The 111248-nt window shown below is 59.5% G+C and carries 110 protein-coding genes, 1 tRNA gene and 3 pseudogenes (1 of these 114 running past the window's edge); 53 read left to right on the top strand and 61 right to left on the bottom strand.

Translation table 11 applies throughout. From position 1 onward, the window contains the following. The 3 genes from ACIGEK_RS14710 to ACIGEK_RS14720 all read right to left on the bottom strand — a co-directional run. A partial coding sequence (locus ACIGEK_RS14710; protein ID WP_397494041.1) for a hypothetical protein occupies positions 1–930 on the bottom strand: 930 nt, incomplete at its 3' end. Positions 931–1283: 353 nt separating this feature from the next. Continuing rightward, positions 1284–3506 (bottom strand): inverse autotransporter beta domain-containing protein, encoded by a 2223-nt coding sequence (locus ACIGEK_RS14715; RefSeq protein WP_397494042.1) that lies wholly within the window; start codon positions 3504–3506, stop codon positions 1284–1286. A gap of 176 nt (positions 3507–3682) precedes the next feature. Continuing rightward, complete coding sequence (locus ACIGEK_RS14720; RefSeq protein WP_397494043.1) at positions 3683–4117, bottom strand: hypothetical protein; 435 nt, start codon at positions 4115–4117, stop codon at positions 3683–3685. 471 nt (positions 4118–4588) lie between these two features. Here ACIGEK_RS14720 and ACIGEK_RS14725 point away from each other — a divergent pair, with 471 nt between their 5' ends. Next, on the top strand, positions 4589–5443 hold the full coding sequence (locus ACIGEK_RS14725; RefSeq protein WP_397494044.1) for a transcriptional regulator: 855 nt from the start codon (positions 4589–4591) through the stop codon (positions 5441–5443). Continuing rightward, on the top strand, positions 5440–5913 hold the full coding sequence (locus tag ACIGEK_RS14730) for a hypothetical protein (RefSeq protein WP_397494045.1): 474 nt from the start codon (positions 5440–5442) through the stop codon (positions 5911–5913). The genes ACIGEK_RS14725 and ACIGEK_RS14730 overlap by 4 nt, the downstream gene beginning before the upstream one ends. A 55-nt stretch (positions 5914–5968) precedes the next feature. Here the strand turns inward: ACIGEK_RS14730 and ACIGEK_RS14735 are convergent, their stop codons facing one another. Together ACIGEK_RS14735 and ACIGEK_RS14740 are read right to left on the bottom strand one after the other, a co-directional pair. Beyond that, positions 5969–7624, bottom strand: a complete 1656-nt coding sequence (locus tag ACIGEK_RS14735; protein ID WP_397494046.1) for an EAL domain-containing protein — start codon at positions 7622–7624, stop codon at positions 5969–5971. Beyond that, positions 7621–7839, bottom strand: a complete 219-nt coding sequence (locus tag ACIGEK_RS14740) for a hypothetical protein (protein WP_397494644.1) — start codon at positions 7837–7839, stop codon at positions 7621–7623. The genes ACIGEK_RS14735 and ACIGEK_RS14740 overlap by 4 nt, the downstream gene beginning before the upstream one ends. Between ACIGEK_RS14740 and ACIGEK_RS14745 the strand changes: the two are divergent. From ACIGEK_RS14745 to ACIGEK_RS14765, 5 genes and pseudogenes are all read left to right on the top strand, one after another. After that, positions 7786–8026, top strand: a pseudogene (locus ACIGEK_RS14745) (helix-turn-helix domain-containing protein); the annotation flags it as partial. The gene ACIGEK_RS14740 and the pseudogene ACIGEK_RS14745 overlap by 54 nt on opposite strands. Positions 8027–8256: 230 nt before the next feature. Then, positions 8257–8505, top strand: a pseudogene (locus ACIGEK_RS14750) (methyl-accepting chemotaxis protein); the annotation flags it as partial. A 316-nt stretch (positions 8506–8821) separates the two neighbouring features. Next, on the top strand, positions 8822–9112 hold the full coding sequence (locus ACIGEK_RS14755) for a PRC-barrel domain-containing protein (protein ID WP_397494047.1): 291 nt from the start codon (positions 8822–8824) through the stop codon (positions 9110–9112). Next, entirely contained in the window at positions 9073–9327 is a 255-nt protein-coding gene (locus tag ACIGEK_RS14760; RefSeq protein ID WP_397494048.1) for a hypothetical protein, read from the top strand. Before ACIGEK_RS14755 ends, ACIGEK_RS14760 begins: the two co-directional genes overlap by 40 nt. Before the next feature lie 925 nt (positions 9328–10252). Continuing rightward, positions 10253–10552 carry a helix-turn-helix transcriptional regulator gene (locus tag ACIGEK_RS14765; RefSeq protein ID WP_397494049.1) on the top strand — a complete coding sequence of 100 codons (300 nt, stop codon included), beginning with the start codon at positions 10253–10255 and terminating at the stop codon, positions 10550–10552. Between the two features lie 36 nt (positions 10553–10588). Here the strand turns inward: ACIGEK_RS14765 and ACIGEK_RS14770 are convergent, their stop codons facing one another. Continuing rightward, a complete protein-coding gene (locus tag ACIGEK_RS14770) occupies positions 10589–11719 on the bottom strand; it encodes a tyrosine-type recombinase/integrase (RefSeq protein WP_397494050.1) in 1131 nt (376 codons plus the stop codon). Between the two features lie 139 nt (positions 11720–11858). Here ACIGEK_RS14770 and dusA point away from each other — a divergent pair, with 139 nt between their 5' ends. Both dusA and tal read left to right on the top strand, forming a co-directional pair. Beyond that, positions 11859–12860, top strand: a complete 1002-nt coding sequence (dusA, locus tag ACIGEK_RS14775; protein WP_397494051.1) for a tRNA dihydrouridine(20/20a) synthase DusA — start codon at positions 11859–11861, stop codon at positions 12858–12860. Between the two features lie 41 nt (positions 12861–12901). Next, entirely contained in the window at positions 12902–13822 is a 921-nt protein-coding gene (tal, locus tag ACIGEK_RS14780) for a transaldolase (protein ID WP_397494052.1), read from the top strand. Positions 13823–13885: 63 nt separating this feature from the next. On the opposite strand, the gene rssC is transcribed toward tal, so the two are convergent. Next, the gene (gene rssC / locus ACIGEK_RS14785; RefSeq protein WP_397494623.1) at positions 13886–14368 is read right to left on the bottom strand and encodes an anti-sigma factor antagonist RssC; all 483 of its coding nucleotides are present in this window, start codon (positions 14366–14368) and stop codon (positions 13886–13888) included. Between the two features lie 8 nt (positions 14369–14376). After that, on the bottom strand, positions 14377–15561 hold the full coding sequence (gene rssB / locus ACIGEK_RS14790; protein WP_397494053.1) for a two-component system response regulator RssB: 1185 nt from the start codon (positions 15559–15561) through the stop codon (positions 14377–14379). Between the two features lie 217 nt (positions 15562–15778). On the opposite strand from rssB, the gene ACIGEK_RS14795 reads away from it, so the two are divergent. Continuing rightward, positions 15779–16078 carry a PilZ domain-containing protein gene (locus tag ACIGEK_RS14795; RefSeq protein WP_160014518.1) on the top strand — a complete coding sequence of 100 codons (300 nt, stop codon included), beginning with the start codon at positions 15779–15781 and terminating at the stop codon, positions 16076–16078. 60 nt (positions 16079–16138) lie between these two features. Here the strand turns inward: ACIGEK_RS14795 and ACIGEK_RS14800 are convergent, their stop codons facing one another. After that, entirely contained in the window at positions 16139–16840 is a 702-nt protein-coding gene (locus ACIGEK_RS14800) for a VacJ family lipoprotein (protein ID WP_397494054.1), read from the bottom strand. A 233-nt stretch (positions 16841–17073) separates the two neighbouring features. On the opposite strand from ACIGEK_RS14800, the gene ACIGEK_RS14805 reads away from it, so the two are divergent. Beyond that, the gene (locus ACIGEK_RS14805) at positions 17074–17784 is read left to right on the top strand and encodes an HAD family phosphatase (RefSeq protein WP_397494055.1); all 711 of its coding nucleotides are present in this window, start codon (positions 17074–17076) and stop codon (positions 17782–17784) included. A gap of 148 nt (positions 17785–17932) precedes the next feature. Continuing rightward, positions 17933–18199 (top strand): DUF4404 family protein, encoded by a 267-nt coding sequence (locus ACIGEK_RS14810; protein WP_090247740.1) that lies wholly within the window; start codon positions 17933–17935, stop codon positions 18197–18199. 55 nt (positions 18200–18254) lie between these two features. Here ACIGEK_RS14810 and queF read toward each other — a convergent pair whose 3' ends face one another. The 5 genes from queF to ACIGEK_RS14835 all read right to left on the bottom strand — a co-directional run bounded on the left by queF (position 18255) and on the right by ACIGEK_RS14835 (position 21625). Beyond that, complete coding sequence (gene queF / locus ACIGEK_RS14815; RefSeq protein ID WP_397494056.1) at positions 18255–19085, bottom strand: NADPH-dependent 7-cyano-7-deazaguanine reductase QueF; 831 nt, start codon at positions 19083–19085, stop codon at positions 18255–18257. Between the two features lie 95 nt (positions 19086–19180). Then, positions 19181–19879, bottom strand: a complete 699-nt coding sequence (pyrF, locus tag ACIGEK_RS14820) for an orotidine-5'-phosphate decarboxylase (RefSeq protein ID WP_397494057.1) — start codon at positions 19877–19879, stop codon at positions 19181–19183. 126 nt (positions 19880–20005) lie between these two features. Then, on the bottom strand, positions 20006–20476 hold the full coding sequence (locus ACIGEK_RS14825) for a DUF3291 domain-containing protein (RefSeq protein ID WP_397494058.1): 471 nt from the start codon (positions 20474–20476) through the stop codon (positions 20006–20008). 17 nt (positions 20477–20493) lie between these two features. Then, positions 20494–21366: a PhzF family phenazine biosynthesis protein gene (locus ACIGEK_RS14830; protein WP_397494059.1), complete on the bottom strand. Its 873-nt coding sequence runs from the start codon at positions 21364–21366 to the stop codon at positions 20494–20496. A 1-nt stretch (position 21367) separates the two neighbouring features. Further along, positions 21368–21625, bottom strand: a complete 258-nt coding sequence (locus ACIGEK_RS14835; protein ID WP_397494060.1) for a DUF1127 domain-containing protein — start codon at positions 21623–21625, stop codon at positions 21368–21370. A 97-nt stretch (positions 21626–21722) separates the two neighbouring features. Between ACIGEK_RS14835 and ACIGEK_RS14840 the strand changes: the two genes are divergently transcribed. Next, on the top strand, positions 21723–22577 hold the full coding sequence (locus tag ACIGEK_RS14840) for a LysR substrate-binding domain-containing protein (RefSeq protein WP_397494061.1): 855 nt from the start codon (positions 21723–21725) through the stop codon (positions 22575–22577). Here ACIGEK_RS14840 and ACIGEK_RS14845 read toward each other — a convergent pair. Further along, positions 22567–23322 (bottom strand): sulfite exporter TauE/SafE family protein, encoded by a 756-nt coding sequence (locus ACIGEK_RS14845; protein WP_397494062.1) that lies wholly within the window; start codon positions 23320–23322, stop codon positions 22567–22569. The two genes, ACIGEK_RS14840 and ACIGEK_RS14845, sit on opposite strands and share 11 nt — an antisense overlap. 106 nt (positions 23323–23428) lie before the next feature. Between ACIGEK_RS14845 and ACIGEK_RS14850 the strand changes: the two genes are divergently transcribed. Further along, complete coding sequence (locus ACIGEK_RS14850) at positions 23429–24385, top strand: LysR family transcriptional regulator (RefSeq protein ID WP_397494063.1); 957 nt, start codon at positions 23429–23431, stop codon at positions 24383–24385. Positions 24386–24531: 146 nt separating this feature from the next. Here ACIGEK_RS14850 and efp read toward each other — a convergent pair whose 3' ends face one another. The 4 genes from efp to ACIGEK_RS14870 all read right to left on the bottom strand — a co-directional run bounded on the left by efp (position 24532) and on the right by ACIGEK_RS14870 (position 26801). Further along, positions 24532–25104 carry an elongation factor P gene (gene efp, locus ACIGEK_RS14855; RefSeq protein ID WP_397494064.1) on the bottom strand — a complete coding sequence of 191 codons (573 nt, stop codon included), beginning with the start codon at positions 25102–25104 and terminating at the stop codon, positions 24532–24534. Between the two features lie 46 nt (positions 25105–25150). After that, a complete protein-coding gene (gene earP, locus ACIGEK_RS14860) occupies positions 25151–26284 on the bottom strand; it encodes an elongation factor P maturation arginine rhamnosyltransferase EarP (protein ID WP_397494065.1) in 1134 nt (377 codons plus the stop codon). 107 nt (positions 26285–26391) lie between these two features. Further along, positions 26392–26481: transfer RNA gene (locus tag ACIGEK_RS14865), tRNA-Ser, on the bottom strand. Positions 26482–26573: 92 nt separating this feature from the next. After that, positions 26574–26801, bottom strand: coding sequence for a hypothetical protein (locus tag ACIGEK_RS14870; RefSeq protein ID WP_397494066.1), 228 nt, complete (start codon positions 26799–26801; stop codon positions 26574–26576). 186 nt (positions 26802–26987) lie between these two features. Between ACIGEK_RS14870 and ACIGEK_RS14875 the strand changes: the two genes are divergently transcribed. From ACIGEK_RS14875 to ACIGEK_RS14900, 6 genes and pseudogenes are all read left to right on the top strand, one after another. Further along, positions 26988–27677: a crotonase/enoyl-CoA hydratase family protein gene (locus ACIGEK_RS14875; protein ID WP_275963589.1), complete on the top strand. Its 690-nt coding sequence runs from the start codon at positions 26988–26990 to the stop codon at positions 27675–27677. A gap of 172 nt (positions 27678–27849) precedes the next feature. After that, a pseudogene (locus tag ACIGEK_RS14880) lies at positions 27850–28875 on the top strand (cache and HAMP domain-containing protein); the annotation flags it as partial. Between the two features lie 30 nt (positions 28876–28905). Continuing rightward, positions 28906–29733: a methyl-accepting chemotaxis protein gene (locus ACIGEK_RS14885; RefSeq protein ID WP_397494624.1), complete on the top strand. Its 828-nt coding sequence runs from the start codon at positions 28906–28908 to the stop codon at positions 29731–29733. A gap of 62 nt (positions 29734–29795) precedes the next feature. Beyond that, positions 29796–30656 carry a substrate-binding periplasmic protein gene (locus tag ACIGEK_RS14890; RefSeq protein WP_397494067.1) on the top strand — a complete coding sequence of 287 codons (861 nt, stop codon included), beginning with the start codon at positions 29796–29798 and terminating at the stop codon, positions 30654–30656. A gap of 70 nt (positions 30657–30726) precedes the next feature. Beyond that, positions 30727–31452, top strand: coding sequence for a 1-acylglycerol-3-phosphate O-acyltransferase (locus tag ACIGEK_RS14895; RefSeq protein ID WP_397494068.1), 726 nt, complete (start codon positions 30727–30729; stop codon positions 31450–31452). Positions 31453–31582: 130 nt separating this feature from the next. Then, positions 31583–32554: a magnesium and cobalt transport protein CorA gene (locus ACIGEK_RS14900; protein WP_397494069.1), complete on the top strand. Its 972-nt coding sequence runs from the start codon at positions 31583–31585 to the stop codon at positions 32552–32554. A 105-nt stretch (positions 32555–32659) separates the two neighbouring features. Here the strand turns inward: ACIGEK_RS14900 and ACIGEK_RS14905 are convergent, their stop codons facing one another. Next, on the bottom strand, positions 32660–33388 hold the full coding sequence (locus tag ACIGEK_RS14905; protein WP_397494070.1) for an amidotransferase: 729 nt from the start codon (positions 33386–33388) through the stop codon (positions 32660–32662). A 221-nt stretch (positions 33389–33609) separates the two neighbouring features. On the opposite strand from ACIGEK_RS14905, the gene ACIGEK_RS14910 reads away from it, so the two are divergent. Continuing rightward, positions 33610–33744 carry a hypothetical protein gene (locus ACIGEK_RS14910; RefSeq protein ID WP_397494071.1) on the top strand — a complete coding sequence of 45 codons (135 nt, stop codon included), beginning with the start codon at positions 33610–33612 and terminating at the stop codon, positions 33742–33744. 27 nt (positions 33745–33771) lie between these two features. Further along, on the top strand, positions 33772–33969 hold the full coding sequence (gene ptrC, locus ACIGEK_RS14915; protein WP_397494072.1) for a type III secretion system co-regulatory protein PtrC: 198 nt from the start codon (positions 33772–33774) through the stop codon (positions 33967–33969). Positions 33970–33982: 13 nt separating this feature from the next. Here ptrC and ACIGEK_RS14920 read toward each other — a convergent pair whose 3' ends face one another. From ACIGEK_RS14920 to ACIGEK_RS14935, 4 genes are all read right to left on the bottom strand, one after another. Continuing rightward, positions 33983–34381: a lysozyme inhibitor LprI family protein gene (locus ACIGEK_RS14920; protein WP_397494074.1), complete on the bottom strand. Its 399-nt coding sequence runs from the start codon at positions 34379–34381 to the stop codon at positions 33983–33985. Positions 34382–34605: 224 nt separating this feature from the next. Then, complete coding sequence (locus ACIGEK_RS14925; protein ID WP_397494075.1) at positions 34606–34905, bottom strand: hypothetical protein; 300 nt, start codon at positions 34903–34905, stop codon at positions 34606–34608. A gap of 109 nt (positions 34906–35014) precedes the next feature. Continuing rightward, the gene (locus tag ACIGEK_RS14930; protein WP_397494076.1) at positions 35015–37159 is read right to left on the bottom strand and encodes a 3-hydroxyacyl-CoA dehydrogenase NAD-binding domain-containing protein; all 2145 of its coding nucleotides are present in this window, start codon (positions 37157–37159) and stop codon (positions 35015–35017) included. 16 nt (positions 37160–37175) lie between these two features. Then, positions 37176–38381 carry an acetyl-CoA C-acetyltransferase gene (locus tag ACIGEK_RS14935; protein ID WP_397494077.1) on the bottom strand — a complete coding sequence of 402 codons (1206 nt, stop codon included), beginning with the start codon at positions 38379–38381 and terminating at the stop codon, positions 37176–37178. A gap of 672 nt (positions 38382–39053) precedes the next feature. Here ACIGEK_RS14935 and ACIGEK_RS14940 point away from each other — a divergent pair. Beyond that, a complete protein-coding gene (locus ACIGEK_RS14940; protein WP_397494078.1) occupies positions 39054–39413 on the top strand; it encodes a rhodanese-like domain-containing protein in 360 nt (119 codons plus the stop codon). Continuing rightward, positions 39410–40222, top strand: coding sequence for a c-type cytochrome (locus ACIGEK_RS14945; RefSeq protein ID WP_397494079.1), 813 nt, complete (start codon positions 39410–39412; stop codon positions 40220–40222). The genes ACIGEK_RS14940 and ACIGEK_RS14945 overlap by 4 nt, the downstream gene beginning before the upstream one ends. 305 nt (positions 40223–40527) lie before the next feature. Here ACIGEK_RS14945 and ACIGEK_RS14950 read toward each other — a convergent pair whose 3' ends face one another. From ACIGEK_RS14950 to ACIGEK_RS14985, 8 genes are all read right to left on the bottom strand, one after another. Then, a complete protein-coding gene (locus ACIGEK_RS14950) occupies positions 40528–41325 on the bottom strand; it encodes a transglutaminase domain-containing protein (protein WP_397494081.1) in 798 nt (265 codons plus the stop codon). Further along, positions 41322–42272, bottom strand: a complete 951-nt coding sequence (locus tag ACIGEK_RS14955) for an alpha-E domain-containing protein (RefSeq protein WP_397494082.1) — start codon at positions 42270–42272, stop codon at positions 41322–41324. Before ACIGEK_RS14955 ends, ACIGEK_RS14950 begins: the two co-directional genes overlap by 4 nt. A 2-nt stretch (positions 42273–42274) precedes the next feature. After that, the gene (locus ACIGEK_RS14960) at positions 42275–43684 is read right to left on the bottom strand and encodes a circularly permuted type 2 ATP-grasp protein (RefSeq protein ID WP_397494083.1); all 1410 of its coding nucleotides are present in this window, start codon (positions 43682–43684) and stop codon (positions 42275–42277) included. 251 nt (positions 43685–43935) lie between these two features. Next, a complete protein-coding gene (locus ACIGEK_RS14965) occupies positions 43936–44643 on the bottom strand; it encodes a type 1 glutamine amidotransferase (protein ID WP_397494084.1) in 708 nt (235 codons plus the stop codon). A gap of 112 nt (positions 44644–44755) precedes the next feature. Next, positions 44756–45091: a ribonuclease E inhibitor RraB gene (locus ACIGEK_RS14970; protein ID WP_108490342.1), complete on the bottom strand. Its 336-nt coding sequence runs from the start codon at positions 45089–45091 to the stop codon at positions 44756–44758. A 301-nt stretch (positions 45092–45392) separates the two neighbouring features. Then, positions 45393–46154 carry an SDR family oxidoreductase gene (locus ACIGEK_RS14975; RefSeq protein ID WP_397494085.1) on the bottom strand — a complete coding sequence of 254 codons (762 nt, stop codon included), beginning with the start codon at positions 46152–46154 and terminating at the stop codon, positions 45393–45395. After that, positions 46155–47084 (bottom strand): alpha/beta hydrolase, encoded by a 930-nt coding sequence (locus ACIGEK_RS14980; RefSeq protein WP_397494086.1) that lies wholly within the window; start codon positions 47082–47084, stop codon positions 46155–46157. Continuing rightward, positions 47068–48543, bottom strand: coding sequence for a flavin-containing monooxygenase (locus ACIGEK_RS14985; protein ID WP_397494087.1), 1476 nt, complete (start codon positions 48541–48543; stop codon positions 47068–47070). Before ACIGEK_RS14985 ends, ACIGEK_RS14980 begins: the two co-directional genes overlap by 17 nt. A gap of 119 nt (positions 48544–48662) precedes the next feature. Here ACIGEK_RS14985 and ACIGEK_RS14990 point away from each other — a divergent pair, with 119 nt between their 5' ends. The 4 genes from ACIGEK_RS14990 to ACIGEK_RS15005 all read left to right on the top strand — a co-directional run bounded on the left by ACIGEK_RS14990 (position 48663) and on the right by ACIGEK_RS15005 (position 52763). Beyond that, complete coding sequence (locus tag ACIGEK_RS14990; RefSeq protein WP_397494088.1) at positions 48663–49685, top strand: AraC family transcriptional regulator; 1023 nt, start codon at positions 48663–48665, stop codon at positions 49683–49685. 1032 nt (positions 49686–50717) lie between these two features. After that, positions 50718–51257: a methyl-accepting chemotaxis protein gene (locus tag ACIGEK_RS14995; RefSeq protein WP_397494625.1), complete on the top strand. Its 540-nt coding sequence runs from the start codon at positions 50718–50720 to the stop codon at positions 51255–51257. Between the two features lie 119 nt (positions 51258–51376). Further along, positions 51377–52261 carry a DNA-3-methyladenine glycosylase family protein gene (locus tag ACIGEK_RS15000; RefSeq protein WP_397494089.1) on the top strand — a complete coding sequence of 295 codons (885 nt, stop codon included), beginning with the start codon at positions 51377–51379 and terminating at the stop codon, positions 52259–52261. A gap of 4 nt (positions 52262–52265) precedes the next feature. Further along, on the top strand, positions 52266–52763 hold the full coding sequence (locus ACIGEK_RS15005; RefSeq protein ID WP_397494090.1) for a methylated-DNA--[protein]-cysteine S-methyltransferase: 498 nt from the start codon (positions 52266–52268) through the stop codon (positions 52761–52763). Positions 52764–52775: 12 nt separating this feature from the next. Here the strand turns inward: ACIGEK_RS15005 and ACIGEK_RS15010 are convergent, their stop codons facing one another. The 5 genes from ACIGEK_RS15010 to aroC form a co-directional block, all read right to left on the bottom strand. Then, positions 52776–53330, bottom strand: a complete 555-nt coding sequence (locus ACIGEK_RS15010; protein ID WP_397494091.1) for a histidine phosphatase family protein — start codon at positions 53328–53330, stop codon at positions 52776–52778. Positions 53331–53332: 2 nt separating this feature from the next. Further along, on the bottom strand, positions 53333–53524 hold the full coding sequence (locus tag ACIGEK_RS15015) for a PLDc N-terminal domain-containing protein (protein ID WP_090385447.1): 192 nt from the start codon (positions 53522–53524) through the stop codon (positions 53333–53335). A 75-nt stretch (positions 53525–53599) separates the two neighbouring features. Continuing rightward, the gene (locus ACIGEK_RS15020) at positions 53600–54148 is read right to left on the bottom strand and encodes an acireductone dioxygenase (RefSeq protein ID WP_397494092.1); all 549 of its coding nucleotides are present in this window, start codon (positions 54146–54148) and stop codon (positions 53600–53602) included. 40 nt (positions 54149–54188) lie between these two features. Next, the gene (locus ACIGEK_RS15025) at positions 54189–55340 is read right to left on the bottom strand and encodes an MFS transporter (protein WP_397494093.1); all 1152 of its coding nucleotides are present in this window, start codon (positions 55338–55340) and stop codon (positions 54189–54191) included. A gap of 58 nt (positions 55341–55398) precedes the next feature. Further along, positions 55399–56490, bottom strand: coding sequence for a chorismate synthase (aroC, locus tag ACIGEK_RS15030; protein WP_397494094.1), 1092 nt, complete (start codon positions 56488–56490; stop codon positions 55399–55401). A gap of 163 nt (positions 56491–56653) precedes the next feature. Between aroC and ACIGEK_RS15035 the strand changes: the two genes are divergently transcribed. Together ACIGEK_RS15035 and ACIGEK_RS15040 are read left to right on the top strand one after the other, a co-directional pair. Then, positions 56654–57649 carry an alpha/beta hydrolase gene (locus ACIGEK_RS15035; RefSeq protein ID WP_397494095.1) on the top strand — a complete coding sequence of 332 codons (996 nt, stop codon included), beginning with the start codon at positions 56654–56656 and terminating at the stop codon, positions 57647–57649. Positions 57650–57719: 70 nt separating this feature from the next. Next, entirely contained in the window at positions 57720–58511 is a 792-nt protein-coding gene (locus tag ACIGEK_RS15040) for a hypothetical protein (RefSeq protein ID WP_397494096.1), read from the top strand. Here the strand turns inward: ACIGEK_RS15040 and ACIGEK_RS15045 are convergent. Both ACIGEK_RS15045 and ACIGEK_RS15050 read right to left on the bottom strand, forming a co-directional pair. Further along, positions 58508–59275, bottom strand: a complete 768-nt coding sequence (locus tag ACIGEK_RS15045; protein ID WP_397494097.1) for an AraC family ligand binding domain-containing protein — start codon at positions 59273–59275, stop codon at positions 58508–58510. The two genes, ACIGEK_RS15040 and ACIGEK_RS15045, sit on opposite strands and share 4 nt — an antisense overlap. Before the next feature lie 3 nt (positions 59276–59278). Then, a complete protein-coding gene (locus ACIGEK_RS15050) occupies positions 59279–59848 on the bottom strand; it encodes a GNAT family N-acetyltransferase (protein ID WP_397494098.1) in 570 nt (189 codons plus the stop codon). A 227-nt stretch (positions 59849–60075) separates the two neighbouring features. On the opposite strand from ACIGEK_RS15050, the gene ACIGEK_RS15055 reads away from it, so the two are divergent. Next, positions 60076–63552, top strand: coding sequence for a NahK/ErcS family hybrid sensor histidine kinase/response regulator (locus tag ACIGEK_RS15055; protein ID WP_397494099.1), 3477 nt, complete (start codon positions 60076–60078; stop codon positions 63550–63552). Here the strand turns inward: ACIGEK_RS15055 and prmB are convergent, their stop codons facing one another. Next, positions 63553–64473: a 50S ribosomal protein L3 N(5)-glutamine methyltransferase gene (gene prmB, locus ACIGEK_RS15060; RefSeq protein ID WP_397494626.1), complete on the bottom strand. Its 921-nt coding sequence runs from the start codon at positions 64471–64473 to the stop codon at positions 63553–63555. A 281-nt stretch (positions 64474–64754) separates the two neighbouring features. Here prmB and nhaD point away from each other — a divergent pair, with 281 nt between their 5' ends. The 6 genes from nhaD (at position 64755) to mqo (ending at position 70566) form a co-directional block, all read left to right on the top strand. Further along, positions 64755–65984 (top strand): sodium:proton antiporter NhaD, encoded by a 1230-nt coding sequence (gene nhaD / locus ACIGEK_RS15065; protein ID WP_397494100.1) that lies wholly within the window; start codon positions 64755–64757, stop codon positions 65982–65984. Positions 65985–66303: 319 nt separating this feature from the next. Further along, positions 66304–66900, top strand: coding sequence for a cysteine hydrolase family protein (locus tag ACIGEK_RS15070; RefSeq protein WP_397494101.1), 597 nt, complete (start codon positions 66304–66306; stop codon positions 66898–66900). A gap of 123 nt (positions 66901–67023) precedes the next feature. Continuing rightward, positions 67024–67344 (top strand): hypothetical protein, encoded by a 321-nt coding sequence (locus tag ACIGEK_RS15075; RefSeq protein ID WP_397494102.1) that lies wholly within the window; start codon positions 67024–67026, stop codon positions 67342–67344. A 60-nt stretch (positions 67345–67404) separates the two neighbouring features. Then, the gene (locus tag ACIGEK_RS15080) at positions 67405–67962 is read left to right on the top strand and encodes a Smr/MutS family protein (RefSeq protein WP_275961526.1); all 558 of its coding nucleotides are present in this window, start codon (positions 67405–67407) and stop codon (positions 67960–67962) included. Positions 67963–68048: 86 nt separating this feature from the next. Then, a complete protein-coding gene (gene folE / locus ACIGEK_RS15085) occupies positions 68049–68597 on the top strand; it encodes a GTP cyclohydrolase I FolE (RefSeq protein ID WP_397494103.1) in 549 nt (182 codons plus the stop codon). Positions 68598–68970: 373 nt separating this feature from the next. Then, positions 68971–70566, top strand: a complete 1596-nt coding sequence (mqo, locus tag ACIGEK_RS15090; RefSeq protein ID WP_397494104.1) for a malate dehydrogenase (quinone) — start codon at positions 68971–68973, stop codon at positions 70564–70566. Between the two features lie 131 nt (positions 70567–70697). Here mqo and ACIGEK_RS15095 read toward each other — a convergent pair whose 3' ends face one another. Further along, positions 70698–70934 carry a DUF3820 family protein gene (locus ACIGEK_RS15095; RefSeq protein ID WP_397494106.1) on the bottom strand — a complete coding sequence of 79 codons (237 nt, stop codon included), beginning with the start codon at positions 70932–70934 and terminating at the stop codon, positions 70698–70700. 134 nt (positions 70935–71068) lie between these two features. Between ACIGEK_RS15095 and ACIGEK_RS15100 the strand changes: the two genes are divergently transcribed. After that, positions 71069–71440: a glutaredoxin family protein gene (locus ACIGEK_RS15100; protein WP_397494107.1), complete on the top strand. Its 372-nt coding sequence runs from the start codon at positions 71069–71071 to the stop codon at positions 71438–71440. A gap of 35 nt (positions 71441–71475) precedes the next feature. On the opposite strand, the gene ACIGEK_RS15105 is transcribed toward ACIGEK_RS15100, so the two are convergent. The 6 genes from ACIGEK_RS15105 to ACIGEK_RS15130 all read right to left on the bottom strand — a co-directional run bounded on the left by ACIGEK_RS15105 (position 71476) and on the right by ACIGEK_RS15130 (position 76011). After that, positions 71476–71781, bottom strand: a complete 306-nt coding sequence (locus ACIGEK_RS15105; RefSeq protein WP_397494109.1) for a copper-binding protein — start codon at positions 71779–71781, stop codon at positions 71476–71478. Between the two features lie 27 nt (positions 71782–71808). After that, positions 71809–72309 carry a plastocyanin/azurin family copper-binding protein gene (locus tag ACIGEK_RS15110; RefSeq protein ID WP_397494110.1) on the bottom strand — a complete coding sequence of 167 codons (501 nt, stop codon included), beginning with the start codon at positions 72307–72309 and terminating at the stop codon, positions 71809–71811. Between the two features lie 12 nt (positions 72310–72321). Continuing rightward, the gene (locus ACIGEK_RS15115) at positions 72322–73734 is read right to left on the bottom strand and encodes a multicopper oxidase family protein (protein WP_397494111.1); all 1413 of its coding nucleotides are present in this window, start codon (positions 73732–73734) and stop codon (positions 72322–72324) included. A gap of 16 nt (positions 73735–73750) precedes the next feature. Next, entirely contained in the window at positions 73751–75166 is a 1416-nt protein-coding gene (locus ACIGEK_RS15120) for a TolC family protein (RefSeq protein ID WP_397494112.1), read from the bottom strand. Further along, positions 75153–75473 carry a hypothetical protein gene (locus ACIGEK_RS15125; RefSeq protein ID WP_397494113.1) on the bottom strand — a complete coding sequence of 107 codons (321 nt, stop codon included), beginning with the start codon at positions 75471–75473 and terminating at the stop codon, positions 75153–75155. The genes ACIGEK_RS15120 and ACIGEK_RS15125 overlap by 14 nt, the downstream gene beginning before the upstream one ends. A gap of 121 nt (positions 75474–75594) precedes the next feature. After that, a complete protein-coding gene (locus ACIGEK_RS15130; protein ID WP_397494114.1) occupies positions 75595–76011 on the bottom strand; it encodes a hypothetical protein in 417 nt (138 codons plus the stop codon). Positions 76012–76120: 109 nt separating this feature from the next. Between ACIGEK_RS15130 and ACIGEK_RS15135 the strand changes: the two genes are divergently transcribed. Continuing rightward, positions 76121–76522 carry a hypothetical protein gene (locus tag ACIGEK_RS15135; protein ID WP_397494115.1) on the top strand — a complete coding sequence of 134 codons (402 nt, stop codon included), beginning with the start codon at positions 76121–76123 and terminating at the stop codon, positions 76520–76522. Between the two features lie 6 nt (positions 76523–76528). Here the strand turns inward: ACIGEK_RS15135 and fhuF are convergent, their stop codons facing one another. Continuing rightward, positions 76529–77365 carry a siderophore-iron reductase FhuF gene (fhuF, locus tag ACIGEK_RS15140; RefSeq protein ID WP_397494116.1) on the bottom strand — a complete coding sequence of 279 codons (837 nt, stop codon included), beginning with the start codon at positions 77363–77365 and terminating at the stop codon, positions 76529–76531. Between the two features lie 102 nt (positions 77366–77467). Between fhuF and ACIGEK_RS15145 the strand changes: the two genes are divergently transcribed. The 6 genes from ACIGEK_RS15145 to ACIGEK_RS15170 all read left to right on the top strand — a co-directional run bounded on the left by ACIGEK_RS15145 (position 77468) and on the right by ACIGEK_RS15170 (position 84623). Next, positions 77468–78688 (top strand): MFS transporter, encoded by a 1221-nt coding sequence (locus ACIGEK_RS15145; RefSeq protein WP_397494117.1) that lies wholly within the window; start codon positions 77468–77470, stop codon positions 78686–78688. 61 nt (positions 78689–78749) lie between these two features. Next, the gene (locus tag ACIGEK_RS15150) at positions 78750–80711 is read left to right on the top strand and encodes a TonB-dependent receptor domain-containing protein (RefSeq protein ID WP_397494118.1); all 1962 of its coding nucleotides are present in this window, start codon (positions 78750–78752) and stop codon (positions 80709–80711) included. Between the two features lie 58 nt (positions 80712–80769). Beyond that, positions 80770–81807 (top strand): FecCD family ABC transporter permease, encoded by a 1038-nt coding sequence (locus ACIGEK_RS15155; protein WP_394233468.1) that lies wholly within the window; start codon positions 80770–80772, stop codon positions 81805–81807. Positions 81808–81809: 2 nt separating this feature from the next. Further along, complete coding sequence (locus ACIGEK_RS15160) at positions 81810–82853, top strand: FecCD family ABC transporter permease (protein WP_397494119.1); 1044 nt, start codon at positions 81810–81812, stop codon at positions 82851–82853. Beyond that, positions 82853–83677, top strand: a complete 825-nt coding sequence (locus ACIGEK_RS15165) for an ABC transporter ATP-binding protein (protein WP_397494120.1) — start codon at positions 82853–82855, stop codon at positions 83675–83677. The genes ACIGEK_RS15160 and ACIGEK_RS15165 overlap by 1 nt, the downstream gene beginning before the upstream one ends. Before the next feature lie 4 nt (positions 83678–83681). Next, positions 83682–84623: an ABC transporter substrate-binding protein gene (locus tag ACIGEK_RS15170; RefSeq protein WP_397494121.1), complete on the top strand. Its 942-nt coding sequence runs from the start codon at positions 83682–83684 to the stop codon at positions 84621–84623. A gap of 124 nt (positions 84624–84747) precedes the next feature. On the opposite strand, the gene ACIGEK_RS15175 is transcribed toward ACIGEK_RS15170, so the two are convergent. The 10 genes from ACIGEK_RS15175 to ACIGEK_RS15220 form a co-directional block, all read right to left on the bottom strand. Continuing rightward, positions 84748–86232 (bottom strand): amino acid adenylation domain-containing protein, encoded by a 1485-nt coding sequence (locus ACIGEK_RS15175; RefSeq protein WP_397494122.1) that lies wholly within the window; start codon positions 86230–86232, stop codon positions 84748–84750. Further along, complete coding sequence (locus ACIGEK_RS15180; protein WP_397494123.1) at positions 86229–90791, bottom strand: amino acid adenylation domain-containing protein; 4563 nt, start codon at positions 90789–90791, stop codon at positions 86229–86231. The genes ACIGEK_RS15175 and ACIGEK_RS15180 overlap by 4 nt, the downstream gene beginning before the upstream one ends. A gap of 10 nt (positions 90792–90801) precedes the next feature. Continuing rightward, on the bottom strand, positions 90802–91560 hold the full coding sequence (dhbA, locus tag ACIGEK_RS15185) for a 2,3-dihydro-2,3-dihydroxybenzoate dehydrogenase (RefSeq protein ID WP_397494124.1): 759 nt from the start codon (positions 91558–91560) through the stop codon (positions 90802–90804). A gap of 12 nt (positions 91561–91572) precedes the next feature. Then, the gene (locus ACIGEK_RS15190; RefSeq protein WP_397494125.1) at positions 91573–94674 is read right to left on the bottom strand and encodes an amino acid adenylation domain-containing protein; all 3102 of its coding nucleotides are present in this window, start codon (positions 94672–94674) and stop codon (positions 91573–91575) included. Further along, entirely contained in the window at positions 94671–95543 is an 873-nt protein-coding gene (locus ACIGEK_RS15195; protein WP_397494126.1) for an isochorismatase family protein, read from the bottom strand. Before ACIGEK_RS15195 ends, ACIGEK_RS15190 begins: the two co-directional genes overlap by 4 nt. Before the next feature lie 13 nt (positions 95544–95556). After that, positions 95557–97197: a (2,3-dihydroxybenzoyl)adenylate synthase gene (locus tag ACIGEK_RS15200; RefSeq protein ID WP_397494127.1), complete on the bottom strand. Its 1641-nt coding sequence runs from the start codon at positions 97195–97197 to the stop codon at positions 95557–95559. Further along, entirely contained in the window at positions 97194–98366 is a 1173-nt protein-coding gene (locus ACIGEK_RS15205) for an isochorismate synthase MenF (protein WP_397494128.1), read from the bottom strand. The genes ACIGEK_RS15200 and ACIGEK_RS15205 overlap by 4 nt, the downstream gene beginning before the upstream one ends. A gap of 272 nt (positions 98367–98638) precedes the next feature. Further along, positions 98639–100576, bottom strand: coding sequence for a UvrD-helicase domain-containing protein (locus ACIGEK_RS15210; protein WP_397494129.1), 1938 nt, complete (start codon positions 100574–100576; stop codon positions 98639–98641). 115 nt (positions 100577–100691) lie between these two features. Continuing rightward, a complete protein-coding gene (locus tag ACIGEK_RS15215; protein WP_397494130.1) occupies positions 100692–101294 on the bottom strand; it encodes a glutathione S-transferase family protein in 603 nt (200 codons plus the stop codon). A 22-nt stretch (positions 101295–101316) separates the two neighbouring features. Next, the gene (locus ACIGEK_RS15220) at positions 101317–102477 is read right to left on the bottom strand and encodes a PLP-dependent aminotransferase family protein (RefSeq protein WP_397494131.1); all 1161 of its coding nucleotides are present in this window, start codon (positions 102475–102477) and stop codon (positions 101317–101319) included. An 82-nt stretch (positions 102478–102559) separates the two neighbouring features. On the opposite strand from ACIGEK_RS15220, the gene ACIGEK_RS15225 reads away from it, so the two are divergent. The 3 genes from ACIGEK_RS15225 to ACIGEK_RS15235 all read left to right on the top strand — a co-directional run bounded on the left by ACIGEK_RS15225 (position 102560) and on the right by ACIGEK_RS15235 (position 104972). Continuing rightward, the gene (locus tag ACIGEK_RS15225; protein WP_397494132.1) at positions 102560–103015 is read left to right on the top strand and encodes a MarR family winged helix-turn-helix transcriptional regulator; all 456 of its coding nucleotides are present in this window, start codon (positions 102560–102562) and stop codon (positions 103013–103015) included. Positions 103016–103164: 149 nt separating this feature from the next. Beyond that, complete coding sequence (locus tag ACIGEK_RS15230) at positions 103165–103776, top strand: LysE family translocator (protein ID WP_397494133.1); 612 nt, start codon at positions 103165–103167, stop codon at positions 103774–103776. Continuing rightward, positions 103776–104972: a benzoate/H(+) symporter BenE family transporter gene (locus ACIGEK_RS15235; protein ID WP_397494135.1), complete on the top strand. Its 1197-nt coding sequence runs from the start codon at positions 103776–103778 to the stop codon at positions 104970–104972. Before ACIGEK_RS15230 ends, ACIGEK_RS15235 begins: the two co-directional genes overlap by 1 nt. A gap of 145 nt (positions 104973–105117) precedes the next feature. Here ACIGEK_RS15235 and ACIGEK_RS15240 read toward each other — a convergent pair whose 3' ends face one another. Both ACIGEK_RS15240 and ACIGEK_RS15245 read right to left on the bottom strand, forming a co-directional pair. Then, complete coding sequence (locus ACIGEK_RS15240) at positions 105118–106194, bottom strand: 3-deoxy-7-phosphoheptulonate synthase (RefSeq protein WP_397494137.1); 1077 nt, start codon at positions 106192–106194, stop codon at positions 105118–105120. A gap of 169 nt (positions 106195–106363) precedes the next feature. Further along, complete coding sequence (locus ACIGEK_RS15245; RefSeq protein ID WP_397494138.1) at positions 106364–106783, bottom strand: PilZ domain-containing protein; 420 nt, start codon at positions 106781–106783, stop codon at positions 106364–106366. On the opposite strand from ACIGEK_RS15245, the gene ACIGEK_RS15250 reads away from it, so the two are divergent. The 5 genes from ACIGEK_RS15250 (at position 106782) to cysB (ending at position 110769) form a co-directional block, all read left to right on the top strand. After that, on the top strand, positions 106782–107168 hold the full coding sequence (locus tag ACIGEK_RS15250) for a thioredoxin (RefSeq protein ID WP_397494627.1): 387 nt from the start codon (positions 106782–106784) through the stop codon (positions 107166–107168). The two genes, ACIGEK_RS15245 and ACIGEK_RS15250, sit on opposite strands and share 2 nt — an antisense overlap. After that, positions 107168–108115 (top strand): putative 2-dehydropantoate 2-reductase, encoded by a 948-nt coding sequence (locus tag ACIGEK_RS15255; RefSeq protein ID WP_397494140.1) that lies wholly within the window; start codon positions 107168–107170, stop codon positions 108113–108115. The genes ACIGEK_RS15250 and ACIGEK_RS15255 overlap by 1 nt, the downstream gene beginning before the upstream one ends. Positions 108116–108124: 9 nt before the next feature. Then, complete coding sequence (locus tag ACIGEK_RS15260; RefSeq protein ID WP_397494141.1) at positions 108125–109030, top strand: 5'-nucleotidase; 906 nt, start codon at positions 108125–108127, stop codon at positions 109028–109030. A 151-nt stretch (positions 109031–109181) separates the two neighbouring features. Then, positions 109182–109682, top strand: a complete 501-nt coding sequence (locus ACIGEK_RS15265; protein WP_397494142.1) for a universal stress protein — start codon at positions 109182–109184, stop codon at positions 109680–109682. Positions 109683–109794: 112 nt separating this feature from the next. Further along, positions 109795–110769, top strand: a complete 975-nt coding sequence (gene cysB, locus ACIGEK_RS15270) for an HTH-type transcriptional regulator CysB (RefSeq protein WP_397494144.1) — start codon at positions 109795–109797, stop codon at positions 110767–110769. Between the two features lie 61 nt (positions 110770–110830). Here cysB and ACIGEK_RS15275 read toward each other — a convergent pair whose 3' ends face one another. Next, positions 110831–111248 carry the 3' portion of a bile acid:sodium symporter family protein gene (locus tag ACIGEK_RS15275; protein WP_397494145.1) on the bottom strand. It continues 467 nt past the right edge of the window, so 418 of the gene's 885 nt are visible here — the last part of the coding sequence; the start codon falls outside the window, past its right edge; its stop codon occupies positions 110831–110833.

Consider the following 111248-nt stretch of genomic DNA (forward strand, 5'->3'; position numbering starts at 1 on the left):
ACCGGTGGTGCTCACAGCGGTAGTGCTGCTAGTGACACCTGTTGCGGTAGTAGCCGTGTTGGCCCACAAGTAGGTGGACGCATCACCCTCCACACCGGTCTGCGGATCAAACATGTAGCTCGCAGACAGTGTTTCACCCACGTTCAACTTGCCGCTGATACTAAGGTCGCGGATAGAAGGCGCAGCAGCGGGGTCAATCACCACGCCACCTTGGCCACCGCCAGTAACACCCGTGGCCGCCTTAGTATCGATACTGTCCGTATTACCAACAACACCTTGCAGGTTCTTCGCTTGAACCTGGAAGGTCAGTACATGGCCGGCATCATCATTGGCCAGCACATAGCTGGCTTCTTTACCGGTGTCGCCATGACCGCCGTTCAACCACGACTTGATCGAGTCGTCTTTCGAACCACTTCCATTATCTTGGTATACGTACACACCGGTCAGCGTACTACCCACGGTCAAGCTGCCGGTGATATCAGTAACCGTCACATGCGGAGGCACTTTCGGATCACCGGCAACAGTAATCTCTAGGATTGCGACTTGGCCCTTATACGGCAGAGTGGTGCTCGGGTCGGTTCTGGGCGTAACGGCTGCTCTCAGGATCATGCCTGGGCTATCACCATCCAATTCATTGAGTGTATAGCTAAATGACGTTGCGCCTGCAATAAGCTGCCCATTGCGAAACCATTCAACACTGGTCCCTACCTCTTTATCGCCGTCCTCGTCACTAAAGGCATAGCTCAGCGTTACAGTTTCACCGAGGGCAGGTGCATGTTTGTCAAACTTTAGGCTACTGGCGATTGGAGGTCGCCCTTGGATAATAGGGGTGAGCTCGGAAAAGTACTGTTCGGCATACACCGGCAAGCCGTAAGTAAACTGCGCCGCAATCAATATCGCAGAGGTAATTTTGTTTATGGCTAGCTTCATCAAAGTTACCTGAACCTGAATAGAAAATTTGAACAGTCAAGAAGCCAAAAACCCACAGGTTCGCTCTGCGTTACAGAAGATGCTTATCAAGCACTCACTGTTCTGTATTCGCATCCGCTGTGCTGGAGTTTTCCCCCGGACTTACGTTAAAAACAACACGAGCAATACTTACGGAATGAGGTAGTTACCGGCCGTTTGCGCGACAAACACTAACCGCATCACGTGCAGGTATACGGCACCACACAGCCGAACAAGCCAGGTACATACCGAGTCTGACGCCTCATACAAAACACTCTTTGATGACCTGCGTAAGCAAGACACTGGAGAGGAGTACCACTGAAGTAAAAGCGACATCACTGTGTGGCTTTAATTGGCTCAACGAGCACACGCATATACTTGAGTTGATTACGCGTTGGTATGATGTACGTTTTCGCATTAGCCCCGTTCACATCGACATAATCAGAACTATCTTGGCTAAGCTCTTGCCACTGGTAGGTGAAGCTACTGGACTCACACGAGCTGGCACACACCACAGTCGCGGTGAGCGTGCCACCCACCAATGGCGTAGTGCCAGTATAACTAACGGACACCACGGGCACCTGAACATCAATCTGGCTGGAGATGCTCATGCTTGAGGTATTGCCGATAATGCCGGCATCGTTTTTAGCGGTCACTTCAAACGTCAGGGTACTGCCCGCGTCAGAGGCAACAACTAGGTAGTTTTCTTGGGTGGCGCCGGTTAATACATCGTTGCCGCGGAGCCAACGCATGGTCGATTTATCGGTGGGCACACCGCCGTTAGCTGAAAAGGTATAAACCCCCGTCAAAGTTGAACCGATGCTGAGGGTACCTTCGATGCGTGTTACGTTAACTATCGGCTGCAAGGTGTTAGGAATGACGGTGACGGTATAGCTGGCCGAACCGAAGACTTTACCGGCGCCATCGTGCTCAACGGCAGTAATAGTTACCGTACCAAGCGCCAGAGCATTCAATGCACCGGTCGTCGGGTTGACCTCCAGTACATCCGTGTCAGAAGATTCGTAGCTCACCAGCGCTTGACGTCCGCCTTGAACACGCATGCCGGGGTCAGTGGTTAGCACCATCATGCTCATGGTGCTCAGTGCAAAGCTCAGCGGGGCGTACTTATCTTTTTCCTGATACTCGAGAACGATGTTGTAGTTACGATTGACCAGATCGGTCTTGGCTTGCGCAAGCGGACGTAGGGCAATCGCCTTTTGCGGATCAAGCAGTTCGCTGAATGACTTATCAAAGTCCCAGGTCAGACCCATGCCCAGTTCCCAGCCGCCTGAACCACCGTTCACTTTGGTGTGTTGGGCGTGCAGATCGAGCAAGGGAATCGGTTGATACTTGGCACCCAAAGTATAACCTTGAGGGTTTTTAACCGTCTGACTACGGCTGCCCGACACGTCTACCCGGTCACCGCGCCACTGAAAGTATTTACCGGAGAACAACAGTTGTTGGATGCCGGGTATCGCGGCTTCCACATTAGCATCCCAGCCCTTGGCTGCCCGCTCTTGAAGGATGCGAGTATCTGGATCACTGTTCAGGCGATGGTCGTTAGAGTTTTTCCAGCCGCTGAATGGCGCATAATAGTTGGCCGAGAAACGCGCCTGATCAGTCCATGCTTCACCGCCGATCCCTCCACGGGTGTGGTTACGCGACATGTCCTGGTCGAGAAAACCGTTAACCCCAAGCCACTGCTCGCCCACTTGCCTACGATAGCCCAGCCCGACGTTGGCCAGATTACGCTCACCAAAGGTACGTGCGCCTATTTGAGCGAACACAATGTCGATATCACGCTCATACAGCGGCTGCAGGTAATCCAGCGAATAGCCAACCTTACCGCCGTTGACGCTTGCTTGAATGCCTACTTTAGCGGTGCCGTTTGCACCAAGGAAATTCTCGATCTCACGAGACGCTGCGCCTGTCAGCCCACCCACTGCGCGCTGACCTAGCATCCCGGTCGGGTCAGAGCCTTTTTTCTGATCAGCTCCGAAAATCTGCGCCACACCCAACGCTTCCTGGGCCAAGGCGCTGGTCAGCCTCTCTTGTTCTTCTAGCTGTGCGGAGCTCAGCTGGTCATTACCTGCTGAGCCCACCGGGCCGGGCACCAAAATGAAATCGCCAGCCTTTAGCGTGTCCAGTTTGCTGGCGGGCATGACCTGCCTGTTTAGCGCGGTAAGCTCACGACCGGAGCGGTTGAATTTGCCGGCGACTGCGGGGAGGGTTTCACCGGGTTTTAGCTGATAAGTGATGTAGTTGTTATACAGCCGCGCCTCACCCAGCGAACTGTAAGGTACTAGTACTGCGGTGGACGACCAGCCGTAGACTTTAAATTGCTCGCGCAAAGCGGTCAGCGTACCGACCGACAACGAAAAACGTTCAGCAACAGCCTGTAACGCCTCGCCTTGAACCGGACTATAGATAATATATTGCTGAAGCTTTTCTTCAGAAGCAGTTTTCTGAAAAGGGGCTGCAACTGAAGAAACCGTATTAACGGCAAAACACAGCAACATCAAATAAGTTAACGATTGTTTCTTTTGCAGGGAGAACATTAAAACTTAGCCTCGATGGTCTATATACCGCGCACACAATGGGCGACAACACTACTCACTCATAATAATTTAAGCGATCAGAATATTATCAACGACCGGGACCTAGGCGCGACTTTGCGCTACCTAACTGGCACTTCACTCAGAGGTGAAGAAAATATCGTTGATGGATTTAAATTTTAATCAGTTAGGCTTTCTCGAGCGGCGTTACATTTCTGCCGCTCTTCGCTAATACGCCCATCTAGGATCGCCTGATTAGCATCCTTGGCTGTCACCGCAAACCCTTGCTCGTCAAAGGCACCCATCTGCAAGCGATAACTGGAAAACCGCTCCGCAACAGGAACACTAAACGACTGCTCCTCACCAGCTGCTAAAAATCCAAACGGGTAAAGAATGCTTGCCTTGGGATAACACTGATCAGCTATAGGCGTAACCACTAGGTATCCTTGAGCAATAGCAGCATCACCTGCATTAATCAGGGTGCCACCGACCGCCTGGGTCGAGCCATTACCCACCCCCATATGGAACGCAACCTGTAACTCAGGTGCCGCCCACGCGCTAACGGAAAAGAAACTAATAATGAGCGCTATCAACGCATTGCAATGTTGTTTCACGGCTTACTCATGAGAATGAATTTAGGGCGCGAAACATACACCAAAAAAAGCAATCGGAGCGTGAAAAGTCGTGAAAAACGCCATATCACAAGCATTCACATCAGGTCGCATATAAAAATTTGGAACAAGGGCCACTGAGGGTTAGTATTTTAAGCAATACATGCAACTAGCTTTGTAGGCGGCCGACGCTTGCTTATTTAAACAATGAATTAGATAGGATGGATGGGGGGATAAAAAATATTTGGATACATCAACACTACTTGATATGCTCTAGACGTGATTATAGTTGCTATTCGATTGCCAGTAGACTTCTTGATCAACGCACTGCGCGGGCATTATTGACATAACCAAGCACTGAGGCTGACAATTTAAAAACTATAGGCTAAACTATGGATAGGCTTGGGTTTTATTTGTGAATCGCAGACACTACAAGTGCGGCCTGAAGTTAGTATTACTTTACGAGCAACTAATATGAGCGATGAAGTTTGTATAACTCCTACATTACCTCAGTATCACATTCGCGCACATGAAGGCGACATAGCGTTCTGCTTTGACCCCTCCACACAACGACTGACGAATTATAAAAACAACCCCATAAAATCGGTGGATTTGGGTTTTGCGCAGAGTCGAATTCTAGAACTATTAATCAGTCGCCCCGATACAATATTGTCCCGCGGTGAAATATTTGAATTTGCCTGGCCTGATCGTGTCGTTGGACAAAATAGCCTAAATCAGGCTATTGCTGCACTGCGCGAGTTGCTTGGCGACGAACAAAAACGCCTGATCATTCAAACCGTACCGCGCCACGGCTATCGACTGAGCTCTGCGTTTATATGTTTGGCAATTGAGACCCCAGATATCGCCATACCCGAGACAGATATTGAGCCTTCTATAGAGCCCGCTGTGGGCCCGAGGACTGCGCAGGCAAAGCCGATGTGGTTTTTCTGGGTGAGCAAAGCCAAATGGCAGCGCATAGGCTTGTATGGACTACTTGCGCTCTTGAGCTTGAGCCTGTTGTGGCGAATTGATTGGGGTTTACTGACTCAGCACGGCATGGTGACCCAAAGTCGCCAAGTTGGCTATCAGCAACAGTTGTTTATTGCTGACAATGAGCATGCCTTAAGCACACTGATGGATGAAGTGTCACCAGTCAGTCAGCGGCTTAGCAATTTAGTTGAGTCGCCAACAGCGGTTATCTTTACAAAAATGCACAGTTATTATTCCTTTATCTGCATCGACGACGGTGGAGCAAGCGAATTTATTCTCGTACATCGTTCAAAAATTCGAGAATTGACTGATAAGCAACTGAAGGCGTGTCTTAAATGAAAATCAACAACTATCTTTATCTGGGCGTTGCGCTGCTGTCTATTGCGCACTTGGCGTACACCTTGCAAAGCAAGGCTACACCATTACAAGGTAACTACTTTAGTTCCGGCATTATCATACCCAGCAACGGAAAAGTATTGGACTACAGTATTCGCCTAAACGCAAATGACGATAAGCTGTATTACTTTAACCGGTTCTATGAGTCTAACATGGAATTTTTAATGCAATTTTCGTCTGGCTTATTCGGCAGCGCAAGATTAATCTCCGATGGCGCCCTGGCTGGGCTTCCTGATGAAAAGCTATTAACTCTTGATCGGGATATTGCATTTAATTACACCTACATCGGAAGACCTAACTCTAAACTTTCGCTATATCGATTAGATGTGGATAGCGGCTGCACGTGCTATTACATTCGCGAGATTTCACTGCCTCTCTGCGCTGGCACCGATCGCGTACGAAAGATCAAATGATCGACACATAATGTGCCGTTGCGATCGCCATCCTTGGCAAAACCATCTGGTTAACTCAGGCCAGACCGGTATATTCAACAGTGAAAAAATCCCTAACTAAATTGCCTGGACACAGGTCTTTTGAATAGAGCCAACCTTGCCCAGAAGTCACCCCTGCATAACTTAAGATTTCAGCTTGCTCGTGGGTTTCAATTCCCTCAGCAACAACCTTAAGCTCTTGGACTCGGGCGATGCTTATTATGTGCCACCACAAACCATCAATACAGTCGAGCTTGTCTGGAGTAATAAATGAACGATCTATTTTCAAAATATCAACGGGCAAAATATCGATGTAGGATAAACTGGAATAGCCTGTACCGAAGTCATCAATGGCAATCTGATGACCTTGCTCACGGAGTTTTTTCAGCTGAACTATAGCTTTATCTTTGTCCGCCAGACTTTCTTCGGTAATTTCAAACACAATCCGCGAAGTGGGCACTTGATAAAGTGCAAACAACTGCTTGGTGAACTCTGGAAAGCTTTCGTCCAGAAGATCTTCTGCTGATAAGTTGATTGTGATGTAAAAATCGTCACATGCCCAAATCAGACTTGCGTGATCTTGCGCGACCTTGGTGCACACCCGCCGAGTTAACTGACGCATATAGCCATCTCGTTGAGCCATGGTGATCAATATATTAGGACTCACGCTCTGCTCATTAAGCTTGCAGCGTAACAAGGCCTCGGCACCCAACCATTGCTTGGTGTTCATGTCGACAATCGGCTGGTAGCGGACTTCAAGCGTATTGCTACTGATCGCTTGACGAAACTTGGCCGACAAGGAAAAATATCTTGAATGCAAATCTAGCGCCACTTTCAACATTAGCGCAGCAAGCCCCAGACAGAGGGCTAGATAGACCCCGAGTACTTGCATATACAGGCTCATGGGGACCGAAACTACTGCTGTCAAGCCATCGATTTTAGTTGGACTGGCCATGTACACATTATTATTCTCGAAAACCAGTTCACTCGACTTAAGGCGGTGCGCAGGTGGCTGCCAAATGGTGCTTTGAGTTGTAAATACTGGCTCAAGTGTTCTTTCGTCCAGTAAATTTAGAGCTGCGCCAGCCGGTAATGTGAGCGAACTGATGGTGATACCTTTGTTCAGCCATACGTAAGCATGCTGCTGCCCAATGATGATCTCGCCACTGTCACTGCTGTCCTCTCGGCTAGCTTTAAACCAGTAATCGATGCCGCTGCTGGAACTATAATGATTAGCCTGTTTCGCACCGAGCATCAGCTCACCCTGCAGGGACTGCCCGTATGAGGTGCAGACCGTACCGTTATCTAATCTTACTGCACTGGCGTAAACATATCGCTGATTTTTAGTGGTTGCTACAAGTAGTGCCTGAATGTCTTGGGTGCACTGTTGCGCATCTCGCGATAGATCGTTCAACGATCTCAGGGCTGTTGCTGTTTGCATTTGTAAAGCTAAGAAGTCATCACCACTCTGCATGGCGACCGGTGCAAGCTCTTTTTCCAGATACCGCTCGGTCAGAAATTCCGAGACTAATAAAACTATGCAGAGAGCCAGCACCCCACTTAGTATGTTCGCTATACATTTACTCTCAGTACCGAAAATCTCTGGGTAACTGCTTTTAATTTGCGACTTTAATTGGCTAAATATCCTTTCAGGTTTCCTTGTAGGATCATTAAAAATTTCTATATTTTTCATGCTGCGTATTCACTGTCGGTCAATGTAGTTAAAACTATGCCTTGTGCGTCAACCTGGGCATAATCAAAAACGCTCAATTCACGATTTTTCACCCGAATATAGGCAGGGCGGCGGCGAATACTGAGTGCAACACCTGACCTTTCCGGTACGGTGCTGCCCCTATGTCTTATTCCGAACTTAGCGTTGAAGAGCGCGCCACCATTCAAATCGGTCATGCCCAAGGTCTTAGCCTGCGCAAGATTGCCTGCTTGATCAACCGATCCTCTTCCACCACCAGCCGGGAGCTGCGCCGCAACCGAGATGCCCGAGGCGGCGGCCCGTGTCGCTCAACAACAGATGCAAACCCGCCGTCAGGTTTGTCGACCCAAGGGAAAGCTGTTGCCGGGGAATGAGCGCTTCGACTTCAAGTGTCCAATTGAGGTTATGAGCGAGGTGATGCAAAAGGCCATAACTATGCGTCACGATGCTCCAGCGTTAATTCAATAACCGTGTTGCACTCTGCCCCTGTAACCGCCCTGCTTAAAGGTGAGCAGTTTGCAGGTACCTTTACCATACCCGCGAAGGACAACCGGCCAATCCTGTTCAGCGGAGCGCTCTGTCCAATCACGGACTAAATCGGTCATATCAAGCGGATTGTGAGCTATGGGGTCGATGAGCATGCTAAACATGATGCATCACAGGTCACTGATCGTGAAATGCGCCTTGTACAAGAGTCCAGTCAACGGATTGCGAACATCATTGGCAGCATCAACTCAATAACCGAGAAGACCAACCTACTGGCCCTAAATGCTGCTATCGAAGCTGCGCGGGCGGGTGAATCTGGTCGAGGGTTCGCGGTCGTGGCAGACGAAGTTCGTACGCTTGCTCAGCAGTCAGCTGAATAGGCCCTGGTTTTGTTGATGATCAACGCCCTCTATTGGCCGGTTACTGTCTAGCGCGACAGGCAGATATCCGCAAAAAACGGATAACGTTAGTGTTCAGCATGCCCCTAACGAATAGGCGTCTCGCAGTACACCCCTTCAGTGGGCCAGTGCAGACGGTGCTGGTACCACATAGGCAGCCGCGTTTCTCATTCACAACGCGCCCTGGCGTACAGAGCGTCTCCCGCTTTGAGTACAACATGAGCAAACGCAGCGCCGAAAGCCGAGTTTGACGCTGTGCTCAATTGGCCCCCGAGATGATCGTGAGGAGCTGAGCATGAACTATGAACAACGCGATACCTATGGCATTTATAAGGGCACCAGCAGCATAGGGAGCAACACCCACTTGAGTGGTGGGCCCGGACCTCAGTTGATGGGGGCAGACACCCTCATTGGAAATAACGTCTGCAATCAGGACGACGAAGATCTGGGTGACATCAAGGAGATCATGCTGGACGTGAGCAGCGGCCGGGTGGCCTATGCGGTGCTGTCCAGAATCATTGAGCCACAACAGGTGGCTTTCTCGGTATGGGCGAGAAGTTGTTCGCTGTGCCGTGGAGCGCATTGACGCTCGATACGGTTAATAAGCGCTTCGTGCTGGCCGCCGACAAGGAACGCCTCTCCCAGGCGCCTGGCTTCGACAAGGACAATTGGACTGATATGCAGGACCCGACCTGGAGCCAGGAAATCCATGCTTACTACGGCACGAAGCCGTATGTGGATGACCGGCTTAAGACCCATCTACTAGGCCCAGTACCGTTGTGCCAACTCGTGACTGATTGAAGGTGCATCTGGCAACTGGGCCGTGGGAGGCAAACATAACCATTCGATGATTGATCGCTGGTTATATTTGGTCCGAGGGCGTGAGTAAGCTCATGGGCAAGGGGAATCCTCCTGTGCCAGCGCTGCAGCAGCTTCCGCTGCGTGGCGGAAGTTTGATGCGGCTGTAACCCTCTGGAGTTGACCTCATCATGCCCCGATCCATCTGGAAATATGCCATCAGTTTCGGTCTGGCCCACATCCAGGTAGCGCTACTTAATGTCGGACTCCCTCGATCAATAAGCCTGATTGAGATATTGGGCGAGCGATATCCACGAGCCGAACTGTGCCGCGTGTTTGGCGTAAATCGCAGCAGTGTCTACGACGCGTCTACCTGTTATGGCGCCCACCCAGAAGAGAAATGAATTGCTGCTGACCGACCTCGAAAGCTTACTGAATCCCCATACGCGCTTTAAAACGGCGGTCACATAGCAACCGTTCGTCGGCGACATACGACAGCATGGAAATACGACAAACCCGTTCTACCCGCAGAATTACTGGGTTTCTCATTCATCGAATGATTTGAGAGTATACGATTCCTATACCGAAAAACAGACTATTGACAAAATGTCAATAGCTCGAAAGAATTTTTTGTTGACTGTATCGGTAACCAGTGTTTTGATCGCTATGAATTGACGGGAGGAATCAACCCCCGCAAGCAATACGAGAAATGCTGCATGTCATCTATCGCATACAACCTGGTAGGGCCAGGCAAGGACACAAAACACCTTAAAGTCGCAGAGAATTCCCCGAAAATAAGCCGACTCGCGCGCAAAACCAAGACACGCCGGACCAGTACCTATTTCCCAAGAAAACAATATCTGCTCGCACCCACCCCTACTGAGGTGGCAAGACGCCTAGTGCAACTGAACACCGGGAGAGCCTGCGCATGAATAGCATCGTAGAGTTCCCAGTTCAGCAAGCAATGGCTGCAGGGCACCGACAGGCGCTCAGATCGCTTATCGCGCGCGATATGGCATTCTTAACTCAAGAAGACGTTGCAGAGCTTGCAGCAGTTAGCCTCTCAACGGTCGAGTCCTGGCGCAAACACAACAGTGGCCCTGCGTACGTCAAATTTGGCCGAGCCTTCCTCTATCCGACAGAAAAGCTTGTGGCCTTCCTGCAAGAGCGCATGTGTGACCGTGAGGAAGATAAGCGAGAAATCATGAAGAGATGCCTGAGGCGATGAAACTAGGGGCCTTAGGCCCCTAGCTTAGCCTCAAACTCAAGCCTGCTTGGATAACTCTTCCCTCAAACGCTTGACCTCTTCGACCACCCAAGCCATGCCCTCAATGACAGCCTTTGAGGACTGCTCCTTCATCTTCAATTCACGATAAGCACGCTGCACGTCTTTCGCCTTGATGTGCGTGTACCGTTTCAACGTCTGCCAATCCCTATGGCCGGACATTACAGCCACCTGAGGCACAGAAAGCCCAATTGCAAAGAAGTTTGTAACGGCAAGGTGCCGCAGGTCATGAAAGCGAGTCCCTGAGGTAACACCAGCCCCAGCCCTTGCACGCCTGTAAGCAGCACCCACCGATCTGGAGTTATAAGGGAAAATACACCCGGATTTGCGACTGCCTATTGCCTGCTGCGCAATTACCCACGCTTCAGGTAGCAGGGGAACACGCTCATTCCGGGAAAGCTTTTCTGTCGGGTGCTTTCGCTCCCTGATTAGAACAGAGGGCGACTCAGGATTGCTGTCTACATCTTCGATTAGAATTCTGCATATCTCCTCCTGACGCATTCCTGTTGCTACCGCAAATCGGATCAAAGGCGACATCTCAATAGTTCGCGGCCTATCGTTGTCGAAATACCGGATAATCTTCTGTAACTCATCTTCAGTGGGGATAATTTCAAGCTCATTACTCTTGATCTTGTGATCCTCGCCCAGCTCTTTTCTGACCCTGTCTGCAGCATAAGCATCCACGTCCAGCTTCCGCTTTTTCTTGCAGTATCTCAGGACAGACGTGATTAACGATAAATCACCAGCAACAGTAACGCCCGAGCTTTTCCCTACCATTCGCTCTTGGGCAAACATGGTCAGAAAGTCATAATTCACGTCCACAAGGCTCACGATGCCTATCGTAGCCCTGAGGCGCTTATAAATTGCCATCGCGCTGCGCTGAAATTCTCGTGAGTTCGCAAGATAGTCATCAATACAGTCAGCGAATTTCAGGCCTTTTTCAGGCTTAATACCACCTGTAGCTTTGATCTGCTCAAGCTGAGTTTCTTTCTTCTTAGCAAATGCCGTTGCAAGTTTTTCTGTCGAAAACGTTTCATTAATATGTTTGTGGCCTTTTCGCCGAATTTGAACGCGCCATGAACCACTGGGAAGCTCAGTAATCGAAGCCATCTCGTGCACACTCCCTGCTCATTTTTTGATACCCAGATACTACCCTTCTCATGCCCTCGTGCACACTGTGTGCACACTAAGCTTTAAAAAACCAGCAATCGCATATTTTTAACCAAGACAATTAAAGATATATACCTATATGAATCAAGAGCTTATAGATACAACCCCTCATCAGGTGTCCAGGAAATTTAGCGTAGCACCGATGATGGATTGGACTGACCGGCACTGCCGCTTTTTCTTGCGCCAGTTGTCACAGCACGCCCTGCTCTACACCGAGATGGTCACCACCGGGGCCATCCTGCATGGTGATGCTGCACGCTTTTTACGCCATAGCGTGGCGGAATACCCACTGGCGCTGCAGCTGGGCGGCAGCGTGCCGGCGGACCTGGCGGCCTGCGCCAAGCTGGCCGAAGCGGCGGGCTACAACGAGGTCAATCTGAACGTCGGCTGCCCCAGCGATCGGGTGCAGAACAACATGATCGGCGCCTGCCTGATGGGCCACCCGCAACTGGTCGCCGACTGCGTGAAAGCCATGCAGGATGTGCTGGATATCCCAGTAACTGTGAAGCACCGCATTGGCATCAACGGTCGCGACAGCTATGCCGAGCTGTGCGATTTCGTCGGCACGGTGCGTGATGCCGGCTGCCGCAGCTTTACCGTCCATGCACGCATCGCCATTCTCGAAGGGTTATCGCCCAAGGAAAACCGCGAGGTACCGCCACTGCGCTATGAGGTGGCGGCGCAGCTCAAGCAGGACTTCCCGGAGCTTGAGATCATCCTCAATGGCGGCATCAAGACCCTGGAAGATTGCCAGCAGCACCTGCAAACCTTCGATGGCGTGATGCTGGGCCGCGAGGCATACCACAACCCCTATCTGCTGGCCCAGGTTGACCAGCAGCTGTTTGGCTCCTCACACGCTGTGATGAGCCGTTTTGAGGCCATGCAGAGCATGCGCGGCTATATCGCCGCGCACCTCGCCGAAGGTGGCAGCATGCACCATATCACCCGTCATATGCTCGGCCTGGGCCAGGGCTTCAATGGCGCGCGGCGTTTTCGCCAGTTGCTCTCAGTGGACATTCACAAGACCAGCGAGCCACTGGCGCTGTTTGATCAGGCAGCGCAATTGCTGCAAGGCCGCTGACTCGGGTAAGGTCGGGGCATCCGCAACCACAAGGCTGTGTCATGACCTCCAAGCTGGATCAACTCAAGCAGTTCACCACTGTGGTCGCCGATACCGGCGACCTCGACGCCATCGCCCGCCTGAAGCCGGTCGATGCCACCACCAACCCTTCCCTGCTGCTTAAAGCCGCTGCCATGCCTGGTTACAGCGAACTGCTGAAAAACGCAGTTACAGCCGGAAAAGGCGAGCTAGGCCTAGCCTGCGACCATTTTGGCGTCGCAGTGGGTGGCGAAATCCTCAAGATCATCCCCGGGCGCATCTCCACCGAGGTGGATGCGCGCCTGTCCTTCGATACCCAGGCGACCCTGAACCGCGCCGAGCGCCTGATTGGCCTGTATGAAAAAGCCGGCATTAGTCGCGAGCGGGTACTGATCAAGATCGCCTCAACCTGGGAAGGCATCCGCGCTGCCGAACAGCTGGAAAAGGCCGGTATTCAGTGCAACCTAACTCTGCTATTCACCTTCGCTCAAGCCCAGGCCTGTGCCGACGCCGGCGTGTTTCTGATTTCGCCCTTCGTCGGGCGTATCTACGACTGGTACAAAAAGGCCGAAGGCCGTGATTTTGTCGGCGAAGAAGACCCTGGCGTGCAGTCGGTTACGCGCATCTACAACTACTACAAGGCAAACACCTACCAGACTGTGGTGATGGGCGCGAGCTTCCGCAATATCGGCCAGATCGAACAACTGGCTGGCTGTGACCGCCTAACCATCAGCCCGGAACTGCTGCAGCAGCTGGCTGATGACCAACAGCCACTGGCGCGCCTTCTCAGCCCAGGCCAGGCTGCTGAAACCAAGCAGAGCCTGAGCGAAAGCCAATTCCGCTGGGCCATGAATGAAGACGCCATGGGCACCGAAAAGCTTGCCGAAGGCATTCGCCTGTTTGCCCGCGATCAGGAAAAACTGGAAAAACTGCTGACCGCCTAAACCCGGAAGGCCTGAATGCAAACGGGGCGCTCATAGAGCGCCACGTTTGTTTAGCCACTTGAATCAGTGATGCTCGAGGGCATTGACCAGATCGTGGAAGGCTTCGCGGTTGGACTCATTCAAGCCCATCAAAATACGGTGAGCTTCCAGCACCTTGGAACGCACAAGTTCTTCCGACTGATCCTGCGATGGCAGATCATCCAGACACTCTGGGCATGGCAGCGGCGTGTCGACGATATTGAAGACCTGATCAAACCCCATCGACTGCAGCAAACGCGTGATATCGGCGTGAGTGGTCACCACTGTCGGCAAAAGGCCGATCTTCTGCCGCGACAGAATTGACAGTTTGGCCAACAACCCAAGGGTCGTACTGTCAATACTGCGAGTCTCAGTGAGATCAATCACGATGGCTGAAAAATTCAGCGCGGTGAAGATTTTTTCGATGGTCGAATCCAGGGCCGAGCACAGCGTCAGGCGCACTTCACCGACAAACTTCAAGATGAAGGTGCCATCTTGCTCGGCAAACTGGATTCTACCGGGGCTTATCCCAGGGTTCATGCAAGGTTCCTGCTTAACACCAGCAAGGCAATATCATCCGGCATATCCCCAAGATTGGCCAGCCCAAAAGCCTTGCGCAGGCCATCTAGCGTGCCGGCTGCGGAACTGATCAGCTGCGGCAACAGGGTTTCCTTGTCTTTCAAGGTATCGCCCGGCAGCAGATCGAGGATGCCATCGGAGAGCAGCGTCAAGCTGAAGGCTTCGGGCAATTCAAGTTCCAGGTCACTGTATTCGGCTTCGACAAACAGCCCGACCGGCAAGCCACGTCCTTCCAAGTAATGCGCTTGGCCGTCGCTATAGAGCACCGGCAGCGGCAGGTGACCGCCAATACTGTAGGTCAGACGGTTGTTGGCCTGGTCGATCACGCCACCGAGCATGGTCACGTGTTTACCCAGCTTGCAGTTGATCAGGCCACGATTTATATGGCCGAGTACTTCAGAGGGTTTGAAATCCGGTAGATTGCCGCCGCGCCGCGACTCGTAGAGCAAGCGCGTGGTCATAAACTTCAGCAGCACGGTGATAAATGCCGAAGACGCTCCATGTCCGGAAACATCAGCCAGATAAAACGCGATACGGCTGTCATCGACACGGAAATAGTCGACAAAGTCGCCCGACAGGTACAGCGAAGGGATGATCTGATGCGCGAAGTTCAGGCCATCGGCCTGCCAGGGCGTCACCGGAAGCATGTTCATCTGCACCTGACGGCCTGCGTTCTGATCTTCCTGCAGCAGGTGCAGACTGGCTTGCAGTTCGCGGTTGGCGGTTTCCAGCTCGTCGCGATAGCGCTGGTTTTCCAGGCGCAAATTAGCGCGGTCGAGCGCACGACGAACCGAATGCTCGAGTACGGCAAGATCGGCCAGGGGTTTGATCAGGTAATCGGCAGCGCCCAGGCGCAAGGCCTCGACGGCATCGCTCATCACACCGGCACCGGAAACCACGATGACCGGGGTTTCCACTTGCAGGGCATTGATGCGGCGGATCAGCTCGAGACCATCGACCTGCGGCATGCGCAAATCGCAGATCACCAGATCCGGCGACTCGGCATCAAAGACTTCGAGCCCCTGCAAGCCATTGGCCGCCTGCAGCACATGAAAACCACTGTCTTCCAGGTAGGCTGCAAGGCTCGCACGCACTACGTCGTCGTCGTCGATTATCAGCAGCGTGGCACTGGTTTTGTGCATGAGGTATCCAGGCAAACTGCGCCGGGTATGGGTTGGCTTATGCATTCAGGCCAAGTGCCTGCATGCGCGAACTCGGCTTGCTTCAAGGCGCAGACGGTACTCCCATCCGTAACGTGATTCAAGCGCATGCCGGTCGTCGCCATACGACTTTACACCTCAAATCGGCGAAGGTTATAAGAGCTGCAGGACAGCCCCCCATAACAAGAGGAAAAAGCCCATGAGCCAAAATGATCGTGCCTACAGTGAGAAACGCGATTACATCCGCATGCGGCTAGAAGCTCCCGTCACCTTGCACCATGACGGCAAGGAAATTCCGGCACTGTGTCTCGATCTATCCAGCACTGGCATGCAGCTGGAAGCTGAAAGCGCAGTAAAGATGGGCGACAAGGTTCGCGTGCATATCGCATCTGATCACAACGAATTACGTGGTCTGGATGCCCAAGCTGAAGTGATGCGCGTCAGCACGATGGAAGACGGCCGCCAGGCCTTAGGTTTGGCGATTATTTCCATGAGCTGAAAGGCTCGGATAACAAAAAAGGCGGCCATAACAGGCCGCCTTTTTTGTATACGCGACGATTTAGAAATCGTCTTCAACCTCGCCGTCGCGCACTTTGAATTCGCGATTCTGCAGGTAGGCGTTGCGAATAAAGATGTACTTGTCACCACTGACCATGCGCTCAGCCTGGAGCAAGCTGGCCCGTAGGCTTACTGTCTCCACACCAATCACCACATTACGCGTAGGTACGTGGTCGATATGCATGGGTGCAGTCAACATGGAGTCAGGGACGCGGCCAAAGGTATCACGCACCGTGCTCGGCCCTAGCAGTGGCAGCACCACATAAGGACCACTGCCCAGCCCCCAGGCGCCCAGCGTCTGGCCGAAGTCCTCGTCACTGCGTTGCAGCCCCATTTTGGTCGCCACATCAAAGAATCCTAGCAGACCGAAGGTGGTATTAAAGATCAAGCGACCGCTGTCCACGCCGGCGTCGTGCAGCTTAGCCTGCAACAGATTGTTGGCTAGATTGCGCACATCACCAATATTGCGAAAGACATTGCTAACACCGTCTTCAACAAACTGTGGCGTCACCGCCTGATAACCCTTGGCCAACGGTTTGAGGGTATAGGCATCAACGTTGTCGTTAATCCGGAACATAAAGCGGTTGTAGCCCTGCCAAGGGTCTTCTTCGTTGGCTTGCGCCAGTGCAGGCAGCAACAGCACGCCGGTACAGGCAATCAACAGGCTCAATCGTTCAATCCAGCTCGCACCGCTCACACGCATCACAGTCGCTCCTTGAAAATGCTCAGGCTGCCGCAGGCGGCCAAATCAGACCGCGCATTATAAGGCGGCAGCCCACTAAATAGGCAGCATAGCGGACGAACAAATCGCTGAAAATCTTACCGCCTATTGCCGTGCAACCCAGTGATGGGTGGCAATGCCAACGGAAACAAAGCCTTCATCTGCCTGTAACCTGAAAACGCTAGCCTGGACTAGACCATTTTCAAGGACGGCCCATGCAAACGCCCGCCACCTCGCCCGCCTTCACCGCCATCTTGTTTAGCCTGTCTGGCTGCCTGGTTGATTTCGGCGCACGCACCATCCCACTTACCCTGCAACGCCTTTACCCAACGGCAGTCAATCAGCAGAGCCTGCCGCAGGCCCTTGGCCGTGAACCCCTGGCCACGGAGTGGCTGGCTTACCAACAGGCACTCTGCGAGACAGCTTGCGAGCATGCCGAGGCCACACCTGCCGCCCTATCCCTGCTTGCACAACTACACCAACAGACGGTGCCCTGCGCCTGGCTGGATGAACTGCCACGCGACGCCAGCATCAGCCTGGCCAGCGCCCTCCCCGACTGGCTGCCAGGTACGTCCAGCCACAATCATCGTCCATGGCCAGCGCCCGATGCCATCTGGCTAAGCCTCATGACGCTACAGGTTGATCAGCTTGACGGCTGCGTACTGGTCAGTGGCGAACCACGCCTGCTGCAGGCGGCGCTGAATGCCGGTATCTGGACGATTGGCCTGGCCATCAGCGGCCCGCTCTGCGGCCTGGCACCAGCTGACTGGCAGAGCCTGTCGATGGGCGAACGCGATCGCCTGCGCAGCCAGGCTACCCTCAGTCTGTATCGCCTAGGTGTACATTCGGTCATCGACCAGCTCAGCGATCTACCCACCTGCCTCGCGGACCTCAGCCAGCGCCGCCACAAGGGCGAAAAGCCCTGAACAATCGTCAGAATGCCAGCTGAATCAATGCTTCATGCTTGATCCAAAGCAAGCAAAGCCTGCGGGCTTGGATTAACCTGAAGGCATGCAGAACCTTTCGCCCACGCGCAAGGTCAGTCAATCTGACGATTACCCAAGGGAGAACTCCATGCCTGCAAGCCGCCTGCAGCAACAACTGCAAGACCTGCGCGACCAACTGGCCGAACAGCCGCCACTGACTGAAGAAGAACGTGCCGAACTGTTTGTACTGACCCAAGAAATTGAACTGCAGCTGGCCCGCCAGGCTGCAGCTGCCCCCGACGCAACCCTAATCGACGGGGTAAACCTGGCCGTGGAACGCTTCGAAGCCAGCCACCCTACCCTCGCCGGCACCCTGCGTAATATCGTGCAAAGCCTGGCCAATATGGGTATTTAAGCGCCTCCAGGCCTAAGCCCAATAAAAACCCCAGCTCAAAGGCTGGGGTTTTGCATTACTGGCGTACCAAACGGCGGTTATCCGGAGTGATCGGCCCGCTACTGCGGTAAGGATTTATGTCCAGCCCGCCACGCCGCACATAGCGTGCATAGACTGTCAAATGCTCGGGGTTGAGCAGGCGCTGCAGATCGAGAAAGATTCGCTCAACACATTGCTCATGAAAATCCGCGTGCTGACGAAAGCTCACCAGATAGGCCAACAGACTGGCGTGATCCAGCGCCGCGCCGCAGTACTCAACCACTAATGTGCCCCAGTCCGGCTGACCGGTAACCGGACAGTTGGATTTGAGCAGGTGGCTATGCAGGCTTTCCTCGACCACTCGCCCGGCATCACAACGCAGCAATTCTGGTTGCGGCTGCGCATAGTTGCTGATGACTACATCCAGTTCGTCAATGCAGATACCTGGCGCGGCCCGCACACCTTCGGCCGTCACCTCGGCCAGGCTGCGCACGCGTACGCCAACCGGCTTGCCGGCGGCCGCCGACAGGTCCTTTACCAGTACCGCCATCAGTTCGTCAGCGCTGCTGAACACCGACTGGTTCAGCGAGTTGAGATAAAGCTTGAAGGATTTCGACTCGATGATATTCGGCGAGTCGGCCGGGATGGCGAACTCGCCCATGGCCACCACCGGTTTGCCGGACGGTAACAGCCAGGACAGCTCAAAGCAGTTCCAGAAATCCACGCCCTGGTAAGGCAGGGCCTCAGCGCTCAGGCCCAGCGCGGCCCACTTGGCTGCACGCGGAATAGGGAACAACAGTGAAGGGGTGTAGGTAGCGATGTATTCGCTGGATTTGCCCAGTGGCGAATCTTCGGCGGCGGGATGCATGGAGAAAACCTGGCTAGTCGAGACACGATAATTGTATACAATTTTAAAAACAGATTCAGTGTGGCAAGACCGATGTCGGCCTTGCCACAGCAGTATCAGGCCAGCTCAGCTACCACCGCCGCCAGCGCCTGGGCAGGATTGGCTGCCTGGCTGATCGGCCGACCGATTACCAGATAATCCGAGCCTACATCCAACGCCTGACGCGGAGTCAGAATACGGCGCTGGTCGTCCTGAGCGCTGCCGGCTGGACGAATCCCCGGCGTCACCAACTGCAGCGCCGGGTAAGCGGCCTTCAGCGCCTGCGCTTCCTGGGCCGAGCACACCAAACCATCCAGACCAGCCTGCGCGGCCAGCCCAGCCAGGCGCAGCACCTGCGCCTGCGGTTCGAGATCCAGGCCAACGCCGGCCAGGTCTTCGCGCTCCATGCTGGTCAGCACGGTCACGCCGATCAGCAGCGGTTTGGCCCCAGCAAGCTTGTCCAGGGTTTCGCGGCAGGCCGCCATCATGCGCAGGCCGCCCGAGCAGTGCACATTGACCATCCACACCCCCATCTCGGCCGCAGCCTTGACCGCCATAGCCGTGGTGTTGGGAATATCGTGGAATTTCAGGTCGAGAAATACCTCAAAACCCTTGCCGGCCAGCACGTTAACGACCTCCGGCCCGCAACGGGTGAACAGTTCCTTGCCCACTTTTACCCGGCACAACTTGGGATCGAGCTGATCAGCCAATGCCAGCGCGGCATCACGGGTCGGGAAATCCAGGGCAACGATAATTGGGGTCTGGCAGGCGGACATGGGCGGGCTCTCGGGCAAGACAAATTCGGCGCGCATTGTAGCGGATGCGCCGCACGCTTGCCGCTCCGGTGATCCGCCCGCCTCGCCCACGCCTCAAACAGAGCCGCAGCAAACCATGATTTACCGCTACTCGGCAGGCTCAACCACGTGCGTATCCGGCGCCGCAAACGCCTGACGAAAACTGAACGCCTCGGCGCTGGCGCCCTGCTCACGCAACAACGCCAAGCGCTCGGCAGCCTCCTGCACCGATGGCCGATGCCCCGCCGGCACCCACCACAGCACCATATGCGCTGCTTCGACCTTGCTGAACCACTCCTGGCGACGCTTGAGCATCTCGGTATGGGCGGACTTGTAGACGTAATCACTGAGCGCCGGCACATGGCGCCATACCGACAGATTCACCAGCACATCATCGCCAAACGGGCGAAACGCCGTGGCATCGCCCGCCTCGTCCTGCAAGCGCCAGATATAGCCCGGCGAAGCTTCGGCCAGGGCGTTGATGCGCTCCAGATTGGCGACGAAATCCGCCATGCCTGGAGACTCCAGCGGTTGCTTCATGCTGGCAATATTCAATTGCGCGAGTTGGTAGCGGGACATGCTCATTCCTTGTGCAGTTACAGTTCTAGGGTCAGTTCACTGATTACTTGCGCCTTTCCGCCAGCCAGCAGGCGCTCTATGCGGCCCTCGGCCAATTGCAGGTCGACGGTAATCACACTCGCCGATGGCAACTGCATCAGATAACCCTGCTCAATCAGCAGACTCGGGCCGGCCACACCCAGGTGATCGTGGAGAAAGCATGCCAACGGTCCCGCCGCCATGCCGGTGGCGGACTCCTCATCAATGCCATAGCGCGGCGCAAACATCCGCGCCCCGGCATCCCGCCCAGGCTGGCGGGTCTGCTGGGAAAACACATAGAAACCAATCAGCTCGAACTGCTCGCTGAGACGCGCCAATTCAGCCTGATCAGGAACAATAGCGGCCACGTTGGCCTCATTGCGCAACGGCACTATGACGAAGGACGCACCGGTATTTACCCGCGTTGGCCACAAGCCGGGAAGCAATTGCTCAGGCGTTATGCCCAAGGCGGCGAGCACTTCGGCAAGGGCCTCTGGCTCACTGCGCAGATCCAGGTACTGCGGCTGGCGCTGCTCCATAAAAGCCATATCGCCCCGCAGCAAGATATCGCGGTTACCGTCTATGGTTTCCTTGCTGCTCCAGCCTTCGCTGACCAGCCCCAACTGACGCAACAAGGAAAAAGTAGCCACCGTGGCGTGGCCGCAATGAGCAATCTGCCGAGTTGGCGTGAAAAACTCCAACTTGAACGCCGCGCTTTGCGAAGAGGATACAAAGGCGGTCTCCGACAGCCCCACCTGCGCGGCTATCGCCTGCTTCTGCGCAGCACTCAGCGCATCAGCCTGCAAGACCACACCGGCAGGATTGCCGCCCTGCTCGCCATCGACAAAGGCATTGACTATCCGCACCTGCATATCAGCATCCCTGTTGGTGGTTTTTCAATGTATGCGCCAGCGGATCATCCCAGAATGGCCGCTCGGATTCCTGCATCACGTCGGCCCGGCTCAAGCCAAGATCCTTAAGCGCCACCTCGTCGAGCGAAGCCAAGCGCTGGCGTTGTTCGACCAATTCATACCAGCGTTTGAGCTGTTGTCCAAGCTTGCGGAGCAATGCGCTCAGGCTCAGATGCCGAGGTGCTGTCGCTACTAGTAGATAACCTTTTTGACCTTTCATCTCGTCGCCCTCCTTGTGGGGTTGGCGACAGTCTCGCGCTGGGCTTATGATCAATCCAACGAATGTTTCTTATGTAAAGCATCTCAGAGATTGATGTATGGCCAGTTACCCGAGCCTCGACAGCGAACTGCTACGTACCTTTGTAGCGATTGCCGATCACGGTGGCTTTACCCGCGCAGCGGATGTGGTCAACCGCACCCAGTCAGCCGTCAGCATGCAGATGAAGCGCTTGGAAGAAGACGTGATACAGCGCCCGTTGTTTGTGCGCGGTGGCCGCCAGTTCAGCCTCACCGCCGAGGGGCAGCTATTGCTGAGCTATGCCCGGCGCATTCTCAAGTTGCATGCCGAGGTGATGAACAGCATGCGCGAGCCACATATGGTCGGCACCGTGCGCATCGGCACGCCGGACGACTACGTGATGCGGTTTATGCAGGGCATTCTGGTGCGCTTCGCCCAGTCCTATCCGCTGGTGCAGGTAGAGCTGCACTGCGAACCGTCCTTCCAGTTACTGCAACGCCAGGATCTTGACCTGACCATTGTCACCCGCGAGCCAGGTACCGAGATCGGCCAACTGCTTCGTCAGGAACATCTGGTCTGGGCGCAGGCCCGCGACGCCAATCTGCATGAGCTGGAGACCCTGCCTCTGGCAATGTTCAACTCGCAATGTTTCTGCCGCTCATGGGCCAGTAATGGTCTTGATGCCCTGGGGCGTAACTTCCGCATTGCCTACACGAGCCCCAGCCTGTCAGCGATCATGGCTGCGGTCAGCGCCGGTCTGGCGATTACCGCCCAGCTGCACAGCCTGATCACTCCAGACTTGAAGATTATTGGCGAAGCGGAAGGCATGCCGGCCCTGCCCTCCGCCAGCATCGTGCTTCTGCGCAACAGCAACACGCAAACCCAGGTCACTGAAACCCTGGCCGAACAAATCGTCGATGGCTTTAGACTTTAAGCCCGAGCAATACCGCGCAGAGCAGCAGAAAGCCGGCAAACAGACCACGCAATACCCTTTCAGGCAACGCATGGGCGAACCTCACTCCCCAGCTGATGCTCAGCAAACCGCCCAACGCTAAAGGGGCGCCCAGCAGCCAATCGACGTGATCATGCGCGGCGTAGGTTGCTAGGGTGACTGCCGTACTCGGCGCTGCCAGGGCAAGCGACAGCCCCTGCGCGACCACCTGACTGGTACCGAAAACCGTGGTCAGCACTGGTGTCGCCAGCACTGCACCGCCTACGCCGAACAACCCGCCGAGCAAACCAGCGCCGCTGCCGAGCAGGGTCAGCCAGGGCCAGGGGTAGCGCATCCCTACCGAGAGGATGGCCGACTTGCTCAACAGCCGCGAAAGGTTGTAAGCCGCTAGCAGCAGCAGAAAGACCACGAAACCCAGGCGCATACGATCCGCATCCAGGGTCACCGCCCAATCAGCACCGAGCACGGCAAACAGCAGACTGGTTACTGCCAACGCCATGGCATGGCGCCAGTCGATGCGGTTGCGCTGGTGATAGCGCCACAACGCCAACAGCACATTGGGCACTACCATCACCAGCGCCGTACCTTGAGCCAGTTGCTGATCCAGGCCAAACAACACACCCAGCGCCGGGATGGCGATCAAGCCACCGCCAATTCCAAACAGGCCCCCTAGGGTGCCGAGGGCAAGCCCGAGCAGGAGGTTCAAGGCAAAGTCGAGCAAGGTCATCAGCGGGCTCCAAAGTGATGCCGCACAGCCTAGCTACTCGCCACTAGCCGCGAAACGCACAGCAACGCAAAATGGCTATGCACTTAACGCACAGCAGGACCTAACCATGAACCCCGATAGCCTGACCGACCAGCTCAGCCTGTTTCTCGATGTGCTGGAAACCGGCAGTTTTTCCGCTGCGGCCCGCCGTCACCCACTGACGCCCTCAGCAGTGGCTAGGCGCATCGATGCACTGGAACGCTCGCTGGGCAGCAACCTATTTAGCCGCAGTACGCATGCCGTGCGCGCGACGTCCGCCGGCCTGGCCTTTGCCGAGCGAGCACGGCGCATTCTCGCCGAGCTGCACCTGGCCCGTGCCGAAGCGGTGTCGCTAAGCAGCGCGCCGGAGGGGTTGATCCGCATCGACGCCCCCGCGCCCTTCGGCCGTCGCCATCTAGCACCGGCCATTGCCGAGTTCCTGGTCGCCTATCCAGGATTGGATGTGCAGCTGCGCCTGATCGATAGCTTCGTCGACCTGCATGGCACCCACCTGGGGGAAGTCGATCTGGTGCTGCGCATCGGGCCGCTCGCCGACACACGCCTGGTCGCCACCGCGCTATCACCGATGGTCCGGGTCGTCTGCGCTAGCCCCGATTACCTGGCCCGCCGCGGCGTACCGCGAAGCCCAAGCGAGCTGCTGGAGCATGACGGCCTCGACTGGGACAGCCTAGCCCCGCCCTATGCCTGGCGCTTCGAACAGGACGGCAAACTGCAGTTATGCCGCCCCAAGCGCCTGCGCATGACCGCAAACAACGCCGAAGCGCTGCTGTTCAGTGCCCTCGCCGGCCTGGGCATTGCCCACCTGCCAACCTGGCTGATCAGCGACTACCTGCTGCGCGGCGAACTGTTGCCACTTTTCTGCGAAAACGGCCTGCCTGCCCCCGAGCCCAGCGGCATCTACGCCCTGCGCCTGGAGCGGGAAACCGATTCACGAAGCCGCTTGTTGCTGGAGTTCCTCAAAGCCCGCTTTGGCCCTGTAGCGCCCTGGGACCTGGCGCTGCAAAGCGGCTTACAACGCAGTTAAAGACTGCAATAGCAGCAGAAAAAATGATCGGAAATCATGTTTTAACGGCGCGCGACAACGACCCGAAGGGTGGCCGCCACGGATCGCTGGCCATAAAAAAGCCCGACTCAAGGTCGGGCTTTTTCTTCTCGCCGTTAAAGCAGGTCTTAGACCGGAGCTTTAGCGCGGGATTTGTACTCGCCGGTACGGGTGTCGATTTCGATCCAGTCGTCGATGTTGCAGAAGTCAGCGACTTTGATCTCGGTACCGTTGCTCAGCTTGGCTGGCTTCATCACTTTGCCGGAAGTGTCGCCACGGGCGGAACCTTCGGTGTAAGTGATCTGGCGAACGATGGTAGTCGGCAGGTCAACCGAAACCACTTTGCCTTCGAAGAAGACGGCTTCGCAGACGTCGGTCATGCCATCGACGATGTACGGCATTACGCTTTCCAGGTCGTCTTTATTCAGCTCGTACTGGTTGAACTCTTCGTCCATAAAGACGTAGTTCGGCTCGCTGTAGTACGAATAGGTCACATCTACGCGATCGAGGATCACCGGCTCCATTTTGTCGTCGGCTTTGTACACGGTTTCAGTCGAGGAGCCGCTCAGCAGGTTCTTCAACTTCATTTTAACGATGGCGCTGTTACGACCGGATTTGGTGAATTCGGCCTTCTGGATCAGCCAAGGTTGGCCGTCGATCAGGGCCACACTGTTGGGCTTCATTTCTTGTGCGGTTTTCATACGAATATCCGGGTTTGGATGGAATTACAGAATTCTTGGCCGCGTATCATAGCCAATTTAGGTAAAACAGCACCAGCGCCTCGGCAAGATCGGCCTGAGAGGCCCGTTGCAGACACCAATGCTCAGCGTGCTTGCACTGCTCAGGCCAGCTGTGCAGCAGTTGTTTCCAGCTATCAGCGACCGCCTCACCGGTATTCCAGGCGCGCCATAAATCAACCAAGGCAATCTGCGCGCTTACTGGTAATCCTTCTTTATATAGCGTCAAAAAGGCTTCGAGCTTTTCCAGGTGGGCGTTATCCGCCTGCTCATAGATATGCCAGAGCAGCGGCCGCCCGGCCCATTGCGCACGCACGAAGGAATCCTCCCCGCGCACCGCATTGAAGTCGCAACTCCACAGCAGCCGGTCATACTGATCCTGCTGGATAAAAGGCAACACTTGGATATGCAGCTGCCCCCGCTGCTGCACATCACCAGCGCGCATATCTGTGCAGCCGAGCCAAGCCTGCAGATCCGCCAGAATGCGCCCTTCCGGCACGAGTAACTGGCTGGCTTGCGCATCAGCAGCCAACACATCCAGCCAACTGGCCAGCGCAGCGTTCTCATAGGCAAACAGAGAGATCAACCTCGCCCCAGGCAACGGCGTGACGCCAATGCTGCGCAAAAACACATCGCGGGCGCCGCTATCGGCCTGAAACGCCCTGCGTTGTGTCAGTAGTTCACGCTCGCGCAATAAGCCGCCGCTGCCTGCAGTAAACCCGGGGAAGAAAAAGAACTTCGACAAGCCATTGGACTGCAGTGAAGGCAAGCCGTGGCAGCCCTCAACCCACTCCTCGGCGCTGAGGTACTCCAGATTAAGCCAGAGCACTTTCTGCTGACGCGCAGCCATCGCCGCGATATAAGCAGCCGGCAACTCACAGGCAAACGCCTCAATCACCACATCCGCCGGCTCGACGGCCTGCCAATCAGCACGCCATAAACAGACCTCAACGCCCTGCTGGATTTGCCGCTGCGCCTGAGCGTCAGCCTGCGGACACAAACGCACAAACGCGGCTAGATCATCCACCCACAGCCGCACCGCCAGCCCATGTTCGGCCACCAGCTGCCGCGCCAACCGCCAGGTCACCCCGATATCGCCGTAGTTATCGACAACGCTGCAGAAAATGTCCCAGGTGGCGCGCATGCGCAGCTCCGTTATGTGCTGCGCCCACATTAAAGGCGACAGAGCGGTCAGCAAACGTCAGAAACGAAAAAGCCCGACACATGGTCGGGCTTTTTCGTCAATCAATATGGCGGTGAAGGAGAGATTCGAACTCTCGATACGATTTCTCGTATACACACTTTCCAGGCGTGCTCCTTAAGCCACTCGGACACTTCACCGGGGCTCGACGGTCATTGCTGTCTGTCGAGGCGCGCTAATCTAGCCGAACACCCTGGCAAAGGCAAAAGCTTTTTTCAAAAAATTCATGCGCTTATACCAAATGCTGGTCTTCGACCGAGGGATTGGCCGTACTCGGCTCGAATCGCTGCTGACCGAACAGGATGAAGCCCAGAGAGATAAACAGGCCAAAGCCGAACAATCCGAGCACACCAGCAGGATTTCGGCTGTGTTCGTCACTCGCCAGCCAGAGCATGCTGGCTAACAGCAGCAAAGCTAATGCTGCGCGCCAACAACTGATAAGTCTGATAACGCCAGGCATGTCGATCACTCCTTAAATAAAGTGGCGACGGTAAGTGCGAGCAAGCCGTGCCGCCCAATTGGCGATCTTGATCGCCGCCATAGCCCAAATCGCCCACCACCACTGACCAGCCAGTCAGCCATCGTGCTTTACCTGGCCGATGCGGATGAGTAACGTCTGCTGCACTTCAGCACAAGGAACCCGACCATGAGCGACCTGATCAGCTACCAACTCGACGATGGCATTGCCACCCTGACCCTGTGTAATGGCAAGGTGAATGCCATCTCCCCGGACGTGATCACTGCCTTCAACGCAGCTCTGGATCGCGCCGTGCAGGACAAGGCCATCGTTATCATCACCGGCCAGCCGGGCATTCTCTCCGGTGGTTACGACCTCAAGGTGATGACCTCCGGCCCGCAGAATGCCATCGACCTGGTTGCCTCCGGCTCCACCCTAGCGCGGCGCATGCTCGCCCACCCCTTCCCGATTATCGTCGCCTGCCCGGGCCACGCGGTGGCCAAGGGCGCCTTTATTCTGCTCTCGTCGGACTACCGCATCGGCGTTGAAGGCCCGTTCAGCATCGGCCTCAATGAAGTACAAATCGGCATGACCATGCACCACGCCGGCATTGAACTGGCCCGTGATCGCCTGCGCAAATCGGCCTTCCACCGTTCGGTGATCAACGGTGAGATGTTTGATCCGCAAGGTGCGGTAGATGCTGGCTTCCTCGACAAGGTGGTGCCGGCCGAGCAACTGCACGCCACGGCCCTGGCGGTTGCCCAGCAGATGAAGAAGATCAACATGACCGCGCACAAAAACACCAAGCTGAAAGTACGCAAGGCGCTGCTCGAAGCCCTCGACCTGGCAGTCGAGCTGGACAAGAAGCACATGGTGTAAAGCTCACCCAGCAACCCCGCAAAGCCCGGCCAAGTGCCGGGCTTTTTGCATTTAATGGCAAAACAGTGGCAAACCCGCAAGCAATCTGACCAGGGTGTATTACTTTTAACAGGTAAGGCCAGGGAGCAGAGGCACTCACCGAACTATTCGAAATTGCTGTCGGGAGCGTGTTATGAAGATTGCCCATAAGGTTGGCTTGGCTGCGGCCATCGTGCTCTTCCTCACCACCAGCCTGTTGTCACTGGCGCAAGTCAGCCAGGTTCGCGAAACCCTTCGCAACCAGGTGGCCGCGAGCATCGCAGAGTCGAGTAACGCACTAGCGCGGCAGATCGAAAACTGGCTCAACGCCAAACTCAAGCTGATGGACCTGATGGCGCAAAGCATCGACAGCAACTACAGCCCCGAAGAAACCCAGCGCATCGTCAATACGCCAATGCTGAAGAACGAGTTCATTCTGGTGTTCGGCGCCCTGCAAAGTGATGGAAAACCAATCAAAAACAGCGACGAGTGGAAACCTGCACCTGAGTGGGACGGTCGCCAGCGCCCCTGGTATGCCACTGGTAAAGCCGGCAAACAGGCCGTGCTCACCGAGCCCTACGTGGACTCAACCACCGGAGAAATCCTGATTTCGGCAGTCGCGCGTATCACTAATGCAGGCGAATTCCTCGGTGTGCTGGGTGGTGATATCCGCCTGAAAACCGTGGCGGATGCGGTCAACACCTTGGATTTCAACGGCGCCGGCTACGCCTTCTTGCTGACGCGCAACGGCAATATTATTTCCCATCCCAATACCGAGTTGAACGGCAAGAGCTACAGCGAGTTGTTCGGCGGCCAAAGCCCAGCGCTGAACAAAGAGTTGCAGGAAACCAGCGGCGGCGACAATGACCTGCTGGTGTCCTTCACCCCACTGCCCAATCTCAAAGGCATGGACTGGTATATCGGCGTGGTGCTGGACAAGAGCATCGTCATGGCCGAAGCCAATGCCCTGAGCTGGCGCGCAGTAATCGGCACCGTGCTGGGGGTGATCATCAGCCTGATCGTACTCGGCGTGCTGATGAACAGCCTGCTCAAGCCCCTCGACCACCTGCACAACTCCCTGCATGAGGTGAACAGCGGCGAAGGCGACCTGACCCGCCGCCTACCTGCCACCGGCAACGATGAAATTGCCCTGGTCTCCAAAGAGTTCAACAGTTTCCTGCAAAGCCTGCAGAGCCTGATCAGCGAGGTGATGGGCAGTTCCAGGCAGGTGCGCGAAAGCACCACCCTGACCTCCAGCGAGGCCAATCAGGCGGCCAACCGCCTACAGCAACAGCTGCAGGAGCTTGATCAGCTCGCCACGGCCATGCAGGAAATGGCCTCCACCGCCGAAGAAGTTGCGCGCAATGCACAGGCTGCGGCGCAGGCCGCACTGGCAGCCAATCAGGAAACCGAGAATGGCGTGCGCGTGGTTTCGCGCTCCACGGAGGCAATCAAGCACTTGGCCGAGGAAATGGACGAAACCAGCCATGCGATCAATGAGCTGGCCAAACTAAGCCACAACATCGAGTCGATCCTCTCGGTGATCACCAGCATTGCCGACCAGACCAACCTGCTCGCCCTCAACGCCGCCATCGAAGCCGCGCGCGCCGGGGAGTCCGGCCGCGGCTTTGCCGTGGTTGCCGATGAGGTACGCTCACTGGCTTCACGCACGCAGCAGTCGACCCAGGAAATCCGCCAGATGATCGACCAGCTGCAATCCGGAGTGAAGCAGGCAGAATCGCGCATGCAGCAGAGCCGTGACACCGCCAGCAAGACCGCCGAAGAAGCGGGCGCGGCCAACGACATGCTCGGGCGCATCAGCGATGCCATCACTAGGATCAACGACATGAACCTGCAAATCGCCACCGCCGCCGAGCAGCAGAGCGCCACCACCGAGAAGATCAACCGCAACACCACCAATATCCGCGACATCAGCCATGAGGTGGCCGCCGGCGCCGAGGAGCAGGTGCGCCAGTGCGCTGTAATGGTCGAACAGGTCGGCCAGCAGGATCACCTGCTCGGCCGTTTCAAGGTCTGAGTTCCCATACACCTGGCTGCACCTGCGCGTGCAGCCTGCGCCAACCGATAAGGAGATTGGGCATGCGCATACTCGTAGCGTGGCTACTGTGCCTGGCAATGCATGGCATCGCCCAAGCGCAAACGCCCATCAGTGTTACGGTGCTATGTGACGCCAGTTATCCGCCCTACAGCTACGCCGAAAACGGCGAAGCCAAAGGCCTATATAGCGACATCCTGCGGGCGGCCTTCGCGCGCATGCCGGACTATCGTGTCAGCATCCGCCCGGTGCCTTGGCCACGCGGGCTGGCGGCACTGGAAAAAGGCACCGCCTTTGCCCTGTTCCCGCCCTACCACCGCCCCGTGGAACGCCCGTGGATGGATTACTCACGGCCGATTCTGGAAGAAAGCGTAGTGGCCTTTGTGCGTACCGAACTGGCTCAGCAACGCGCCATAGAGGACTTCCCAGGTGCCTACGCCGGCCTACGCATCGGCCTCAACCGAGGCTTCAATATCATCGCCGCGCCGAGTTACAAGACCATGCTCGCGGCGGGCGAGGTCAAACAGAGCTATGCCACGGACAACCGCACCAACCTGCTGCAGCTCAGGCGCAAGCGCATCGATGTGTATATCAATGATCGCCTATCAATTCTCTGGGAGCTGCAGCAAATGCGCAGCGAAGGCCTGTTTGTCAGCAACGGGCTGAACTGGCTGGTTGAAGGGCCAAAGTTGTCCAGCGAGCACGGTCACCTGGGCTATACCCGCATCAATGAACAGGCCTACCCCTACAAGCAGGACTTTATGCAGCAACTGGATCAAGCACTGCTAGCCCTTGAGCAGGATGGCAGCATCACCCGCCTGGCCCAGCATTACAGCTCGATTGACCTGTTACCCTCCACCGGCAACGGCTCTAGCGAGGACGCAACAAGCGGTAACGACCTCTGATCAGCATCAATTGCCGAAAGCAGTGCACGCCCGTACACTGCGCGCCTTTTTCCTATGACGGGCGTACCAAATGCTTTTTCTTCTGCGCATGCTGGCGATGGGCGTGCACTTTATCCTCGCCGGCATCCTGGGCCTGCTGCTAGGCATCTGCCGCCCGTTTAACCCGGACAACAGCCGCCTTTGCGCACGCATCTACAGCATCCCGGCACAGTGGCTGCTGCGCTGGAAGCTGAAGACCGACGTACAGCCGCTGCTCGACCATCAGCGCTCATGCGTGATCATCGCCAACCACCAGTCCAACTATGACCTCTACATTCTCGGCCGCGTGGTGCCCAAGCGTACCGTGAGCATCGGTAAAAAGAGCCTTAAGTGGGTGCCGTTCTTTGGCCAGTTGTACTGGCTGGCTGGCAACGTATTGCTTGATCGTGGCAATGCCGTGCGCGCCAAGCAGGCCATGCTCACCACCACTGAAACGCTCAAGCACAAGGACACGTCGATCTGGGTATTCGCCGAAGGCACGCGCAACTTGGGCAAAGGCCTGTTGCCGTTCAAAAAAGGCGCGTTCCAGATGGCGATTGCTGCAGGCGTGCCGATCATCCCTGTGTGCGCCAGCACTTACGTCAACCATCTGCAACTGAATCGCTGGAACAGCGGCGAGATTATGATTCGCTCACTGCCAGCCATCCCCACCGCCGGCCTGAGCCAGGATGACCTGCCGCAGCTGATCGAGACTTGCCGCACGCAGATGCAGCAGTGCATTGATGCCATGGATCAACAGCTCAGCCAGAACACCTGATACATCACGCACGCCTGTAAAGCCCAGCCACATGCTGGGCTTTTCTTGCCTGCAGTGCCCATCATCACCCACTGGCAGCGAGCAAGCCGCTAAGCTGCGTGCTGAGTTCACCGCCAATAAGAGAAGCATTATGGGTCGCGTTGTTGCTGCCGCCGTTTACAGCAAGGGCAAGAAAATCACCAACATCAGCCTCGACGAAGGCAAGCCGTGGTCGAAGAAACCGGGGCATTTCGTCTGGATCGGCCTGCATGATCCCTGCGCCGAGGAGCTGATCAGCCTGCAGCAACAATTCGACCTGCATGAACTGGCGCTGGAGGATGCCCTGCAGCGGCACACCCGGCCCAAGCTGGAAACTTTCGGCGATGCGCTGTTTCTAGTGCTCTACTCGCCCATCCTGCTCAACAACGAGCTGACCTTTGTCGAAACCCAACTGTTCGCCGGCAGTGGCTACATCATCAGCGCCCGTTACGGCGAATCCGCGCCCTACTCCCAAGTGCGCCAACGCTGCGAGGCGCGCCCGCTGCTGCTTGAGCACGGCGAAGATTTCGTGCTCTACGCCCTGCTCAGCTTCGTGATCGAGAACTACCGCCCGCTGATGGACAACTACCATGTCGAGCTTGAGGAGGTGGAACAGCACGTGCTGAAAAATCCGCTGAGCCAGGCCGATGTCGAGCGCATCCAGGGGCTGCGCCGTGACCTGCTGCGTCTACGCCGCTACATCGGGCCGCTGGCGGAAATCTGCCAAGAACTGCAGCGCCTCGACTTTCCGTTTATCGACAAGAACATGCGCCCCTACTTTCGCGACGTGGCGATCCACGTCAACCGCCTGCTAGAAGACCTCACCGCACTGCGCGAGATGGCCGACCACGCCATCGAAATCGGCCTGCTGCTGGAGTCTTCACGGCAAAGCGTTACCCAGCGCAAGTTCGCCGCCTGGGCAGCAATCCTGGCCTTCCCCACGGCGGTGGCCGGGATCTACGGGATGAATTTTCAGAACATGCCAGAACTTACCTGGCAGTACGGCTATTTCGCTGTACTCGGGGTCATTACCACCGGATGTATCGGGCTCTACGTCAGCTTCAAGCGGTCCGGCTGGCTATAGAGCGATTTTGAACGTCGCGTAGCGGCCGCCAGCAAAGTGGCGGCCATGGATGGTACGCCATAAAAAAGCCCGGTCACTGACCGGGCTTTTTCGTACAGCTGCGTGTTACTCGGTCAGGCCTGCACGGCCCTGAGCGACAAAGCGCATCATCCATTCGGCAACGGTATGGCCTTGATGATCGTGCTGCAGGCTGTCGATACCCTTGGAGTAGGCCGGCTCACCGATATGCTGCTGGCGCAGGTCGAGCAGCGCGCGCGAATAGTCATGCACAAACTCGGGGTGGCCCTGGAAGCACAGCACCTGATCACCGATGCAGTACGAGGCAATCGGACAGAACTCACTGCTTGCGAGCAAAGTGGCGTTATCCGGCAGTTTGGTGACCTGGTCCTGATGACTGATCAGCAGGGTCAGGTCTTCCAGATCGGGGCTCATCCAGGTTGGTTTGCTCGCCATGCGGTACTGATGGATACCCACACCCCAGCCCTGCACGGCGCGCTCGGCCTTACCGCCCAGCAGCAAGGCCAGCAGCTGATGACCAAAGCACACGCCCAGTAGCTTGTCGCCGTGACTGTAGCGTTCCAGCAAGTAGGTTTTCAGCGTCTGGATCCAGGCGTCGCTTCCAAAGGAATCTGCCTTGCTTCCCGTCACCAGATAAGCATCGTAGCGCTCGCTGTCCGGCGGGTAATGCCCCTCCATCACGTTGTACACCTTGAACTCGGCAGCAATCGGCTGGCGGGCGAACAATTGCTCGAACATACGGCCATAACTGTCGTATTGGTCGACCAATTCAGGGCGAAGAACATCGGTTTCCAGGATGCAGATCTGCAGCGGCATATGGGCGGTTACCTAGGGCGCAGGAGGGTTGATTTGCCAGCGCGCAAGCGTGCCTGCTGACAGGCTGCAAGGCAATAGCTGTGGGCTAAACCCGACCAATTACCCGGGACCCATCAGCGTCCTCGATAGTCACCATAACCGTCATTCACTTCTGAGATTGCCTGCAGGCGCAGATGATCTGGCCATCGGGCACTGCGCCCCACTAACCAGAGGACATCACCATGACCAGTTTTTCTGCCATCGCCAGCCTGCTTGCCGCATCGGCATTCACCAGCAACCACAGCGCGAGTAGCCAGCGCCAAGCCGAGAAAGTGCAAGCCGCACAACTCAAAGCCGACCAGAACGCCGCTAAATAACTGCGCCATTAGCACGAGGAAAAGGCCATGAGTACGGCCCAATCGCTGAGCAATCAGAACGTCTATGGCGTGACCTATGCCACTGTCGACGGCAGTGGCATCCACTTCGAGTCTGAGCTGGCCATCCAGCTCAGCGACGGCACCTTGACTACCCTGCGCATGCCCACTCACCTGAGCGAGCGTCAGGCCATTCAACAACTGGTGTGCGGCCGCCAGGCGTGCTGAATGATAGAGCGTATTACGGAGCGCGCGCCGGACAGCTCAGGTCGCCCTCTTCACAGGCGCTCAACTGTTCCAGCTCATCGGCGCGTGCCGAAGTTTTTGCGCTCAAACAACCGTTCATCACCATCGGATAAGCCGAACCGCCTTCCACCGCGCCCGATTCAAATGCACAGGCCAGATCACGATACTTGATCCACGCCAGCTGCACGTCCTTGAGCTGCTGTTTCTGCTCACCCTCCAGACGCTTGCGGTAATCGCTGTAGAGCTGGTTTAGGCGCTTGTCCTGACTGGCGTAATCCGCCGCCGCACATTGGTTTAGAGTGAACTGATCCATGGCATTGGCGCAGTCATCCGCCCAAGAGGGGGCAGCACAAAAGCCAGCCAGCGCAAAAGCGAAAACTTTCAGACTCTGCATACAACGCTCCTTGATCGTATAAACCTGATTCTCACTTGACCATGCTACTGCACAGCCAGCAGTTTCTGGTTGGCTTTAGCGCAATAGGACTGCTGACGCTGAGCCTGCGCCATACTTTGCAGGGTGCTAGTGCATTGCGCCAAGCTGGTTATTTGACGTAGAAGCATGCGAGCAGTCGCGTCAACTTCTACCAAGTAGGCGTAGTCGTACCTGGCCTTGTCATACTAGGAGTCGATGGATTGCTCGCTGACCACACAGCGATACTGCAACTGCACGGTATAACCCTTCATGCGGTGGCTCATAAAGATATGGTGATAACGCGCCCAGTCGCGCTCACGTATGCCTTTCAATCGAGCCTCTTCGCAGACCTCAAGCCGAGTAATCTCGGGCTCATGGAGAAACACCACCTGTGCCAAGTTTGAGCCCCCTAGGTTCGCTAGAGCCACCAGATACACGCGCTCATCAGCAGCCTGCGCAGTACCGAACAATGTCATCAGCAATACGCCGGTTAGTCCCTGCTTCATGTTTAGCTCCCGAAAAAGCCACAGCCTAAACAAGCCAACGGCAACCGGCCATCAACCGAAATAAAAAAGCCAGCTCATAGAGCTGGCTTCGATGTGCCGCAGATAGTGCTTAGAAGAGCTCGTTCTTCGCCGCTTTTTCCAACAACAGCGCTGGCGGTAGGAAGCGCTCGCCGTATTGCTCAGCCAGATACTGGGCGCGGGCGACGAAGTCCTTCACCTCATACTGGTTGATAAACTGCAACGCACCGCCGGTCCAGGCGGCAAAACCGATACCGAAGATCGAACCGATATTGGCGTCGGCAACCGACTTCAACACACCCTCTTCTACGCAACGGACGGTTTCGATGGCCTGGATAAACAGGATGCGATCACGTACGTCTTCTTGTGAAATCTGCGCATCAGCTTTTTCAAAGCGCGCCTTCAGCTCAGGCCACAAATGCTTCTTGCCGCCCGCCGGGTAGTCGTAGAAGCCTGCACCAGCGGCCTTACCCGGGCGCTTGTACTCGTTGAGCATCATGTCGATCACCGCAAAGGCCGGATGTGCAGGAATCTGCTTACCTTCATCCGCCAGATCCTTGATGGTTTGCTGACGGATGTGGTTCATCAGGCTCATCGACACTTCATCGCTGATTGCCAGCGGGCCGACTGGCATACCAGCCTTGCGCGCTTCGTTCTCGATCAGCGCCGCACTCACGCCTTCGCCCAGCATGGCCAGGCCTTCATTGGTGAAGGTGCCGAACACGCGCGAAGTGAAGAAGCCGCGGCTGTCGTTGACCACGATCGGGGTCTTCTTGATCTGCATGACGTAATCGAAGCCGCGCGCCAGGGTCTCGTCACTGGTTTGCTCGCCCTTGATGATTTCCACCAGCGGCATCTTGTCTACCGGACTGAAGAAATGCAGGCCGATAAACTTGTCCTGCTTCTGCACCGCCGTGGCCAGGCCGGTAATCGGCAAGGTCGAGGTGTTAGAGGCGATTACCGCGTCAGACAAGGCAGAACGCTCAGCCGCAGCAGTGACGTTGGCCTTGAGGTCACGGTCCTCAAACACGGCTTCGATGATCAGGTCGCAGCCTTCAAAGTCAGCGTCACTGACGGTAGGTTTGATCCGCGCCAGGATGCCATCGCGCTTCTCGGCGCTCATCTGGCCACGGCCAACTTTCTTCTCCAGCAGCTTGGCCGAGTAGTCCTTTCCCTTCTCAGCGGCCTCGATGGAGATGTCCTTGAGCACTACATCAATACCGGCGACCGCCGATACATAGGCAATACCGGCGCCCATCATGCCGGCACCGAGTACACCGACCTTCTTGGTCACGTAGGGCTCGAAACCTTGCGGGCGCGAGCCGCCAGCGTTGATTTCATTGAGCTGGAACCAGAAGGTGCCAATCATGTTCTTCGCCACCTGGCCGGTGGTCAGCTCAGTGAAGTAGCGCGCCTCAATAATCTGCGCGGTGTCGAAGTCGACTTGTGCCCCCTCAACGGCAGCGCACATGATTTTCTCCGGAGCCGGGAAGCAGCCCTTGGTCTTGTCGCGCAATACGCTCGGCGCGATGGCCAGCATCTGTGCCACGTTCGGGCTCGACGGCGTGCCACCAGGGATCTTGTAGCCGGCGACATCCCACGGCTGCTTCGGCGCCGGGTTAGCCGCGATCCAGGCACGGGCCTTGGCCAGCAAGTCATCTTTGTCGGAGGCCAGTTCGTGGATCAAGCCAGCCTTAAGCGCGGCATCCGGACGAACCTTCTTACCTTCGGCCAGATACGGCAGGGCTTTTTCCAGGCCAAGCAGGCGCACCATGCGCACCACCCCACCACCGCCCGGCAGCAGGCCAAGGGTCACTTCCGGCAGGCCCAGTTGCACGTTGGAGTTGTCCAGGGCGATACGATGATGGCAAGCCAAGGCAATTTCCCATCCACCGCCAAGAGCCGCGCCATTGATGGCCGCAACAACCGGCTTGCCGAAGGTTTCCAGGCGGCGCAGTTGGCCTTTGATGTTGAGGATCATGCCGTAGAAGGCTTGCGCGTCAGCCTTGGTGACTTTGATCAGCTCCCCAAGGTCGCCGCCGGCGAAGAAGGTCTTCTTCGCAGAGGTAACAATCACCCCAGCGATGGAATCTTTCTCAGCTTCCAGGCGCGCAACGGTGGCACCCATAGCCTCGCGGTAGACCGCGTTCATGGTGTTGGCGCTTTGGCCAGGCATGTCCATGGTCAGAACAACGATATTGTCCTGGCCTTTTTCGTAACGGATGGCGTCAGTCATTTTTCTTATCTCCGCCTCAAACTCTTTCAATAATCGTGGCAATGCCCATACCGCCGCCTACGCACAATGTCGCCAGGCCATAGCGCAGCTGGCGCTTCTCCAACTCGTCGACCAGGGTGCCGAGGATGGCGCAACCGGTCGCACCTAGCGGGTGACCCATGGCGATGGAGCCGCCGTTGACGTTGACCTTGTCCTCAGCAACGCCCATGTCCTTCATAAACTTCATCACCACCGAAGCGAACGCTTCGTTGACTTCGAACAGGTCGATATCGGCGATATTCAGCCCGGCCTTGGCCAGCGCTTTGCGGGTGGCCGGCGCAGGGCCGGTGAGCATGATGGTCGGATCGGTACTGGTCACCGCAGTGGCGACGATGCGCGCACGCGGCTTGAGACCCAGCTCGCGGCCCTTGGCTTCGGAGCCAATCAACATCAAGGCCGAGCCATCGACGATGCCCGAACTGTTGCCCGGCGTATGTACGTGGTTGATCTGTTCAACATGGCTGTAAACGCGCAGCGCGGTGCTGTCGAAGCCCATCTGGCCCATCATCTCGAAGCTCGGCTTGAGTTTGCCCAGGCCCTCAAGGGTGGATTCACCACGGATAAATTCGTCGTGATCGAGCAGGACAATGCCGTTCTGGTCGGCCACCGGAATCAGCGACTTGTTGAACGAACCGTCCTTGCTGGCGCGGGCGGCCTTCTGCTGCGAGCGCAGAGCAAAGCTGTCGACGTCAGTGCGGCTGAAGCCTTCCAGGGTGGCGATCAGATCGGCGCCAATACCCTGCGGGGTGAAGTGGGTGTGCATATTGGTCGCCGGGTCCATTACCCAGGCGCCGCCATCGGAGCCCATGGGAATACGCGACATCGACTCGACGCCGCCGACCACCACCAAGTCCTCAAAACCGGAACGCACCTTCATCGCGCCGAGGTTCACCGCTTCCAGGCCCGAAGCGCAGAAACGGTTGAGCTGCACGCCCGACACACTGACATCCCAATCGGCGACCATGGCCGCCGTTTTGGCGATGTCTGCACCCTGATCACCCACCGGCGTCACGCAGCCGAGCACGATGTCGTCGACCTGACTGGTATCGAGGTTATTGCGCGCTTGTAGCGCCTTGAGCAGGCCAGCGATCAGGTCTACAGACTTAACGCTGTAAAGCGCGCCGTCCTTCTTACCCTTGCCGCGGGGCGTGCGCACCGCATCGAAAATAAATGCTTCGGTCATGGCGTCCTCAGACCTCCAATGGAGGGTGGCTGATGGCGCAGGTGGGGCCCACGCCTGTTTTTGTTGAGTGCGCCTACCATACGCCGCAGCGGAACAGTCTCAATGACCGAAGTGCTCAGGCCCATTGACCGCTCAGCTCAGACCAACGGTCAATCGCTGGGCGAAGGGGTAAATCAGCGTCTAGCTCAAGGCTCGAGTGCTTGCGGCAGGCCTGTTTTCATAACCACCAGCAACTAACCCACACGCCTTAGTAATCAAGGCGTCTATAGCCGGCCACTGCACGCTCCTACAGTTGAATCAAGCCATCTGTAAATAGCATGCAGGCGGCTGTTGTAGGCGTCGTCGCCGGGTTTTGCCGGGACGGCTTGAGTGATCAACATGAGGCGAGGCGTCACATCTGCGCAGTTAGCAGGTCAGCGACTACCCGCCGCAAAAAACAACAAGGCCAACCGCCATGTTCAATCCCGTGAAGATGCGCCAAGCAGGCATGATCGTTTTTGCCACCACCGTTATCCTGATCCTTCCCAACCTGACCCGCTTGGTCAGCTAAACCTCCGCTGCCCTGCCCTGCCTGCCACCGTGGAGTGCGCCGGCAGCGGCAGGAAAAAACCACGAACGCTCGACTGCCGACGGCTGTGCTAGGGTAATTTCAATCATCCCTAGGAGCCTGCCATGCGCCGCCTAATTACCACACTTGGTTTACTGATCAGCCTGCCACTCATGGCCGGTGAAGCTGAACTCAACGCCGCCGTCACTGCCTTGCAGTCACCAGACAGTGTGTTGGTCGATGTCCGCACCGCCGAAGAGTTCGCAGCCGGCGCTTTGCCCGGTGCCGAGCAAATCGACTTTGAGCAGATCGCCAGCCGTATCAGCGCGATCGCCCCGGACAAAGACACCCCCATCGTCCTGTATTGCCGCAGCGGCCGTCGCTCCAGCATCGCCGAAGAAAGCCTGCGCGCCATGGGTTACAGCAACCTGATCAACGCCGGCGGCTATGACGACTTGAAACTCGCCCTGGAGTCGCAGGATTGAACAAACGCACCCTCTGCACCGCCCTGCTCGTCCTCTTACCCTTCACCCACCTGCACGCCGCCGAGCTGACGCTGGAACTGGGCAACGGCAGCCAGCGCCTGAGCAGTGCCCAATTGCTCACCCACCCGCAGGCGCAAAATGTCGAGATCAGCGACGACGTCAGCTACAAACGCAACATGCACTACCGCGCCGTGCCGTTGGCCGCGCTGCTGGAAGGCGTGCAAACGGGCGATCACCTGCAACTGGTCGCCAGCGACGGCTTTGCCGCCGAACTCTCCGCCGCCCCCGCGCTAAGCCAGACCGGCAGTAAGGCCTGGCTGGCCATCGAAGACCCAGCAGAGCCCTGGCCCGCCCTGGGCAACGGCAAACCCAGCGCCGGGCCGTTCTACCTCGTATGGCAAAACCCAGCCGCCAGCCAGATCGGCCCCGAGCAATGGCCCTTCCAGCTGGCCAGCATCCGCAAACTGGCCCCCGTGGCACAGCGCTTCCCACAATTACTGCCCGCGGCAGACGCCAGCCCGGCGGTGCAGGCTGGTTTTGCCCAGTACCAGAAGAACTGCATGGCCTGCCATCGCCTGAATGGCGCAGGCGACTCGCAATTCGGCCCGGACCTGAATATTCCGCACAACCCGACCGAGTATTTCAGCGGTGACTTTCTCACCCGCTATATCCGCGACCCGCAAAGCTTGCGCCGTTGGCCGCAAGGCAAGATGCCGGGATTTGCGGTTGAGGTGTTGAGTGACAAGGAGTTGGAGGATTTGGTTGAGTATTTACGGCACATGGCGGGGCGCAAAGTGCAGCCTTTGTAGGAGCGGGCTTGCCCGCGAATCGAGGTGAATACAAATCATCGCGGCCATTAACTAGACGCCCCCGCTCCTACAGGTTTCGCAGAGCCCGCCAGCTCGTAGGATGGGTCGGGCCGCGCAGGTTGAGCAACGCGATACCCATCAAATTGCCGTGCAGCATGGGTATCGCGTCGCTCAACCCATCCTACGGACTAAAAGCGTCAGCAGCCGCGACAAGGTATCGGTAGCAACCGCTTGGTGGGTTACATGGCGCTCAAACTCCGAGTTGCACAATCACTAACCCATCCAACGAAGCCAGCGCAACGCCTCTACTGCTGTTGCACCCGCACCAGCGGGGCAACCTCTACCTGTGCATGCATCTGCTCAATGCCGCCGCCCCGGCGCATGCCGCGTACCGGGCAGGCATCCAGATAGTCCAGGCCCACGGCCAACTTCAAATGCCGCTCCGGTTTGGCCAGACAGTTGGTCACGTCAAAGCTGTACCAGGCGTCATCCAGCCAGGCTTCGGCCCAGGCGTGGCTGGCCAGATGGTCTTCGCTGTCGGTGAACAGATAGCCTGAAACATACCGCGCCGGAATGCCCAGGCTGCGGGCGCAAGCGAGAAAAGCATGAGCGTGGTCCTGGCAGACGCCCTTGCCGCCAGCGAAGGCTTCAGCCGCGCTGGTTTCCACGGCGGTGGTGCCTGGCACATAGCTGATATGCGCATTCAGGGCGTGCATCAGGTCGATCAGACCATTGCGGTCCTGGCGGTTCTTGCTTTGCAGCTTGGCGAACTCGCGCAGGGCTTCGTCAGCTTCGGTCAGGCGGGTAAAGCGCAGGAACGGTAAGGCCGACTGACTTTCGTGCTCAGCTTCACGCGCCTCGTCGATCTCCACCTGGCCACGCGCGCCGATGACGATGGATTCGTGCGGCTCGTCCATGGTCAGCACGTGCAAAATATTGCCGTAGGGGTCGAGCTGCGCGCGCACCGGGCGCGGTAGGGTCAGCTGCCAGCTGAGTACCTGCTGGCGCTCGCTGTCGTGCGGGGTCATGCGCAGGTACTGAATGCTGTTACGCACCTGATCTTCATAGCGATAGGTGGTGTCGTGGCTGATTGACAGTCTCATGCGACCTCCAGGTAGGAACTTTGGATGGCTTGGCCTAACTGGCGCACCAGTAGGATGAAATCGGTGAGCCAGGCGTGCAGGCCCTCGTCGAGCACTTCTTCAATGCTGGTGTAGCGCAGCCGCGCTTCCAGTTCGGCGGCCAGGCGTTGGGCCGGGCGTCCGTTGTCGCCGGGCAGGCTGGCGAGCATCAGGTTGAGTTCGTCCATACAGGCACGCAGTGAGCGCGGCACGTCGGCACGTAGTAGCAGCAACTCGGAGACTTTGCGCGTGCCGGGCGAGCCACGGTAGATCTCGGCAAACGCCTCAAATGAGGAGAGTGCGCGCAGCAGTGCGGTCCACTGGTAGTAGCTGCGGGCCGGGCGGCCGTCGACTTCGTCGATGTCTTCGCCGAGCATTTCATAGCGTGCATCGATTAGGCGCAGGGTGTTGTCGGCCCGTTCGATAAAGGTACCCAGACGGATAAAGCGGTACGGGTCGCCGCGCATGATGGTGCCGAAGGTGGCGCCACGAAACAGGTGCGAGCGCTCCTTGACCCACTCACAGAAGCGGCTGATGCCATATCTGCCCAAGCCCTGCTCGGCGATGCCACGAATTTCCAGCCAGGTGGCGTTGATGTTCTCCCACATGTCGGCGGTGATGCGTCCACGCACCGCGTGGGCGTTGCTGCGCGCGGCCTGCAGGCAGCAGTAGATGCTTGCAGGATTGGTCGCATCGAGGGCGAAGAAGTGCAGCATGCGCTCGGCATGTAGCGGGCCGTGGCGCTCCAGGTAATCATCCAGGGTGCCGGTAATCAGCAGTGGCAGGGCCAATTCTTCCAGGCCATCGCCACGGCCGTCCTGCGGCATCAGCGACAGCGAATAGCTGACATCGAGCATGCGCGCAAGATTTTCCGCGCGCTCTAGGTAGCGCGACATCCAGTACAGATCAGAGGCAGTTCTTGAAAGCATGATTAGTCCTCCACCACCCAGGTGTCTTTGGTACCGCCACCTTGGGACGAGTTGACCACCAGCGAGCCTTCGCGCAGTGCAACACGAGTGAGACCGCCTGGAACGATGCGCGTTTCTTTGCCGGAAAGCACGAAGGGCCTCAGGTCGATATGCCGCGGTGCAATGCCGCGCTCAACAAAGGTCGGGCAGGTCGACAGGCACAGGGTTGGCTGGGCGATATAGGCCTCCGGACGGGCAATCAAGCGCGCGCGGAAGTCTTCGATTTCGGCCTTGGTGGCTGCTGGACCAACCAGCATGCCGTAGCCACCGGAGCCCTGGGTTTCCTTGACCACCAGATGTTCAAGATTGGCCAGCACGTGGGACAGCTCAGCCGGTTTGCGGCACTGGAAGGTTGGCACGTTCTTCAGGATCGGCTCTTCGCTCAGGTAGAAGCGAATCATGTCGTCAACATAGGGGTAGATCGATTTGTCGTCCGCCACCCCGGTGCCAATAGCGTTGGCCAGCACCACGTTGCCGCTGCGGTAGCAGGCCAGCAGACCAGGCACGCCGAGCATGGAGTCCGGGTTGAAGGCCAGCGGGTCGAGGAAGGCGTCGTCGAGGCGACGGTAGACCACGTCCACCTGCTTGGCCCCAGCGGTGGTGCGCATAAACAACTTGTCGTCACGCACAAACAGGTCCGCGCCTTCGACCAGTTCCACGCCCATTTCACGGGAGAGGAAGGCGTGCTCGAAATAAGCGCTGTTGAAGCGCCCTGGCGTCAGCACCACGACGTTGGGGTTATCCAGTGGACTGGAAGATTTCAACGTATCGAGCAGCAGGTTCGGGTAGTGATCGATCGGCGCCACGCGCTGGGCGGCGAACAGCTCGGGGAACAAGCGCATCATCATCTTGCGGTCTTCGAGCATGTAGCTGACGCCGCTGGGGGTGCGCAGGTTGTCTTCCAGCACGTAGTAGCTGCCGTCGCCGTCACGCACCAGGTCAACCCCGGCGATGTGGGCGTAGAGGTCGCGGTGCAGGTTGAGGCCCTGCATGGCGATCTGATAGCCCTCGTTGGCCAGCACCTGCTCGGCGGGCACGATGCCAGCCTTGATAATGCGTTGGTCGTGATAGAGGTCGGCGAGGAACATGTTCAGCGCCTGCACGCGTTGAATACAGCCACGTTCGACGATGCGCCATTCGCTGGCGGGGATGCTGCGGGGAATGATGTCAAACGGGATCAGCCGTTCGGTACCCTGATCATCGCCATACAGGGTAAAGGTGATACCGGCGCGGTGAAACAGCAGATCGGCCTCGCGGCGGCGCTGCGCCAGCAGTTCCTCGGGTGTATCTGCCAACCACCGGGCGAATGCCTGGTAGTGCGGGCGGACAGCGCCACTCGCGTCGTACATCTCATCATAAAAGGTGCGGGCCATGCCGTACTCCTTGTCACCCGGACATGGAGACAGCTTTGCAAGGCCCGCGCCATACAACAAAAATCTTTTAAATCAGTAACTTGAGCATTAGAGAGGCGCGCAGCGCACCACGCCGGGGCGTAATCGTGACAGCCAAGTCGCAGGGCGCGCCATTTTAAGGCGGCCAATCCGTAGGGTGGATAACGCTCTTTTTATCTAGCACAAGGCAGCCACAGGTGGATGGGTAAAGCGTCATCCACCCTACCCGGGTATCAGAGTCCGGCCAGTTGCAACCAGTGGCGGTAGAAGCCTTCGGCCACACGGTTTAGCTCGGCGACCTTGGCCGGTAGTTCGTCGAGCATCTGTGCCCTGCTCTGCTGGCTGGGCTGGGTTTCATCAAGCAGGTGATGCCAGTCACCGAGCCACTGGCGCACCAGGGCTTCGTCCATTTCCGGGTGGCCTTGCAGCGCCAACACTTTGTCGCCCCAAGCAAACGCTTGATTGCTGCACCAGGGGCTGCTGAGCAACGGCTGTGCACCAGCGGGAATAGCAAAGCTGTCGCCATGCCACTGAAAGATCGGGAACTGCTCGGGCAGGTGTTGCAGCCAAGGGCTAGGTGCAGCCTGATCAAGACGGCTCAGCGGCTGCCAGCCGCTTTCGGTATAGGGCATGCGGGTAATTTCCGCGCCCAGAGCCTTGGCCAGCAACTGACCGCCTAAACAATGGCCGATAAGCGGGATATCGCGGCGGATAAAATGCTGCAGCGCGGCCACTTCGGTCTGTAGCCAGGGCAGCGGATCATTCACACTCATCGGCCCACCCATGATGGCAACGGCCTTGGGCCGGTCGAGGTCGATGCCGTGCAGCTCGCCGAGGTCAGCGCGCAGCACAGTAAATGAGTGGCCAGCCTGCTCCAGCACCTTGCCCAGGTGGGCCGGTGGGCAGTAGTCAATATGGGTCAGAATCAGAATGTCGGTCATGCGCCAAGTCTGAAGCAAAGCGCAGGCTGGGGTCGAGGGGCGATTGGTTGGGGAGTGAGTTGGCGATGTAGAAATGACACTGGCCAGCTTATGGCTGGCCAGTGCTCAGACTTCAGGGCTGTCTCACCTCCTGGGTTACACCCCACCCATCCAGTTTGCCGCCAAGCGGCGCCACGACGGACTCCAGGTCATGCTCGAAGTCGTCAATGCCGTGGTATGTCGCGAACATTACTTTACTGACTTGCAGGTGCCAGACACCGTCATCACGCTCGGTCACCAGGGCGTGTAAAGATTCACCTCGAAATTTGCGGGTCGCCATACGGGCCCGCTCCTCATCCGGGAATAGGGCGTAAAACTCGATGGGATGGAAGCTGGCAAAGTCGAAGCCACCCTCCTTCATCCGCCGTAAAACCCCGTTACTGACATCATCGTGCAAGGCTGTGCTCATGAAGTGACCTCCTCAGGCGATGGACAAATTTACAGGACGCTAAAGAACCAACTAGGTGTCGATACTGCAGTGCAACGACCTGGTAAACGCTTTCCCATTGCTACCGCCAGAGCATCAGCGGTGTTGCGGCACCAGTTGCAGTGCCGCCCGAGAATCAAGCGATGTGCTGCTTGATATGTCATAAGCCAGACCTGAAACCAGGGCTGGTCAACGCAGGCTTGCTCAGAGCGAACAAGTCAGAAGCGTTAAATGCAGACTAGTCCCATCAACGCGCATTTGCCCAGCGAAAGTTGTTTCAACCCTATTCGCGGCCCAGCCAGGCCATGATGCGCCGAGTCAGCCAGGCTGGCGTCAGCTGGCCGGACCAGTACAGCAGCTTGAATTGCAGGCTGATCGGCCGGTGTACCGCCCGGCTGCGGGTTTGCGCCCAGGCCGCCTGTGCCACGGCCTCAGCGTCAAGGTTGACGCCCAAGCGCTTTAGCACCGGGGGCTGGAAGCGCTGGTTGTTAAGCATCGGCGTGCTGACAAACGGCGGCATCAGGTCGCCGACGCGGATACCGTGCTTGGCCCATTCCAGATCCAGCGCCTCGGTCAGCCCACGCACAGCGAACTTGGAGGCCGAATAGCTGGCCAGATGCGGCACGCCGTAGACGCCTGAAGCCGAGCCCATATTGATCACCTGGGCGTCGGGCGTGGCTTGCAGATAGGGAAAAGCCGCGTGGGTCATGTTCAGCAGGCCCTGCACATTGATCTGCAGGATGCGCGCATGCTCACTCAGTTCGATGTCCTCGAAGTTGCCGCAGTGCAGAATCCCAGCGCTATTGAACAACAGACGCAGCTGGCCGCCATGCAGGGCGCAAAAATCCGCCAGGGCGACCTTGACCGCTGCTGGATCGGCCACATCCAACTCGGCATGCCAGACGTTACCCAGCTCACCCGCCAGCTTGGCCAGCGCCTGGTGGTTGATATCGAGCAAGCCGACCTGCCAGCCGCGTTGATGGAACAGCCTGGCAGTGGCCGCGCCGATCCCCGAGGCGGCTCCGGTAATCAGGATGTTATTCACTCAGCAGCCCCGCTCACGCAGAAAGCTCACCACTTCGGCCAGGGCAAAATCGGCGGCCTTGAGCATGCCGGCGTGGGCCTGGAATACGTGCCACAGGTTCGGATAACGCTGCAGGCGCACATCCACGCCGGCGGCCTTGGCCTTGTCGGAAAAGCGCAGGCTGTCGTTACGCAGAATTTCGTCTTCACCGACTTGGATCAATACCGGGGCCAGGCCGTGCAGATCGGCAAACAGCGGCGACAAACCAGGGTCGTCATGTGCCAAGCCCACCGGACAATACAGCGCCAGGGCCTGCTCCACCCACTTGCGCTGAATCAGTGGATCACCGGCCGGCGGCTCGTGCAGCTGTGTGCCGGTAAAGTCGGTCACCGGCGAGAAACACACCAGCGCTGCCGGTTGCGGCAGGCCCAGGTCGCGCAGGCGCAGGCTAGTTATCAGGCTCAGGTTGCCACCCGCTGAATCGCCGCCGATGACAATCTGCTCAGGCTTGTAACCCAGCTTGATCAGTTCCTGAAACGCTGCCAGCGCATCCTCGCGAGCCGCAGGATATTGATGTTCCGGCGCCAGGCGATAATCCAGGGCGCATACATTCATCTGCCCGCGTTTAGCCAGGTTGGAGCAGATCGCCCGGTGGGTGTTCGCCCCGCCGATCAGGTAAGCACCGCCATGCAGATACAGCAGCACGGTGCCACGACCACTCTGCGGCTTGTGCCACTCACAAGGCCTCCCGCCCAAGGTGCCGGCACTGCGGGTGATGCCACGCGGCGCCGGGCTGGCTGCAGTCAGCAAACGCAGCACCGCACGCTGACCAGCAATCGGCATCGGTGGCCGCACCAGGCCACGGAACAGCAGACGCAAGCAGGTACGCAAGACGCTGCGTAGTAACGCCTGATCGGCCGCGGGGGCGGTAAATTCAGCGGGTGCATTCATAGTCATTGGGCTCCGGGGCGCGGGTCTGCAGGCGATAGGTAAAGGTATAGCCCGGCCAGTTGTTGGTGCTTTTGCCTGAGGCGGTTTTGTACCAGCTTGAGCAGCCCTGCTCCCATATCGTTCGATGTGAGCTGGCCTGGATCTGCTGGTTGTAGCGCTGCTGCACTTGCGCTTTTACGTCCAGATAACGGGCGCCCTGCTGGCGCAGCAAATCGATGCAGCCAAGCACATAACGGAACTGGCTTTCGAGCATATAAATGATCGAGTTGTGCCCCAGATTGGTATTGGGTCCGTAAAGGATAAACAGGTTGGGAAATCCACTGACGCTGATGCCCTTATAGGCTTCGGCGCCATCGCGCCAGGCCTGGTTCAGCTCTTGCCCGCCGAGCCCGCGAATCTGCATTGGCGCGAGAAAATCCGTGGCGGCAAAGCCGGTGCCGTAGATCAGCACATCGCAGTGGTGCTCGCGGCCATCGGCGGTGATGATCGCCGTTTCGCTGACGCGGCTGATCGCCTCGCTGATCACGGTCACATTGGGCTTTGCCAGGGCCGGGAAGTAATCATTGCTGATCAGGATGCGCTTACAGCCCATGGGGTAATCCGGCTGCAACTGCGCACGCAACTGCGGGTCACTGACCTGCTTGTTTAAATACCGGTCAAAGGTGAAGCGCATCAGCTTCATCAGCCACGGCATGCTGATAAAGGCCAAGCCGCGCACTTCGTATTGCACGTATTTGAGGCAACGGTCGATGCGCTGCACCCAGGGCAGCCTGCGCATTATCGCCAGCTCCCACGGCCGGTAGGCGCGGTCCGGCTTGGCCAGCACATAAGCCGGCGAACGCTGAAACAGTTGCAATTGTGCGACCTTGGGTTGGATCTGCGGGACAAACTGAATCGCCGAGGCGCCGGTGCCGATCACCGCCACGCGTTTGCCGCTCAGGTCCAGATCATGCCGCCAGCGCGCCGAGTGAAAGGCCTCGCCGGCAAACTGCTCGATCCCGGACAACGCTGGATAGGCTGGTTGATTGAGCTGACCGCAGGCACTGATCAGCACCTCGGCGCAGAGCTCTTCGCCATTGCTCAGGGTCACCCGCCACAGCGCCGTTGCCGCATCAAATACCGCCGAAGCCACCTCGGCATTGCAGCGAATGCGCGGGCGCAGCTGGTACTTGGTTACGCAATGCAGCATGTACGCGTGGATTTCCGCCTGGGGCGCGAACTTGCGGCTCCAGTCGCTTTTCGGCTCGAAGGAAAACGAGTACAGGTGCGACGGCACATCACAGGCCGCCCCCGGATAGCTGTTGTCACGCCAGGTGCCGCCGACTTCTGCGGCTTTTTCCAGCAGCAGAAAATCCCCAATACCGGCCTTCTGCAGCTGAATGGCCATGCCCAGGCCGCCAAAGCCGCTGCCGATAATCAGCGCGCGCAACGCGGATTTATTCTGGGAAGTGTTATTCATTTTTATATCCCCAACCGCAAACAGTGCGGATGCCAGGATGCTACTTGCCTGCCGCGTGGTGGGTTATGGCATAGTCGGCCAATTGATTGTGACTTTCGGACAAACCACCGGACAACTGCATGTTCGCCGCCTCCTTCACCCTGCCACGGCGCAGCATTACCAGCGTGCAACTGCTGACCCAGCTGGGCCTCGACCATGGCCTGAGTGTCGAGCGTTGCCTGCTCAACACCGGCCTCAGCCCCCTGCAACTGGCCGAGCTGCACAGTGAAATCGAAGGAGCGCAAGAGCTGCAGCTGATCCGCAACCTGATCGACGCCCTGCCCGCGCAATATGACCTCGGCCTGCAGGCCGGTCTGCGCTATCAGCTGACCACCTATGGTATCTGGGGTTACGCCTTGCTCAGCAGCCAGACCTTCCGGCAAGCGGCTGAACTGGGCCTGCGCTACCTGGACCTGACCTTTGCCTTCAACCGCATCACCTTGCGCGAAGACGCCAGCCAGGCGCACCTGGAACTGGATGGCAGCCATTTACCGGGTCAGGTGCGCGATTTCCTCCTGCTGCGCGACGCCGTTGCGGTGATGGTGATTCAGCGCGAACTCACTGGCGCCAAGGTACCCTTGACCCAGGTGCAACTGAGCATGCCGACGCCAGCTGACCCGGCGCGCTTTATCGAGCAATTCGGCCTGCTGCCGGAATTCGCCGGCGCACAGAATCGCATCAGCTTCCCGCGCCATCTACTCGACCTGCCCCTGCCCCGCGCCAATCCGCACAGCGCGCAACTCTGCGAGTTGCAGTGCCAGGCCTTGCTGGCCAAACGTCAGGTGCGCAGCGGTCTGGCCGGGCAGATTCGTGATCGTTTGCTGAGCACACCGGGCCGTCTGGCGGATATGGAAGTGATCGCTCGCGAACTCAATATCAGCAGCCGCACCCTGCGCCGCCGCCTGGAGGACCAAGGCAGCAGCTTTCGCCAACTGCAGGAGGAAGTGCGCCAGGCCCTGGCCGAAGAACTGCTGGCCATCGCCAGCTTGAGCCAGGAGGAGATTGCCGAACGCCTGGGCTACAGCGAGGTGTCGAACTTTCTGCATGCCTTCAAACGCTGGAAAGGCATGACGCCAGGGCAATATCGCCAGGCACTGACCTGAAAGCACGACTGACAAGTCGTCGGCGCAGATGGCACATTGCTATTTCATCCGCCAAATTGGCAGTTTCCACGCTCAAGTCGGCGATCATTTGCGCCGATACTGCTGAACAACCTACTGAATGGAGTTTTCATGCGACAGGGTTTCCTTGGGCAGTTCCTGCCACATGATTTGACCGACCAGGCCAGCATCCTGTTAGCCCGCACCCTGGCCTTCAGTGGTTTGTGCAGCGTGATTATCGGCCTATACAGCTGCATCAAATGGGGGCGCATGGGCAACGATGCGCTGATGTACGGCTCGTTGCTGCTGGTAATGGGCATGCCGCTTATGCTGCTAGTACTGCGCAGCGCCGTGCTGCCGCTGGCTGTGGCGGCGAATATGGCACTGGCCTGCATGGCCAGCTACTCGATGCTGCTGATCTACCAGTTGGGCGGCCTGCACTCGGCGCATATCTACTGGCCGGCGGTGATTATTGTCTTCGCCTACCTGCTGGCCGGCCCGCGTAGTGCCATGGTCTGGAGCCTGGTGCAGGTGCTGTTCGTGTTCTGGTTGATCCGCCTGGAACGCAGCGGCGCCAGCCTGCCGGTATTTGAATTGAGCCCGCGCGATGCCGCAGTAAACACCTACTCGGGCTACATCCTGCCGGTGCTGACCGTATGGCTGGCGCAGTGGTACAGCGCGCAACTGCGCAACCAGGCGCTGGCCGACGCCGAGCTGGCGCTTAGCGAATCCCACGAATTCGGCCAGAGCGCCGCGCGCAATCAGGACCAGCTCGGCGGTATCGTCGATGAAGTGCGTAGCACCGCCAGCGAACTGCTGCAGATGGCCGGCCAGCTGCAGCAGACCCTCGGCGGCATTCGCCAACGCTGCCAGAGCATCGACACCGATGTGCAGCAGCAAGCCGACGCCATGCACCAGCTTGATCTAGCCCTGCACGAGGTGCTGGAAAGCCTCGCATCCAGCACCGGCCACATGCAGCAGCTCAGCCAGGACACCCAGCACAGCAGCAGCCAGGTGAATAACTGCGCGCAGCGCATGGAAGACGCCCAGGCCAGCATGCAGGCGATTCAGCAGAGCAACCAGCGCATCGCCGAATCCATGCAGATGATCAGTGCTATCGCTCAGCAGACCAACCTGCTGGCGCTTAACGCAGCCATCGAAGCGGCGCGCGCCGGCGAGCATGGTCGCGGCTTTGCGGTGGTCGCCGATGAGGTGCGTAACCTCTCGCGGCGCAGCAACGAAACCGCCGACACCGTGCAGAACGTCCTCGGCCAGTCGCAGCAGATCATCGACACCGGGGCGACCCAGGTCAGTGATGTCAGCAGTGCCCTGAGCAGCAACGCCGGGCTCACCGACAACCTTTCCAACTCGATCCTGCAGCACAGCCAGGCGCTTACCCACGCCCACCAGCAGCTGCTGCACGTGCGCGACAACAGCGCCGCGCAGCGCGATGCCAGCCAACGCCAACGCGCTGCCAGCGCCGAGTTACTGCAAGCCCAGGAATCCTTGGTGCAGCTGGGCCAGCAGCTGGAACAGTTGTCGCATCAGCTGCACCAGCGGGTCGCCAGCGCATAAAAATCGAGGCCCCTTTCCCGACCAGAGAGGGGCCAAACGCTTTAACCGATCGCTAGTCGCCACAGTTTGAAAGTCAGTTCTACGCTGACAGCCAGCTGAGCTGCGGGTATTGTTCGGCCATGAGCCAAACACCCAACACCTTGTTACTGACCTACCAACCGCCCTGGCAGTGGCAACAATTCCATGCGCACTTTGCCCTGCGCGCCCTGGCTGGGGTGGAAAGCCTGCAGCCGCACAGTTACGCACGTAGCGTGCAACTCGATGGCCAGCGCGGCTGGTTCCGCGTGCAGGCGCTGGATGATCAGCATGCACTGCAGCTGCACTACAGCGAATCGCTGCAGCCTTGCCTAACGGCTCTCACCGCACGGGTGCGCAAGATGTTTGATCTGGACTGCCAACCGCAGCAGATCAGCGCGCATTTTGCCAACGACGCGCAACTCGGCCCGCTGGTAGCACGCAACCCTGGGCTGCGCTTACCGACTGCCTTCGAGCCATTTGAGCAAGCGGTGCGCGCCATCGTTGGCCAGCAGGTTACGGTCAAGGCGGCGGTGACCATCACCGGCCGCCTGGTTACCCGCCTGGGCGAGCCATTGCAGTTTACCGATGCAGTCGATATTCAACGGTTGTTCCCCAGCCCAGCCGCCATCGCCGGAGCCAACCTGGATGGCATCGGTATGCCCGGCAAGCGTGTGCAAACCCTGCAACACTTCGCCGCGCAGGTGGCCAGCGGCGACCTGCGCCTGGATCTTCAGGACGGCTATACGGCCTTTGTCGAGCGGTTGTGCGCCCTGCCTGGCATTGGTCCGTGGACCGCGGAATATATTGCACTGCGCGCCTTTGGCGAGGTCGATGCCTTTCCCGCCAGTGACCTGGGTCTGCTCAAGGCACCGGTATGGGGCGCGACTGGTATCGACGCCAAACAGATCAAGGCCCGCGCCGAAGCCTGGCGGCCTTGGCGCGCCTACGCCGCTGCGCACCTGTGGCACAACTACTCGGAGGGCTGACGCGATGTTCTACCGCTACCACGACAGTCCAATCGGCCGCCTGCTATTAGCCGCGGATGAAACCGGCTTGCAGCAACTACTGATGGATATTGAAGGCAAGCCCTGGCATATCGGCGAACACTGGCGCAGCGCCACAGATGAGCTGGATAAGGTGTGTAGGCAGCTGGATGAGTATTTTGCCGGGCGTCGCCAGCGCTTCGAGCTGACCTTGGCGCCGCAGGGCACGGCATTTCAACAGGCCGTGTGGCAAGCATTACAGGCTATCCCGTTTGGCCGCACCAGCTGCTACAGCGACCTCGCAGCCGAGATCGCGCGCCCCAAGGCAGTACGCGCCGTCGGCGCGGCCAATGGCGCCAACCCGATTGCCATCATCATTCCCTGCCATCGGGTAATCGGCCGTGACGGCAGCCTCACCGGTTATGCCGGCGGTCTACCGCGCAAAGCGCTGCTGCTCAAACTGGAAGGGGCACAGCTACCGGAACAGCGGCAGCTGAGTCTTTAAGTACAGGGCGACTCAGGGCTGAACTCGCGCCAGCACACGCGCTGGCGCCGCTAACGGTAACGCCAGAATCAGCCCCTCGCCAGACGCTGGGTAGACACCGGTCAACGCCGTGATATTGACCTGATGGGAGACCAGCACCAATGACACGCCACGAGCTTGCGCATTGATCTGCTCAATCAACGCGGCAGTTTGCTCACGGGCGGTGTTGGGTGTTTGAAAGAACGAATCCAGGGCTGGCAGCACTTCTACTGCGCCCAAGCCCATTTCGCGGGCCGTGTCCTGGGCACGGCACCAGCGGCTGCTAAGCAGACGCGGCTCAATCCAATGGCTGCGCAACAACTGTCCCCAGCGCTGCGCCTGCTCGCGGCCAACATGATTGAGGTTGCGCTGCGTGCGGCAATCATCCAGTTGGAAATTCGCCGGATCACCCGTGCCGGGCGCTGTGGCATGGCGCAACAGCAGCACGGCGCGGCCTTCACGCAACGCGGTCCAGGCGTGCTTATCGCTGGCCTGGACTGTGCCGCTCAGCAGGCAAAGCGCTAAAAACCACGCGCCTGCCCGCCGCATGGCTAAAACTTGACCGTGCCACGCGGCCCCATCAATGCCCAGATGATCAGGCCGATCACCGGCAGCAATACGATCAGCAATATCCACAACACCTTGATGCCCGTTTCGGCGTTGCTTTTGATCACGCTGAGAATCGCCCAGATATCCAGCGCCAGAATGACCAGACCCAGTAAACCGTTGAACATTGAACCCATATGGTGTTGCTCCTATGCGAAGGGATCGCTTACGTAGGATAGACACTAACGGTAAGAGTTCAGCCGTTTGCTCTTTCAGCAGTCATCCAGCCCGGTAAACGCGGCGGCAAAATCACCCTCTACAGGCACAAACCCTGGCACCTGGCGGCTATCGAACAGGCGCAGCATGGCAAAACGCGGATGTTCACCTGCATCGAACCAATGCGCGATGCCAGCAGGCAGCCCTACCAGGTCGCCCTTCTCGCACAACAGGCTGTAGACGTACTCACCAATATGCAGCGCCAGCAGGCCACGACCTGCCAGGTAGTAATGCAGGTGAGCCGGTTGGCACGCCTGCTCCTGGCGCAGCGCACGGGCCAGTTCACTGCCCTCGCCGCGCTCATCACACAGGCTCAGTATTTCGGCACTGGCGTAGCCATGCGCAGTCATCAGCTGGTCGATCTGCACGCGGCTGGCCGCCATCAGTTCCTCGCTGGCAGTGCCGGCGGTAACGGCTTGCTGCACCGGCGCCTGGCTGAACTGCACGCCAACGGCGGCCAGGGTGCTGTTGATGTCTTCGGCGTGGGTCAACAGCTTGTTCGGGTACTCGGGCGAAGACTGGTGGTAGACGGTCAGGCTGCTCATGGTCGGGGCTCTCGTACGGTTTCAGTTCAGACAATCAGGTTTATGGCCGCTCATCGCGCATATAGCATGCGGTGATCAGCCCAGCCGCCAGGGCAATCAGGCTGGCAATGGCAAAGGTCCAGGCCGGACCGAGGCTGTGCCAGCTATAACCGGAATACAGCGCACCCAGCGCACCGCCAACACCTGCCAGCGCGGCATACAGCGCCTGGCCCTGGCCCTGCTGGCGGTCGGCAAAGCTGCGCTGGACGAAATGCATGGCCGCCGCGTGGAAACTGCCAAAGGTCGCGGCGTGCATCAATTGAGCAAATAGCAGCACCTGCAGATGCCCGGCCAGGTTGCCCAGCAACAGCCAGCGCACGGCGGTAATCAGAAAACTCGCCAGCAGCACGGTACGCAGGGAATAGCGCGCCAGCAAACGGGCCATGACCATAAACAGCACGATCTCGGCCAGCACGCCCAACGCCCACAGCTGGCCGATCACCCCACGCGAATAGCCGAGAGCCTCCAGATGCAGGCTGAGAAAGGTGTAGTACGGGCCGTTGCTCAACTGCATCAGCCCGGCGCTAAGGTAGAACGCGAGAATCCCTGGGCGCCGCAGTTGTTGAAGAAAGCCGCCTTGCTCCAGAGTATTTGGACGCATCTGCGGCTGCGCATTGGGCACCCACCAGCTGCTCAGGACGATGCCGCTCATGATCAGAATCAGCGCCCAGGGATAGGCGTCCAGGCTAAGCACCTCAAACAGCTTGCCCAGGCCCACCACGGCGGCGATAAAGCCGATACTGCCCCATAGGCGGATCTGGCTGTAGCGCGCCGCCTGCTCCTTGAGATGGGCAAAGGTGATGACCTCGAACTGCGGCAGCACCGCGTGCCAGAAGAACGCATGCAAGGCCATGATCAGTGCCAGCCAGGCGTAACTCTGGCTGATAAAGATGCCGGCAAAGCACAGCAGCGTGCAGAGCGCACCGAAACGCACGATGGCCAGCCGTCGCCCGCTGTAGTCACCCAGCCAGCCCCAGATATTCGGCGCGATGCAGCGCATCAACATAGGAATGGCGATCAACTCGCCAATTCGCGCGGCAGAAAACCCCAGGTGATCGAAATACAGTGCAAGAAACGGCGCAGTGGCGCCGAGCAGCGAGAAATAGAAGAAGTAGAAACCGGACAGGCGCCAGTAAGGCAATCCCGGGCTCATGCTGCGCATAAACCCGGAAGCATGCTGCGGGACGCGCTTGGCCGCGCAGCAGCACTGATCACAGCTGTGGCAGCACCGGCGTGCTGACCCGTACATCGGCATTCTGCGCACGGTGGCGCAGCAGATGGTCCATCAGCACGATGGCCATCATCGCCTCAGCGATTGGCGTAGCGCGGATACCCACGCAGGGGTCGTGACGGCCCTTGGTGATGATATCCACCGGGTTGCCGTGAATATCAATCGAACGTCCCGGCGTGGTGATGCTTGAGGTTGGTTTGAGCGCCAAATGCGCAACAATCGACTGCCCACTGGAAAGCCCGCCAAGAATGCCGCCGGCGTTGTTGGAGAGGAAACCCTCTGGCGTCATCTCGTCACGGTGCTCAGTGCCGCGCTGCGCCACGCTGGCGAACCCCGCGCCGATTTCCACGCCCTTGACTGCGTTGATGCTCATCAGCGCGTGGGCCAGTTCGGCGTCCAGCCGGTCAAAAATTGGCTCGCCCAGGCCTGGCATAACGCCCTCAGCAACCACGGTGATCTTCGCCCCAACCGAATCCTGATCACGGCGCAGCTGGTCCATATAGGCTTCCAGCTCCGGGACCTTGTCTGGGTCAGGACTGAAGAAGGCGTTCTGCTCGACCGATTCCCAGCTCTTGAACGGGATTTCGATTGGCCCCAGCTGGCTCATATAGCCGCGTATCACAATGCCCTGGGTGGCCAGGTACTTCTTGGCGATGGCACCGGCGGCAACGCGCATGGCAGTTTCGCGCGCCGAGCTGCGACCGCCACCGCGGTAGTCACGGATGCCGTACTTGTGGTGATAGGTGTAATCGGCATGGGCCGGGCGGAAGGAATCCTTGATTGCCGAGTAATCCTTGGACTTCTGATCGGTATTGCGGATCAGCAGACCAATCGAGCAACCGGTGGTTTTGCCCTCGAACACCCCAGCGAGGATTTCCACCTCGTCGTCTTCCTGGCGCTGCGTGGTATGCCGGCTTGTGCCTGGTTTGCGCCGATCAAGATCACGCTGCAGGTCTTCCAGGCTAATCTCCAGCCCCGGCGGGCAGCCATCAACAATGGCGACCAACGCCGGGCCATGGCTTTCGCCAGCGGTGGTGACAGTGAACAGCTTGCCGTAGGTATTGCCGGACATGTGCAAAACGCTCCGCGAAAATCAGCTCCGAGGCTACGCCAGCCGGCGCAAAACCCCACTTGAGTAAAGTGCGGCGAGTATACCCGGGGCGTCCGCACAGATCATCCTCGAACCTTCAGGGCGGATAAACGTCCAATTGGCTTACCCTTGGCAGTTCCTATCCATGACCCGAGTTCTTCTGTTGCCCCTTCTTCTCTGCAGCACGCTGCTGCAAGCCGCCCCTAACGCCGCGCACAGCAGCAATACACACAGCAGCGTGCAACAACCCATGCGTCTGCAAACAGATCAGGGCATGCTGTATGGCACTTTGCTCAAACCCAGCACCACCAAACCCGTGGCAGTGGCGCTGTTGATTGCCGGCTCCGGCCCCACCGATCGTGACGGCAACAACCCCGAAGGCGGCCAGAGCGACAGCCTCAAACGCCTGGCCCAGAGCCTGGCCAAACAGGGCATCGCCAGCCTGCGTTATGACAAGCGTGGCGTAGCCGCCAGCCGCGCAGCCACCCCGGATGAGCGTGACCTGAGTGTCGAGGGTTATGTCAGCGATGCCGTGGGCTGGGCGCAACGACTCAAGGCTGATCCGGCGTTTGACCGGTTGATTCTGATTGGCCACAGCGAAGGCGCACTGATTGCCAGCCTGGCTGCCGAACAGGCCCAGGCCGACGCCTTGGTGGCAATCGCCGGCAGCTCGCGGCCGATTGATCAGCTATTGCGTGAGCAACTAGCCTCCCGTCTGCCGCCGCATCTGCTGGCGCAGAGCAATCAGTTGCTCGACCGCCTGCTGGCCGGGCGACTCAGCCCACAGGTGCCCAAACAGTTGCAGGTGCTGTTTCGCCCCAGCGTGCAGCCCTATTTGATCTCACTGCTGCGGCAGAACCCCGGCCAGGCCTTTGCCCGGTTGAAGATCCCGGCGCTAATCGTACAGGGCAGCCATGACATCCAGGTCAGCGTCGCCGACGCCCAGGCACTGCAAGCGGCCAAGCCGGATGCCGAGCTGCTGATCATCTCCGGCATGAACCATATGCTGCGTATCAGCGCGCTGGATTTACCGGCGCAACTGGCGAGCTATGACAATCCTCGGCTACCGTTGGCACAGGGGCTGGGCGAGCAGATCGCCGAGTTCATCCAGCGCAGCGGCAAAAAGCCAGCCTCCAGTTAGCCGAGCGGCGGCCGATAAGCGCAAAAGCAGGCGCCCTATAAATTGGCGTCGCGTAAAGGACCGCCGTTTTATGACCGACAGCCCCGCGCCGCAAACCGACACCGACGCTGCCCCACAGGAAGTCGTCGAGCAAGCCCATCCCTGGGCCGAGCTTGCGCCCGAACATTTTCACCTATTGCGCCTGGCTGCCCTGCCCACCGACCGCCACACCGGCGCCCGGCCACTGCGCTTTATCCAGCTGGGCCGCGTTGAGCGCCTGGGCAAGCAGCACAGCCTGCTGCGCCTGACCTTGCAGCTACCCGGTCAGCGCGTGCGCAAGGAGCAGAATATCTTCGAAGTCTGGGCCAATCATGAACAGCGCACCGTGCGCTTCGGCCCCGACACTGGCCTGCTGGTACAGCCGGAAAACCGTGGCCTGGGGCGCTTTATGCTGGCTCAGGGGATTATCTGGGCACGCCAGCACTTCGCTCATTACCAGGTGGAAAACACCCCGCTGGCGAGTAAGGACGCCTTCAGCGATGAAGCCCGCGCCCGTCGCGACCACTGCCTGCAGGCCCAGGGCTTTGTGGTCGAATACCTCGACCCACTAAAGATCAAGGCGCAATGTGGCGCACCACGGGTCAGCTCGCTGCATGGCGATTGGCACACGGAAAAGGTGCAGATCGTCGAGTTACTGGACGCCGCCAGCATGCTGCAACAGGCCGACCAGAGCCTGCGCGAACAAGAGGTGAAAGTACGCAAACTGGAAGCGCGCATTGATGTATTCAAACGCGAAGACGGCGGTTTGCGCTTCACCATCACCTGTCTGGTGGCCTTCTGCGTATTTCAGGCGGGATTGCTGATCTGGATTGCCACGCGCTAACGGATAGCGCTGGCCTGGCGGTACTGCCCCGGCGCCACGCCGTAAGCCTGTTTGAACTGTCGACTCAGATGGCTCTGATCGGCAAAGCCCAGTTGCATTGCCACACTCAGCGGCGGCAAGCCGGTGGCACGGCGAAACACCCGAGCAAAATGAAACGGCGACAAACCCACCGCCTGTGCCAGTTGCTCCAGTGACGGCGGCGCCGCCAACTGACTGGCCAATAACTCCTTGGCGCGACTCACAGCGCGCGGCTCATCCCCAGGTGCTAAACCATCAGGCAAGCGTGCATGACGCTGAAACAGCAACAAAATCGCCTCACGCCAGGCGGTTTGCAGCTGCAGCGCCGAGGCCTGGCTGTCCAGCAGCTGATGCAGGTTGCCGAATTGACGATGCAGCTGCGGGTCATGCAGCACGCTAAGGGCGAATGACGGCATGCCCTGCTGACATAACTCCAGCTCCGCCAGCACACCGCACACCAGCGCGTTGTCCGGGTAGAAACCGCGGTAGTGCCAGCCCTGATCATGGGCCTTGGAACCGGTGTGCAGCTCATCCGGGTTGATCAGCACCATGCTGCCGGCCGGCGCCAGATGCTCGCTACCACGGTGGCGAAAACGCTGGGCACCCTGCTCGATCACCGTGAAGACAAAGCCTTCGTGCACATGGGGCGAGAAGCGCTGCTCGATATAGTGCGCGTGCAGCAGCTCGACGCCGTCCAACTCACGTGATTGCCAGAAACGTGTCTGTTCGCCACCCGTCTGCACCATGCCTTAACCGATAAAACGCGCCTCCAGCTGTAGCTTGATCGCCGGCCAATCATGGTCAGTGATGCTGTACAGCACAGTATCGTCCAGACGCCCATCGGCCAACCGGCGGTGATTGCGCAGTACGCCTTCACGCTGCGCCCCGAGCTTTTCGATGGCGCGTTGCGAACGCAGGTTGCTCGCCGCAGTTTTCAGCTGCACACGCACCATGCGCCAGTTCTCGAAGGCATGCTTGAGCATCAGGTACTTGATGGTGCTATTGAGGCCCGTGCCGTGCTGGCTGCGGTCCAACCAGGTCCAGCCGATTTCCGCAGCCGGCAGGCTGCTGACAAACTCAGCAAACCGGGTGGTGCCCACCAGTTGCTCACCCAGGCGGATGGCAAAAGGCAAAGCGCGACCCTCGCGTTGTTCGAGCAGGCCTTCGCGGTACCAGTCCAGACGCTGGGTGCCATTCATATGCACCAGCTCTGCACGATTGGCTTCGGCCAGGCTCACCAACGCCGGGATATCGGCATCGACCATGGGTTCGATGCGAAGTCCGCCACGTTGCAGGGTAATCAGTTGCGGCTTGAACATAGGGTCCCTCCTCGGACAGAGTCGCAGGCGCGACACGCTAACAGGGCCGGCAAGTGTGCACAATCCACAACAGCAACAAGTTCTACGCCAGTGCGACCTTGGTCGTGCCTGACGCACCGTCACTTTGCTGCGAGACTGGGACAAATCATATGCAGTAGGCTCTGGGCAGCCGCTGTGCTGCCAGATAAGACCCCGGCAGCCCCCTATAGTTTGTTTTCGGAGTTTGCATGACCCTGTCTAGCGGGCTGATCGCCGCGGTTGCGCTGATTTACATGGCCATTCTGTTCGCCATCGCCTTCTACGGCGACCGCCGCGCCGCGCCCATGCCGCCGAAGATTCGCGCCTGGGTGTACAGCCTGTCACTGGCGGTGTACTGCACCAGCTGGACGTTTTTCGGCGCGGTGGGTCAGGCCGCCGAACAGCTCTGGTCGTTTCTGCCGATCTACCTCGGGCCGATCATAATCCTGGTCTTTGCGCCCTGGGTGCTGCAGAAAATGGTGATGATCAGCAAACAGGAAAACATTACCTCTATTGCCGACTTTATCGCCGCGCGCTACGGCAAATCCCAGCCCCTGGCGGTGGTCGTGGCGTTGGTCTGCCTGGTCGGCGTATTGCCCTATATCGCCTTGCAGCTCAAAGGCATCGTCCTGGGGGTGAACCTGCTCAGTGGTGCCGGCGCAGGCGCCAATGGTACTGGCGCCCAGGACACAGCGCTGATTGTGTCGCTGGTACTGGCGCTGTTCACAATATTGTTCGGCACGCGCAACCTGGATGTCACCGAACACCACCGCGGCATGGTCCTGGCGATTGCCTTCGAGTCGCTGGTCAAGCTGCTGGCCTTCCTCGCGGTTGGCGCGTTCGTTACCTACGGCCTGTACAACGGTTTTGGCGACCTATTTGACCAAGCCAAGGCCAACCCCGAACTGGAGAGCTTCTGGGCGGAAACCGTCAACTGGCCGGCGATGATGACCCAAACAGGCCTCGCGATGATCGCCATCATCTGCCTGCCGCGACAGTTTCATGTGACGGTGGTGGAGAACATCGAACCGAAAGACTTGCGCCTGGCCCGCTGGGTGTTCCCCGCCTACCTGATACTCGCCGCACTGTTTGTAGTGCCCATTGCCCTGGCTGGGCAAATGCTGCTGCCGGCCGGCGTCACCCCGGATTCCTTTGTGATCAGCCTGCCGCTGTCTGAAGCCCATCCGGCGCTGGCGATGCTGGCCTTTATCGGCGGTGCATCAGCGGCCACCGGCATGGTGATTGTCGCCTCGGTGGCGCTGTCGACGATGATTTCCAACGACATGCTGCTGCCCTGGCTTCTGCGCCGGCAGAACACCGAGCGGCCGTTCGAGGCCTTCCGCCACTGGATGCTGACCGCACGCCGGGTAAGCATTGTGCTGATCCTGCTGCTGGCCTACGTGTGCTATCGCCTGCTGGGCTCTAACGCCAGCCTGGCGACCATCGGCCAGGTGTCTTTTGCCGCCATTGGCCAGCTGGCCCCGGCCATGTTCGGCGCCCTGGTGTGGAAGCAGGCCAACCGCCAGGGGGTGTTTGCCGGGTTGTTCTTTGGTGCGTTGATCTGGTTCTACACTCTGGTCATGCCGCTGGTGGCGCGCGGCCTGGGCTGGCCGGCGGATGCCTTGCCGGGCGTGCACACGCTGCTCTACGGGCCGATCGGCTTTCAGGTCGATGCGCTGACCCGTGGCGTGGTGCTGTCGCTGGCCGGTAACTTCCTGCTGTTTGCCTGGGTCTCCTACTTCTCGCGCACCCGCGTGGCAGAGCATTGGCAGGCCGGGCGCTTTATCGGTCATGACCTCGGCAATAAGCCGAGCAACCGCAGCATGCTCGCGGTACAGGTCGGTGACCTGCTGATGCTGGCCAACCGCTTTGTCGGCGAAGACCGTGCGCGGCAGAGCTTTATGCGTTTCGCCTACCGCCAGGGCAAGAGCTTCGACCCCAGCCAGACCGCCAACAGTGAATGGATCGCCCACACCGAGCGCCTGCTGGCCGGCGTGCTCGGCGCCTCATCGACTCGCGCAGTGGTCAAGGCGGCCATCGAAGGCCGCGAAATGCAGGTCGAGGATGTGGTGCGCATCGTCGACGAAGCCTCGGAGGTACTGCAGTTCAACCGCGCGCTGCTGCAGGGCGCCATCGAGAACATCACCCAAGGCATCAGCGTGGTCGACCAATCGCTGCGCCTGGTGGCCTGGAACCACCGTTATATCGAGCTGTTCAACTATCCCGACGGCCAGGTGTATGTGGGCCGGCCGGTGGCCGAGCTGATCCGCTTCAACGCCGAGCGCGGCCTGCTCGGCGGCGGCGATATCGAGGAGCACGTCAGCAAGCGTCTGTTCTGGATGCGCCAAGGTACCGCGCACACGTCCGAGCGACTGTTCCCCAATGGCCGGGTTATCGAGCTGATCGGCAACCCCATGCCCGGTGGCGGTTTCGTCATGAGCTTTACCGACATCACAGAGTTCCGCGAAGCCGAGCGAGCGCTCAAGGACGCCAACGAAGGCCTGGAACAACGGGTCAGCGAACGCACTTTTGAGCTGTCACAACTGAACCAGGCGCTGACCGAAGCCAAGGGCGTGGCGGAAGCGGCCAACCAGTCGAAAACCCGCTTTCTCACCGCCGTCAGCCATGACCTGATGCAGCCCTTGAATGCCGCGCGGCTGTTCTCCGCCGCCCTCTCCCACCAGGAGGACGCTCTGCCCGCCGACACCCGTGAACTGGTGCGCAACCTGGACAATTCGCTACGTTCGGCCGAAGACCTGATCAGCGACTTGCTGGATATCTCACGCCTGGAAAACGGCCGCATCACTCCGGATCGCCATGCCTTTGTACTGAACAACCTGTTCGACACCCTCGGTGCGGAATTCAAAGTGCTGGCCGCCGAACATGGCGTGGACTTCCGCCTGCGCGGCAGCCGTCTGCGGGTCGACAGCGACATCAAACTGCTGCGGCGTATTCTGCAGAACTTCCTGACCAATGCCTTTCGCTATGCCAAGGGCCCTGTGCTGCTTGGCGTGCGTCGCAAGGGCCAGCATTTGCGCCTGGAAGTCTGGGATCGTGGCCCGGGCATTCCCGACGACAAACGCAAAGTGATTTTCGAGGAATTCAAGCGCCTGGACAGCCACCAGACCCGCGCCGAAAAAGGCCTGGGTCTGGGCCTGGCGATTGCTGATGGCCTGTGCCGAGTGCTTGGCCACCAGCTGGAAGTGCGCTCCTGGCCGGGCAAAGGCAGCGTATTCAGCGTCACCATTCCCCAGGCCTTACACGCCGCGCCGCCCGTGCTGGTCAGCCAGCCCGAGCACAACGGCCAGGCGCTGGCTGGCATTCAGGTGCTGTGCATCGATAACGAGGACAGCATCCTCGCCGGCATGCACAGCCTGTTGTCACGCTGGGGGTGTCAGGTATGGACGGCACGTGATCGCCTGGAGTGCGAGCACCTGCTGAATGAGGACGTGCGGCCGCAACTGGCGCTGGTGGACTTTCATCTGGATGATGGCGAAACCGGCACCGAGCTGATGGCCTGGCTGCGCACGCGCCTGGGTGAGCCGCTTCCGGGCGTGGTGATCAGCGCCGACGGCCGCCCCGAGCTGATCGCTCAGGTGCATGCCGCCGGCCTCGACTTCCTGCCCAAGCCGGTCAAACCGGCCGCCTTACGCGCCCTGATCAGCCGGCATCTGAAACTGCGTTAATCAGCCATTCAGGCGCTGGCGAAACAGCGCCTGATGCTCGCGGCATTGCGCAGCTGCGAGCAGGAATACGCCGTGACCGCCGCGCTCGAACTCAAGCCAGGTGAAGTCAACTTCAGGGTACAGCGCCTCGACGTGCACCTGGCTATTGCCGACTTCGATGATCAGCACGCCTTTCTCGGTCAGATGATCCGCCGCCTCGGCGAGCATGCGGCGAACCAGGTTCAGGCCATCTTCACCGCAGGCCAGGCCCAACTCTGGCTCGTGCTGATATTCGGCCGGCATATCGGCGAAATCTTCAGCATCCACATAAGGTGGGTTGGAAACGATCAGATCGAAACGCTGCCCCGGTAACCCGGCAAAACCATCACCCTGCACGGTGTACACCCGCTCATCCAGGCCATGGCGCTCGATATTCTGGTTGGCCACTTCCAGCGCCTCATAGGACAGATCGCCGAGCACCACCTCGGCCTCTGGGAACTCATAAGCGCAGGCGATACCGATGCAGCCAGAGCCAGTGCACAGGTCGAGAATCCGCGCCGGCTCCAGCGCCAGCCAGGGCTCGAAGTGCTGCTCGATCAACTCGGCAATCGGTGAGCGTGGAACCAGTACACGCTCATCGACAATAAACGGCATGCCACAGAACCAGGCCTCACCCAGCAGGTAGGCGGTCGGCACGCGCTCATCGATACGCCGCGCCAACAAGGCGTGCAGGTGCACGTGCTCGTCATCTTCCAGACGGCAATCGAGGTAGCTGTCGGCGATTTCATAAGGCAGGTGCAGGGCGCCAAGCACCAGCTGGCGGGCTTCGTCCCAGGCATTGTCGGTGCCGTGGCCGAAAAACAGCTCCTCGCCGTGAAACCGACTGACCGCCCAGCGAATGTAGTCGCGCACCGTACGCAGGCGGGTTGGGTGGGTATGTATAGCGTCGGTCACGGCAGCTCTCCGCAGAAAAAAGTGCGTCATTCTAGCAGCCTGCTGCGCCCGCCCGCGCAGGGTGCAGCGCTTGTTTAGCGCCGCGCTGCATGACTGACCATAAAGGCCACCACAGTCACAAAGTAAACCTGCCCAAGCATCACGCTCATCAGTATAATTTTGTTACCAATTTCTAAACCCTTCCCTCCCTTCTCAAGACATCCCTAAAAATGGTCATAGATCCCTTTTCGATCACGGGCTTGCTCGTGCTGGCGATATTTTTGATTGGCATGACGCTGATCGTTTTTGAAGCACAACTGGAGATGGATAAGTTCAAGCCGGCGATGTTCATGATGTCCGGCCTGATCGTTATCGGTGCCCACTACGCGTTTTACGACCCCAATGGCTTTCAGTTCTTCCTGCATGCGCAGAGCGAGATCAAGGAAGAGCTGTTCGGCCTGATCGCCTTTATGGCGTTTATGTGGATGGTGGTCGAGCTGCTCAATGAGCGGAACGTCTTCACCGCCCTCAATGGCTACCTGATGCGCAAAGGCCTCGGCGCACGCGGCATGTTCTGGGCCACCGGCGCGCTGTCGGCGCTGCTCTCGCCGTTTCTCAACAACATCACCACGGCGATGATCTTCGGCAAGACGGTGAAAAACATCTCGACCAATCAACGCTACACGCATATTTCGCTGTGCAACATCGTGGTCGCCTCCAACTCCGGGGTGTGGTTTCTCGGCACCTCGACCAGCCTGATGGTGGTGCTGGCCGGCAAGATCAGCATCGCTGGCCTGCTGTTGCTGATCCCCTCAGCGTTGATCGGCTGGCTACTGTTCGCCGCCACGCTGCATTTCTTCTATCTGCGCAAACTCGATGGCCAGAGCCTGATTCAGGTGGCCGACCAGGCCGAATCCGCGCTTAAACCTGGCGGAGCGGGCCTGGCGATCGTTGGTTTCTTCGCGGTATTTGGCGCAGTGCTGTGCAACATTGTGCTGAAAGTCAGCATCGAATTCGCCATCGGCATTGGCCTGGGCATCGTTGCGCTGTATGCCTGGCTGCTGATGCACCGCGGCATCGAACTGCCCTGGCAGGATCAACTGCAAAAGGTCGAGTGGAACGCCCTGCTGTTCTTTATTGGCATCATCACCTCGGTGGCCTGCCTCAACCATGTCGGCTGGCTGTCGTATATCTCGCGGCTGTTCGAAGTGCTGCACCCCACCGCCGTTAACGTGGTGCTAGGGGTCGCGTCCGGGGTGATGGACAACGTACCGGTGGAAGCAGCCGCGCTGATGTCAAACCCCGAGCTGGGTCTCAATCAGTGGGCGCTGAATGCGCTGATGGTGGGTATTGGCGGCTCATTGACAGTGGTCGGCTCAGCCGCCGGAGTGATGGCGATGTCGCTGGACAAGACCTACAGCTTCGCCGTGCACCTGAAGTTTCTCCCGGCCATACTGGTCAACTTCTTCGGCTCGCTGGGTATCTGGTACCTGCAGTTCGAACTGTTTGGCCTGTACTGAAACGAAAGCGCCAGGGCATGCCCTGGCGCTTGTCGATGAATGCGGCTTTGGCGCACGCCATCATTAGTCTCGTTTAAGGTGCAATTCGCGCAGCACAGCGATGGAAATCGCCACGGCGAACAACAGCCAGAAATGCTCGGAAAACAGTGCAATCAGATTCATATTGCAGCTCCTTTGCTTGAAATCGCCGTTCCTCGGCAGCCCCTCGATTCTGCTCGCCGCATAGGCAGCATGCAAGATCATCGACTACAAAGGTTCACAGCAGCGCAGCACAGGCGGACAATGGGTGGACTGTCCATGCCAGCCTGGAGTTCCTGCCATGTCCACCCCTAAAACGATGTTCGCCCTCACTGGCCGCAGCCATGCGCCCGCCAGCCTGAGCAATGCGACCTTGCTGATCATTGATGCGCAAGAGGAGTACCGCAGCGGCGTGTTGCAATTACCGGGGCTGGATGCCGCGCTGGAAGAAATCGCCAAATTGCTCGCCGCCGCCCGTGACCTGGGCAGCGCCATTGTTCACGTCAAACACCTGGGCATCCCCGACGGCCTGCTCGACCCACGCGGCCCACGAGGCCTGCACCTGCCAGAAGCCGCTCCGCTGCCGGGCGAGATCATCGTCGAAAAACGCATGCCCAACGCCTTCAACGGCACCGACCTGCATGAGCGCCTACAAGCCCTGGGCCATCTGGACCTGATTGTCTGCGGTTTTATGACTCACTCGAGCATCAGCACCACAGTGCGCGCCACCAAGGACTATGGTTACCGCTGCACCGTGGTCGATGCGGCCTGCGCCACCCGCGACCTGCCGGCGCTCGATGGCCAAGTAATTAGCGCCGCCGAGATGCACCGCGCCGAGATGATCGCCCTGGCCGACAATTTTGCCGCCGTGGTGCCTGGCGCCAGCGCCTTGATCTGAATAACCGACAGCGCGTAGCAGTTCGCAACTTGCACAAAAGCTGAGCGGCGTAGTTGAACCCCGCCAGCCCAGGTCGGTCATACCGCCGATAACCACCGAGGAAATTGGCATGAGGAAATCGGAATGAAACACTCCGATGGTTTCGATGCACGCCGCCTGCGCCCACGCAATACCAGCAACTGGCGCCTGCGCCTGGGCGCAGGTCTAGCGGCGTTGTTCGCCACATTCGGCGTGCTGCTGAGCATGGCCGGCATCGCCACCTTGCTCGGCCAACCTGCGGCGCTAGGTCCGCTGAACGAATCACCAGCCGCAGCCAGTACATTTATCGTCATTGGCCTGCTGTTGCTGGTCTTCGGTGTGATGCTCTGGCGCCGCTGCCGACGCCGTATGCGCCGCCCCAGCGACCTGAGCATGGCGCCGCACCTGATGAAAAAGCGCGACTAGATCCAGACAAGCACGGAAGCCGGTAGCTTGGGTACACTAACGGCCTTCGCGGAGGCCTAAATGCAAGACGACGATTTTTCCCTGTTCAAAGCCGAGTTGCGCGGCGTCAAACCGATCAAGCATGACCGCGCCGACACCGGTAAACCCAAACCCAACCGTGCCCAACTGGCCACCCTGCGCCAAGCGGCCACGGCCCGCGTGGATTCAGTCAAGGTCGACGGCCTGTCCGACCAGTTCGTCATTGATGTCGGCGCCGAAGACCCTCTCTACTGGGCCGCCAACGGCGTGCAGGAAGGCCAGATGCGCAAGCTCAAGCTGGGGCAGATCAGCTTTGAAGGCAGCCTCGACCTGCACGGCATGAGCGTAGAAAAAGCCCGCGACACCTTGTGGGAATTTATTGCCGAAGCCAATAAGCTGGAGGTGCGCTGCGTGCGCATCACCCATGGCAAAGCCGTGCGCATGGACGGCCGCAAGCCGATGATCAAAAGCCACGTCAACACCTGGCTGCGCCAACATCCGCAAGTACTCGGTTTCACCTCCTGCCTGGCCAAACACGGCGGTACCGGCGCGGTATACGTGATGCTCAAGCGCACCATGATGGATGGCCGCGACGAATAAGCCCCTGCAGCTGGCGGCCTGCGCACTTGCCAGCCCGACCCACGCGGCCTAACCTGCGCCCTTTAGAAAGACCTACGAGATTGTCCATGTCCCTGGAACAGAACTACACCGCGATCCTTGGCCAACTTGGCGAAGACGTATCCCGCGAAGGCCTGCTCGATACGCCAAAGCGCGCCGCCAAAGCCATGCAGTACCTCTGCAAGGGCTACCAGCAAACCCTCGAAGAAGTCACCAACGGCGCGCTGTTCAGCTCCGACAACAGCGAGATGGTGCTGGTCAAAAACATCGAGCTGTACTCGTTGTGCGAACACCACCTGCTGCCCTTTATCGGCAAGGCCCACGTCGCCTATATCCCAAATGGCAAGGTGCTCGGCCTGTCGAAAGTCGCGCGCATTGTCGACATGTACGCACGCCGCCTGCAGATCCAGGAAAACCTCAGCCGGCAGATCGCCGAAGCTATCCAGCAGGTCACCGGTGCCCTCGGTGTTGCGGTGGTGATCGAGGCGCAGCACATGTGCATGATGATGCGCGGCGTAGAGAAGCAGAACTCCTCCATGGTTACCTCGGTAATGCTTGGCGAGTTCCGCGAGAACGCCGCCACGCGCAGCGAGTTCCTCAGTTTGATCAATAACTGATCAGCCCCTGCTGCACATAGAAACCGGCCCCGTGCCGGTTTTTTTCTGCCTGCCGCCTGGCGATATCCCGCCAGAAGCCGCAACAAACCCGCCTGAACATGGCGAGATCACGCCACCCAAACCACCGTGCGCTCCATGGGTACTGCGCCAGCGCACCACAATCTGCGGCCCTGCAGTGGCGGGCATGCTTTTTGCGAATAGCCCATGTAACGCCAGTCAACGCCCTCTGAGCCACTGCCGTTACGCACACGACGCCCTGCACACCCGCCCCGCGCCTGTCGTTCGCCGACGGGCACGCTAGCTATTGCCACACGCCTGACCCCGTGCCGGCGCAGGTCGTCACTTTGACTTCACCGATAAGATGGTTGGTTTAATGAAAAAACTCCTGTTGACCCTCCTGTGCCTGAGCGTGATCGGCTGCGCCAAGCACCCTGAGCCAGAAAAAACCGTGGATGTCCTTCTGGTGGGCGGCGGCATCATGAGTGCTAGCCTGGGTACCTACCTCAACGAGTTGGAGCCAGGCTGGAGCATCGATATCTACGAGCGCCTCGACCGTGTCGCCGATGAAAGCTCCAACGCCTGGAACAACGCCGGCACCGGCCACTCGGCCTTCTGCGAGCTGAACTACACCCCTGAGCAGGCCGATGGCAGCATCGATATCAGCAAGGCGATAGCGATCAACGAATCCTTCGAAATTTCCAAACAGTTCTGGGCCTATCAGATTGAACGCAAGGTGCTGAACAACCCGCCTTCGTTTATCAACAACGTGCCGCACATGAGCTTTGTCTGGGGCGATGACAACGTCGAGTTCCTCAAGAAGCGCCATGCTGCCCTGCAGGCCAGTTCGCTGTTTCGCGGCATGGAATATTCCGAAGACCCGCAGCAGATCAAAGAATGGGTACCGCTGGTGATGGAAGGCCGCGAGCCTGGGCAGAAGCTTGCCGCCACCCGCGTATCGATTGGCACCGATGTCAACTTTGGTGAAATCACCCGCCAGCTGCTCGGCTCGCTGAGCCAGCAGGACAACGTCAGCCTCAACCTCCAGCATGAAGTGCGCGGCATCGAGCGCAACGCCGACAACACCTGGAACGTGCGAGTGGTCGACCTGGCCAACGGCGGCGCCGAGAAAACCATCAACGCCAAATTCGTATTTATCGGTGCCGGCGGCGCCGCGCTGAAGTTGCTGCAGATGTCCGGCATCAGTGAAGGCGAAGGCTATGCCGGCTTCCCGGTCGGTGGCTCCTTCCTCGCCACCAGCAACCCGGAAATTGTTGCCCAACATCAGGCCAAGGTATACGGCAAGGCCTCAGTCGGTTCGCCGCCGATGTCCGTGCCGCACCTGGATACCCGGGTAATCGAAGGCCGGAAGGTGCTGCTGTTCGGACCGTTCGCCACCTTCTCCACCAAGTTCCTGAAAAATGGCTCGCTGCTCGACACATTCAGCGCGCTGACCACCGACAACATCCTGCCGATGGCCTATGCCGGCATCGATAATTTCTCGCTCAGCACCTACCTGATGGGCCAATTGATGCTCAGCCAGGAAGACCGCATGGATTCGCTGCGCGAGTATTTCCCCAATGCCAAATCGGAGGATTGGGAACTGATTCAGGCCGGCCAGCGCGTGCAGATCATCAAGAAAGACGCCGAACATGGCGGCATCCTGCAGTTTGGTACCGAAGTGGTCAGCGCCGCAGATGGCAGCCTCGCCGCCCTGCTCGGCGCCTCGCCAGGGGCCTCGACAGCCGCGCCGATCATGCTCTCTGTGCTGGAAAAGACCTTCAAGGACAAACTGCAAAGCCCTGAGTGGCAAACCAAGTTGAAAGAAATCATCCCGTCTTACGGCCAAAAGCTGAACGACGACCTGGCGCTGACCAACCAGACCCGCGCCTGGAGCAGCGAACGCCTGCAACTGGAGTTCGTTGAAGTGCCACCGCTGGCCCTCACCCCAGAGGTCAGCCAGGCGCAGTAAGCCGCCTGCTGGGCAATGCAGATTGCCGGGAGCACCTTTTACCGTCGCTTCGCGCGGCACACCCTGCAGCCATGGATGGCATGCAATAAAAAACCGGCCACAAGCCGGTTTTTTATTGCGCGGCGAACAGCCTACTGGCCCTTGAACGGCACCCGCGGCTTGGTGCGCAGCGGATCGAGCAAGCCCGACAGACCGTTGTGATCGATTTCCTGCATCAGCGCCAGCAGGCGACCGGTCTCGTTTTTAGGGAAGCCTTCACGGGCAAACCAGTTGAGGTAATTACCCGGCAAGTCGGCAAGCAAACGGCCTTTGTACTTACCAAAAGGCATTTCGCGGGTTACCAGCAGCAGCAGGTCTTCGGGTTTCATCGCAGGCTCGGCAGGGTTCGGCAATCGAGTGCAGAGTATGCCGTTGGGCGCAGACCCAGGCCAGCGCCTACGCCAGTGGCGCAAACTCGGGTAAGCTGCGCGCCCCTGTTTATCGACCCAAGGTTTGCCCCAGCATGATTATCAAGGCACTGCGCATCGGCCTCGGCCAGTTGATCATCTTCCTCGACTGGATCAGCCGTCCGGCCAAGCTCAAACGCACGCCAGAGGCTCAAGCCGCTGTTGAACAAAACGCCGCCAATCTGGCCTTGTATCAATTCCACGCCTGCCCGTTCTGCGTAAAAACTCGCCGTACCCTGCACAAACTCAATGTGCCAGTGGCCCTACGCGACGCGAAGAACGACGCCCAGGCGCGCAGCGAGCTGGAACAGCAAGGCGGCAAGATCAAGGTGCCGTGCTTGCGCATCGAAGAAAACGGCCAGAGCACCTGGATGTATGAGTCCAAAGCAATCATCGCTTATCTCGACGAGCGCTTCGCTGCTGCCTGATCAGGCAATCGGGGCCGCCTAGCGGCCCCAACAGCTCAAGGCTGTGCAGCCTGCAACTCGCTCGCGACAAACTGGCTGCCCTGTTGCTGCGCAACAAAACTCACTTTGTCACCCACCTTGAGCCCCTCCAGTTGAACAGCGTCCTGCACCTGAAACACCATGGTCATCGGCGGCATGCCGAGGTTGGCCAGCGGCCCATGGCGCAGGGTGATTTTCTGGTTGGCTGCATCGATCTTGCGCACCTCGCCCTGACTTGTGGCCGGCGAGGCGCTGTGCTGGCTGGCAAATACGGGGCTGGCCAGCGCGCAGGCCAAGGCGATAACACTCAGTAAATTTTTCATGGTCGATCCTCTTGCTTGAGTAAGGGGTTAGTTGGCCAACACACGAATGCGGCCAACCATGCCGGCCTGGTAGTGGCCGGCGATCAGGCAGGCGAAATCGAAGTCGCCAGCACGATTGAAGGTCCAGATGATCTCGCCACTCTGCCCCGGCCCGACATGGGCCATATACGGCTCGTCGTGCTGCATACCGGGAAACTTGACCATCATCGCCGCGTGCGCATCCAGATCCACCTGAGTGCCCAGGACGAACTCATGCAGCGACTTGCCCTGGTTACGGTGCACAAAGCGGATGGTCTCGCCCTGTTTGATCTCCAACTGATCGGGGCTAAAACGCATCTGGTCGCTCATGCCTATTTTGATAGTGCGGCTGACCTGCTCAAGGTCACCGGCAATCCCCCAGGGTTTCTGCTCTTTGACTACGGCAGCGCTGTGCTGCGCAGCGTGTTGTTCGCTATGGCCCAGCGCTGAGCCGCTAAGCAGCATGCCCGCCAGGGCGAATGCCAACGGCAAATAAGCTGTCTGTTGCATGGGTCTACCTCCTCAATGGCCAGCATGGCCGCTAGGTTTACGCACTTGCACTTCGACCGGCTCGCCAGGCGGTTGCTTAAGCGGCATCGACTGCCCGCCGGCCTCGCTCGAACGCGCCGGTTTGGCCAGCTCCCCTTTCCACTCAAAGGCCACAGTGCCGGCCGGGTGTTTGAACCAGCCCGGGTCGCGGTAATCGCCGAGCGCTTGATCCTTACGCACCTTGAGCACGGTAAACATGCCGCCCATTTCCACTGAGCCGAAGGGGCCGTCGCCGGTCATCATCGGTGCGGTGTTGTCTGGCAGCGGCATCTGCATTTCCGCCATATCGGTCATGCCGCGCTCGCCCATCACCATGTAATCAGGGATCAGCTTGGCGACCTTGCGCGTCATCTCGCGGTGATCGACACCAATCAGCGTCGGCACGTCATGGCCCATGGCGTTCATGGTGTGGTGACTCTTGTGGCAATGAAACGCCCAGTCGCCCTCCTCGTCGGCAAGAAACTCAACCTGACGCATCTGCCCCACCGCGATATCCGTGGTTACCTCTGGCCAACGCGAGCCCAGCGGCGTCGGTCCGCCATCGGTGCCGGTCACTTCAAACTCGTGGCCGTGCAGATGGATCGGGTGGTTAGTCATGGTCAGGTTGCCGACGCGCAGGCGCACCTTGTCGTTATGCCGCACCACCAACGGGTCGATGCCAGGGAAGATGCGGCTGTTAAAAGTCCACAGGTTGAAGTCGAGCATGGTCATGATCTGCGGCGTGGCTGCTCCAGGTTCGATGTCATAGGCGTTAAGTAGAAAGCAGAAATCCCGATCCACTTCGCTAATTAGCGGGTGGTGTTCCTTGGGATGAGTAACCCAAAAGCCCATCATGCCCATGGCCATCTGGGTCATTTCATCTGCATGCGGGTGGTACATAAAGGTGCCGGGGCGGCGAGCGACGAACTCGTAAACGAAGGTCTTGCCCACCGGAATGGAGGGTTGGGTCAGCCCGGAGACGCCATCCATGCCATTGGGCAGGCGCTGACCGTGCCAGTGCACGCTGGTGTGTTCCGGCAGCTTGTTAGTGACGAAAATACGCACCCGATCGCCCTCCACCACCTCGATGGTCGGCCCCGGCGACTGGCCGTTATAGCCCCACAAATGGGCCTTGTAGCCCGGCGCCAGCTCGCGCACCACCGGCTCGGCGACCAGGTGGAACTCCTTGACCCCGTTGTTCATCCGCCACGGCAGGGTCCAGCCATTGAGGGTGACCACCGGGTTATAGGGCAGGCCGTTCTGCGGTTGCAGCGGCGGCTGGGTGTCGGCGCTGCCCTGGGACACCGCCTCAGGTATGCCGGCCAGGGATACCCGGCTGACCGCCGAGCTGGCAACAGCAGCAGTAATCGCGCTGGCACCGAGAAAGAAATCACGTCGTGAAACCATGGGGAAATATCCTTGATCAGTGCCCGGCGGGCTCGTCGGTGGCGGCCATAACCGAAGTGCTGGTTGGCAGGCTGGGCGCGCCCAACAGGGCCATGTCCAGATCAGCCTTGGCGATCCAGAAGTCCCGTTGCGCCTGCAGATAGCCATCGACCGCGAGGATTTGTTTGCGCGCATCGGCGAGCAGCTCAAATGTGCTGATAAACATGCCGTTGTACTGCAGGAGGTTTTCCTCGGCGATACGTGCGCGCAGCGGCAAAACCTCGTCACGGTAATGACGGGCGATGTCATGGCTGGCCTGGTAACCCAGATAGGCTTCGCGAACTTGCGAACGCGCATTGACCGCCGTGGCAGCGGCGCGATTGAGCATCTGCCGATACTGCGCCTCGGCCTTGGCCACCTTGGCGCCGCTCCAGTCAAACAGCGGCAACTCGACGCTGATCTCGTAGCCGCGCTGAGTCGGCTCTTCGTTGGAGCTGTTATTCACCACGCCCAGCTCCAGCACGTTGATAAACCGTGTGGTCTTGCTCAGCCCCAGGTTGCTGGCCAGCCGCTCAGCGTCCAGGCGCACGGCTTGGATATCCAGACGCTGGGCCATAGCCATGCGCTCGACATCCGGCAACTGCTCAGGCTTAGCCGGCAACTCAGGCAGACGCTCGGGCAAGCGAAAATCGATCTGCTCGCCCCACAAGCCAAGCAGGCGGATCAGCTGCTCGCGGCTCTGCACCCGGGCCTGTTCGGCACGGATCAGGTTAAGCCCGGCATCGGCGTAAAAGCTCTGCTCCTGGGCGCGCTGCAAGGTGCTGTAGTTGCCCACTGCGGCCAACCGCCGGGCCAGCTCAGCCGAAACCTCGGCCGCCTGCATAACCTGCTGCATATAAGCCAGGCTTTCCTGCGCCGTCACCGCGCGGTACCAGGCCTTGCGCGTCTGGCTGGCCAGCTCGAACAACGCCAGGCTGGTCTGCCGCTGCACCTGCTCGAAGCGCTTGGCCTCCATGCCCGAGGTCAGTGGCATGGCGATCAGCCGCGCCAGGTTGATATGCAGCCCGCGCTCGTACTCCACCTCGCTGCCCTTCTCCAAACGCCCGAAGGAAAAGCCCGGATTAGGAATACGCCCGGCCTGCACACGCTCGGCTTCGCTGATACCCAGCGCATCGAAGCTTGCCTGCAAGTCGCGGTTATTCAGCAAGGCAACCTGCACTGCGGCATCCACCGTCAGCGGCTCGGCCAGCAACTCGGCAACCCGCTCGGCCACCTGGCTACGCTGCTGCGGGGTTTTCACCCAGGTCACCTGTTTGTCCAACTGCGCCTGGCTGGCCTGCTCGACCTGAGTAAAACCACCATCCTGGCTAAAGCTGGCGCAGCCGCTCAGTAGAACAACCATAGCGCCAAGCCCGACGCGGCTCGTCATGCCACTTGATTTAGTGATGGCCATGCTGCGGCTCCATCGGTTTGGCTGATGGACTATCGGCTGCGCTAGCGGGCTCGGCCGGCTGTTCCCAGGGCTCCTGGGCATAAGTGCGCCAGCCGCCGATACGACCGACCAGATCATTGGCCTCGCGCCAGTCATGCAGCGGCTGCTCCGTAAAACCCTGGTAGGCCTTGAGTGGTGATTGATAGTGCAGAGCCGGCGTGGCGGCCTGGGCGTCCAGCGGGTCGGGCGACTCGGCCCAGCTGCCGGCCGGCAGCAGCCATGCCAGGCAGATAAACGCCTGCCAACGGGTAAAGAGAAAACGCATCATCGAATAGTCTCGCGTGCGGCGGCGCGCCTGCGCTGCGCAGGCAAACACCGACCAATAGCTAAATACGCGTTACGCGGGCCTGGGCAGCAACTGCACCAGGTGCGTCAACGCACGATTTGGCTTAGGCGAGAAACAGGCGTGGGGGTCTTTCGGGGGTTTCGGCGATAAAGCCGACAAACTGATCCAGTCGCGCCAAGGACGGCTCGACCGCTTGCAGTGGGGAATTGCTGGCAACCACCGTGCTCAGGGCCACCGCACCAACACAAAAGGCGCAGAGGCTGCACAGGCTGTTATCGGCGGTAGACACGGACTTGCTGGAAGTGTCGCTGGCGTGATGTTCGCCATGGGCAGATGCCTTCGCAGGCTCAGCCATGACCATCGCGCCCGGATGATGCGCCGCCATTTGCGGGTCAACCTGGGCCATCGCCCCGCTCTGCTGGGTTACCGCGCATAACTGCATGCTGATGGCGGCCATGCTCTGCGCCGGGAGGGCGAGCATTAGCATCCAGATCAGAGCGGTACGCAGGGTTTTACGCATGGTGCGAGTTTGTCTTCAGCACAGTTGATGGATCGGATTATCCACCCAATGCATCATTTGTCTATGCCTGAGATGGGCAAACGCCCGCACAGCTGGCTATGATCGGGCCATGACCAGCACACCACCGCTGCGCCAACCCTGCCCTCCCGGTGCCTGCGACTGCGGCCGCGAGCGACTGCTGGAAAATCCCAGCAGCGACGTCCGCATCCTGCTGCTAACCCGCCTGGAAGAAAAACGCCTGCTCGACCGCCTGGAAAACCTTGATAGCCTAGCCGACCTGGAAAAGCTGCAAAAACGCATCTATGAACAGCTGGGAATACGCATCAACGTCGCCCCAGGCTTTAATGAAGTACGCAGCATGCGCGGCATTGCCATTCAAATCGACGAACTACCTGGCCTCTGCCGCAAAGCCCGCCAATCCATCCCCACCGCTATCCGCCGCGGCCTGGAAAAGCGCCCGGATATTGCCTATGGCCTGCTAAACGCTCACGACTTACTGCGCGATGCGTAGCAAGTGCTACTGAGGCTGTTTGAGCCGTGGGCAATTGGGGCACAGCTCCACTCCTGGCAACACGTAGCGGATGCAACACAAACGACGCTGCCGCCAGGGCCGCACTTGGCCGTCAGCGTGCTCGATATCGACATAGCGGATTGGCGCATACAGCGGGTTGCGCGAGCCATCCGGACGCTGCGCGGTGCTTAGCAGACGTTCACCATCAAGCAGTAGCGCTGGTTCCTCACTACGCTTTTGCAGTTGCCCGAGCCAGGCTTCGAAGTAGTTGCCGGCATTGCTCCAGAGCACCTTCGCAGATACCCCAGTATGGGCGCAGAGCGCCTGGATAAACGGCTGGAGGTTGTTATCCAGCAGATGAGCAAAGCGCTCAAAGGGGTTCTGCGGCGGCGGCAACTGCTCGCAAGGCCCTGGCAGCTTGAACACCAGTGGCAAGCCTTCGCCATCGACGATGATCGACAACTGTTCGAGCTGCAGCGGCATGCGCTGGTTCAGCAGCAGCGCCGCACTGATCACCGGCGGAAATAGGCGCATAAAGTATTGATTAGCCCAGATTGACGCCAAACCGCGCTGGTCTGCCGACGCGAACTGCGGACGAAAGCGCGCCATCAATTCACTCAGCATCTGCGGCTGGAGAAACTCGGCGCCACTGATGGCTTCACGCGGATCATCCGCCGCCACAAAAACATTGCGGTAACGCGCCAGATCGCCACTGAACAGCGGGGCGAGCGCGCCCAGCATCTCACCCGCTGCTGCATCATCCGCAGCCGGGGCTACTGGCAGGCGCGTCGGTTCAACCGACTCAACCTTTATGGGAAATTCCTTGGCTTGCAATGCCTTCATCCATAACAAAGAAACCAATAGTAACGCTAACGATTAGCGTTTGCGAAATACTGATTCATTACTTAAGATGCAGCCCGCGCCCAATCTAGAGCGGTTATGCACATGGATGATGTTGGACAGTCGAAAGCAGCCGTGCATCTGGCGATGCTGATAAATCTGCTTTCCATCGGCAGCCTGATGATGGTGATGCCCCTGGGTCCAGATCTGGTTCGTCACCTCGGCATGCAGGCCAGCCATGTCGGCTATATCAGTGGCGGCGCCACGCTCGCCTCAGCCCTGAGCATGGCTCTGGCGGCGCCCTGGCTGGATCGCCTGCCGCGCAAGCAGGCGCTGGTGATCCTTCTGACCCTGCGTTTCGCCCTGCTGACGGCCTGTGCCCTGACCAGTAGCGCCGAGCAGCTGATTCTGCTGTTTGTACTCTCCGGCCTGGTTGCCGGGCCTATGGGCGCGTTGCTGATGGCAAGCATGCTCGACATCATCCCGCCGGCCGAACGCGGGCGAAAACTCGCCTATATCGGCATGGGCTTTTCTCTGGCAGCCATTGTGGTGGTGCCCCTGGCTCTGGAGCTGGCGCTGCGCTGGAGTTGGCAAGCGCCCTTTATCGTCTTCGGCGGCCTGGGCCTGGCGCTGGCGTTGCTGTGTCACCTGCTGCTGCACATCCCGGCCAGCAGTGCGCGGCAAAGCGGTTCGGTGCTGCCGTTGTTGAAATCCCCGCTGTGCCTGGGCGCACTGACGATCACCGCGCTACAGATATTTGGCCACTTTCTGCTGGTGCCGCATTTCTCCAACTACTTCCAGTTCAACCTGAATTTTCCGCGCGAGCAGATCGGCTTGCTGTTTCTCTGCGGCGGCCTGGCCAGCCTCGCGGCCATGCGCTTGGGCGGTATCTGGATCGACCGTGGCCAGGCGCTGACGGTGATTCTGCTCAGCAGCTTCGGTCTGGCACTGACCACGCTGCTGGGTTTCGCCACGCCGATTGGCCTGTCGATCTATCTGGTCTTCGTGCTGTTTATGGCCGCCAGTGCGGTGCGCACCAACAGCAGCATGACCATCGCCGCCGCGATCCCGCCGCCGCACCAGCGCGCCGCATTTATGGCGTTTCAGGGCACCGTCAGCAACGTCGCCGCCGGGCTTGGCAGCCTGTTTTCGGCGCTCTACCTGAGCACCGGCGCATACAACCAGCTTCAGGGCTTCAACCAGTTGAGCGGCTTTTATGTGGTCGTCGGAATACTCACGGGGGTGGGTATGTGGTTGCTCCAACGCGGTATCCGGCGACGCGACGCCGCCAGCCACACCGCAGGAATAACAACACAGGCGGGCTGAAACCGCCGATCACCAGTGATCAGCTGCAACGCGTCAACACTTACTCAAAATGGAACCTGTCATGTCTTTTGTCAGAAACATCAATCGCCGTCGAGCCATCTCGGTAGGCGTACTGGGTGGTCTGCTGCCTTTCGCGGCACTGGCCGACAACAGCGTCACCCTGGAAGACAGCATCGTTACGGCCTCGCAAACGGCCCACAGTCAGTTGAGCGTTCCTGCCAGCGCCTCGGTTATTACCCGCGCGGAGCTGGACAAGATGCCGGTCTACGACCTGGCCGATGCTGTAAAGCGCCTGCCTGGCGTACACATCAACACCTCCTCGGCCTATGGCCGCAAGGAGATCAAAATTCGTGGCATGGATTCGGACTACACCCTGCTGCTGGTCAACGGCCGTCGCATCAACTCGCGTGACGCCCTGACCTCCAACTACGCCAACGACTTCGACTTGTCTTCGATCCCCATGGCGGCGGTCGAGCGTATCGAAGTAATCCGCGGCCCGATGTCTTCGTTGTATGGCGCCGATGCCCTCGGCGGGGTAGTCAACGTGATCCTGCGTCAGCCAACCAGCAGCACCAAAGCTGGCGTAGCCGCCAGCTATGAGAGCCCCCGTAAGGGCGATGAAGGTGACAGCCTTAAGACCAGCGGCTACCTCAGTGGTGCGCTGATTGAGGACACCGTACTGGGCAATCTGATTGTCGAGTCCACCGACCAGGAAGCCTGGCAGACCGAACAACTCACCCTAAAAGGCACCGATGCTGCGGAAAAACGCCGCGGCAACAACATCTTGGGTTCTCTCAGCTGGCTGATCGACGAACAGCAAAGTATCGACCTGGATATCAGTCACCGCGAAGAAGCACGCAAAGCGCGCTGGAACAACTACGGTGCGCTGATCACCAATATCCAAGACATGGATCGCACCACCTTTGGCCTGGCCCATAACGGCAGCTGGGACAGCTTCAACTCCCGTGTGCGCTACTACTACGAAAAAGTCGAACTGACCGACGACTCGCAGATCATGACGGCGCTGCGCAAACGCGTCGGTGAGGTGGAGCAGAATAACCACACCGTCGACGGGCAGATTTCCACCACCCTCGGTAGCCACCTGCTGACCGCCGGTAGCGAGCTGCGCCGTACCACCCTGGAGCACAACCAGAACCTCGGCAAAGAAACCGAAGTCGATCAGAAAGCCATTTACTTGCAAGATGAATTCTCCCTCGGCGCACTCGACATCACCCTTGGCGCACGCTGGGATGACCACGAAGTGTTCGGTGGCGCATTCAGCCCGCGCCTCTACGGCATCTACAACCTGACTGACAATTGGGTACTCAAGGGCGGCGCCGGCAAGGCGTTCAAGGCTCCAGACATCACCCAATCCGATGAAAGCTACAGCGTGCTGGCCTGCCGCGGCATGTGCCAAATCGTCGGTAATCCGGACCTGAAACCGGAAACCTCGGTCAGCTATGAGCTGGGCACCCTGTATCAGGACGACCGCCTGCAGGCCGGCATCATGTTCTTCAACAACGAGATTGAAGACATGATCGTCAGCGATAGCTGGCGCGCCGGGTATCGTCCCAAGGTGATGACCTACACCAACGTCAGCAAAGCGCGCATCCAAGGCTACGAATTACAGGGCCGCTACGCCTTTACTGACACCTTGGCGGCGCGCGCCAACTACACCTACTCCGACGCAGAAGACCGCGATACCGGCAAGCCACTGAACTACAGCCCGCAACACATAGCCAATATCGGCTTCGACTGGCAGGCACTGCCGAAACTGGGCCTGAACCTGGACTACCAGTACACCGGCAGCCAGATGCTGGTCGTACCGGCTAAATCAGCCAGCTTTGAATCGGGGGCTTACTCCACCCTTAGCGTGGGCAGCAACTTCCAGGCGACCAAAGAACTCACACTCAAAGCTGGCCTGAACAATCTGACCAACACCAAGCGTGATGACGTCGCCCAGTCCATCGACCACATCCTGATGGGCCGCACCTTCTATGTAGGCTTCAGCTACGACCTGTAACACCCGTACCCCGGCGGCGCATGTTGCCGGGGTTACCCTAATTCTGCCCAGTAGAACCATGAGCCAAACAACCCGTACCCTCCGCATCCAGCAACGCCATGCCCTGCTCGCCGGCAGCCTGTTGCTGCTCGGCCTGCTGGCACTATCCCTGGCTACCGGTGCTGGGCAATACGGCGCGGCGGACGTGCTTGGTTTTCTTCTCAGCGACCCCAGCAGCCTGGCCGATGAAAAATTGGCCATGGTGGTTAACAGCCTGCGCCTGCCGCGCACCATCGCCGCCTTGCTGGTCGGCGCAAGCCTGGCGTTGGCCGCCACCCTGCTGCAAAGCGCAACGCGCAACCCACTGGCCGAACCCGGCCTGCTCGGGGTGAATGCCGGCGCGGTGCTCGGTCTGGTGGTCGGGCTGATCTACTTTGGCGTCGAGTCGACCCAGGGCTACCTGCTCTGGGCCGGTGCCGGGGCGCTGCTAGGTAACCTGCTGGTGCTCGGTATCGGCGTGATGCTCGGCCAGGCCAGCCCGCTCAAACTGATCCTCGCCGGTATGGCGCTGGCGGCGGTGTTTGGCGGCATCGCCAACTTTCTGTTGCTCTCCACACGCGTCGCATTAGAGCAGTTTCGCTACTGGAATCTTGGCTCGCTGTCGGCTTCCGAGCTGTCAGCCGTGATCACAGTCAGCCCCATGGCCCTGCTCGGTTTGGTACTCGCGATCCTGCTGTGCCGGCAACTGACGCTGATGCAGATGGGCGACAGCCAGGCCCGCGCCCTGGGCATCTCGACCACCTGGGTGCGCGTTGGCGTGCTGCTCGCGGCCACCCTGCTGACCGCCTGCGCCATCGCCCTGGCCGGGCCAATCGGCTTTGTCGGTTTCCTCGCTGCCTACTGCGCCCGCCTGTTGGAACCGGTAGCGCTGCTGCGCCAGCTGCTGTTCTCCAGCCTGTTCGGCATGCTGTTTCTGCTCGCCGCCGACATCCTCGCACGCTGGCTGGTGCAACCCTATGAGCTACCGGTCGGCACCCTCCTCGCTGCGCTCGGCGCGCCGGCCTTGATCGCTATCGTGTTACGCGGCGGCTTCCGCTCCTTACTGGCGGTGAAATAGACATGCACTCCAACCACCCCTCCGGGCTCTGGCACCTGCGTCTGGGTCCATTGAACCTACTGTTGCATCGCCGCACTTGGCTGCTCAGCCTGCTGGTACTCGGCGTATTGCTGGCGCTGGTGGTCATGGCCATCAGCCTCGGTTCCGGACGCATGGGCGTAACCGATGTGCTGGCCACCCTTGGCGGCCAGGGCAGCAAACTCAACGACATCATGGTGTTCAAGATCCGCATGCCGCGCATCGCCGCCGTGGTGGTCGCAGGGCTGGCCATGGGCATGGCCGGTTGCCTGATCCAGACACTGGTGCGTAATCGCCTGGCGACTCCAGACATGATCGGCGTCAACGAAGGTGCGTCGCTGGCGGTGATCGGTTTCGCCCTCTACTTAACCGTCGGCAGCTGGCCCTGGTGGGCCTCGCCACTGGGCGCGGCATTGGCCGCTGTGGCGCTGTTCGTCTTGTGCCGCCGCCCAGGTGAGCAAGGCTATCTGTTTATCGTGATCGGCATCGCCCTGTCGGAACTGCTCGGGGCCGTTGGCGATTTCATGATGGCCACTCAGCCGCTGGTACACCTGGGCAGCATCTACCTGTGGACCATGGGCCACTTCGCCGGGGCCAGCTACAGCACGGTCGCGCCAATTGCGCTGATTCTGCTCGCACTCTGCCCGCTACTGGCCTGGCTCAACCGCCCACTGGCGCTGCTGCGTTTTGGTGAAGCGACCGCGCAGAACCTCGGCGTCAAGGTGGCGGCGCTGCAACTGGCGGTGCTCGGCGTGGCGATTCTGGTGGCAGCACTGGGAACCGCGATTGGCGGCCCGGTGGTGTTTATCGCCATGGCTGCTCCGATCATCGCCTCCTGGCTAAGCCGTGATCACCTCGCGCCCATCTGGCTGGCAGCGTTATGTGGCGCGGTGTTGCTGGTGGGCAGCGACACCCTGTCGCGGCTGCTGGCCCAACCCGAGGAAATTCCCACCGGGATCATGACCCGCCTGCTCGGCGGTGTGCTGTTGCTGATCCTGTTGCTCAAAGACCGCAAAGGTTCCGATTGATGACGCCGTTAGCCCCGCCCGTTCCTGCGCAGTTGCGCGCACACAAGCTGAGCTTTGCCTACCCGGGTAAAAGCGTGTTGCAGGACATCTCATTCGAGCTGCCGAAAGGCAAGCTGATCGGCATTGTCGGGCCCAACGGCAGCGGTAAATCCACCCTGCTTAAGCTGTTAGCGCGGCAACTGCCGTTACAGGGCGGCCTGGTCGAACTCAACGGCACGCCGCTGCAGCGCTACGCGATGAAAGCCCTGGCCCGCGAGCTGGCCTTTCTGCCGCAACGCCCGGTGATGGCCGAGGGCATTCGCGTCGAACAATTGGTGCAATACGGCCGTCATCCGCACCAGGGCTGGTTCAACCAGTGGAACGAAGAAGACGCCTTACAAGTCGCCCGTGCTCGCGACGCCATGCAACTGCAGGACATTTGGCAACAGGTCGCCTCCTCGCTGTCCGGCGGCCAGGCCCAGCGCGCCTGGCTGGGTATGATCCTGGCGCAGAACACCGACCTGGTACTGCTAGACGAACCCACCAGCGCTCTGGATATCGGCCACCAGGCCGAGGTTATGGAGGCGGTGCTGAATATCGTCGCCGAAGGCCGCACCGTGCTGATCGTGATTCACGACCTCGGCGTGGCCGCGCGCTACTGCGATGAAATCATCGCCCTCGACAATGGCCGCATCGCCGCCATGGGCGCAGCCCGCGAGGTGATCAACAAGGCCCTGATCGACCAACTCTATGACACCGACGTCGACATCCTCGCAGCGCCCGATGACGGCGCCCCGGTAGTCGTGCCACGCCGGCGCAAACCCATCCATTCTGCACAGGACTAACCCGATGACTACTGTATTGCGCTGGAGCCTGCCCCTGCTGCTGGTCAGCCAACTGCTGAACACGGCCGCCGTGGCCGACACCCGTCAGATCGAAGACGCCTTCGGTCACCCGGTCACCGTACCCAGCGCGCCGCAGCGGGTAATTACCTTGAGCGAGCTGGATCTGGATGCCGCCCTGGCCCTGGGCATCACCCCGGTCGGCACGATTAATGGCCGTGGCCAGGCCGCACCACCGCGTTATTTGGACAGCAAAGCCGTAGCGGGGATCAAGGTGGTCGGAGATATCGACAACCCCAACCTGGAAACCCTACTGGAGCTGGAGCCGGATCTGATCCTCACCGGCCCGGTAAAACCCGAGCAACTGGCGATCCTCAACGAAATCGCCCCCACAGTGATCACCTTCGCTTGGGCCAAACCTTGGCAGGAAAGCCTGCAACGCACCGCCAACGCACTCAACCAAAGCGCCGCCGCCGACGCCCTGCTTGAGCGCTACAACGCCCGCGCCGCCGAAGCCCGTGAACGCCTCAAAGCGCATCAAGGCGAGACATTCAGCATCGTGCGCTGGAATCCAAAAGGCCCGTCGTACATGTTCAAAGATGCCTTCGCCAGCAGCGTAATCAGCGACGTTGGCCTGGTGCGTCCGCGCTACCAACAAGACCCCGGCCACACCCACTCCATGGCCCTGAGCCTGGAGTCACTGCAACTGCTGGATGCCGACTGGCTGGTAATCGGCACTCTGAGCACTAGCGGCGAAGCTGTGGAAGCCCTGCAACAGGCCGAACAGACTCCGGCGTTCAAGCAACTCTCGGCGATTCAGGGCAAACGCTTTGGCGCAGTCGATGGTTCGCTATGGACCTCCCTAGGCGGCCCACAGGCCGCCTTGCAGGTGATTGCCGATATCGAACAGCTGCTCGGCAAAGCCGACGCTCAGTCGATCAAAAACTAAGCGGTTAACCGCTGTAGCACTTGTGGGAGGGGCTGGGCGGCATTCCGCTTTAGGCGCGAATGCTGCTCAGAAAGCTCGCGGCTAAAGCCCCTCTTACACATATCTTACGCAGCTACTGCGGCGGCTAAATGCCCTCTGGCACCGGCAAACGCTTGCGATCAAGCTTGCCACTGGCGGTCTTCGGCAGGCTATCGAGCAACAGAATGCGCCCGGGGATCATGTAGTGCGGCAGCCGCTGCTGCAGAGCGCGGCGAATGCTCATGCGGCCCAAACCCGCGCCCTCGCGCAGCTCCACGTACGCCACCAGGCACGCCTCATCGCCGCTGCCATGCAGGCGCACCGCTGCGTCCTGCACGCCGTCGATACGCCGCAGACAGACTTCGATTTCGCCCAACTCGATGCGAAAGCCGCGCAGCTTGATCTGCTCATCACGCCGGCCCAGGTAACGGTAGGCGTCTTCACCGACCCGCTGCACACGGTCACCGGTGCGATACAGCTGGCGGCCTTGCCAGGTAATAAAACTCTGTGCAGCCAGGTCATCACGCGCCCAGTAGCCGCTGGCCAACGACGGCCCTTCGATGCACAGCTCGCCCTCGCCGCCGAGAGGCAACGCCTCGCCGGCCTCATCCAGCACCCAATGGCGATAGCCATCGAGGGACTGACTCAGCAGCACGCCCTGCTCGCCGAGCGGCAATTGCACCTGCGCCATCAGCGACCAGACCGTGGCCTCGGTGGGGCCGTAGCAATTCCACAGTTGGCCAACCAATGGTGTAAGGCGCTCGGCCAGAGGCGCATCCAGTGCCTCGCCGCCGCACAGCGCAGTCAGCCCGGCGCGGCCTGGCCAACCGGCCTTGAGCAGCATGCGCCAGAACGCCGGGGTGGCTTGCAGGGTGTTGATTTCGGGATGCTCGGCCAAGAGCCTGAGCAGCGCATCCGGGTCCTTGTGCGCCGAATTACCGACCACTTCCAGTGCGCCTCCGCTCCATAGCGGGCCGAGCATTTCCAGCAGGGAGATATCGAAGGCCGGGGTAGTAATAAACAGCCAGCGAGTGGCGCTGCCCAGCTGCAGCCGGCGGCTGGCAGCACGGAGAAAATTGGCCAGGGCGCGGCGGCTTATCACCACACCCTTGGGCCGCCCGGTGGAGCCCGAGGTAAACATCATATAAGCCGGCTGTTGCTCATCCAGCGCCGGCCAGCTTAGCTCGCCGCCCTCACCTTCGCGCAGGTGCAGGCTCGGCACGGCAAAGCTGCCCTGACCCTCTGCATCCTGCAGCACCAGCGCCAGTTCGGCGTCTTCGGCAATGCCTTGCAAGCGCTCAAGGGGGAACTCCGGGTCCAGCGGCACAAAGCACAGGCCGTTTTGCAGACAGGCGAGCGTCGCTGCCAGCAGATCGGCCGAGCGTTGCAGGTACAAGCCGACCCGCGCCCCCACTGGCACGCCCTGCACCTTCAGTTGCGTGGCAATCACCGCGGTGCGTGCGGCCAGGCGCGCATAGCTGTAACTGTCGCCAGCCCAGCCCAGCGCTGGCGCGCCGGCATGCGCGGCGAATACCTGCGCCAGGTGCGTGCCCAGCAGCGGCACGCCGAGGTTCTTCTGCATGATTGTCATGGCTGTACCTCCATAGCCAACCTGGCCAATTCACTCAGGTGCTGACGTAGGCGCTGCAGCAACTGCTCGCTGAGATCACCACGCAGGCAGCCGATCTGCCGCAGGGTCAGGCGGCCATCAAAAATCCCGCCGTGCAGGCTGATCAGCTCTGCCGAACGATTGTCCGCCGCACTCGGCCGCCCCGGCGCGATGGGCAACGGTTGCCAATCACCCTGACCACTGCGCGCGCTGCCCAGGTAGTTCAACGCCACCGGTGGCAGCGGCAAGGGGTTGGGTTCCGTCAGGCTGGCGCGCAGCGGCATATAACCGACCCCGTTGTCCGGCACCTGGCGCAGCTGTTCGGCGCACTGCGCAATCAGCTGCGCCCAGTCCGCCTGATCATCCAGCACCAGCGGGTACATGCTGGTAAACCAGCCCAGCGTGCGGCTGACATCCAGGCTCGGGTCAATCGCCTCGCGGCCATGGCCTTCCAGCAGAATCCACTGGCGCTGACCGAGGCCCATCTCGCTCAGCGTGCGGGTCAAGGCGGCCAACAGCAGGCTGCGCATCTCGCAGGAAAATACCTGGGTGGTGTCCTGGCTTAGTTGCCGAGTCAGCTCTGGCTCCAGCTCAAGCAAATGCACCTGGGTCGGCTCGGCGCTGATCCAGTCCGACGCAATTCGGTAATCCATCGCCGCCATGCGCTCACGCCAGAAGCGCAGCTGCGCACCAGCTTGCAGCACATAACCAAGCAAGCCCTGACCCCACTGGCGGTAGCTGCTGGTCTTAGCCGGCAGCGCTTCGCCACGGTGCAGCCGCGCCAGATCATCGGCGAGAATGCGCCAGGACACCGCATCGACCACCAGGTGATGGCAGGCGATAAACAGTGCGCGGCCCTGCGGCAGGTTCTCCACCAGCCCCCAGCAGAGCGTGCGCCCCAACATCGGCTCGAAGTGGCTTTGCAACTTGGTTAAGGCTAATTGCAAACCCGTTTCGCCCAGCTCGCGGTAGTCCAGCAACGCGGGTGAGCCCAGCGGCAGGTTCTCTAGATAACGCTGGCCACTTTCCGTTACCGCCAGGCGCAAGGCATCGTGATGCTGCAGCAGCTGTTGCAGATAGCTGCGCAACTGCGGTGCGCCAACGTCCTCGGGCAAACGCAGCAGCACGCCCTGGTTCCAGTGCTGCGGGGTGGCCAGCGGCTGCTCGTAGAACCAGCGTTGAATCGGCTGCAAGGGAAACTCACCGATCAGCACGCCCTGCTCGGCCTGCACCGCGATATCTTCGCGCTTGCTGCCCAGCACCCGGCACAGGCGGCGCACGGTCTTGGCCTCGAACACCTCCTTGACCGAGCAGGCATAACCGGCATCGCGCAGGCGTGTGGTCAGCTGGATACTCAGGATCGAATCGCCGCCCAGCTGGAAGAAGTCGCTCTGCACACCGAGCGGCTGATTCAGCACGGCCTGCCAGATGGCGAGGATCTCGGCCTCGAGCGGGTTGGCTGGCGGCGTATGCTCGCCGCCAGTCGCCAGGTCGATCTTCGGCAGTTGGCGCAGGTCGAGCTTGCCATTGGGCGTCAGCGGCATCTGTTCAAGCAGCACCAGGCTGCTGGGCACCATATACTCCGGCAGGCGCTGCGCCACATCATGCAGGATCGCCTCGACCGCAGGCTGAGCTGCACCGGGCTTGAGCGCCGCGTAGGCAACCAGGGCCTGGCGCTGGCCATCGCGTAGCACCAGCACCTTGACTTGTTGCAACGCCGGGCAGCTAAGACTCAGCTGGGTTTCGATCTCCACCGGTTCAATGCGGTAGCCGCGCAGTTTGATCTGCTCATCCAGCCGAGCGAGGTATTCATAGTCACCATTACCCAACAACCGCGCACGGTCGCCACTGTGGTACAGACGTAGCGTCACGCCGGCCACACAGTGCTCGCGGAACACCGCCGCCGTGCGCTCTGGCTGATTTAGATAGCCGCGCGCCAGGCCGAGGCCGGCCAGACACAGCTCGCCCGGCACGCCGACCGGACAAAGATTGCCCAATTCATCGAGGATCAGCGCCTGCATGCCGTCGATCGGCGAGCCGATGCTCAGACTGCTACCTGGCTCTAAGTGTTTGCATAGCGCGGTCACCGTGGCCTCAGTCGGCCCGTACATATTGAACAGGCGTACCCTCCCGGCCCAACGTTCGACCAACCCAGCCGGACAGGCCTCACCGCCAAAGCCAATCGCCTGTACAGTCGGTAGCGCAGAGTCCGGCAAGGTGGCGAGCAAGGCGGTGGGGAAAATCATATGGCTGCTGGCGCTGCGCTCAATCTGCTCGACTAGATCTTCATCCGGCTCCCCCCAAACCAGACTCGCACCCTGGGTCAGCGGCAGCAGCGCACACATATTGCCGGCGTCGAAGGACAGCGACATGCAGTTGAACATGCGTGCCTCGCAGCTCAACTGCAGGCGCTGGGCATGGTCCTGCAGCAGGTTGACCAGGCCACCCTGCTCGACCATCACGCCCTTGGGCAAGCCGCTAGAACCAGAGGTGTAGATCACCTGGGCAAGCGGCTGCGGATCATGGCCGAGCGCCGGGGTGGTCGGCAGCATGCCGTCCAGTTGCGCCTGCAGGCTGGCATCCTGCAGATCGACCCAACGCACGCCAGTGTTCAATGCAAATGGCGGCTCGCCCTGGCCGACGATCAACTCGATGCCGGCATCGCCGAGGATGTGTTGCAAGCGCTCACGCGGGTAGGCCGGGTCCAGCGGCACGTAGGCGGCGTTGATTTTCCAGATGGCCATCACTGCCACGGCGAAGGCATTCTCGCGGCGCGCCAGTACCCCCAACAGCGCACCCGGGCCGCAGCCCTGGCTGAGCAGCCAGTGCGCCAGGCGATTGGCTCGCGCATCCAGCTCGGCATAACTGACAGCGCTATCGCCAACCCCCAGGGCCGGGCGCTGCGGATGCAGCCGCGCCATATCCTCGAACAGGCCCAGCGCCGTACGCCGGTTGGGATACTCACGGGGCAGCACGGCCAGACGCGCGGCGGTTTGCTGCAGCAGTGGCTGATCGAGCAGCGGCAACGCCCAGATATCCATCTCGGGTTGTTCGACCACGGCCTCTAGCAGCAACAACAGGCGTTCGGCATAACGTTCGACCGTGGCGTGCTCGAACAGCGCCGTGGCGTACAGCCAGTCAACCCGCACCGAGTCCATCAATTCGGTGACCTTGACCGAGATATCGGTCTTGGCCGGCAGCACCGGCGAGGTTTCCTCGACCGCCTGGCAACCGGGAATCAGGTCGTTGAAATCGACCTGCGCCTGGTACACCAGCATGATCTGGAAAATCGGGTTGATCGCCGTGTGGCGATCCATGCCGAGTGCCTCGCTAAGCGCCTCGAAGCGGTACAGCTGGTGGTCGAAGGCTTCCAGGTCGTCCTTGCGGCAAGCCTGCAGGTAATCGCTAAAACTCTGCCGTTCGGACAGCTGGGTGCGCAGCACCAGGGTGTTGACGAAAAATCCCACCAGCCCTTCGATATCCGGACGTTCGCGGTAGGCCAGCGGCGTGCCGATAACGATGTCGCGCTCGCCGCTATGACGCGCCAACAGCAGCGCAAACACAGCATGCAGACCGATAAAGGGCGACGTGTTGTGCTGCTGACACAGCTGTTTAAAGCGCGCCCATAGCCCGTTGTCGATAGTCGAGAACACCAGCTCGCCACCACTGGCCTGATGCGCCGGGCGCGGTTTGTCCAGCGGTAGGCTGTGCACATCGGCAATACCGCGCAGGCGCTCGACCCAGAACGGCTTGAACTGCTCGTGGTAGTCACGGAACAGCGGCGAATTGAACCAGCTGGCGTAGTCGATGTAGTTCAGCGCCGGCGCTTGCCAGTTCAATGGCTGGCGATTCTGAAACGCCAGAAACGCGGTCTTCAGATCGGCAAACATGTTCTTCACCGACCAGCCGTCGGAGATGATGTGGTGCTGGGTGATCAGCAGCACGTGCTCACGCGCACCGAGGCGCAGCAGGTGTACACGGGTCAGCTCACCCGTGGTGAGGTCGAAGGGCCGGTTGATTTCCTCGCGCACCCGTTGTGCCACCTGAGCTTCACGGGCTGGTAGCTCGAGTGCGGACAAATCCTCAACGTCCAGTTGCAGCGGCCGCTGCGGCAAAATCTGCTGCTCGCCACGGCCCTCGGCATTACGCACAAAGCGCGTGCGCAGGCTGGCGTGACGCTGCGCCAGCGCATCGAAGGCGAACGCCAGCGCCGGCACATCCAGCTCGCCGGTCAGGCGGAAATACACCGGCATGTTGTACAGGTGCGAGCTTTCTTCGTACTGCTCGATAAACCACAAACCGCTCTGCGACGACGACAGCGGGCCGCTCTCGGCGTGTTGCGCCTGGATCGGAGCGGCAAAGGCGTTGGCGGCCGCCAGGCAGGTGATGATGGCGTCGCGGTTGGCGCGAATCTGCTGGCCCAACTCCGGGGTGATGGCGTCCTTGCTCGACTGGGAAACCAGCTGGCCTTGGGCATTCAGACTCAGCTGCACGCCCTGGCGGGCCAGCTGGTTCAGCAGGCCGATGATATTAATGCTCATGCGTATCCTCTCAGTCGGTCAGGCTTGCGCCGCCGTCAACCACGATGTCTTGCAGGGTGATGTGGCTGGCCAGGCTGGAGGCCAGGAACAGCACGACGCTGGCGACCTCCTCCGGGGTGGCGATCTTCTGCAGCGGGATGCCCAGCTTGAACTGCTCGGGAAAGCCGGCGATGGTGCGCGTCGCTGCATCGGCGCTGTGCCACATGCCGCGCTGCATTGGCGTGTCGGTGGAACCCGGCGACACCAGGTTGCAGCGCACGCCATGGGTCGCCAGCTCCAGGCCGGCAGTGCGGATCAGGCTGCTCAGGGCTGCCTTGGACGCGCTGTAGGCGGCCATCTGCATGCGCGGCACATGCGCCGCGTTGCTACTTACCGCCACGACCGCGCCACGCCGCCAGGCCTTGAAGCGCGGCATCAGCTGGCGCAGCAGGTAGAACGGTCCGGAGACGTTGACCCGCAGGCAGGCATCCCAGTCCTCCAGTGCCAGCTCCTCGATCGGCGCCAGACGCAGCACGCCAGCGACACTAGCCAGCACATCGATCACCCCATGGGCACCCAGTAACTCGTGACAGGCCTGCTGCACCGCCTGGGCATCGCCGATATCCAGTACATAGCGGGTAAAGCCGTAATCCTGCTCGGGGAAGCTCAGGTCGAAGCCGATCACCTGCCCGCCCAACTGGGCAAACCCCTCCGCCACACTGCGGCCAATGCCCTGGCCGGCACCGGTGACCCAGATGGTCTGACCGCTGAAATCCATTTGTCTGTTCATCTGCATTCTTCCTTACCAGACCTGTTCCACCTGCGCTTCACTCTGCTGCACGCGGCTGTCGAGGAAGTGACAGAAGTCCGCCAGACGCGGATGATCGAAAACATCGGAAACCTTCACCGCCGTGCCGAACTCACTAGCCAGGCGGTTAACGATCTGGATGGTCTGCAGCGACTGCCCGCCCAGTTCGAAGAAGTTGTCAGCGGCCTGAATCGCGCTGACGCCGAGAATCTGCTGCCAGATGCTGCGCACCCGTTGCTGGGTCTCATCGTCCAACGCCTGCTCGCGTGAGCCTTGCAGATACTCGCTCTGCAGACGCTTGCGGTCGAGCTTGTTGCTGGCGGTGCGGGGTAACGCCGGGTAGTGCCGGTAATCGGTCGGCACCATGGCCGCCGGCAGCAGCTTGCTCAGCGCCTGGCGAATGCCGCGCAGGTCATCCCGCGGGCCACTGATAAAGGCCACCAGCCGGCGCAACCCGCTACCCAGTTCCAGGCCCTGCACGCAGGCCTCGTCGACACCGCTCAAGGCCAGCAGACGCGATTCGACCTCGCCAGGCTGGATGCGATAGCCGCTGATCTTGAATTCGTTGTCCAGACGGCCGAGGTAAACCAGACAACCTTCCTCTATCCGCACCCGATCACCGGTGCGGTAGACCGGCGTCTGCTGCGCGCCGATCAGCAGGCTGGCAAAGGCTTGCGAATCACGGCCCAGGTAGCCGTTGGCCAACTGCGCACCGCACAGCACCAGCTCGCCCTCCTCGGCCGGACGTTCGCCACGACCCAGCACCAGCGCCGTGACGCCGCCTAGCGGCTGACCGATTGGCAGGCTATCGCCGCCAGGTGCGAGGCTTTGCAGGTCGCAGGTGCTCGCCACCACCGTGGCTTCGGTCGGACCATAGGTATTTATCAAGCGGACATGCGCCGGCGCCGCAGCCTGCCAAGCCACCAGTTGTTCGGGATAGACCGCCTCGCCGCCGATGATCACGCTCTTCAGCCCACTCGGTACCTGCACCAGGCCAGCGCGCAGGGCCACCACCCATTCGTTCCAGAACGCGGTCGGCAGGTCGAGCACAGTGATTGCAAGCTGCTCCAAACCTTCGACAAAGGCGCTGATCGACTCCAACAAGGCATCGGTACGCAGTACCAAAGTTGCGCCGGCGCTGAGGCTGACAAACACCTCTTCAATGCTGGCGTCGAAGTTGAACGGGGCGAACTGCAGCATGCGATCGCTGGCAGCCACGCCATAGCGCAGGCGCGCCGCCTGGATAAAGTGATCCAGCGCACGGTGGCTGATTTTCACACCCTTGGGCGTACCAGTGGAGCCGGAGGTGAACATCAGGTAGGCCGCGGCCTCGGCCTGACGTGGTGCGCAGAGGCGCGTGGCGCTGTGCAGCACGCCCGCCAGTTCGATCGGGCCACTGTAGCTATCGGCCAGGCGATGGCGGAACGCCGCTTCAGTGACCACCAGTGCCAGCTGCGCGGTAGCGCAGATCAGCCGCTGACGCTCACCAGGCTGCTCCGGATCGAGCGGCACATACACCGCCCCGGCCAACAGCACGCCGAGCTGCACGACAATCGCCTCGGGGCTGCGGCTGAGCATCACCCCAACCCGCTCGCCCGGCTGCACGCCACGTTCACTCAAGGCAGCGGCGATGGTTTCGGCCTGGGCCTGCAACTCGCCATAGCTGAAGCTGAGCTCACCCTGGCACAGCGCCAGCCGCTGCGGTTGGCGTTCGGCCTGAGCACGAATGGCCAGCAACACGCTGCTTACCTCGCCCATCGCCGCCAGCTCGCTAGGTGGCGCGCCAAGCAAATGCTGCGCGCGGTACTGCGCGCTCCAGGTGCTGAGCAACTGATCACGCGGCTGTTGCGGGGCCTGCAACCAGGCGGCCAGCAGGCTGAACAATTCCTCCTGCAGCGCGCGCACCTGCGCCTGGCTGTAGCACGCCGGATTGGCGTCGTAGTCCAGCAGCGGTACACCATCAGCCCCCAGGTGCACTTCCAGGGTCAGGTCTTCCACCGGGCCGGCGCTCAGGCTCAGGGTGCGTGCCGGGCAGTCGCCAAACATCTGCGGGCGATCAAACGGCATGATATTGATCAACGGGCCGAACAGACGCTGCTCGCCGCCGACCCGACCGAGGTCGCGACGCAGCGATTCGTAGCGGTAATGCTGATGCTTGCGGCTGCTGCGACGCAGCTTGCCGATGCTCTGCGCGGCCTCGATCAAGTTCGCGTGATCGCTTAGGTCGAGGCACAGTGGCGCGATGTTCATTTGCATGCAGGGCACGTTGAACGAGGCCGAACCCATGCGATTCATCACCATCAGACCAAGCACTTGAGCGGCGCTGCCACTGACCTGACGCAGCTGCGCCGATAACGCGGCCAGCAGCAGGTCCGGCCAGCCGATTTTATGAGCATCGGCCAGTTGATTCAGCGCCTGCCACAGCGCCGGCGGGAACGCCGCCGAATGACGAAGGAAGGTCGCCGAAATCGGCGCGACACGCTCGCTAAAGCTGACTGCCCCAGGCAACGCACCGAGCTGTTCACGCCAGTAGTCGCGAGCCGCAGCCGTGCGCCCCTGGTTTTCACGCTCGGCGTCTTCGGCAAGTACTGCGGCGTAGTCACCGAACTCGCAAGGTGCGGCCGGTTCACCGCGCGTTGCCGCGCCATACAACTGAGCAACGCGCTGATAAAGCAGGTTGCTGCCATAACCATCGAGGGCGATGTGGTGAATGCATCCGTAGAGAAAATCCACCTGCTCGCCCTGCAGCAGGGTGAAGCGGCACGGCAGCTCGCATTCCAAGTCGAACGGCTGGCGAATATCGGCCATGCCCCACTGCTGCACCCAGGCCTTGCCGTCCACTCCGACTGGCAGCTGCTCCTGCGTGACCTTGAGCGGCAACTCTGCGGGTTTAAAAAACACCTGCTCGCCATCGACCACGAAGTGCCCGGAGAGCGCTTCGCACTCACTAACCGCCTGGCGCAGCGCGGCGATCAGCAGCGCAGGCTGAATCTTGCCGGCAAAGGCGATGCATTCGGCGGTGTTGAACATGGCACGGTCTTCATTCAGCACATAGCCGTGCCACAGGCCCTGCTGGGCGACACCTAGCGACCTCATGCGGCACCGCCATGCTGTTCGATCAGGCTCCACCAGCCATTCAGCGTCGGCGTCTTGGCCAGGTCGGTGAAGCTCAGCTCCAGACCTTGCGCGCGCCACTCGCTGAGCAGCGCCATTACTTGAATCGAATCCAGGCCGTAGTCCAACAGGTTCTCGTCGGGGTCGAAGGGCTCGTCCAGCTCATCCAGCAGGCTCAGCAAGCGTGCCTGCAATGCGGCGCGGGTCAATGCGGGTGCGGCAGTTCGACCTAAGTTCAGTACCTCGGCGCAGCGCACCACCTGACCGCAACGAGTCGCCACGTAATTCAGCGCCATCTGATGGTCGGCCTGATTGAAGTCGGCCACGCCATCGGCCAGCAAAAACGGCTGGATGTCGCGCATAAAGGCGTCGCAGGCGGTCATCAGGCAGCCGATATGGGCGTAGATGCCACCGATCACCAGTTGATCGCGGCCCAGCTCGGCCATCATGTGTTCCAGCGGCGAACGCTGAAAGGCGCTGTAACGCCACTTCACCAATACAGTGTCGTTCGGCTCCGGAGCCAACCCGGCGACGATCGCCTGGCGCTCTGGGTGCTGGGTAATGCCCGGCCCCCACATGTCGTTGAGCAGCGCCCGCTCGGCATCGCTTTGCACACCCGGCTGAGCGGTATACACCACTGGAATACCCAGCGCTTTGCACTGCGCGCGTACCGCTGCGAGGCGCTCAACTAGGGCACTGACAAAGGCGCTGTCGGCCTCCCAGAAGTCAGCGAAATACGCCTGCATATCGTGAATCAACAGCACCGCACGGGCTGGATCAAGGGTCCATTTGACCTTGTTCGGCGTCCATTCGCTGGGGGTTTGGTAGGTCTGCAGAGCCGGAATAGCCATGAAAATAAGGTCCTTATGCGATAGGGGCTGATTCAGTAGGAGCCAGATGCGCCGCAATGCGCTGGCGCAGTCGGGTCTTGTCGACTTTGCCGACGGCAGTCATGGGCAGCTTGTCGAGGTGTTCAAAACGGTCGGGCAGCTTGTAATCGGCCACGCCCAAACCGCGCAAAAACTTGCGCAGGGCGACGCTCTTGAGCGCCGGGTCACGGCTGACCACGAAGGCGCAGCTCTTCTCGCCCAGGGCCGTGTCGGGCATTGCCACCAGCGCCGCATGGGTGATTGCCGGATGCGCCATCAGCAGGTTTTCCACTTCTTCAGCGGCGATCTTCTCGCCACCCCGGTTGATCTGGTCCTTGATCCGCCCGACCACCTCCAGGTAGCCATCGGCGCGCAACCGCACCAGATCGCCGGAGCGGTAGAAACCCTCGGCATCGAAGGCCTGGGCGTTGTGTTCGGGGCTCTGGAAATAGCCGCGAATGGTGTACGGGCCACGGGTCAGCAGCGCGCCAACCTCACCGACCGCCACCGGGTTGCCGGCGCGGTCGAGCACGCGCACTTCATCGGCCGGGCTCATTGGGCAGCCCTGAGTGCCGTAGATCAGCGCCTCGTCATCATCAAGACGGGTGTAATTGACCAAGCCTTCGGCCATACCGAATACCTGTTGCAAGCGGCAGCCAAGCTCACTGCCGATGCGCCGCGCCTGCGCTTCGGGCAAACGCGCGCCACCGACCTGCAACAACTGCAGGCTGGCCAGTTCTGCCCGCTGTCCGGCAGCGGCCTGCAGCCACAGCGACAGGGCCGGCGGCACCAGAGCGGCAACACTTACCCGATGGCGGGCGATCAATGGGAAACAGGTAGCAGCTCCCGGATCGGCCGCCAGCACCACACAACCGCCGGCATAGAAAACACCCAGCGCGCCGGGCGAGCTCAGGGCAAAGTTGTGCGCCGCCGGCAGCGCGCAGAGGTAGCGGGTGTCGCGATCAAAGCCACAGATATCAACACTACGCCGAACGCTATAGGCGTAGTCGTCATGGGTGCGCGGAATCAGTTTCGGCGTACCGGTGCTGCCACCGGAAAGCTGGAAGAACGCCACCTGATCGGCCGGCGTCGGCGCATAAACATGCTGCGCGGCTACTGGCTCAAACCAAGTACTTAGTGAATGCGCTGGGTCTACATCGCCATCGAATAGCAGCGTGTCGAGCTCGGGAATGGCGACCTGCAATTGATCGAGGAAAGCGTCATCGACAAACAACGGATGCTGGCGACTGCCGATAAACAGCCGTGGCCGCACCTGCCCAGCGTAGGCCAGCAACTCCAAGCGGCTATGACTGAACAGTGCATTGACCGGGGCAACACCGGCCTTGAGCAGAGCAAAGAAGACGATATAAAACTCAGACTGATTAGCCAGCTGCACCAACGCCCGATCTCCCGGTGCGAAGCCCAGATTGGCCAAGCGCTGGGCCAGATATGTGGCTTGCACATCCAGCTCGGCATAGCTCAGCTGCCGTTCACCACAGATCAGCGCAATCGCCTCGGGCTGCGCCTGTACCTGCTTCTCCAGCAAGTGTGTCAGCGGCTCACTGCGCCAGTAACCGGCCTGGCGATAACGCGCGGCAAATTCCGCCGGCCAGGGTGTGAAAGGCACCAGACTCATAGCGCCTCCCGTTCCAGACCGAAGGCCGAGAGCATGGTGCCCAGCTTGTTGCCGGTCTCCAGCCACTCGGACTCCGGGCAGGACGCGGTCACCAGCCCTGCGCCAGCAAACAGGCGAACCCGCGTGTGCTCGACGATGCCGCAACGAATCACCACCACCCACTCGCCATTGCCATCGGCATCGCTCCAACCGACGATGCCGCCAAACACACCACGGTCGAAGGGTTCCAGTTCGGCGATCAACTGCTTGGCCGCAGCGGTAGGAAAACCACACAACGCTGGCGTTGGGTGTAATCGGCAAGCCAGGCTCAGCGCGGACGCCGGCGCAGCCAACTCACCGGAGATTTGCGTCGACAGATGCCAGAGCCGTGCGGTCTTCAGTAGCGAAGGCGAATCGGCGACATTCAGGCTGCGGCACAGCGGGCGCAGCTGACGGTCCAGTTCCTCGATCACCAGGCGATGCTCGTGCAGGTCCTTGGTCGATTGCAGCAACGCCTGCGCCACCCGCGCATCGGCAGCAGGGTCGGCCAGGCGTTTGGCCGAACCGGCCAGCGGATTGGAGGTGAACTGACAGCCCTGCTGACGCAGCAACAGTTCGGGGCTGGCGCCAATCAGCACGCCGCCATCCGGCAAGTCCATAGAAAAGTGGTAAGCCTCGGGATTCTGCTGGCGCAGCCCCTGGAACACCGTGGTGGCACAGGGTGCGTGATCGAATTCCAGCTGCAACAACCGCGACAGCACCACCTTGCTCACCTGGCCCCCGCGCAACACCTCAACCGCGCGACTGACGGCCTGCTTGAATCCGTTCTGATCCGGCTGTTCGGTGCATTGCCTGGCCTTGCCACAGGGCAAACCGCAGACTTTCGTTGGTGGCGCACCCGGCAATAAGCGCGAAACATGGCGCGGGACAAACAGGCTAGACGGTTGCCGTTTGTCGAAGGGAATCACCCCAACCACCAGCGGCTGACTTAAGCCTGCCACCCTGGCTTCGGCAAAGGCGGCTTCGACCGCCCGCTCAACCCCGTGACCATCATCACCCGCCGGCGCTTCGATAGCCTGGAAACAACCGCTGGCCTCAACCCCACCTTCGGGAGAATAGAACCGATAAGTGGGCGTATGGATACCGCTCCAAGGGGAGCCCCCATGAGCGGTACGCGTCAATGCATTCACTCCAACCTCCATATTTAACGCTAATACGAATAATTAGCATTCATATAAGGAGGGCAAAACTAACCACTCGCAGAAGTTGCGTCAATTTATTTCTAGGGCTCTAGCCCGAGGGTTACTGGGACGAAATGGCGCGAATTGTCGCCATCCGCGGCGAACCTGCTGCTCGCGCGCGGCTTTGGTCGACAAGTGCAGCGATCCCATTCGGATGAACGGGATCGCTGCTTTACCTAATCTGCCAACGGCATCGCAGAGCTGACACCGCAAGGGAACTTTTACCGGCCCCGCTCCGCCAGGATGCGCGTCGCGCCCTGGGTGTTCTGGCAGTACCAGAACACCCGACTGACCCCACGGGTGACCGCTACATAGGCCAGGCGCAGGCTTTCGTCCTGCATGGCTTGGTCGTAGCTGTTGCTGAAGAAGCCCGAATAGGCGTACAGCGCATTGCGCAGCGGGTGTGGGGTGGGCGGCATGCAGTCGTCGAGGATGATGGCCACTTCGGCCTGCAAACCCTTGGCGCGGTGAATGGTGTAGGCCTTGACCGGTAGCTTCTTGTCCAGTTGCGCAGTGATGGCCTTTAGCGGCTCGTTACGCCGGCTGAGCAGCAGCACCGCGTTACGTTCTTGGCTATTGCGCTCGGCGGCATGCGCGCATTGCTGCTGAATCTGTTTGATCAACTCGGGTAAGCGCGCCTTGCTGTCAAAACGCTGGATCAGGCGTACGCCGTGGTCGCCCGGCTGTGTGGCTTTGATCGCATGGCTGGCTTTGGCTTGCTTATGTTTTACGCCGCCGAGCAACGCTTCGGCGTCGCGGATAATCGGCTCGATTGAGCGGTAGTTGTTAGCCAGAGTAAGCACCTGGCTGTGCTTGGCCCGGCCTTTACCGGGGAAGTGCCGATCAAAGTCGATAAACAGCTCAGACGAGCTGCCACGCCAGCCGTAGATCGACTGCCAGTCATCACCAATCGCCATCAGGCTAACCGCACTACCCTGCTGCGTTTGCGCGCGTTGCACAGCCTGCAACCATTGCACGATCTGCGGCGAGATGTCCTGAAATTCGTCAATCAGCAGATGGCTAAACGGTGCCAGCAGCTGTGCAGGGATGCCCTGCCCACCGGCATTAAAGCGCGCGGTCAATTGCTGGAACGCAGCATTGAAGGTCAGTAACCCCTGCGCCTGTAAGCAGCGCTCGAAGTACGGCCAGAACAACAGCAAGGCTTCGCCGAACTCGCGCACATCCGCCGATCCCGCCAAGGTCTGCGGCTGCATGGCGCTAAGCACAATGCCAATGCTCTCGGCAAACCCCGCCTGGGCGTAGAACGCTTCATACAGCGGTGTAGCACTGAACTCGCCCGGCAACTTGTAGGCATCCAGCGGGGCTTTGCCCACGCGCTGGCTCTCGACCGCAGGCAACGGCAATTGCAGCAGGCCATGCACCTTCTGGCGGAACAACGTTTGCTCGGCATAGCACTGCTGATAGGCCTGTTTGAGCAGGCGTTGCTGAGCTGGGCGCAAGCGACTGGCGGTTAGCGGATTGTCCAGCTCACGGCCGGCCGCTTGCGGGTCATCCATCTGTTCGAACCAACGCGGGTTATCGAGCAGGCTTTTGGCCACAGCGCCCATTGCCGAGTGAAAAGTCCGCACACACTGGCGCGCCTGGGCGGCATCGAATGGGTAGTTGAAGAAGCCAAGCACCTTGAGCAACTGCGCACGCAGTTCGGCACAGGACACATTGGTGAAGGAAATTACCGTGAGCTGCTCAGGCTTGATGCCCAGGTGGCAGAACATAAACACCACCCGCAGCACCAGCGTGGTGGATTTGCCCGAGCCAGCCCCGGCAAAGATGCGCGTCAGTGGATGATTGCTGAGGACCATCGCCCACTGCTCATCCGATGGCGCGCTGAGCAAACCGGCGCTCACCGCCCGCGCCACCTGCTCGCGCATGCTCTGGCTGCTGGCAGCGTCGACCGCGAGCATGGCCGGCCCGTAAACCCCTTGAACGCTGGTTTTACTGGCGGCGCGACGCGATTTAGCCGGCTGTTTAGCAGTGCTCGGCTTGCTTTTACCCGCGGCAGGCTTCTTTGCTCGCGCGGTCGGTTTTTTTAGCGGAGCCGTCGCTTCGCGCTCGGCACGCAGATACGCTGTGGTGTGGGGAAAGTAGTGCGCCAGAGCAGCGGCAATGCGCCGCTTGTAGCGCTGAACAGCAGAAGGCATCCAACGACCCAGTCATGCAGATAGATCGTTGAATGATAAGTGCTTTTTACGTCGAGCTGGTGATTGGCGGGCGAACTGACACAACGCGTGCTCACCCGCCAGCATCAGCACATTGTCAGTCAAGCATGCCGACATAACGTGGGTGGCTGGCAACCCGCTCCAGCCAGGTGCGGATTGCCGGGTACGGAGTCAGATCGAAACCGCCTTCATCGGCCACATGGGTGTAGGCATACAAGGCAATATCGGCAATCGAGAACTCTTCGCCCACCAGATAAGCGGTGCGCTGTAGCTGTTTCTCCATCACCTTCAGCGCCTTGTAACCGCGAACATGGCACTCCTCGTACTCACTGCGACGGGCCTCTGGCAGGCCCTGATATAGCTGAATAAAACGCGCCACCGCCACATAAGGTTCATGGCTGTACTGCTCGAAGAACTGCCATTGCAGCACTTGGGTGCGCAAGCGTGGCTCAGTCGGCAAGAACTCACTGCTATCCGCGAGGAAATTGAGGATCGCATTGGACTCCCACAGGCAGGTGCCGTCTTCCAGCTCCAGCACCGGAATCTTGCCATTGGGGTTCTTGGCCAAAAACGCGTCGCTCTGGGTCTCGCCCTTGAGGATATCGACCGCTATCCACTCATAAGGCTGATCCAGCAGGTGCAGCATCAGTTTGATCTTGTAGCAGTTGCCCGAACGGTAATCACCGTAAACCTTGACCATATCCCCTCCTCCTACTGAGTCCTCATTTACTCGCTTGCACCTGGCGGATCACTTCAGCTAAACGCTTGAGGCCTTCACCCAAACGCTCCGGTGCAACGTGGCTGAAATTAAGCCGCAAATAGCCAGGATTGGCGTCCGGGTCGATAAAGAACGGTTCGCCCGGCATAAACGCCACATTCTGCGCCAACGCCGGCGCCAGCAACGTGCGGGTGTCCAGCGGTTGCTTGAGCGTCAGCCAGAAGAACAAGCCACCCTGAGGAACCTGCCAGTCGGCTAGATCGCTGAAATGCTCTTCCAGCACCGCCTGCATGGCATCACGGCGAATGCGATAAAAGTCGCGCAGCTCGGCCAGATGGCCGCGGTATTTCTCGCTGCCCAGCCACTGCAGCGCTTGCCATTGGCCGATGCGGTTGGTGTGCAGGTCTGCCGACTGTTTCAGTCGCAGCAAATAGGGGTAAAGGTCCGGGGTGGCGATCAGGTAACCCACGCGCAGGCCCGGGAGCAACGTTTTCGACACGGTGCCGGTATAGATCCAGCTGGCCTTCTGCAGGCGGCTGACAATCGGCGTAGCACTACCTTCGTCAAACACCAGCTCACGGTAAGGCTCATCTTCAATCAGGGTCACGCCGAACTCGTCCAACAGAGCGGCTACGGCGTCGCGTTTGGCTTCGCTGTAACGCACCGCTGATGGGTTTTGAAAGGTCGGGATTAGATAGGCAAATGCAGGTTTATGGTTCTGCAGACGCTCACGCAACGCATCAATCCGCGGGCCATCGGCTTCCTGCGGGACAGCAATGCAGTCGGCACCAAACAGCTGGAAGGCTTGCAGCGCGGCAAGGTAGGTCGGCGCTTCGAGCAGTACTTCGGTACCCGGATCGATAAACAGCTTGCTGGCCAAATCGAGGGTTTGCTGCGAGCCGCTGACAATCAGCACCTGACTGGCGTCGCAAGGTACGCCAAGAGCACGCGCCTCAGCGGCAATCGCCTCACGCAGCGCCGGCTCACCTTCGCTCATGCCGTACTGGCCCATGCTCGTCGGCATTTCAGCCCACTCGACCTTCGGCAACATCGGCTCGGCAGGCAAGCCGCCAGCAAATGACATGACTTCCGGACGCTGCGCCGCGGCAAGAATTTCACGGATCAAGGAGCTTTTCAGGCGGGCAACACGTTCGGAGAAGGCCATGGATATCACCGGTAGCAAAGGCAAATAAAAATAGGTCAAACTGTTTGACCGAAACTACGACGACCAGACTGGATACGTCAATATGCTTGACCTTAAAAATCCAACCACTCAGCAGACTGCCATGGAAGCCTTCTTCTTTGGCTATCAAGCCTTCACCGCCAAAGCCGATGAAATGCTGGCGCGCCGTGGCCTGTCGCGGGTGCATCACCGCATCCTGTTTTTTATCGCCAAGTACCCAGGCCTGAGCATGAAAGAACTGCTCGGCTATCTGGGCGTCAGCAAGCAAGCGCTGAACACACCACTGCGCCAGCTGCTGGAAATGGACCTGGTGCAAAGTCTTGCCGCCGAGAACGACAAGCGCAAACGCCTACTCGGTTTTACCGCCGAAGGCGCCAAGCTAGAACAGGCGCTGCGCCGCGAGCAGGCCAAGCTGTTACAGCGGGCCTTTAATGAAGTCGGAGAAGAAGCTGTCAGTGCTTGGCTGCAGGTCAACCAGACGTTGGGCAATAGCCACCCGAACAGCTCGCCCGACAACTGAACACACCAACGAGCGCAGACTAGCGACCTAACTGTACCGACCAGCAGTTGCACACTAAAGACTGTACCGCTCATTGCCTGCATCGCTGTACCGCGACGCCCTGTCCATCTGTCCCTAGGCTGATCAGCACTGCCCCTGAGTGCTGCGCCATGACCACCGAATTGTTGCTCGCCTTTATCGCCTTTGCCTTTGTCACCTCGGTGACGCCGGGCCCTAACAATATGATGCTGCTCTCCAGCGGGGTGAATTTCGGCCTGCGCCGCAGCCTGCCGCACATGTTCGGCATCAGCCTGGGCTTTATGCTGCTGGTAGCTTCGGTCGGCCTCGGCTTGGGCCAGCTGTTCGAACAAATGCCACTGCTGTATGACGTGTTGCGCTATCTGGGCGCGGCCTACCTGCTGTACCTGGCCTGGAAAATTGCTAACTCCGGCGCACCAGACAGCCAAGCCACAACGCGCAGCAAACCGTTCAGCTTTTTGCAGGCAGCTGCGTTCCAATGGGTCAACCCGAAAGCCTGGATCATGGCCATCGGCGCTATCACCACCTATACACCGCAGGAGAATTTCGTGGTCAATGTCCTGCTGATCGCCGCACTATTCGCTCTGGTCAACTGCCCTAGCGTCGGTCTGTGGACGGTCGCCGGTAGCCTGCTGCGCAACTGGCTGAGCAACGCCCGAGCGCTGCGCATCTTCAATATCGGCATGGCCTTACTGCTGGTAGCCTCGCTGTACCCCATCTTCGCCGACACTGGACTGCTCTGATGCACGACCTGTCACAACCACGTCTACGCCCCCTGGCGGACACCTCGCCCTCTGCGATCGTCGCCGGCTTTATTGCCATGCTCACTGGCTATACAAGCTCACTGGTGCTGATGTTTCAGGCAGGCCAGGCTGCCGGACTGACTAACGGGCAAATTTCATCGTGGATCTGGGCGCTGTCGATTGGCATGGCGCTCTGCTGCATCGGCCTGTCGCTGCGCTATCGCGCGCCGATCATGATCGCCTGGTCCACACCCGGCGCAGCACTGCTGATCACTAGCCTGCCCGGCGTGCCCTACAGCGAAGCAATTGGTGCGTATATCTTCGCCTCGGCGCTGATTGTGCTGATCGGTCTGACCGGCACCTTTGACCGCCTGATGCGCCGCATCCCTGCCTCCATCGCCGCCGCTCTGCTGGCCGGCGTGCTGTTCAAGATCGGTCTGGAAATCTGCGTGGCCGCCGAGCAGCAACCGCTGCTGGTGGTGGCCATGCTGCTCGCCTACCTGCTGGGTAAACGCCTGCTGCCGCGCTATGCGGTGCTCGCGGCGCTGATCGTTGGCAGCGGACTGGCCGGAGTCTTCGGCCTACTCAATTTTGAACACTTCGAGCTGCAACTGGCGGTACCGGAATGGACCACGCCAAGCTTCTCCCTGGCCGCCGTTATCAGCATCGGTATCCCGCTGTTTATCGTCGCCATGGCCTCGCAGAACTTACCAGGCATGGCCGTGCTGAGGGCCAATGGCTATGACGTGCCGGCCAGCCCGCTGTTAACAACGACAGGATTAACCTCAATACTGCTCGCCCCGTTCGGCAGCCATGGCATCCATATGGCCGCTATCAGCGCGGCGATCTGCGCCGGCCCGGAAGCCCACGAAGACCCGAAAAAACGCTACACCGCCGCCATCTGGTGCGGGGTGTTCTATGGCATCGCCGGCATCTTCGGCGCAACCCTGGCGGCGCTATTTGCTGCTCTACCCAAGGCGCTGATCCTCTCCATCGCCGCGCTTGCGCTGTTCGCGTCGATCATCGGCGGTCTGACCCAAGCCATGAGCGAGCCGAAAGAGCGCGAAGCGGCGCTGATCACCTTTCTGGTAACCGCCTCAGGCATGACCCTGTTCTCAGTGGGTTCGGCGTTCTGGGGGATTGTTGCGGGGCTGCTGACCTTGGCGATTCTTAACTGGGGTAAGCGGGAGGCATGATTAACAAAGATAGGTATAAAAAAATGGCCGGGAGCGATTTTTAACGTCGCGAAGCGACGGCCCGAAGGGTGTCGGCCATGGATGGTACGCCATAAAAAACGGGCTTATGCGACGCATAAGCCCGTTTTTGTTACAGCCGCTGTACTTAGCCGCGCTGGCGCTTAGGCAGCACGTCTTTGAGCTTGGCGTGCATACCGCGCAGGGTTTTCTCGGTGCTTTCCCAATCGATGCAGGCATCGGTGATCGACACGCCGTACTTGAGCTGGCTCAAGTCCTTAGGAATCGACTGCGCGCCCCAGCCCAAGTGGCTTTCCACCATCAGGCCGACGATCGACTGGTTGCCTTCGAGAATCTGGTTAGCCACATTGTCCATTACCAGCGGTTGCAGAGCCGGGTCCTTATTGGAGTTGGCGTGGCTGCAATCGACCATGATGTTCGGGCGTATGCCGGCTTTGGTCAGTTCCTGCTCACAAACGGCAACACTGACCGAGTCGTAGTTAGGCTTGCCGTTGCCACCGCGCAACACCACGTGACCGTAGGCATTGCCTTTGGTGGTGACGATGGACACGCCACCTTCCTGGTTGATGCCGAGGAAACGGTGCGGGCTGGAAACTGACTGCAGGGCGTTGATCGCCACAGTCAGACCGCCATCGGTGCCGTTTTTAAAGCCCACAGCCGAGGACAGGCCAGAGGCCATCTCGCGGTGAGTCTGCGATTCGGTGGTACGTGCGCCAATGGCCGACCAGCTGATCAAATCCTGCAAATATTGCGGCGAGATCGGGTCAAGCGCTTCGGTAGCGGTTGGCAGGCCCATTTCAGCCAGGTCACGCAACAACGTGCGACCGATGTGCAGCCCATCCTGGATCTTGAAAGAGTCATCCATGAACGGATCGTTGATCAGGCCTTTCCAACCCACGGTGGTACGCGGCTTTTCAAAATACACCCGCATGACCAGATACATGCTGTCCGACAGTTCAGCCGCCAGCGCTTTGAGGCGCCCTGCATACTCGTGGGCAGCCTTAATGTCGTGGATCGAGCACGGCCCAACCACCACGAAAAGGCGATGATCCTTGCCATCGAGAATATTGCGGATTACCTCACGACCACTGGCAACCGTGCGCAGAGCAGCTTCGGTCAGCGGAATTTCACGCTTGAGCTCTGCGGGGGTTATCAGGGTCTCGTTGGAGGCAACGTTCAGGTCATCAATCGGTAAATCAGCCATCGTGCTATTCATCAGTCAGAGTCATCAGGTCACGGGTGCCGGCCGCCAGCGATCCCCGTGTGGCGGAGCACAGCAATATGAGCACAGCGGGGAAGCCGAACCTTAGCGCGTAAAGGCCTGGCTCGACAATGGGCTTGGTGGCTTAAGCCGCGCCGACAGGACGATTCGACTAACTCAGGCTGGCGCGGGAGAATTCTGCGGCATGCTGGCTGATCCACTCCTGCGCAACCGCCTCAACAGTCAGGCTGCAGCCCAGCTCCTGCTCACGCTGATGGCGATAATGTTCGATCTGACAGACCTGTTCGACCATGCGTGCGCGAAACAAGGTGTCCTCATCAACGAAAGCGATGCCGACCAGATACTGACCCTCTTGCTTACAGCACCAGGCAACGACACCTGGATAACAGGCATGCTCGCCAAATAGCGGAATTCGCATTTCGACGGCGGTACCACGGCGGAATGCGCGCTTGGAGTTGCAAGCCACACCGCCGAGGCTGATATTGTTAAGCCGCTGTTTCGGTACGCAAGCCTGCTTACGTACCACCAATTCAACCGGCATATCGCTGGGATGACGCAGAAAGTGACGCATCGGTTACGACCTCGGATGCCATCAATTTGATACCACATTGAGCAGTATAGTGACTGAGCTGGAACTGACCGATCTAGATGCAGACCGCCATCTGCTCGACCTACCCGGCACCTCACTGCTGATATTTACCAGCATAGGTTGTGCCAGTTGCCGTTGGGCGCGCCGTGAACTGCCTAAATTACCGCTGCCAATACAGCGCCTGGCCTGGGTCGATGCAGCCAACAGCGGCGGTTTAGTGACGCGCTACGAGGTATTTCATCTACCCGCGCTATTCGTGGTACGGGATGGCCAATTTTATGGCGCGCTACAGAGTCGCCTGCACACAGCCGAACTTATTCAGGCGCTGGACACTGCCCTGTCGCGCCCCGCAGAGGAACTACCTTGATGAATGCAGCACCACGCATAGGCATTATCGGCTCCGGCGCGATTGGCGGTTTTTATGGCCTGATGCTGGCTCGCGCCGGTTTTGATGTGCATTTTCTGCTGCGCAGCGAATTTGCCGCAGTCGCCAGTCAAGGGCTGCAGGTCAATAGCGCCGTACACGGCAACCTGTACCTGAATAACGTGCAGGCTTACCAGTCGGCGGCCGATATGCCGCCCTGCGACTGGCTGCTGATCGGCGCCAAGACCACCAGCAATGCCGAACTGGCTCCGTTAATCAGCCAGGCCGCCGCGCCTGGCGCCAAGGTAGTGCTGATGCAGAATGGCCTAGCCGTGGAAGACGAACTGCGTCCGCTGCTGCCAGACTCGCTGCACCTGCTGGGCGGCCTTTGCTATATCTGCGCCCATCGCAGCGCACCGGGGGTGGTCGAGCACCAGGCCCTAGGCAACGTCAACCTGGGCTATCACTCAGGCCCGGCGAGTGATGCCGACAGTCGTCAGCAGATCCTCGAGCAAGGCAGTGCGCTGTTTCAGGCTGCAGGGCTGGACTCCACTGCCATGGCCGAACTCAACCAGGCGCGCTGGCAGAAACTGGTGTGGAACGTGCCCTATAACGGCCTGGCCGTGCTGCTGAACAGTGCCACCACGGCGCTGATGGGCAACGCCGATAGCCGCGCACTGATCGAGGCGATCATGCAAGAAGTGGTGGATGCCGCCGGCGCCTGTGGTTATCAGTTACCTGCAGGCTTTGCCGGCAAGCTGCTGGCGGCCACCGACCGCATGCCGGATTATCTGCCAAGCATGTATCACGACTTTGCCCTGCAGCGCCCGCTGGAACTGCACGCCATTTATGCCGCGCCGTTGGCCGCAGCGGCAAAGACCGGCTGCGCCATGCCACGCACCGAGATGCTTTATCAGACCCTGCGTTTCCTCGAACAACGCGCGCAATAGGACACAGCCATGAGCAAGGGATTAGGCGACAAACTGGTACTGGCAATCTCCTCGCGGGCGCTGTTCGACCTGCGCGACAGCCATCAGATCTATGAAAGTCAGGGCGTCGAGGCCTATCGCCAATATCAGATCGAACACGAGGACGAGATACTCCCTCCGGGTGATGCCTTTCCTCTGGTGGAAAAACTCCTGGCACTGAACACGACCCTCAAACAGCAGCGGGTCGAAGTCATTCTGGTTTCGCGCAATAGCGCCGACACCGGCCTGCGTGCGTTCAACTCGATTCAGCATTACGGTCTGGGCATCTCGCGCGCCGCTTTTGTCGGGGGTCGCAGTCCCGACCCTTACCTGGCAGCGTTTGGTTGCCACCTGTTTCTCTCCACCCATGCTGAAGACGTGCGCAGTGCTTTACGTTCAGGGTTTGGTGCAGCCACTATCCTTTCCGGTGGTGCGCGGCGCGCTGCGAGCAATGAACTGCGCATCGCCTTCGACGGGGACGCCGTGCTGTTTTCCGATGAATCCGAACGGGTCTATCAGCAGGCCGGATTGGAAGCCTTCCAGAGTCACGAGCGCCAGTCGGCCCGTGAGTTGCTCGGCGGTGGACCGTTCAAGCCGTTCCTCGCCGCCCTGCACCGTTTGCAGCAGGAATTTCCCGAAGAGCAGTGCCCGATTCGCACGGCGCTGGTTACCGCGCGCTCGGCCCCGGCCCATGAGCGGGTGATTCGTACGCTGCGTGAATGGAATATTCGGTTGGATGAATCCTTCTTCCTCGGCGGCCTGGAAAAATCCGCGATACTGGAAACCTTCGGCGCTGACGTCTTCTTCGACGACCAGACCGGCCACTGCGAAAAAGCCAGCAAAGTCGTGCCCACCGGCCATGTCCCGCATGGCATCAGCAACGAGCCACAACTTTAAATCCACGCCCGAGGGTGCTCAGTCGCCCTCGCCGCTTAAACCTTTCCCTCGTATATAACCATTCGTCCTCAAAACCTCGGCTTTCTTTGACTTATTGCTTGCGCTGCTAAGCTCAGATCAGGCCTGCCAGTCTGGCAGTCAAGGAGGCCGAATGATTCGCTCGATTCTCTATGCAACCGACCTCGGCCTATACGCCCCCTACATCCTGCAGCATGCACTAGCACTGACTCGTTCCTTCAATGCCAGCCTGTATGTGGTGCACGCGGTGGAGCCCATGGGCCTGTTTGCCGAGTCAGTGCTGCAAACCTACCTGGATGAAGAGCGGCTCAAAGAATTACGCACCAACGGCCTGAGTACGGTAATGGCAAGTATCGAACAACGGGTGCTGGAAGGCTTTCGCGATGAGATCGGCGAAGCCCTGCATGACCTTGAGCTGATCAAGGCAGTGCGCGTGGTACAGGGCGATCCACCGCTGGTGATACTCGATGAAGCGCAGCAACTCGGCGTGGATTTGCTGGTCCTAGGTAGCCACAGTCACGGCACGGATATGGACATTCCACTGGGGCGCACCGCGTCGCGGCTGGTGCAGCTGTCCGAAGTACCGGTGTACCTGGTGCCAATGCTGCAACACCGCAGCCGCGGTGACCTTTAAACAAGCGCTGCACATTCTATTTTTTGGTCTAGATTTAATGCTTCAATCATCATTATGGTTATATAAAACGCCGGTAACCTGAACGGCTGTCTTTTTGCTTTGAGGGATTTTTATGAAGCTTCAGCAACTGCGCTACATCTGGGAAGTCGCGCATCACGACCTCAACGTTTCTGCCACGGCACAAAGCCTCTACACCTCGCAGCCCGGTATTAGCAAACAGATCCGCCTACTCGAAGATGAACTGGGGGTTGAAGTATTCGCCCGCAGCGGCAAACACCTGACCCGCATCACCCCGGCAGGCGAGCGCATCATCAATACTGCCGGCGAGATCCTGCGCAAGGTCGAAAGCATCAAGCAGATCGCTCAGGAATTCTCCAACGAGAAGAAAGGCACCCTGTCCATCGCCACCACCCACACCCAGGCGCGCTATGCATTGCCCCCGGTTATCAGCGCGTTTATCAAGCAGTACCCGGACGTGTCACTGCACATGCACCAAGGCACGCCGATGCAGATCGCTGAAATGGCTGCCGATGGCACCGTCGACTTCGCCATCGCCACCGAAGGCCTGGAGCTGTTCAATGACCTGATCATGATGCCCTGCTACCGCTGGAACCGCTGCGTAGTTGTGCCCCAGGGCCACCCACTGACCAAACTACCGAAGCTGACTCTGGAGGCTCTGGCCGAATATGCCATCGTCACCTACGTGTTTGGCTTTACCGGCCGCTCCAAGCTCGACGAAGCCTTCAGCCATCGCGGCCTGACGCCGAAAGTGGTGTTTACCGCCGCCGACGCCGACGTGATCAAGACTTATGTACGCCTGGGCCTGGGCGTCGGCATCGTGGCCAAGATGGCGGTCGATGCCAAGCTCGACCCGGATCTGGTGGTACTGGATGCCGGCGACCTGTTCGAAGCCAGCGTGACCAAGATCGGCTTCCGTCGCGGCACCTTCCTGCGCGGTTTCATGTGTGACTTTATCGAGAAGTTCGCCCCGCACCTGACCCGCGACGTCATGGCCAAAGCCGTGCAGTGCCACAGCAAGGTTGAACTGGAAGAACTGTTTGAGGGCGTGGAACTGCCGCTGCACTGAAGCAACCTGCGAGTATGAAAAAGCCCGTCCAAGTGACGGGCTTTTTCATACTCGGCCATACCTATTCAGTCGCTTTCAGCTCTTTGCCATGGGCAAAGTTGACCCACCAGCCGAAGGCACCTGCGGTAAAGAACATGATGATGCTGTAGATCGCCGCTGGGATCGACATAGTGGCGTTGTTCAGCAGCATTGGGCTCAGCGCCAGGGCAATTGCCAGGGTGCCATTATGAATACCGATCTCCATGCCGATGGCAATCGACTGGCGCAGGCTCAACTTCAACAACCGCGGCACCCAGTAACCCACCGCTAGGCTGATCAGGTTGAAGGCCAGCGCCGCCCCGCCCACCAGAGGCGCGTAGTCAACGAAGGTCTGCCAATCCTTGACCACCGCCAGGATGATGATGATCAGCAGAAACAGTGCCGAGATGATCTTCACCGGCTTCTCCATGCGCGCAGCAAAGCCAGGAAAACGGCTGCGT

The organism is Pseudomonas sp. NPDC079086 (assembly GCF_044542155.1).
Lineage (GTDB): Bacteria > Pseudomonadota > Gammaproteobacteria > Pseudomonadales > Pseudomonadaceae > Aquipseudomonas.

Bases quoted from the DNA above. Each gene is read 5' to 3' on its own strand.
- ACIGEK_RS14800 (WP_397494054.1), bottom strand. From the start codon at position 16,840: ATGCGTGTGAGCGGTGCGAGCTGGATTGAACGATTGAGCCTGTTGATT.
- ACIGEK_RS14795 (WP_160014518.1), top strand. From the start codon at position 15,779: ATGAGCCAAAATGATCGTGCCTACAGTGAGAAACGCGATTACATCCGC.
- ACIGEK_RS15160 (WP_397494119.1), top strand. From the start codon at position 81,810: ATGCACTCCAACCACCCCTCCGGGCTCTGGCACCTGCGTCTGGGTCCA.
- ACIGEK_RS14830 (WP_397494059.1), bottom strand. From the start codon at position 21,366: ATGCAGGTGCGGATAGTCAATGCCTTTGTCGATGGCGAGCAGGGCGGC.
- ptrC (WP_397494072.1), top strand. From the start codon at position 33,772: ATGAGTACGGCCCAATCGCTGAGCAATCAGAACGTCTATGGCGTGACC.
- ACIGEK_RS15055 (WP_397494099.1), top strand. From the start codon at position 60,076: ATGACCCTGTCTAGCGGGCTGATCGCCGCGGTTGCGCTGATTTACATG.
- ACIGEK_RS15115 (WP_397494111.1), bottom strand. From the start codon at position 73,734: ATGGTTTCACGACGTGATTTCTTTCTCGGTGCCAGCGCGATTACTGCT.
- ACIGEK_RS14950 (WP_397494081.1), bottom strand. From the start codon at position 41,325: ATGAGACTGTCAATCAGCCACGACACCACCTATCGCTATGAAGATCAG.
- ACIGEK_RS14825 (WP_397494058.1), bottom strand. From the start codon at position 20,476: ATGTCCCGCTACCAACTCGCGCAATTGAATATTGCCAGCATGAAGCAA.
- ACIGEK_RS15005 (WP_397494090.1), top strand. From the start codon at position 52,266: ATGTTCTACCGCTACCACGACAGTCCAATCGGCCGCCTGCTATTAGCC.
- ACIGEK_RS14995 (WP_397494625.1), top strand. From the start codon at position 50,718: ATGGAAGACGCCCAGGCCAGCATGCAGGCGATTCAGCAGAGCAACCAG.
- ACIGEK_RS15225 (WP_397494132.1), top strand. From the start codon at position 102,560: ATGCTTGACCTTAAAAATCCAACCACTCAGCAGACTGCCATGGAAGCC.
- tal (WP_397494052.1), top strand. From the start codon at position 12,902: ATGACCTCCAAGCTGGATCAACTCAAGCAGTTCACCACTGTGGTCGCC.
- ACIGEK_RS15120 (WP_397494112.1), bottom strand. From the start codon at position 75,166: ATGGCCATCACTAAATCAAGTGGCATGACGAGCCGCGTCGGGCTTGGC.
- ACIGEK_RS15220 (WP_397494131.1), bottom strand. From the start codon at position 102,477: ATGGCCTTCTCCGAACGTGTTGCCCGCCTGAAAAGCTCCTTGATCCGT.
- ACIGEK_RS15150 (WP_397494118.1), top strand. From the start codon at position 78,750: ATGTCTTTTGTCAGAAACATCAATCGCCGTCGAGCCATCTCGGTAGGC.
- ACIGEK_RS15265 (WP_397494142.1), top strand. From the start codon at position 109,182: ATGATTCGCTCGATTCTCTATGCAACCGACCTCGGCCTATACGCCCCC.
- ACIGEK_RS15200 (WP_397494127.1), bottom strand. From the start codon at position 97,197: ATGAGTCTGGTGCCTTTCACACCCTGGCCGGCGGAATTTGCCGCGCGT.
- ACIGEK_RS14910 (WP_397494071.1), top strand. From the start codon at position 33,610: ATGACCAGTTTTTCTGCCATCGCCAGCCTGCTTGCCGCATCGGCATTC.
- ACIGEK_RS14925 (WP_397494075.1), bottom strand. From the start codon at position 34,905: ATGAAGCAGGGACTAACCGGCGTATTGCTGATGACATTGTTCGGTACT.
- ACIGEK_RS15100 (WP_397494107.1), top strand. From the start codon at position 71,069: ATGATTATCAAGGCACTGCGCATCGGCCTCGGCCAGTTGATCATCTTC.
- ACIGEK_RS14765 (WP_397494049.1), top strand. From the start codon at position 10,253: ATGAATAGCATCGTAGAGTTCCCAGTTCAGCAAGCAATGGCTGCAGGG.
- ACIGEK_RS15175 (WP_397494122.1), bottom strand. From the start codon at position 86,232: ATGACAATCATGCAGAAGAACCTCGGCGTGCCGCTGCTGGGCACGCAC.
- ACIGEK_RS14835 (WP_397494060.1), bottom strand. From the start codon at position 21,625: ATGAAAGGTCAAAAAGGTTATCTACTAGTAGCGACAGCACCTCGGCAT.
- ACIGEK_RS14885 (WP_397494624.1), top strand. From the start codon at position 28,906: ATGGGCAGTTCCAGGCAGGTGCGCGAAAGCACCACCCTGACCTCCAGC.
- ACIGEK_RS15025 (WP_397494093.1), bottom strand. From the start codon at position 55,340: ATGAGCCCGGGATTGCCTTACTGGCGCCTGTCCGGTTTCTACTTCTTC.
- ACIGEK_RS15010 (WP_397494091.1), bottom strand. From the start codon at position 53,330: ATGCGGCGGGCAGGCGCGTGGTTTTTAGCGCTTTGCCTGCTGAGCGGC.
- ACIGEK_RS15165 (WP_397494120.1), top strand. From the start codon at position 82,853: ATGACGCCGTTAGCCCCGCCCGTTCCTGCGCAGTTGCGCGCACACAAG.
- aroC (WP_397494094.1), bottom strand. From the start codon at position 56,490: ATGTCCGGCAATACCTACGGCAAGCTGTTCACTGTCACCACCGCTGGC.
- ACIGEK_RS14985 (WP_397494087.1), bottom strand. From the start codon at position 48,543: ATGAATAACACTTCCCAGAATAAATCCGCGTTGCGCGCGCTGATTATC.
- ACIGEK_RS15095 (WP_397494106.1), bottom strand. From the start codon at position 70,934: ATGAAACCCGAAGACCTGCTGCTGCTGGTAACCCGCGAAATGCCTTTT.
- ACIGEK_RS15215 (WP_397494130.1), bottom strand. From the start codon at position 101,294: ATGGTCAAGGTTTACGGTGATTACCGTTCGGGCAACTGCTACAAGATC.
- ACIGEK_RS14935 (WP_397494077.1), bottom strand. From the start codon at position 38,381: ATGACCGAAGCATTTATTTTCGATGCGGTGCGCACGCCCCGCGGCAAG.
- ACIGEK_RS14755 (WP_397494047.1), top strand. From the start codon at position 8,822: ATGAACTATGAACAACGCGATACCTATGGCATTTATAAGGGCACCAGC.
- ACIGEK_RS14940 (WP_397494078.1), top strand. From the start codon at position 39,054: ATGCGCCGCCTAATTACCACACTTGGTTTACTGATCAGCCTGCCACTC.
- fhuF (WP_397494116.1), bottom strand. From the start codon at position 77,365: ATGAAGGCATTGCAAGCCAAGGAATTTCCCATAAAGGTTGAGTCGGTT.
- ACIGEK_RS15135 (WP_397494115.1), top strand. From the start codon at position 76,121: ATGACCAGCACACCACCGCTGCGCCAACCCTGCCCTCCCGGTGCCTGC.
- mqo (WP_397494104.1), top strand. From the start codon at position 68,971: ATGAAAAAACTCCTGTTGACCCTCCTGTGCCTGAGCGTGATCGGCTGC.
- ACIGEK_RS15195 (WP_397494126.1), bottom strand. From the start codon at position 95,543: ATGGCTATTCCGGCTCTGCAGACCTACCAAACCCCCAGCGAATGGACG.
- efp (WP_397494064.1), bottom strand. From the start codon at position 25,104: ATGAAAACCGCACAAGAAATGAAGCCCAACAGTGTGGCCCTGATCGAC.
- queF (WP_397494056.1), bottom strand. From the start codon at position 19,085: ATGCATCCCGCCGCCGAAGATTCGCCACTGGGCAAATCCAGCGAATAC.
- ACIGEK_RS14875 (WP_275963589.1), top strand. From the start codon at position 26,988: ATGAGCGACCTGATCAGCTACCAACTCGACGATGGCATTGCCACCCTG.
- ACIGEK_RS14955 (WP_397494082.1), bottom strand. From the start codon at position 42,272: ATGCTTTCAAGAACTGCCTCTGATCTGTACTGGATGTCGCGCTACCTA.
- ACIGEK_RS15000 (WP_397494089.1), top strand. From the start codon at position 51,377: ATGAGCCAAACACCCAACACCTTGTTACTGACCTACCAACCGCCCTGG.
- ACIGEK_RS15020 (WP_397494092.1), bottom strand. From the start codon at position 54,148: ATGAGCAGCCTGACCGTCTACCACCAGTCTTCGCCCGAGTACCCGAAC.
- ACIGEK_RS14900 (WP_397494069.1), top strand. From the start codon at position 31,583: ATGGGTCGCGTTGTTGCTGCCGCCGTTTACAGCAAGGGCAAGAAAATC.
- ACIGEK_RS14980 (WP_397494086.1), bottom strand. From the start codon at position 47,084: ATGAATGCACCCGCTGAATTTACCGCCCCCGCGGCCGATCAGGCGTTA.
- ACIGEK_RS15155 (WP_394233468.1), top strand. From the start codon at position 80,770: ATGAGCCAAACAACCCGTACCCTCCGCATCCAGCAACGCCATGCCCTG.
- ACIGEK_RS14735 (WP_397494046.1), bottom strand. From the start codon at position 7,624: ATGAAAAATATAGAAATTTTTAATGATCCTACAAGGAAACCTGAAAGG.
- ACIGEK_RS15045 (WP_397494097.1), bottom strand. From the start codon at position 59,275: ATGGTGCAGACGGGTGGCGAACAGACACGTTTCTGGCAATCACGTGAG.
- ACIGEK_RS14770 (WP_397494050.1), bottom strand. From the start codon at position 11,719: ATGGCTTCGATTACTGAGCTTCCCAGTGGTTCATGGCGCGTTCAAATT.
- ACIGEK_RS14715 (WP_397494042.1), bottom strand. From the start codon at position 3,506: ATGTTCTCCCTGCAAAAGAAACAATCGTTAACTTATTTGATGTTGCTG.
- ACIGEK_RS14960 (WP_397494083.1), bottom strand. From the start codon at position 43,684: ATGGCCCGCACCTTTTATGATGAGATGTACGACGCGAGTGGCGCTGTC.
- earP (WP_397494065.1), bottom strand. From the start codon at position 26,284: ATGCGCGCCACCTGGGACATTTTCTGCAGCGTTGTCGATAACTACGGC.
- ACIGEK_RS14970 (WP_108490342.1), bottom strand. From the start codon at position 45,091: ATGAGCACAGCCTTGCACGATGATGTCAGTAACGGGGTTTTACGGCGG.
- ACIGEK_RS14805 (WP_397494055.1), top strand. From the start codon at position 17,074: ATGCAAACGCCCGCCACCTCGCCCGCCTTCACCGCCATCTTGTTTAGC.
- ACIGEK_RS14930 (WP_397494076.1), bottom strand. From the start codon at position 37,159: ATGACTGACGCCATCCGTTACGAAAAAGGCCAGGACAATATCGTTGTT.
- ACIGEK_RS14845 (WP_397494062.1), bottom strand. From the start codon at position 23,322: ATGACCTTGCTCGACTTTGCCTTGAACCTCCTGCTCGGGCTTGCCCTC.
- ACIGEK_RS15035 (WP_397494095.1), top strand. From the start codon at position 56,654: ATGACCCGAGTTCTTCTGTTGCCCCTTCTTCTCTGCAGCACGCTGCTG.
- ACIGEK_RS15110 (WP_397494110.1), bottom strand. From the start codon at position 72,309: ATGCAACAGACAGCTTATTTGCCGTTGGCATTCGCCCTGGCGGGCATG.
- ACIGEK_RS15235 (WP_397494135.1), top strand. From the start codon at position 103,776: ATGCACGACCTGTCACAACCACGTCTACGCCCCCTGGCGGACACCTCG.
- dusA (WP_397494051.1), top strand. From the start codon at position 11,859: ATGAATCAAGAGCTTATAGATACAACCCCTCATCAGGTGTCCAGGAAA.
- rssB (WP_397494053.1), bottom strand. From the start codon at position 15,561: ATGCACAAAACCAGTGCCACGCTGCTGATAATCGACGACGACGACGTA.
- ACIGEK_RS15255 (WP_397494140.1), top strand. From the start codon at position 107,168: ATGAATGCAGCACCACGCATAGGCATTATCGGCTCCGGCGCGATTGGC.
- dhbA (WP_397494124.1), bottom strand. From the start codon at position 91,560: ATGAACAGACAAATGGATTTCAGCGGTCAGACCATCTGGGTCACCGGT.
- ACIGEK_RS14990 (WP_397494088.1), top strand. From the start codon at position 48,663: ATGTTCGCCGCCTCCTTCACCCTGCCACGGCGCAGCATTACCAGCGTG.
- ACIGEK_RS14810 (WP_090247740.1), top strand. From the start codon at position 17,933: ATGCCTGCAAGCCGCCTGCAGCAACAACTGCAAGACCTGCGCGACCAA.
- ACIGEK_RS14850 (WP_397494063.1), top strand. From the start codon at position 23,429: ATGAACCCCGATAGCCTGACCGACCAGCTCAGCCTGTTTCTCGATGTG.
- ACIGEK_RS15240 (WP_397494137.1), bottom strand. From the start codon at position 106,194: ATGGCTGATTTACCGATTGATGACCTGAACGTTGCCTCCAACGAGACC.
- ACIGEK_RS14895 (WP_397494068.1), top strand. From the start codon at position 30,727: ATGCTTTTTCTTCTGCGCATGCTGGCGATGGGCGTGCACTTTATCCTC.
- pyrF (WP_397494057.1), bottom strand. From the start codon at position 19,879: ATGTCCGCCTGCCAGACCCCAATTATCGTTGCCCTGGATTTCCCGACC.
- ACIGEK_RS14840 (WP_397494061.1), top strand. From the start codon at position 21,723: ATGGCCAGTTACCCGAGCCTCGACAGCGAACTGCTACGTACCTTTGTA.
- ACIGEK_RS14740 (WP_397494644.1), bottom strand. From the start codon at position 7,839: ATGACCGATTTGAATGGTGGCGCGCTCTTCAACGCTAAGTTCGGAATA.
- ACIGEK_RS14905 (WP_397494070.1), bottom strand. From the start codon at position 33,388: ATGCCGCTGCAGATCTGCATCCTGGAAACCGATGTTCTTCGCCCTGAA.
- ACIGEK_RS14890 (WP_397494067.1), top strand. From the start codon at position 29,796: ATGCGCATACTCGTAGCGTGGCTACTGTGCCTGGCAATGCATGGCATC.
- nhaD (WP_397494100.1), top strand. From the start codon at position 64,755: ATGACGCTGATCGTTTTTGAAGCACAACTGGAGATGGATAAGTTCAAG.
- ACIGEK_RS15170 (WP_397494121.1), top strand. From the start codon at position 83,682: ATGACTACTGTATTGCGCTGGAGCCTGCCCCTGCTGCTGGTCAGCCAA.
- ACIGEK_RS15040 (WP_397494096.1), top strand. From the start codon at position 57,720: ATGACCGACAGCCCCGCGCCGCAAACCGACACCGACGCTGCCCCACAG.
- ACIGEK_RS15015 (WP_090385447.1), bottom strand. From the start codon at position 53,524: ATGGGTTCAATGTTCAACGGTTTACTGGGTCTGGTCATTCTGGCGCTG.
- ACIGEK_RS15130 (WP_397494114.1), bottom strand. From the start codon at position 76,011: ATGCGTAAAACCCTGCGTACCGCTCTGATCTGGATGCTAATGCTCGCC.
- ACIGEK_RS15080 (WP_275961526.1), top strand. From the start codon at position 67,405: ATGCAAGACGACGATTTTTCCCTGTTCAAAGCCGAGTTGCGCGGCGTC.
- ACIGEK_RS14920 (WP_397494074.1), bottom strand. From the start codon at position 34,381: ATGCAGAGTCTGAAAGTTTTCGCTTTTGCGCTGGCTGGCTTTTGTGCT.
- ACIGEK_RS15070 (WP_397494101.1), top strand. From the start codon at position 66,304: ATGTCCACCCCTAAAACGATGTTCGCCCTCACTGGCCGCAGCCATGCG.
- ACIGEK_RS14965 (WP_397494084.1), bottom strand. From the start codon at position 44,643: ATGACCGACATTCTGATTCTGACCCATATTGACTACTGCCCACCGGCC.
- ACIGEK_RS15190 (WP_397494125.1), bottom strand. From the start codon at position 94,674: ATGAGGTCGCTAGGTGTCGCCCAGCAGGGCCTGTGGCACGGCTATGTG.
- ACIGEK_RS15145 (WP_397494117.1), top strand. From the start codon at position 77,468: ATGGATGATGTTGGACAGTCGAAAGCAGCCGTGCATCTGGCGATGCTG.
- folE (WP_397494103.1), top strand. From the start codon at position 68,049: ATGTCCCTGGAACAGAACTACACCGCGATCCTTGGCCAACTTGGCGAA.
- ACIGEK_RS15260 (WP_397494141.1), top strand. From the start codon at position 108,125: ATGAGCAAGGGATTAGGCGACAAACTGGTACTGGCAATCTCCTCGCGG.
- ACIGEK_RS15075 (WP_397494102.1), top strand. From the start codon at position 67,024: ATGAAACACTCCGATGGTTTCGATGCACGCCGCCTGCGCCCACGCAAT.
- cysB (WP_397494144.1), top strand. From the start codon at position 109,795: ATGAAGCTTCAGCAACTGCGCTACATCTGGGAAGTCGCGCATCACGAC.
- ACIGEK_RS15180 (WP_397494123.1), bottom strand. From the start codon at position 90,791: ATGAGCATTAATATCATCGGCCTGCTGAACCAGCTGGCCCGCCAGGGC.
- ACIGEK_RS15230 (WP_397494133.1), top strand. From the start codon at position 103,165: ATGACCACCGAATTGTTGCTCGCCTTTATCGCCTTTGCCTTTGTCACC.
- ACIGEK_RS15105 (WP_397494109.1), bottom strand. From the start codon at position 71,781: ATGAAAAATTTACTGAGTGTTATCGCCTTGGCCTGCGCGCTGGCCAGC.
- ACIGEK_RS15210 (WP_397494129.1), bottom strand. From the start codon at position 100,576: ATGCCTTCTGCTGTTCAGCGCTACAAGCGGCGCATTGCCGCTGCTCTG.
- ACIGEK_RS14760 (WP_397494048.1), top strand. From the start codon at position 9,073: ATGGGCGAGAAGTTGTTCGCTGTGCCGTGGAGCGCATTGACGCTCGAT.
- ACIGEK_RS14725 (WP_397494044.1), top strand. From the start codon at position 4,589: ATGAGCGATGAAGTTTGTATAACTCCTACATTACCTCAGTATCACATT.
- ACIGEK_RS14870 (WP_397494066.1), bottom strand. From the start codon at position 26,801: ATGCCTGGCGTTATCAGACTTATCAGTTGTTGGCGCGCAGCATTAGCT.
- ACIGEK_RS15245 (WP_397494138.1), bottom strand. From the start codon at position 106,783: ATGCGTCACTTTCTGCGTCATCCCAGCGATATGCCGGTTGAATTGGTG.
- ACIGEK_RS15050 (WP_397494098.1), bottom strand. From the start codon at position 59,848: ATGTTCAAGCCGCAACTGATTACCCTGCAACGTGGCGGACTTCGCATC.
- ACIGEK_RS14730 (WP_397494045.1), top strand. From the start codon at position 5,440: ATGAAAATCAACAACTATCTTTATCTGGGCGTTGCGCTGCTGTCTATT.
- ACIGEK_RS15125 (WP_397494113.1), bottom strand. From the start codon at position 75,473: ATGATGCGTTTTCTCTTTACCCGTTGGCAGGCGTTTATCTGCCTGGCA.